At 70.4% G+C, this 88,621-nt stretch carries 86 protein-coding genes and 2 pseudogenes; 36 read left to right on the plus strand and 52 right to left on the minus strand.

Translation table 11 applies throughout. The annotated features are described in order from the left end of the window. Positions 1–310 precede the first annotated feature (310 nt). A complete protein-coding gene (locus tag AQI88_RS32285) occupies positions 311–3,031 on the plus strand; it encodes a DEAD/DEAH box helicase (protein WP_067005956.1) in 2,721 nt (906 codons plus the stop codon). 116 nt (positions 3,032–3,147) lie between these two features. After that, entirely contained in the window at positions 3,148–4,041 is an 894-nt protein-coding gene (locus tag AQI88_RS32290) for an alpha/beta fold hydrolase (RefSeq protein WP_079057949.1), read from the plus strand. Here the strand turns inward: AQI88_RS32290 and AQI88_RS32295 are convergent. Continuing rightward, on the minus strand, positions 4,038–4,934 hold the full coding sequence (locus AQI88_RS32295) for an NYN domain-containing protein (protein ID WP_067005958.1): 897 nt from the start codon (positions 4,932–4,934) through the stop codon (positions 4,038–4,040). The two genes, AQI88_RS32290 and AQI88_RS32295, sit on opposite strands and share 4 nt — an antisense overlap. 203 nt (positions 4,935–5,137) lie before the next feature. Here AQI88_RS32295 and AQI88_RS46845 point away from each other — a divergent pair, with 203 nt between their 5' ends. Beyond that, on the plus strand, positions 5,138–5,290 hold the full coding sequence (locus tag AQI88_RS46845) for a hypothetical protein (RefSeq protein WP_167357496.1): 153 nt from the start codon (positions 5,138–5,140) through the stop codon (positions 5,288–5,290). A gap of 44 nt (positions 5,291–5,334) precedes the next feature. On the opposite strand, the gene AQI88_RS32300 is transcribed toward AQI88_RS46845, so the two are convergent. The 4 genes from AQI88_RS32300 to AQI88_RS32315 form a co-directional block, all read right to left on the minus strand. Further along, positions 5,335–5,940, minus strand: coding sequence for a MarC family protein (locus AQI88_RS32300; RefSeq protein ID WP_067005960.1), 606 nt, complete (start codon positions 5,938–5,940; stop codon positions 5,335–5,337). Positions 5,941–6,008: 68 nt separating this feature from the next. Then, complete coding sequence (locus tag AQI88_RS32305) at positions 6,009–6,866, minus strand: PHP domain-containing protein (RefSeq protein WP_067005962.1); 858 nt, start codon at positions 6,864–6,866, stop codon at positions 6,009–6,011. 233 nt (positions 6,867–7,099) lie between these two features. Continuing rightward, entirely contained in the window at positions 7,100–7,741 is a 642-nt protein-coding gene (locus AQI88_RS32310) for a DUF6758 family protein (protein ID WP_067005964.1), read from the minus strand. 186 nt (positions 7,742–7,927) lie between these two features. Then, entirely contained in the window at positions 7,928–8,524 is a 597-nt protein-coding gene (locus tag AQI88_RS32315) for a suppressor of fused domain protein (RefSeq protein WP_067005966.1), read from the minus strand. 458 nt (positions 8,525–8,982) lie between these two features. Between AQI88_RS32315 and AQI88_RS32320 the strand changes: the two genes are divergently transcribed. After that, complete coding sequence (locus AQI88_RS32320; protein WP_067005969.1) at positions 8,983–10,113, plus strand: magnesium and cobalt transport protein CorA; 1,131 nt, start codon at positions 8,983–8,985, stop codon at positions 10,111–10,113. Between the two features lie 23 nt (positions 10,114–10,136). Then, positions 10,137–10,649 (plus strand): hypothetical protein, encoded by a 513-nt coding sequence (locus tag AQI88_RS32325; RefSeq protein ID WP_067005971.1) that lies wholly within the window; start codon positions 10,137–10,139, stop codon positions 10,647–10,649. An 85-nt stretch (positions 10,650–10,734) separates the two neighbouring features. Here the strand turns inward: AQI88_RS32325 and AQI88_RS32330 are convergent, their stop codons facing one another. Further along, the gene (locus AQI88_RS32330; protein ID WP_167357497.1) at positions 10,735–11,472 is read right to left on the minus strand and encodes a hypothetical protein; all 738 of its coding nucleotides are present in this window, start codon (positions 11,470–11,472) and stop codon (positions 10,735–10,737) included. Between the two features lie 190 nt (positions 11,473–11,662). Here AQI88_RS32330 and AQI88_RS32335 point away from each other — a divergent pair, with 190 nt between their 5' ends. Genes AQI88_RS32335 through AQI88_RS32345 form a run of 3 tightly spaced genes read left to right on the plus strand, consistent with a single transcriptional unit; the run spans position 11,663 to position 14,736 of the window. Beyond that, positions 11,663–12,967, plus strand: coding sequence for a magnesium transporter MgtE N-terminal domain-containing protein (locus tag AQI88_RS32335; RefSeq protein ID WP_067005973.1), 1,305 nt, complete (start codon positions 11,663–11,665; stop codon positions 12,965–12,967). Beyond that, on the plus strand, positions 12,957–13,559 hold the full coding sequence (locus AQI88_RS32340) for a DUF1003 domain-containing protein (protein ID WP_067005975.1): 603 nt from the start codon (positions 12,957–12,959) through the stop codon (positions 13,557–13,559). Before AQI88_RS32335 ends, AQI88_RS32340 begins: the two co-directional genes overlap by 11 nt. Positions 13,560–13,602: 43 nt before the next feature. After that, positions 13,603–14,736: an Mrp/NBP35 family ATP-binding protein gene (locus AQI88_RS32345; protein ID WP_067005977.1), complete on the plus strand. Its 1,134-nt coding sequence runs from the start codon at positions 13,603–13,605 to the stop codon at positions 14,734–14,736. An 82-nt stretch (positions 14,737–14,818) separates the two neighbouring features. Here the strand turns inward: AQI88_RS32345 and AQI88_RS32350 are convergent, their stop codons facing one another. The 5 genes from AQI88_RS32350 to sigE form a co-directional block, all read right to left on the minus strand. Beyond that, entirely contained in the window at positions 14,819–15,490 is a 672-nt protein-coding gene (locus tag AQI88_RS32350; RefSeq protein ID WP_067005979.1) for a hypothetical protein, read from the minus strand. Between the two features lie 224 nt (positions 15,491–15,714). Then, on the minus strand, positions 15,715–16,167 hold the full coding sequence (locus tag AQI88_RS32355) for a sec-independent translocase (protein WP_067005981.1): 453 nt from the start codon (positions 16,165–16,167) through the stop codon (positions 15,715–15,717). Between the two features lie 84 nt (positions 16,168–16,251). Further along, positions 16,252–17,991 carry a S1C family serine protease gene (locus AQI88_RS32360; RefSeq protein WP_067005983.1) on the minus strand — a complete coding sequence of 580 codons (1,740 nt, stop codon included), beginning with the start codon at positions 17,989–17,991 and terminating at the stop codon, positions 16,252–16,254. A gap of 133 nt (positions 17,992–18,124) precedes the next feature. Beyond that, positions 18,125–19,123 (minus strand): anti-sigma factor family protein, encoded by a 999-nt coding sequence (locus AQI88_RS32365; RefSeq protein WP_079057950.1) that lies wholly within the window; start codon positions 19,121–19,123, stop codon positions 18,125–18,127. Continuing rightward, positions 19,120–19,833: an RNA polymerase sigma factor SigE gene (sigE, locus tag AQI88_RS32370; protein ID WP_079057951.1), complete on the minus strand. Its 714-nt coding sequence runs from the start codon at positions 19,831–19,833 to the stop codon at positions 19,120–19,122. The genes AQI88_RS32365 and sigE overlap by 4 nt, the downstream gene beginning before the upstream one ends. A 234-nt stretch (positions 19,834–20,067) precedes the next feature. Here sigE and AQI88_RS32375 point away from each other — a divergent pair, with 234 nt between their 5' ends. Next, a complete protein-coding gene (locus tag AQI88_RS32375) occupies positions 20,068–20,766 on the plus strand; it encodes an O-methyltransferase (RefSeq protein ID WP_079057952.1) in 699 nt (232 codons plus the stop codon). Positions 20,767–20,876: 110 nt separating this feature from the next. On the opposite strand, the gene AQI88_RS43855 is transcribed toward AQI88_RS32375, so the two are convergent. Then, the gene (locus AQI88_RS43855; RefSeq protein ID WP_018544333.1) at positions 20,877–21,044 is read right to left on the minus strand and encodes a DUF3117 domain-containing protein; all 168 of its coding nucleotides are present in this window, start codon (positions 21,042–21,044) and stop codon (positions 20,877–20,879) included. Between the two features lie 376 nt (positions 21,045–21,420). On the opposite strand from AQI88_RS43855, the gene chcB reads away from it, so the two are divergent. Further along, positions 21,421–22,224 (plus strand): 2-cyclohexenylcarbonyl CoA isomerase, encoded by an 804-nt coding sequence (gene chcB / locus AQI88_RS32380; RefSeq protein ID WP_067005991.1) that lies wholly within the window; start codon positions 21,421–21,423, stop codon positions 22,222–22,224. A gap of 13 nt (positions 22,225–22,237) precedes the next feature. Here chcB and AQI88_RS32385 read toward each other — a convergent pair whose 3' ends face one another. Both AQI88_RS32385 and AQI88_RS32390 read right to left on the minus strand, forming a co-directional pair. After that, positions 22,238–22,834, minus strand: a complete 597-nt coding sequence (locus tag AQI88_RS32385; protein ID WP_067005993.1) for a DNA-3-methyladenine glycosylase I — start codon at positions 22,832–22,834, stop codon at positions 22,238–22,240. Next, positions 22,831–23,184, minus strand: a complete 354-nt coding sequence (locus AQI88_RS32390; protein WP_067005995.1) for a DivIVA domain-containing protein — start codon at positions 23,182–23,184, stop codon at positions 22,831–22,833. The genes AQI88_RS32385 and AQI88_RS32390 overlap by 4 nt, the downstream gene beginning before the upstream one ends. A gap of 127 nt (positions 23,185–23,311) precedes the next feature. On the opposite strand from AQI88_RS32390, the gene folP reads away from it, so the two are divergent. Further along, positions 23,312–24,172, plus strand: coding sequence for a dihydropteroate synthase (folP, locus tag AQI88_RS32395; RefSeq protein ID WP_067005997.1), 861 nt, complete (start codon positions 23,312–23,314; stop codon positions 24,170–24,172). A gap of 45 nt (positions 24,173–24,217) precedes the next feature. On the opposite strand, the gene AQI88_RS32400 is transcribed toward folP, so the two are convergent. Beyond that, entirely contained in the window at positions 24,218–24,976 is a 759-nt protein-coding gene (locus AQI88_RS32400; protein ID WP_067005999.1) for an LOG family protein, read from the minus strand. 102 nt (positions 24,977–25,078) lie between these two features. Continuing rightward, positions 25,079–26,158: a succinyl-diaminopimelate desuccinylase gene (gene dapE, locus AQI88_RS32405; protein ID WP_067006001.1), complete on the minus strand. Its 1,080-nt coding sequence runs from the start codon at positions 26,156–26,158 to the stop codon at positions 25,079–25,081. 95 nt (positions 26,159–26,253) lie between these two features. On the opposite strand from dapE, the gene AQI88_RS32410 reads away from it, so the two are divergent. Next, positions 26,254–27,246 carry a VldE C-terminal domain-containing protein gene (locus AQI88_RS32410; RefSeq protein WP_208615963.1) on the plus strand — a complete coding sequence of 331 codons (993 nt, stop codon included), beginning with the start codon at positions 26,254–26,256 and terminating at the stop codon, positions 27,244–27,246. A gap of 274 nt (positions 27,247–27,520) precedes the next feature. After that, on the plus strand, positions 27,521–27,988 hold the full coding sequence (locus AQI88_RS32415; RefSeq protein ID WP_067006006.1) for an ATP-binding protein: 468 nt from the start codon (positions 27,521–27,523) through the stop codon (positions 27,986–27,988). A 64-nt stretch (positions 27,989–28,052) separates the two neighbouring features. On the opposite strand, the gene AQI88_RS32420 is transcribed toward AQI88_RS32415, so the two are convergent. Together AQI88_RS32420 and fdxA are read right to left on the minus strand one after the other, a co-directional pair. Next, positions 28,053–29,150 (minus strand): bifunctional succinyldiaminopimelate transaminase/glutamate-prephenate aminotransferase, encoded by a 1,098-nt coding sequence (locus tag AQI88_RS32420; RefSeq protein WP_067006008.1) that lies wholly within the window; start codon positions 29,148–29,150, stop codon positions 28,053–28,055. Between the two features lie 112 nt (positions 29,151–29,262). Then, positions 29,263–29,583: a ferredoxin gene (fdxA, locus tag AQI88_RS32425; RefSeq protein WP_014674796.1), complete on the minus strand. Its 321-nt coding sequence runs from the start codon at positions 29,581–29,583 to the stop codon at positions 29,263–29,265. A 140-nt stretch (positions 29,584–29,723) separates the two neighbouring features. Here fdxA and AQI88_RS32430 point away from each other — a divergent pair, with 140 nt between their 5' ends. Beyond that, positions 29,724–30,839 (plus strand): GNAT family N-acetyltransferase, encoded by a 1,116-nt coding sequence (locus AQI88_RS32430; RefSeq protein ID WP_079057953.1) that lies wholly within the window; start codon positions 29,724–29,726, stop codon positions 30,837–30,839. Positions 30,840–30,868: 29 nt separating this feature from the next. Then, positions 30,869–31,735, plus strand: a complete 867-nt coding sequence (locus AQI88_RS32435; protein ID WP_067006010.1) for a transglutaminase family protein — start codon at positions 30,869–30,871, stop codon at positions 31,733–31,735. A 28-nt stretch (positions 31,736–31,763) separates the two neighbouring features. Here AQI88_RS32435 and AQI88_RS32440 read toward each other — a convergent pair whose 3' ends face one another. The 8 genes from AQI88_RS32440 to AQI88_RS32475 form a co-directional block, all read right to left on the minus strand. Beyond that, positions 31,764–32,378 (minus strand): response regulator transcription factor, encoded by a 615-nt coding sequence (locus AQI88_RS32440; RefSeq protein ID WP_067006012.1) that lies wholly within the window; start codon positions 32,376–32,378, stop codon positions 31,764–31,766. Continuing rightward, complete coding sequence (locus AQI88_RS32445) at positions 32,375–33,559, minus strand: sensor histidine kinase (protein ID WP_067006119.1); 1,185 nt, start codon at positions 33,557–33,559, stop codon at positions 32,375–32,377. Before AQI88_RS32445 ends, AQI88_RS32440 begins: the two co-directional genes overlap by 4 nt. Before the next feature lie 5 nt (positions 33,560–33,564). After that, complete coding sequence (locus AQI88_RS32450) at positions 33,565–34,323, minus strand: ABC transporter permease (RefSeq protein ID WP_067006014.1); 759 nt, start codon at positions 34,321–34,323, stop codon at positions 33,565–33,567. Continuing rightward, positions 34,317–35,249: an ABC transporter ATP-binding protein gene (locus AQI88_RS32455; RefSeq protein ID WP_208615964.1), complete on the minus strand. Its 933-nt coding sequence runs from the start codon at positions 35,247–35,249 to the stop codon at positions 34,317–34,319. Before AQI88_RS32455 ends, AQI88_RS32450 begins: the two co-directional genes overlap by 7 nt. A gap of 147 nt (positions 35,250–35,396) precedes the next feature. Then, positions 35,397–37,709: a hypothetical protein gene (locus AQI88_RS32460; RefSeq protein ID WP_067006018.1), complete on the minus strand. Its 2,313-nt coding sequence runs from the start codon at positions 37,707–37,709 to the stop codon at positions 35,397–35,399. Positions 37,710–37,864: 155 nt separating this feature from the next. Further along, on the minus strand, positions 37,865–38,281 hold the full coding sequence (locus AQI88_RS32465) for a DUF6113 family protein (protein ID WP_067006021.1): 417 nt from the start codon (positions 38,279–38,281) through the stop codon (positions 37,865–37,867). Further along, the gene (gene mshB / locus AQI88_RS32470; RefSeq protein ID WP_067006023.1) at positions 38,278–39,138 is read right to left on the minus strand and encodes an N-acetyl-1-D-myo-inositol-2-amino-2-deoxy-alpha-D-glucopyranoside deacetylase; all 861 of its coding nucleotides are present in this window, start codon (positions 39,136–39,138) and stop codon (positions 38,278–38,280) included. Before mshB ends, AQI88_RS32465 begins: the two co-directional genes overlap by 4 nt. A 35-nt stretch (positions 39,139–39,173) precedes the next feature. After that, positions 39,174–39,368: a hypothetical protein gene (locus AQI88_RS32475; RefSeq protein ID WP_067006025.1), complete on the minus strand. Its 195-nt coding sequence runs from the start codon at positions 39,366–39,368 to the stop codon at positions 39,174–39,176. 204 nt (positions 39,369–39,572) lie between these two features. Between AQI88_RS32475 and AQI88_RS32480 the strand changes: the two genes are divergently transcribed. Then, positions 39,573–41,684, plus strand: coding sequence for a S9 family peptidase (locus AQI88_RS32480; RefSeq protein ID WP_067006027.1), 2,112 nt, complete (start codon positions 39,573–39,575; stop codon positions 41,682–41,684). 128 nt (positions 41,685–41,812) lie between these two features. Here AQI88_RS32480 and AQI88_RS32485 read toward each other — a convergent pair whose 3' ends face one another. The 5 genes from AQI88_RS32485 to AQI88_RS32505 are packed head-to-tail and all read right to left on the minus strand — an operon-like array spanning position 41,813 to position 47,374. Continuing rightward, a complete protein-coding gene (locus AQI88_RS32485; RefSeq protein WP_067006029.1) occupies positions 41,813–42,868 on the minus strand; it encodes an ABC transporter ATP-binding protein in 1,056 nt (351 codons plus the stop codon). Further along, positions 42,861–43,835 (minus strand): ABC transporter ATP-binding protein, encoded by a 975-nt coding sequence (locus tag AQI88_RS32490; RefSeq protein WP_067006031.1) that lies wholly within the window; start codon positions 43,833–43,835, stop codon positions 42,861–42,863. Before AQI88_RS32490 ends, AQI88_RS32485 begins: the two co-directional genes overlap by 8 nt. 7 nt (positions 43,836–43,842) lie before the next feature. Continuing rightward, positions 43,843–44,823 (minus strand): ABC transporter permease, encoded by a 981-nt coding sequence (locus AQI88_RS32495; RefSeq protein WP_067006033.1) that lies wholly within the window; start codon positions 44,821–44,823, stop codon positions 43,843–43,845. Continuing rightward, positions 44,816–45,739: an ABC transporter permease gene (locus AQI88_RS32500; RefSeq protein WP_067006035.1), complete on the minus strand. Its 924-nt coding sequence runs from the start codon at positions 45,737–45,739 to the stop codon at positions 44,816–44,818. The genes AQI88_RS32495 and AQI88_RS32500 overlap by 8 nt, the downstream gene beginning before the upstream one ends. Before the next feature lie 6 nt (positions 45,740–45,745). After that, positions 45,746–47,374, minus strand: a complete 1,629-nt coding sequence (locus tag AQI88_RS32505) for a peptide ABC transporter substrate-binding protein (protein ID WP_067006037.1) — start codon at positions 47,372–47,374, stop codon at positions 45,746–45,748. Positions 47,375–47,840: 466 nt separating this feature from the next. Here AQI88_RS32505 and AQI88_RS32510 point away from each other — a divergent pair, with 466 nt between their 5' ends. From AQI88_RS32510 to AQI88_RS32530, 5 genes are all read left to right on the plus strand, one after another. Beyond that, positions 47,841–48,869, plus strand: a complete 1,029-nt coding sequence (locus tag AQI88_RS32510; RefSeq protein WP_208615965.1) for an ABC transporter permease — start codon at positions 47,841–47,843, stop codon at positions 48,867–48,869. A gap of 80 nt (positions 48,870–48,949) precedes the next feature. After that, positions 48,950–50,731, plus strand: a complete 1,782-nt coding sequence (locus tag AQI88_RS32515) for an ABC transporter substrate-binding protein (RefSeq protein ID WP_067006040.1) — start codon at positions 48,950–48,952, stop codon at positions 50,729–50,731. Between the two features lie 95 nt (positions 50,732–50,826). Next, complete coding sequence (locus AQI88_RS32520) at positions 50,827–51,810, plus strand: ABC transporter permease (protein ID WP_067006042.1); 984 nt, start codon at positions 50,827–50,829, stop codon at positions 51,808–51,810. A gap of 11 nt (positions 51,811–51,821) precedes the next feature. Beyond that, positions 51,822–52,847 (plus strand): ABC transporter ATP-binding protein, encoded by a 1,026-nt coding sequence (locus AQI88_RS32525; protein ID WP_067006044.1) that lies wholly within the window; start codon positions 51,822–51,824, stop codon positions 52,845–52,847. A gap of 26 nt (positions 52,848–52,873) precedes the next feature. After that, on the plus strand, positions 52,874–53,917 hold the full coding sequence (locus AQI88_RS32530) for an ABC transporter ATP-binding protein (RefSeq protein ID WP_067006046.1): 1,044 nt from the start codon (positions 52,874–52,876) through the stop codon (positions 53,915–53,917). 231 nt (positions 53,918–54,148) lie between these two features. On the opposite strand, the gene AQI88_RS32535 is transcribed toward AQI88_RS32530, so the two are convergent. Next, on the minus strand, positions 54,149–55,057 hold the full coding sequence (locus tag AQI88_RS32535) for an RpnC/YadD family protein (RefSeq protein WP_067006121.1): 909 nt from the start codon (positions 55,055–55,057) through the stop codon (positions 54,149–54,151). A 33-nt stretch (positions 55,058–55,090) separates the two neighbouring features. Continuing rightward, positions 55,091–55,501 carry an ATP-binding protein gene (locus AQI88_RS32540; protein WP_067006048.1) on the minus strand — a complete coding sequence of 137 codons (411 nt, stop codon included), beginning with the start codon at positions 55,499–55,501 and terminating at the stop codon, positions 55,091–55,093. Between the two features lie 181 nt (positions 55,502–55,682). Between AQI88_RS32540 and AQI88_RS32545 the strand changes: the two genes are divergently transcribed. The 5 genes and pseudogenes from AQI88_RS32545 (at position 55,683) to AQI88_RS32550 (ending at position 57,966) form a co-directional block, all read left to right on the plus strand. Beyond that, positions 55,683–56,534, plus strand: a complete 852-nt coding sequence (locus tag AQI88_RS32545; RefSeq protein ID WP_067006050.1) for a helix-turn-helix domain-containing protein — start codon at positions 55,683–55,685, stop codon at positions 56,532–56,534. Between the two features lie 4 nt (positions 56,535–56,538). Then, positions 56,539–56,742 carry a DUF397 domain-containing protein gene (locus tag AQI88_RS43860; protein WP_079057954.1) on the plus strand — a complete coding sequence of 68 codons (204 nt, stop codon included), beginning with the start codon at positions 56,539–56,541 and terminating at the stop codon, positions 56,740–56,742. Positions 56,743–56,750: 8 nt separating this feature from the next. Beyond that, positions 56,751–56,951: pseudogene (locus AQI88_RS47995) on the plus strand (Scr1 family TA system antitoxin-like transcriptional regulator); the annotation flags it as partial. Positions 56,952–56,973: 22 nt separating this feature from the next. Next, positions 56,974–57,177 (plus strand): DUF397 domain-containing protein, encoded by a 204-nt coding sequence (locus AQI88_RS43870; protein WP_079057958.1) that lies wholly within the window; start codon positions 56,974–56,976, stop codon positions 57,175–57,177. Positions 57,178–57,228: 51 nt separating this feature from the next. Next, positions 57,229–57,966, plus strand: a complete 738-nt coding sequence (locus AQI88_RS32550) for a class I SAM-dependent methyltransferase (RefSeq protein ID WP_067006052.1) — start codon at positions 57,229–57,231, stop codon at positions 57,964–57,966. On the opposite strand, the gene AQI88_RS32555 is transcribed toward AQI88_RS32550, so the two are convergent. The 7 genes from AQI88_RS32555 to AQI88_RS32585 form a co-directional block, all read right to left on the minus strand. Further along, positions 57,963–59,084 carry an ABC transporter ATP-binding protein gene (locus tag AQI88_RS32555; RefSeq protein WP_067006054.1) on the minus strand — a complete coding sequence of 374 codons (1,122 nt, stop codon included), beginning with the start codon at positions 59,082–59,084 and terminating at the stop codon, positions 57,963–57,965. The two genes, AQI88_RS32550 and AQI88_RS32555, sit on opposite strands and share 4 nt — an antisense overlap. Positions 59,085–59,096: 12 nt before the next feature. Further along, positions 59,097–60,158 (minus strand): ABC transporter ATP-binding protein, encoded by a 1,062-nt coding sequence (locus tag AQI88_RS32560; RefSeq protein WP_067006056.1) that lies wholly within the window; start codon positions 60,156–60,158, stop codon positions 59,097–59,099. A 14-nt stretch (positions 60,159–60,172) separates the two neighbouring features. Beyond that, positions 60,173–61,150, minus strand: coding sequence for an ABC transporter permease (locus AQI88_RS32565; protein ID WP_067006058.1), 978 nt, complete (start codon positions 61,148–61,150; stop codon positions 60,173–60,175). A 95-nt stretch (positions 61,151–61,245) separates the two neighbouring features. Beyond that, positions 61,246–63,042, minus strand: coding sequence for an ABC transporter substrate-binding protein (locus tag AQI88_RS32570; RefSeq protein ID WP_067006060.1), 1,797 nt, complete (start codon positions 63,040–63,042; stop codon positions 61,246–61,248). Between the two features lie 104 nt (positions 63,043–63,146). Continuing rightward, positions 63,147–64,184: an ABC transporter permease gene (locus AQI88_RS32575; protein ID WP_067006063.1), complete on the minus strand. Its 1,038-nt coding sequence runs from the start codon at positions 64,182–64,184 to the stop codon at positions 63,147–63,149. Between the two features lie 591 nt (positions 64,185–64,775). Further along, a complete protein-coding gene (gene typA, locus AQI88_RS32580) occupies positions 64,776–66,683 on the minus strand; it encodes a translational GTPase TypA (protein ID WP_067006065.1) in 1,908 nt (635 codons plus the stop codon). 176 nt (positions 66,684–66,859) lie between these two features. After that, the gene (locus AQI88_RS32585; protein WP_067006068.1) at positions 66,860–69,016 is read right to left on the minus strand and encodes an ABC transporter family substrate-binding protein; all 2,157 of its coding nucleotides are present in this window, start codon (positions 69,014–69,016) and stop codon (positions 66,860–66,862) included. A 458-nt stretch (positions 69,017–69,474) separates the two neighbouring features. On the opposite strand from AQI88_RS32585, the gene AQI88_RS32590 reads away from it, so the two are divergent. From AQI88_RS32590 to AQI88_RS32605, 4 genes are read left to right on the plus strand one after another with little or no spacing between them, the layout of a single operon-like run. Next, a complete protein-coding gene (locus AQI88_RS32590; RefSeq protein ID WP_067006070.1) occupies positions 69,475–69,765 on the plus strand; it encodes a hypothetical protein in 291 nt (96 codons plus the stop codon). 37 nt (positions 69,766–69,802) lie between these two features. Then, positions 69,803–70,624: a hypothetical protein gene (locus AQI88_RS32595; RefSeq protein ID WP_067006071.1), complete on the plus strand. Its 822-nt coding sequence runs from the start codon at positions 69,803–69,805 to the stop codon at positions 70,622–70,624. 23 nt (positions 70,625–70,647) lie between these two features. Then, positions 70,648–72,576: a fumarate reductase/succinate dehydrogenase flavoprotein subunit gene (locus AQI88_RS32600; RefSeq protein ID WP_067006073.1), complete on the plus strand. Its 1,929-nt coding sequence runs from the start codon at positions 70,648–70,650 to the stop codon at positions 72,574–72,576. Beyond that, positions 72,573–73,343 carry a succinate dehydrogenase/fumarate reductase iron-sulfur subunit gene (locus AQI88_RS32605; RefSeq protein ID WP_067006075.1) on the plus strand — a complete coding sequence of 257 codons (771 nt, stop codon included), beginning with the start codon at positions 72,573–72,575 and terminating at the stop codon, positions 73,341–73,343. Before AQI88_RS32600 ends, AQI88_RS32605 begins: the two co-directional genes overlap by 4 nt. Here AQI88_RS32605 and AQI88_RS32610 read toward each other — a convergent pair. Together AQI88_RS32610 and AQI88_RS32615 are read right to left on the minus strand one after the other, a co-directional pair. Further along, on the minus strand, positions 73,324–73,626 hold the full coding sequence (locus tag AQI88_RS32610) for a hypothetical protein (protein WP_159050454.1): 303 nt from the start codon (positions 73,624–73,626) through the stop codon (positions 73,324–73,326). The two genes, AQI88_RS32605 and AQI88_RS32610, sit on opposite strands and share 20 nt — an antisense overlap. Before the next feature lie 35 nt (positions 73,627–73,661). Next, complete coding sequence (locus AQI88_RS32615; RefSeq protein WP_079057957.1) at positions 73,662–74,783, minus strand: glycoside hydrolase family 18 protein; 1,122 nt, start codon at positions 74,781–74,783, stop codon at positions 73,662–73,664. An 80-nt stretch (positions 74,784–74,863) separates the two neighbouring features. Here AQI88_RS32615 and AQI88_RS32620 point away from each other — a divergent pair, with 80 nt between their 5' ends. Further along, entirely contained in the window at positions 74,864–76,426 is a 1,563-nt protein-coding gene (locus AQI88_RS32620) for a hypothetical protein (RefSeq protein WP_067006081.1), read from the plus strand. Between the two features lie 81 nt (positions 76,427–76,507). On the opposite strand, the gene AQI88_RS32625 is transcribed toward AQI88_RS32620, so the two are convergent. From AQI88_RS32625 to AQI88_RS32650, 6 genes are all read right to left on the minus strand, one after another. Further along, entirely contained in the window at positions 76,508–79,150 is a 2,643-nt protein-coding gene (locus AQI88_RS32625; protein WP_067006083.1) for a SpoIIE family protein phosphatase, read from the minus strand. 249 nt (positions 79,151–79,399) lie between these two features. After that, positions 79,400–79,807 carry an ATP-binding protein gene (locus tag AQI88_RS32630; RefSeq protein ID WP_208615966.1) on the minus strand — a complete coding sequence of 136 codons (408 nt, stop codon included), beginning with the start codon at positions 79,805–79,807 and terminating at the stop codon, positions 79,400–79,402. 155 nt (positions 79,808–79,962) lie between these two features. Then, positions 79,963–80,373, minus strand: a complete 411-nt coding sequence (locus tag AQI88_RS32635; RefSeq protein WP_067006087.1) for a (deoxy)nucleoside triphosphate pyrophosphohydrolase — start codon at positions 80,371–80,373, stop codon at positions 79,963–79,965. A 63-nt stretch (positions 80,374–80,436) separates the two neighbouring features. After that, positions 80,437–80,628 carry an SPOR domain-containing protein gene (locus AQI88_RS32640; protein ID WP_067006089.1) on the minus strand — a complete coding sequence of 64 codons (192 nt, stop codon included), beginning with the start codon at positions 80,626–80,628 and terminating at the stop codon, positions 80,437–80,439. A 372-nt stretch (positions 80,629–81,000) separates the two neighbouring features. Then, positions 81,001–81,753 carry a GntR family transcriptional regulator gene (locus tag AQI88_RS32645; RefSeq protein ID WP_067006091.1) on the minus strand — a complete coding sequence of 251 codons (753 nt, stop codon included), beginning with the start codon at positions 81,751–81,753 and terminating at the stop codon, positions 81,001–81,003. Between the two features lie 146 nt (positions 81,754–81,899). After that, entirely contained in the window at positions 81,900–83,138 is a 1,239-nt protein-coding gene (locus AQI88_RS32650; protein ID WP_067006093.1) for a DUF4190 domain-containing protein, read from the minus strand. A 110-nt stretch (positions 83,139–83,248) separates the two neighbouring features. Between AQI88_RS32650 and AQI88_RS32655 the strand changes: the two genes are divergently transcribed. Further along, complete coding sequence (locus tag AQI88_RS32655; RefSeq protein ID WP_067006095.1) at positions 83,249–84,472, plus strand: serpin family protein; 1,224 nt, start codon at positions 83,249–83,251, stop codon at positions 84,470–84,472. On the opposite strand, the gene AQI88_RS32660 is transcribed toward AQI88_RS32655, so the two are convergent. Continuing rightward, positions 84,464–84,901, minus strand: a complete 438-nt coding sequence (locus tag AQI88_RS32660) for a MarR family winged helix-turn-helix transcriptional regulator (protein ID WP_067006123.1) — start codon at positions 84,899–84,901, stop codon at positions 84,464–84,466. The genes AQI88_RS32655 and AQI88_RS32660 overlap by 9 nt on opposite strands. Positions 84,902–85,001: 100 nt before the next feature. Between AQI88_RS32660 and AQI88_RS48000 the strand changes: the two genes are divergently transcribed. Together AQI88_RS48000 and AQI88_RS32670 are read left to right on the plus strand one after the other, a co-directional pair. Further along, entirely contained in the window at positions 85,002–85,988 is a 987-nt protein-coding gene (locus AQI88_RS48000) for an SMP-30/gluconolactonase/LRE family protein (RefSeq protein WP_067006097.1), read from the plus strand. A gap of 61 nt (positions 85,989–86,049) precedes the next feature. Further along, the gene (locus AQI88_RS32670) at positions 86,050–86,631 is read left to right on the plus strand and encodes a Uma2 family endonuclease (protein ID WP_067006099.1); all 582 of its coding nucleotides are present in this window, start codon (positions 86,050–86,052) and stop codon (positions 86,629–86,631) included. A 170-nt stretch (positions 86,632–86,801) separates the two neighbouring features. On the opposite strand, the pseudogene AQI88_RS48005 reads toward AQI88_RS32670, so the two are convergent. Then, a pseudogene (locus AQI88_RS48005) lies at positions 86,802–87,016 on the minus strand (hypothetical protein); the annotation flags it as partial. Between the two features lie 323 nt (positions 87,017–87,339). On the opposite strand from AQI88_RS48005, the gene AQI88_RS32675 reads away from it, so the two are divergent. After that, a complete protein-coding gene (locus AQI88_RS32675) occupies positions 87,340–87,609 on the plus strand; it encodes a type II toxin-antitoxin system Phd/YefM family antitoxin (protein ID WP_067006101.1) in 270 nt (89 codons plus the stop codon). Continuing rightward, on the plus strand, positions 87,602–87,910 hold the full coding sequence (locus tag AQI88_RS32680) for a type II toxin-antitoxin system RelE family toxin (RefSeq protein ID WP_067006103.1): 309 nt from the start codon (positions 87,602–87,604) through the stop codon (positions 87,908–87,910). The genes AQI88_RS32675 and AQI88_RS32680 overlap by 8 nt, the downstream gene beginning before the upstream one ends. A gap of 133 nt (positions 87,911–88,043) precedes the next feature. Here the strand turns inward: AQI88_RS32680 and AQI88_RS32685 are convergent, their stop codons facing one another. Together AQI88_RS32685 and AQI88_RS32690 are read right to left on the minus strand one after the other, a co-directional pair. Next, on the minus strand, positions 88,044–88,298 hold the full coding sequence (locus tag AQI88_RS32685; protein WP_067006105.1) for a Txe/YoeB family addiction module toxin: 255 nt from the start codon (positions 88,296–88,298) through the stop codon (positions 88,044–88,046). Further along, positions 88,295–88,576, minus strand: a complete 282-nt coding sequence (locus tag AQI88_RS32690; protein WP_067006107.1) for a type II toxin-antitoxin system Phd/YefM family antitoxin — start codon at positions 88,574–88,576, stop codon at positions 88,295–88,297. The genes AQI88_RS32685 and AQI88_RS32690 overlap by 4 nt, the downstream gene beginning before the upstream one ends. Positions 88,577–88,621: the final 45 nt, after the last annotated feature.

Consider the following 88,621-nt stretch of genomic DNA (forward strand, 5'->3'; position numbering starts at 1 on the left):
TCGGCTCCGACCCGACAGCCCTCCCTGGCCGTACGACTCAGTACGTACGACGACCGGAGGGACACCCTCAGCGGTACGAGCGCTAGAGCGTCGGCAGAGGTCCCGTGTCATACGGCTTGCCCGAGTGGTTCGTCCGTACGGCAGCCGACGTCCCCGGCACGGTCAGTCATGACCCCCGCGCTCGCCTCGCACCGCGCCACACAGAAGAGGCAGCACCCTGACTACGACGTTTCGTGAACTCGGAATCCTTCCCGAGACCGCCGAGGCCCTGGACGCCGTCGGCATCACCACTCCCTTCCCCATCCAGGAGATGACGCTCCCCGTCGCCCTTTCCGGCACGGACGTCATCGGCCAGGCCAAGACCGGCACCGGCAAGACGCTGGGCTTCGGCCTTCCGCTCCTTGAGCGCGTGACCGTTCCCGCCGACGTCGAGGCGGGCCGCGCGCAGCCCGAGGCCCTCACCGACGCCCCGCAGGCGCTCGTCGTCGTCCCCACGCGCGAGCTGTGCACGCAGGTGACGAACGACCTGCTGACGGCCGGCAAGGTCCGTAACGTGCGCGTGGTGGCGATCTACGGCGGCCGGGCCTACGAGCCCCAGGTCGAGGCCCTGAAGAAGGGCGTCGACGTGGTCGTCGGCACCCCGGGCCGCCTGCTCGACCTTGCGGGCCAGAAGAAGCTGAACCTCAAGCACGTCAAGTGCCTGGTCCTCGACGAGGCCGACGAGATGCTCGACCTGGGCTTCCTGCCCGACGTCGAGAAGATCATCAACATGCTTCCGGCCAAGCGCCAGACCATGCTGTTCTCCGCGACCATGCCGGGCGCGGTCATCGGCCTCGCGCGCCGCTACATGTCGCAGCCCACCCACATCCGCGCCACCGCGCCGGACGACCAGGGCGCGACGGTCGCGAACATCAAGCAGTTCGTCTACCGCGCGCACTCCATGGACAAGCCGGAGATGGTCGCCCGCATCCTGCAGGCCAACGGCCGCGGGCTCGCGATGATCTTCTGCCGTACGAAGCGGACGGCCGCCGACATCGCCGAGCAGTTGCAGCGCCGCGGGTTCGCCTCCGGCGCGGTCCACGGCGACCTCGGCCAGGGCGCCCGCGAGCAGGCCCTGCGCGCCTTCCGCAACGGCAAGGTGGACGTCCTCGTCTGCACCGACGTCGCCGCGCGCGGCATCGACGTGGAGGGCGTGACCCACGTCATCAACTACCAGTCCCCCGAGGACGAGAAGACGTACCTGCACCGCGTCGGCCGTACCGGCCGCGCGGGCGCGAAGGGTACGGCCATCACGTTCGTCGACTGGGACGACATCCCGCGCTGGCAGCTGATCAACAAGGCGCTGGAGCTGGACTTCAACGACCCTGCGGAGACGTACTCGAGCTCCCCGCACCTGTTCTCGGACCTCGACATCCCCGAGGGCACCAAGGGCACCCTGCCGCGCTCGGAGCGGACCCGCGCCGGGCTCGACGCGGAGGAGCTGGAGGACCTGGGCGAGACCGGCGGCCGCGGTGCGCGCGGTCGCGGTGCCCGGGGCGGCCGCGGTGGCCGTGCCGAGTCCGCTGCCGACCCGTCGGCCGAGCGGGAGCGCCCGGCGCGCACGCCGCGCCGTCGCCGCCGCACGCGCAGCGGTACTCCGCTGGACGCCTCCCCCGCTACGACCGCCACGGCGCCGGCCGCCGAGACCGGCACCGCGGAGGAGCCCACGGCGGCCCGCACCCCGCGCCGCCGTCGCCGTACGCGCGCCGGAGCCCCAGCTGAGGCGCTGACGGCCGCTGCCACGACCGCGGCCCCCGAGGTCGCCGTGGACACGGCGGAGGGACCGGAAACCACGCTGGAGGCCCCGGAGAAGCCGCGCCGCCGCCGCACGCGGAAGTCGGCCGAGGCACCCGAGGCGCCGGTGACCCAGGCCGAGGCGCCTGTGGTGGTCGAGCCCGCGCCGGTGGCCGCCGAGCCCGAGGCCGCCGCCGAAGCGACCGAGCCGAAGCCGCGCCGCCGCACGCGGAAGTCGGCCGAGGCACCCGAGGCGCCGGTGACCCAGGCCGAGGCGCCTGTGGTGGTCGAGCCCGCGCCGGTGGCCGCCGAGCCCGAGGCCGCCGCCGAGGCGACCGAGCCGAAGCCGCGCCGCCGTACGCGCAAGACGGCCGAGCCGGCCGCCGAAGCCGCGGTCGCGACGGCCGAGAGCACGGACGAGGCCGCCCCGGCGACCAAGCCCCGCCGCACCCGCAAGACGGCAGCCACCGCCCCCGAGGCGACGGAGGCCGAGGCCAAGCCGCGCCGCACCCGTAAGACGGCCGAGCCCGCAGCGGAAGCAGCGGTCGACGCCGCGGAAACCGTGGAGGCCAAGCCGCGCCGCACCCGCAAGGCTGCCGCTGCCGCCCCGGAGGCGGTGGAGGCGGAGGCCGAGGCCAAGCCGCGCCGCCGTACGCGCAAGACGGCCGAGCCGGCCGCCGAAGCCGCGGTCGCGACGGCCGAGAGCACGGACGAGGCCGCCCCGGCGACCAAGCCCCGCCGCACCCGCAAGACGGCAGCCACCGCCCCCGAGGCGACGGAGGCCGAGGCCAAGCCGCGCCGCACCCGCAAGACGGCAGCCACAGCTCCGGAGGCGGCGGACGAAGCCGAGGTCAAGCCGCGGCGGACCCGCAAGACCGCTGCCGCTGCTGCCGCGGACACGGCCGAAGGCACTGAAGCCAAGCCGCGCCGCACCCGCAAGACGGCAGTTGCCGCCCCGGAGGCGGTGGAGCCGGAGGCCGAGGCCAAGCCGCGCCGCACCCGTAAGACGGCTGCGGCCGCCCCGGAGGCTGCCGAAGCCGAGGTCAAGCCGCGGCGGACCCGGAAGGCCGCTGCCGCTGCAGAGACCGCGGTGGACGGAGTCGAGGCGGCTGCACCCAAGCCGCGGCGGACCCGCAAGGCCGTTGCCGAGGCGGCGGCTGCGGAGATTCCGGCGCAGGCCACCGAGGAGCCGGAGGTCAAGCCGCGCCGTCGTACCCGCAAGGCCACGACGGCGGCCGTGGAGGCCGCCGAAGCCTGATCGGCGCATCGGCTCGCCAACTGAACAGCGCGACGGCCCGGTCCCACCTCTGTGGGACCGGGCCGTCGGCGTCCCCGCCTCACCCCCGCGCCCGACAGGCCCGATAACCTCTCCCCATGAGCAGGCCTGCCACCTTCGTCCCGCCCCCCGGTGCCCGCGCGTACTCCCTGCGGACCGCGCGCGGTGAGTTCGCCGTCGTCGACGCGCCCGTGGCCGCCGGGGTCGAGCCCAGGGGCGTCGCCCTGCTGCTGCCGGGGTTCACCGGGAGCAAGGAGGACTTCAATCCGCTCCATGTGCCGCTGGCCGAGCGCGGGTACCGGACCGTGGCCGTGGACGGGCGCGGGCAGTACGAGTCGGACGGCCCCGAGCACGACGAATCCGCGTACGCGCAGGAGGAGTTGGCGCGGGACGTGCTGGCGCAGGCGGAGGCCGTCGGCGGGCCCGTGCATCTGCTGGGGCACTCGCTGGGTGGGCAGATCTCGCGCGCGGCCGTGCTGAGGGACCACTCCCCGTTCCGGTCGCTCACCCTGATGGCCTCGGGGCCGGCCCAGATCTCGGCCTCCCAGCAGCAGCGCGTGCAGCTGCTGCGGGACGCCCTCGCCGGGATGACGATGGCCGAGGTGTGGGAGGCGATGCAGTCGATGTCGGCGCCCGAGGAGACCGCCACCGGGAAGCTCGACGGCGGCCTGGACAACCGGGAGGATCTGCGGCGCCGCTGGCTGGGCACCAGGCCCGCCCAACTCCTCGCCACCGGCCGCCAGTTGTGCGCCGAGCCGGACCGCGTCGCCGAACTGGCCGCCGTACCGCTGCCGTTCCACGTCCTGTCGGGTGCGCTGGACGACACCTGGCCGCTGGCGCTGCTCGACCGGATGGCGGAGCAGCTGAAGGCGCGGCGGACGGTCGTCGAGGGTGCCGAGCACTCACCCAACACCGACCAGCCGCTCGCCACGGCCGACGCCATCGCCGCCTTCTGGGACGCGCACCCGGACCAGGGTCAGGGCAGGCTCTAGTACTGCGTCTGAAGGTGCTCCCAGAAACCTTCCCGCAGGGCGTGCCGCAGGTCCCCCTGGCCGCGTAGCGAGTACTGGAGCAGGCGCTCCGCCTCGACCAGGAGGTCCTGGTCGACGGAGCCGGGCAGGCGGGGGTGGCCGGGCAGCAGGTCGGCCAGGGACTCGCGGCCCCGGGCGGCCAGCCACTTCGCCGCGATCTGGGCGCCGACGAAGCGGACGTCCTCGCGGGTGGGCCGGGCCCCGGCGGCGGCCTCGTAGGCGGCGGCCGTGCGGCGGGCGACGTACGGCTTGAAGAACTCCAGGTCGAGCGTGCGCTGGCTGTCGACCTCCCAGAGCAGCGGCTCGGCCTGATTGCGGCCCTCGGGTGCCTCGATGCCCCACAGATGGACGCGCGCACCGTAGCCCTGGGCCGCCTCCACCGCCGACACCAGGTCCTCGTCGCCGCCGAGCAGGGCCGCGTCGCTGATCGCGCGGTGGCGGGCGAGGGACTCCAGGTCGGAGCGGATGAGGGAGTCGACGCCCTTCTGCTGGTTGTTGGCGTTGAGATTGCCGAGGCGGACCTTGACGTCGGGCAGTTCGGCGATGGACTGCTGCTCGGCGGTGTGGATGCGGCGGCGGGCGCCGTCGTACCAGTAGACGCGCAGCAGGCGGCTGTCCGCGAAGATCGTGCGTGCCTTGTCGATGAGCGCGTCGATCAGGCCCTCGGCATCGAGGTCGAAGGCCCGGCGGTCCTCGGTCCCGGCGACCAGTCGGCCCGCCGCCGCGTACAGATAGCCCGCGTCGACGAAGATCGCGTGGGTCGAGGGCGTCTTCGCCACCTCGGCGAGCATGCGCTGCAGGAGCTCGTTCGTGTGGTCGATGCGGGCGGTGAGGGCCGCCAGGTCGTCGTTCATCGTCTCCATTGTCCCGGCCGTCACGCTGCGAACACAACCGGTCCCGGTCAGTCCCGTTAACCCGCTTACCGGTCGGTAATTAGTCGTTCGAAAAATTTCTTTAGCGTAGGGAATGTTTGTAACACGCAGCCCGTTGACTAGAACGACACCACGTCACACCCAGTAGTTCTCCGCAGGAGGATGACCAGACGAAGGGAGAAGCCATGCGCTTCGAAATCATGCGACTCGACGAGGTCGACGGCACCACCGTGGACAGCACCGTCGTGGACGCCGCCTCCGTCAACCGGATCGTTCAGCAGGCCGCCGCCATCGGACAGCGCCTGTGGATCCGCCCGGCCGAGGCCTCGGCCTCGTAACGGGCAGCGACACTCAAGCTTTCCGGGGGAGCCGAGGCCATGTCTCAGCTCCCCCGGATCACCTGAGTGACGCCGTTGATGATCTGCTGCACGGCGATCGCGGAGAGCATCATGCCCGCGAGCCGCGTCACCAGGACCACGCCGCCGTCCTTGATGACCCGGATGATCAGCAGCGAGTAACGCATCACCAGCCACAGCACGACGTGGATCGCAAGGATCGCGGACCACACCGAGACCTGCGTGGCCACACTGCCGGCCTTCTGGACGGCCAGGATCACGGACACGATGGCACCGGGGCCCGCCAGCAGCGGCATGCCCAGCGGCACGAGGGCGACGTTCACGTCCTTGGTCTGCTTCGGCTCGTCGGTCTTGCCGGTGAGCAGGTCGAGCGCGATCAGCAGAAGCAGCAGACCGCCCGCGATCATCAGCGCGGGGACAGAGACGTGCAGATAGTTCAGGATCTGGTGGCCCAGGACACCGAAGACGGCGATGACCCCGCCCGCCACACAGACGGCCTGGAAGGCCATCCGCTTCTGCACCTTGGCGGGGCGCCCCGCGGTCAGCGCGAGGAAGATCGGGGTGATCCCGGGGGGATCCATGATGACAAAAAGGGTCAGGAAAAGAGAGCCGAAGACAGCGACGTCGAACATGGGGGAAGCACAAGCCTTGCAGGAAGAAGAACGGGTGTGAGGTGGAGCGGGATCGACCCCTGAGGGTCTCAGGCCCCGCCGGTCCCCGGGACGGGAAACGCGCCGGTGGCCCGCCGAATGATCTCCCCGTACACCTCGGGGTCCGTCGTGTACTCGCCGAGCGAGACGCTCTTGCGGCTGCCGTGGTAGTCCGAGGACCCCGTGACCAGCAGCCCCAGCTCCTTCGCGAGGCCCCGCAGACGGGCCCGCGCGTCGGCGTCGTGGTCCATGTGGTCGACCTCGATGCCGTCCAGACCGGCCGCGGCCAGCTCGGCGATCGCGGACTCCGGCACCGTACGGCCGCGCTTGGCGGCGGCCGGGTGCGCGAAGACGGCCACGCCGCCCGCGCCCTTGACCAGCCGGATCGCCTCGAAGGGGTCGGTCTCGTGCTTCTCCACGAAGGCCCGGCCGCCGTCGGCCAGCCACTCCTCGGTGAACGCGTCGCTCACCGTGGGCACCACACCCAGCTCGACGAGCGCGCTGGCGACATGCGGACGCCCCACGGAACCGCCGGCGGCGATCCGCTCGACCTGCTCCCAGGTGACCGGCACGCCCAGCGCGTTCAGCTTGGCGACCATGCCCTGGGCCCGCGGCACCCGGTCGTCCCGGACCAGCTCGCGCTCGGCGAGCAGGGCGGGCTCCTCGGGATCGAAGAGGTAGGCCAGCATGTGCATGGAGATGCCGTCGATACGGCAGGACAACTCGGCACCGGTGACCAGGGTGAGCCCCTCGGGCAGCGCGGCGATCGCCTCGGCGTACCCACGGGTGGTGTCGTGGTCCGTCAGCGCGAGGACGTCCAGACCGGCCGCCGCGGCACCCCGCACCAGCTCGGCCGGGGTGTCCGTACCGTCGGAGGCCGTGGAGTGACAGTGCAGGTCGATGCGCACGACGCGTACTCCAGGCGATGACGGATGGAAGGGGACACCTAAGGATAGCGGGAGGACAGCGATGCCTTGTCACACCCGCACCCCATCAGCACCCCCTACACACACCCACCCCGGGGCGGCGCAGCCGCCAGGGGCGCCGGGCCGTGTCCGTCAGCGGCTCCGCCGCGGGGCGCGACCAGCCACGACAGACCCGCACCCGGCAACGACCCGCACACCCCCGAAACTCCCCCGCCCTACGGCCGAAGCAAGCGCGGCGACAACGCCCCGCAGGGCACCAGGTCCAACTCGGCCCCCGCATCCCGCAGATCCGTCAGCACCAGCTCGTCGTACATGAGCAGCCCGGACTGCTCGGGCCACACCACCGCCCACAGCCACAGCCCCAGGGCCTCGCCCGCGAAGACGGCACGGTCGTCGGGCGCGCCGGAGACATGCCAGAGCGGGGTCGGCCGGCCGGCGGCCAGGACCTTGGCCTGGGGCGGCTTCTCGACGTTCAGGTACGGCCCCGGGTCGGGGCCGTCGATGCCCGCGTACCGCGCGCCGAGGCCGACGCCGAGTTCCTCGGCGACCAGGATCAGCTCACCCATACCGCCGAGCGGGCCGGGGCCGGAGCAGGCCACGGCGCTGGCGCGACCGCCGCTGCGGTCGTCCCCCGCATAGGTCACGCCCGTGAACAGCCACCCGATCGACAGCGGCCACGGCATCCACACCGGAACCTGTGTGCGGTGCACCACGACGTTGAGCGCCTCGACGCTGGGCGGGATCACGGGCTGCAGCGGATACACCGTCCCGTGCACGTCGCACTGCCAGGAATCGGCGAAAAGGCCGGGAGCCCTGACCCGGCCACCACACTTCGGGCAACTGGGTTCGCCCCTCATAGGGCTCCACGGTCCTACCCCGGCCCGCCCACGTCAAGGACGATCACCCGTCCGGACGGAACGCGGCCACGTCACCACGGCACCGCGGCGGCCACCGCGGTGCCGGGCCCGGTGGTGGCCCTCGTACGCCGCCTTTGCCAACTGGCCGATTTCAGCCTTGTGTTGGTGAGTTCGGTCACCTCCGGATCAGTCGAGCGGGACGGACCTGCGGACGGGATCCCTCAGGTCCGTCCCGTTCGCGAGCCAGCGCTCCTGGAGGGCCTGCGCGCCGTGCACCCGCTTCCAGGCGGCCTCGTTCGGGGTCATCGGCAGCAGCGGCAGGAACCGCACGGGATCCATCGGCTCGTCCAGCTCCAGATCCTCGACGAGGCCGCCGGGTTCGCCCACCAGGACCGAGGTGAAGGGGGCGCCGGGCCACAGCGGCTCACCCACCTCCAGGGAGGCGCCGGGGGCCACCACCACGCCTTCCACCTGCGGGGACGCGGCGAGTACCGCGAGTGCGCGGAGCACCTTGTCGGTGTCCGCGAGACCCGCGCGGACGGACAGCACCAGCTCGGCGCGGGGGCCCTTGACGGGGTCGGCGAGCATGGCCGTGGGGTCCGTCATGGGGTGCACCGACATGCCGAGCGTGGCGTAGCGGACCACGGCTCCCTCTTGATCGGAATCCTGGAAGCGGAGCACCTCGATGCGGTCCGTACCGAGGAAGGTGACCGCGGCGCGCGCGTCCGGTTCACCCAGCGAAGTGCTCAACCGTGCCTCGACCAGAGGAAGAACATCAACCATGCGGTGAGCATAGAACTCGTCAGTAGCGGGCAAAGCGGCACCTTGACACTTCGGGTGACTGCTACGCTGAGCCGGTAGTTCGGGGCAGCACGCAGAAGCGTCGCTATCGAGTCCCGACGCCGATGAGTCTCCCTTACGAGGGACCGGCCGGAGGAGGTGGGGCTGTCATGGATCGAAGTCGACCTGGTAGTACCACTCGCTCTTCCGGCTGCTGATCTGGTTCCCGGCTGGCTGCCGCCTTCCTTTTCGCTTCGTTGTTCGGAAGAGCACTTCGTTTCGCTTTGCCTGATCTGTCTGACCTGAATCAGTTCTGCATCAGCAGCGAAGTCGCCACCGCAACGGTGCGGTGCTCCCCGCTTTGTGGACGTGCCAAACATCCGCAGTCAGGACGTCCTCATTCCGGGTAGTTCCACCCGTCGCCGCGCGCTGTCGCTGCCCGCCTGCGAAGGAGCCTGCCCATGTCGATGATCCGAGACCTGCGCGCCGTGGTCCGCCCCTCCACTCGTCCCTTGCTGCGCAAGCAGACGAGCACGAGCGTCTCGTACGACACCACGCGCGACCCCGCAACGCCCTCGGCCGTCGTCGACTGCGCCGTCTACCGCGACGGTTCCCGGGTCCCGAGCAGCAAGCCGCTGACCCCGCACGAGGCGATGCGGCTGGTGCGCCGTGACGGCGGGTTCGTGTGGATCGGCCTGCACGAGCCGACCGAGTCGGAATTCGCGGGTATCGCCGCCGAGTTCGGGCTGCACCCGCTGGCCGTCGAGGACGCGGTGCAGGCCCATCAGCGGCCCAAGCTGGAGCGGTACGACGACTCGCTCTTCACCGTCTTCAAGACCATCCACTACGTCGAGCACGACGAGCTGACCGCCAACAGCGAGGTGGTCGAGACCGGCGAGGTCATGTGCTTCACCGGCCGGGACTTCTTCATCACCGTCCGGCACGGCGGCCAGGGCTCCCTGCGGGCGCTGCGGCACCGGCTGCAGGACGACCCCGAGCTGCTCGCGAAGGGGCCCTCGGCCGTGCTGCACGCCATCGCCGACCATGTCGTGGACGGCTACATCGCGGTGGCCGACGCGGTGCAGGACGACATCGACGAGGTGGAGACCGAGGTCTTCTCGCCCGGCCGCAGAGGCGGGGTCTCGCGCGGTGTGGACTCGGCGCGGATCTACCAACTCAAGCGGGAGGTGCTGGAGTTCAAGCGGGCGGTGGCTCCGCTGCTGCGGCCGATGCAGCTGCTGAGCGAGCGGCCGATGCGGCTGGTCGACCCGGACATCCAGAAGTACTTCCGGGACGTCGCCGACCACCTCGCCCGCGTCCAGGAGCAGGTGCTGGGCTTCGACGAACTCCTCAACTCCATCCTCCAGGCCAACCTCGCTCAGGCGTCGGTCGCGCAGAACGAGGACATGCGCAAGATCACCGCCTGGGCGGCGATCATCGCCGTGCCGACGATGGTGTGCGGGGTGTACGGCATGAACTTCAAGCACATGCCCGAGCTGCACTGGAAGTACGGATACCCAGTGATCATGGGCATCACGGTCGTCCTGTGTCTGGGCATCCACCGCACGCTCAAGCGCAACGGCTGGCTGTGAGCGGGGCTGGATAGGCTGAGCGCATGACAAGCGAGCTGCTCGACCAGGCCCTGATCGAGGAGGCCACCAAGAAGTCCGGCCTCATCTGGGTCAAGGGTGCCGGGGCCCCGGCGGCGCGTGCGCTGTGGCACGTGTGGCACGAGGGTGCGGTGTGCCTGGTCGGCGACGGGCCCGGGGAGCAGCCGCTGCCCGCTCTGACCGACGGCGGAGCCGCCGAGGTGACCGTGCGCAGCAAGGACAAGGGCGGCCGGCTGGTGAGCTGGCCGGCGACCGTGTCCGAGCTGGCCGCGGGCTCGCCGGAGTGGGAAGCGGCGGTCGCCGAGCTGAAGGGGAAGCGCTTGAACGCCCCCGACGGCGAGCAGATGCCGGGCCGCTGGGCCCGCGAGTGCAGGGTGCTCCGCCTGGTGCCGACGGGGCCTTCCGTGCCGTTGCCCGCCGGCAGCCTGGCACAGCGCCCGGTGCCGTCTCCGGCGACCACGCGTCAGCCGATCCCGGCGGGCTTGCCGCGGCTGCTGGCCGGGCGCCGGAAGAAGTGACGAAGTAACGCCGGGGCCGGGCAGGGTCCGGCACCGCCGCAGATGTGCGTCGTGACCGATCACCGTTGCGGCGGATTCGGGTGACCTACGACGTCGGCAGCTGCCTGCCGTAATCCACCGTCTCCGACTTCGCAGGGTCGGTCACGGCGAAGTCCTTGCCCCAGTCCGAGAAGCGCAGGGTGCCCGCGCTGCCGCCCCGCTCCAGGCGGAGCGGATACGGCGTGCCCTTCAGGGAGACGTCGAGGGTGCCGCCGGAGCCGGAGTCGCCGGTGATGCGGATCGTGGGGGTGCCGGACTGGTCGTGGTGGCCGTCCGCCGCCAGCTTGCCGTGCAGCGTCAGCAGACCGTCGAGGAGGAGGTCCTTGTCCGTGAAGCCGCTGAACTTCTTGTACGCGGGATCCCCCTGCGGCACCTTCACGTACTTGCCGTCGAGCTTGCCGGCGGTGCCGCCGCTGCCGCCCGCATGGTTCCAGAAGTCCGCGTCGGCCTTCAGATACAGCTGCTTGCCGACCCGCAGCAGCCGGAACGTCGCCCCCTCGGAGGTGACCGAGCCGGTACCGCCCTCGGCCTTCAGCTGCATGTCCAGCGTGTACGTACGGCCACTGGTGACCACGGTCCCCGACAGCCGCACCGCAGGCGCCGTCTGCGCCGCGGCCCGCGTCTTCGCCTGGATCTGGTCGGCGGACAGCTTGCCGACCCCGTTGGTCCCCGCGTCCGGATTCTCGCTGCACCCCGTCAGCACCATCGCTCCCGTCACAGCCAGCGCGCATGTCGCGGTCGCCAGCGCGGCCCGGCGGGTACGGCCCTGGGGAATCGCAGTCACAGGTGGTGCTGCCTTTCTGACGGTTCCTGAGCGGCGTACGGCAGCGTACCGGGGCTCCGCCCGCCCGACGGTCCCAGTCCGTCCGGACGGCCCACCAGGGCGTACCCGATCAGGACGAGCTAGCCTGAAGCGCACCCGAGCGGTCACATCTGAGCAATCCACACGATCCCCACGAAAAGGAAGCACAGTCATGGCAGCCGGCGCCCCCCGGATCTTCGTCTCGCACGTCGCCGGGGTCCCCGTCTTCGATCCGACCGGCGACCAGGTGGGCCGCGTGCGCGATCTGGTCGTCATGCTGCGCGTCGGACGGCGGCCTCCGCGCGTCCTCGGGCTGGTCGTCGAGCTGTCCACCCGGCGCCGTATCTTCCTGCCCATGACCCGGGTCACCGGCATCGAGTCGGGGCAGGTCATCACGACCGGGGTGGTGAACGTCCGCCGCTTCGAGCAGCGGCCCACCGAGCGGCTGGTCTTCGGGGAGCTGCTGGACCGGCGGGTGACGCTGGTGGAGGCCGGCGAGGAGGTCACCGTCCTCGACGTGTCCGTGCAGCAGCTGCCCGCCCGCCGGGACTGGGAGGTCGACCGCGTCTTCGTCCGCAAGGGCAAGAAGGGCGGCGCCTTCCGGCGGGCCAAGGGCGAGACGCTGACCGTGGAGTGGTCGGCCGTCACCGGCTTCTCGCTGGAGGAGCACGGACAGGGCGCCGAGAGCCTGCTCGCCACCTTCGAGCAGCTGCGCCCCGCCGACCTCGCCAACGTCCTGCACCACCTCTCCGCCAAGCGGCGCGCCGAGGTCGCCGCCGCCCTGGACGACGACCGTCTGGCCGACGTGCTCGAGGAGCTGCCGGAGGACGACCAGATCGAGATCCTCGGCAAGCTGAAGGAGGAGCGCGCGGCGGACGTCCTGGAGGCCATGGACCCGGACGACGCGGCCGACCTGCTCTCCGAACTGCCGGAGGAGGACCAGGAGCGGCTGCTGAGTCTGATGGAGCCCGCCGACGCGGCCGACATGCGGCGCCTGATGTCGTACGAGGAGCACACCGCGGGCGGTCTGATGACCACCGAGCCGATCGTGCTGCGCCCGGACGCCACCGTCGCCGACGCGCTCGCCCGGGTCCGCAACGCGGACCTCTCCCCCGCCCTCGCCGCCCAGGTCTACGTATGCCGCCCGCCCGACGAGACCCCGACCGGCAAGTACCTGGGCACGGTCCACTTCCAGCGACTGTTGCGGGACCCCCCGTACACCCTGGTCAGCTCGCTCGTCGACGACGACCTGCAGCCCCTGGACCCCGACGCGGCGCTGCCCGTCGTCGCCGGGTTCTTCGCCACGTACGACATGGTCGCCGCGCCCGTCGTGGACGAGTCCGGGTCGCTGCTCGGCGCGGTGACCGTGGACGACGTGCTCGACCACATGCTGCCCGAGGACTGGCGGGAGACGGAGTTCCACCTGAACGACGAGACCGGGGCGGCGAGCGAGGGGGCGAGTGCCCATGGCTCCTGAGCGCGAGAGCACCCGCGAGCGCACGCCGACGGGCGCCACGGCCGCCCCCCGGCACCGTGCGCCCCGTCTGGACCAGCCGCGCCCGCCCCGGCGCCGGTTCCTGCCCGAGTGGGACCCGGAGGCCTTCGGCCGGCTGTCGGAGAAGATCGCCCGTTTCCTGGGCACGGGGCGCTTCATCGTCTGGATGACGGTCGTCATCATCCTGTGGGTGGTGTGGAACATCGTCGCGCCGGCGAGCCTGCGCTTCGACAACTACCCGTTCATCTTCCTGACCCTGATGCTGTCCCTGCAGGCCTCCTACGCCGCCCCGCTGATCCTGCTCGCGCAGAACAGACAGGACGACCGCGACCGGGTCAACCTGGAGCAGGACCGTAAGCAGAACGAGCGGTCGATCGCCGACACCGAGTACCTGACCCGGGAGATCGCCGCGCTGCGCACGGGCCTGGGCGAGGTGGCGACCCGCGACTGGATCCGCTCCGAGCTGCAGGACGTGGTCAAGGAGCTGGAGGAGCGGCGGCGGCACGACGGCCATGTCGTATTCCCGGCGGAACGGGCAGAACGGTCGCCGGGACGTGACGCAGACGACCGCTGAAGGGCTACCCGCAGGCCCCTCGGCGCGCCGTACCATCGTCCTTATGGCTACGGAAGACGCGGTGCGCGAGGCACTGGCGACGGTGAACGACCCCGAGATCAACCGACCCATCACCGAACTCGGGATGGTCAAATCGGTGGAGATCGGGGAGGACGGCGCGGTCGCGGTCACCGTGTACCTGACGGTCTCCGGCTGCCCCATGCGCGAGACGATCACCCAGCGTGTGACCGAGGCGGTCTCCCGGGTCGACGGCGTCACCCGCGTCGACGTCACGCTCGACGTGATGAGCGACGAGCAGCGCAAGGAACTGGCGAACGCGCTGCGCGGCGGCCAGGCCGAGCGCGAGGTCCCCTTCGCCAAGCCGGGCAGCCTCACCCGGGTCTACGCGGTCGCCTCCGGCAAGGGCGGCGTCGGCAAGTCCTCGGTGACGGTGAACCTGGCGGCGGCGATGGCGGCCGACGGTCTGAAGGTCGGTGTCGTGGACGCCGACATCTACGGCCACTCGGTGCCGCGCATGCTGGGCGCGGACGGCCGCCCGACCCAGGTCGAGAACATGATCATGCCGCCGTCCGCGAACGGCGTGAAGGTGATCTCCATCGGCATGTTCACCCCTGGCAACGCCCCGGTCGTCTGGCGCGGCCCGATGCTGCACCGCGCGCTCCAGCAGTTCCTGGCGGACGTCTACTGGGGCGACCTGGACGTCCTGCTCCTGGACCTGCCGCCCGGCACCGGCGACATCGCGATCTCGGTCGCCCAGCTGGTCCCGAACGCCGAGATCCTGGTGGTGACGACGCCTCAGCAGGCGGCGGCCGAGGTGGCCGAGCGCGCGGGCTCCATCGCGGTGCAGACCCACCAGAAGATCGTCGGCGTGGTCGAGAACATGTCCGGCCTGCCCTGCCCGCACTGCGACGAGATGGTCGACGTCTTCGGCACGGGCGGCGGCCAGATGGTCGCCGACGGCCTGACCCGCACCACGGGCGCGACGGTCCCGGTCCTCGGCAGCATCCCGATCGACGTCCGCCTGCGCGAGGGCGGCGACGAGGGCAAGCCGGTGGTCCTGACCGACCCGGACTCCCCGGCGGGCTCGGCCCTGCGCTCGATCGCGGGCAAGCTGGGGGGCCGTCAGCGGGGCCTGTCGGGCCTGTCGCTGGGGCTCACACCGAAGAACAAGTTCTGAGTCACCTCGGGGTGAGTACTCAGGTGAGTACTCAAGGGGCGCCGAAACGAATCGGCGCCCCTTTTCCGTAGCACCCCGCCGGCTAGGCGTACGCGGTGATGTCCTTCACCACGGAGAACCCGAGCCCATAAGCGCTCATCCCCCGCCCATAGGCCCCCAGATGCACGCCCGCCTCGGTGGAACCGGCAAGCACCCAGCCGAACTCCGACTCCCGGTAGTGGAACGAGGCCGGCACCCCGTCCACCGGAAGCGACAGCGTGGACCACTCGGACCCGCCGAGATCGTCGGCCAGGGCCCACGCGGTCTCCGTCTGCTGCTCCAGCCAGTCGTCCCGCAGGCTGTGGTCCATCTGCCCGGGCCAGGTGAACGACAGCAGCCCCACCCCCGCCAGCCACGCCGCCGAGGACACCGAGGTCGCCTCCATCAGCCCTGTGCCGTCCGCACTCCTGCGGGACGGATTCGCCGCCACGGTGACCACGACCGCGAACTTCTCCCTCGGCTCGTCCGCGGACCCGGCGACATGCTCGTTGCGTACGGTGGGCTCGTCACCGTGCCCGATCGAACCGTGCTCGACGGCACCGTCGGCCGCCATGCCGACCTGCATCAGCCAACGCGCCCCCGTGAACGCCTCGTCGAGGCCGTACCACGGAAAGGGCGCCCGCAGGTAGCCGTCGACCGTGCGCCGGGCGATGAGGAACTGCTGTCCGCCCTCCGCGGCCGGCGCCTGCGCGCCCACCCGACTCGTCGTCTCCATCTGCCCGGACGCCTCCTCGCTCTCGTCGGACCGGGGCGGCCCGCCCCCCTTCGGGCGTACTCGTCCGGTCCGCACAACAACTCGGCAGCATATCCACACCGCTGAGAGCGGCAGGGAAAGCGCCCGGCGCGTGGGTCGCTCTGGCGGCCCGTTCGCGCCGTGTACGGCGGGTGCGCGCTATGAAACGCGTCACGTACGCCGCTCGGTCCGCGTGTCGGGGTCTGCTAAGTGGCGTCCGCGTCGAAGGGCGGACGGTCGTCCTTGCCGGGCTCCTCGGGCTTCTTGGTCATGTCGATATGCCCGCCGGACGAGGACGAGGGAGACGGGGAGGAGGACGACGACGAGGCCTCGCTGTCGCGGACGTTGACGGCGTCCGTGACCTCGGCCATCTCCTTCTTCAGGTCGAAGCCGTTGCGGATCTCCTTCAGCCCCAGTTCATCGTTGTCCAGCTGCTTGCGGATGAACGTCTTGGGGTTGAGGTCCTCGAACTCGAAGTCCTTGAACTCGGGGCCCAGCTCGCTGCGGATGTCCTGCTTGGCGCTCTCCGAGAACTCACGGATCTTCCGGATCGTGCGCGTCACGTCCTGGATGACCTTGGGGAGCTTGTCCGGACCGAAGACGAGCACGGCGATCACAACGATCGTCACCAGCTCCAGTGGTCCTATGTCATTGAACACCTGACGCTCCTTGTGATGTCCTCGGTCGCTCAACGGTACCCGGCCCGGCTGGCCGACCGGTACCGTCCCGAGGTGAGACTTCTGTCAGTTCTGCTCCGAAGCGCCCAGCACCAGTGAGGCCTCCCGCTCGTCGCCGTGCTCGACCGTCAGGCGCAGCCGGTCGCCGGGCCGGTGGGCGCGGATCTTGACGATCAGTTCCTCGCCCGAGTGGACACGCTCCCCGTCGACCTCGGTGATGACGTCGCCCGCCCTGAGGCCGGCCCGGTCGCCGGGGCCACCCTTGGCGACGGCGGGGCCGCCGTCGCCGGCCTTGGTGTCGATGCGGGCGCCGTCGCCGGTGTAGCCCATGTCGAGGGTGACGCCGATCACGGGGTGGGTGGCATGGCCCGTGTTGATCAGTTCCTCGGCGACCCGCCTGGCCTGGTTGATGGGGATGGCGAAGCCGAGGCCGATGGAGCCGGCCTGTCCGCTGTCGGAGTCGGAGCCGTCGTCGGCCGAGCGGATGGCGGAGTTGATGCCGATGACCTGGGCCCGGGAGTCGAGGAGGGGACCGCCGGAGTTGCCCGGGTTGATGGGCGCGTCGGTCTGGAGCGCGTCGACGTAGCTGACATCGCTCCCGTCGCCCTTCTCACCGCCGGCCGTGATGGGCCGTTCCTTGGCGCTGATGATGCCCGCGGTGACGGTGTTGGCCAGGTCGAAGGGGGCGCCGATGGCGACGACGGGATCGCCGACCTGGACGTCGTCGGAGTTGCCGAGGGGCATGGGGGTGAGTCCGCGGACGCCGCTGACCTGGACGACGGCGAGGTCGTATCCGCTGTCGTGGCCGACGACCTTGGCCTTGGCGGTGGCGCCGCTGCTGAAGGTCACGGATATCTCACCGCCGGACGAGGCCGGCTGGACGACGTGGTTGTTGGTGAGGATGTGCCCGCGGGCGTCGAGGACGAAGCCGGTGCCGGTGCCCGCTTCGTCGGACCCGCGTACGTGCAGCGTCACGACGCTGGGCAGGGCCCGGGCGGCTATCCCGGCCACGCTGTCCGGCGCACGTCCGGCGGGCACCTTTCCGGCCTGCGGCAGGTGTACGTCCCCCACGCCCTCGCGCTCGACATAGGCGCCGACGAGCCCGCCGATGCCGCTGGACACGACGGCGACCAGCAGGGTCCACGCGAGGAGCATCCGCCTTCCCCGCCTACGGCGCTGTCGCTCGGTGAGCACCCCGGCCCCGGTCTGCTGCAGCGGTCCGGTCACGAGGGGCTGCTGCCCGGCCGAGGGGGCGGCCCAGGGGTCGTAGCGCTGCCACGGGTCACCGGACGCCCCGGCCACGCCCGCAGCCCCGGGTGCCGATGCGGCCGGCTCCACCGGTGCGGCGGGGGACGGGGCTGCCGGTGCCGGGGCAGCAGCGGGTACGGCCTGAGGCGGGGCGGCATGCGCGGGCGCGGGCGGTGTCGTCTGCGCCGGTGTCTGCGCGGCTGCCGGTGCCGTCACGGCCGCCCCCTGCGCCGGTGCCGCCGCCGGGTGCTGGACCGGCGGCGCGGGCGCCCAGGGGCCCGGTTCGCCGTAGGGCGGGGTGCTGTAGGGATCGGGGTCGTGCAGGGGCTTGGGCCGCTCGACGGCCGGTCCGCCCGGCCCGAGCGGGTCCGGCCCCGGCTCGGCCACCACCGGCTCGGCTGTGCCCGGCACAGCCGCATCACCCGCGTCCACGCCGCCCCCTACGCCTCCTGGGGCAACCGGCGCGGGCTTCGCCAGTTCGAAGTCGCCGTCGGTGAGCGGCTCGGCCTGCTCCTGCTGCTCCCCCGGCGGGACGTGCGTCGGGTTCCCCTCGTTCATGCTCTCCCCACGGCTGGCCGCGGCCGCGCGCGTCGGCGGTGGCCGCGGAACATCGACCCCGTGCCCGGGTCACCGCCGCGGGCACGGCCTCACAGGATTCAACCAGGTTCGGGGGCCGCGGCGCAGAGGCCGGTCAGGGCGCCTGGCGGGGGGCGGTGGGGGGAGAGACGGAGGGAGCGGACGGAGCGGGGGTGGTGTCGGGGACGGGGGCGGACAGCGGGCCGGGGCCGGTCGTCCCGGGGGTCGCGGTCCAGGCGGTCAGGGAGAACGGCGAGATGTCGCTCAGCGGGCGTATCAGCGGGGACACCGCGGCCGCGCCCGCCATCACCGGTGTGGTCAGGTCGTGCACGGCGTCCCGGACCCGCCCGGTGCCCGGGTTCGGCACTCCGGGCAGCAGCGGCGCGGACATGGAGGTCGGCGCCACCGATGTCTGGCCGAGCAGGCTGCTGCCCTGGACGAGCAGCGGTCCCACCGCGCGGCGGCGCTGGGTGTCGGAGGTGGCCGCCCCCGCGCCGGTGCCCGCCGAACGCACCGGGGTCACATTGCCGGAGCCGGAGCCGCGGGCGTCCGCGGCCATGTCGCCGGGGATGGCGGTGGTCACGCCGCCGAGGGCGACGGCGGCCAGCGACACCGCGCCGGCGGCGGCGAACGCGAACCGCAGTCCGCGAGAGGCGGAGCGGTCGTCGGGCCGGCCGACGGGATGGATCCGGAAACCGCGCTCCTCGGGCGCGGAAGCGGGAGCGGCGCCGGCGTGCGGGCCGACGGGGACGTAGCCGAACTCGAAGCGCTCGCCGCGCCTGAGCCCGAAGACCCCGGCCTCCGGGCCCCGTCCGAAGAGTCCTCCCCCGGCGGACGGAGTGCCGTCGTCGTCCGCGTCACCACCCCCGGGCAGGCCCTGGAGACGGGCCAGGAAGCTCTCCGAGGGCGGCGGTGGGGCCGCCTCCGCGAACACGTTCTTCAGTCGGCGCTGGGCGTCCGCCTCCGCCTTGCACCGGGCACAGGTGGCCAGGTGGGCGAGGACGCGCTCGCGCGACTCATGACCCAGCTCTCCGTCCACCAGGGCGGAGAGCCGGTCTCCCAGGTGCTGCTCTGCGAGGTGCGCCTCCGCAGCTTTCGGTCGTGATCCACTCACGCGGTCGCGCCCCCTCCTCCCAGAGCGGGGACGCGGGGCATGAAGGAGCGCCGCTCGGCCTTCCGCGCCTCGGGCGAACGGTGGGCCAGGGCCTTGCGCAGCTGGGAGCGGCCGCGGTGGATACGGGAGCGGACCGTGCCGAGCTTCACGCCGAGGGTCGCGGCGATCTCCTCGTACGACAGTCCTTCGATGTCGCACAGGACGACCGCGGCGCGGAACTCGGGCGCAAGGGTGTCGAGCGCCTGCTGGACGTCCGCGTCGAAGTGGGCGTCGTTGAAGAGCTGCTGCGGGCTGGGCTCGCGGCTGGGCAGGCGCTCGGCCGCGTCCTCGCCGAGGGCGTCGAAGCGGATGCGCTGCTTGCGCCGGACCATGTCCAGGAAGAGGTTGGTGGTGATGCGGTGCAGCCAGCCCTCGAACGTGCCCGGCGAATACGTCGACAGGGAGCGGAAGACGCGGACGAAGACCTCCTGGGTCAGGTCCTCGGCGTCGTGCTGGTTGCCCGTGAGGCGGTAGGCGAGCCGGTAGACCCGGCCGCTGTGCGTGCTGACGATCTCCTCCCACGTGGGCGGAGTCCAGGCCTGCCCGTCCGCGTCGGTGGAGAAGGTCGCGGTCTGGGTGTCGCCGGCGGCAAAACCGGTGGCGTGGCTGTCGGCAGCAGTGTCGTTCACGGATTTCGGCTTCCCTGCCGATCCGAGAAAGCGCCGTAGCACTCCTCCCCGATCCACAGGCGCAGCCGCACCTCCCCTGTCGGCTCTGGTGGTGTCCAGTGGAGCCCCTACCATAGCCACCTCGCCCGTTAGCTCCGGATAAGCGGTTTTACGAGAATTTGATACGCGCTGATACAGCTCATACGGCTGCGTCAGCATGTGCTCGGCGTCCTGTTCCACCTCTTACCCCCCGTCGCGTCCCGGGTCACCGGCTCAACCCTTTAAACGCCCAGTCCCATCTGCGGGTTCCCGGCACCAACGGATACAGTCACGCCCAGGCATCCACGGGGACAGGAGAGGGCCATTACCGGCAACCAGCAGACGAGCTGGGCGTTCGCCGACGCCTTTGTCGCCGAGGACGAAGCGCTGCGCTGGGCCCGTGACCGGGCCCGGGAGGCAGGGCTGCGCTCGGTGTCGCCCGGCGCGGGCGCCGCGCTGCGACTGCTCGCTGCCTCCGTGGACGCGAAGGCGGTCGCGGAGATCGGCACCGGCTGCGGGGTCTCCGGTATCCATCTGCTGCACGGCATGCGCCCGGACGGGGTACTCACCACGGTCGATCCGGAACCGGAGCACCAGCAGTTCGCCCGGCAGGCGTTCCGGGCCTGTGGGTTCGCCAGCAACCGGGCCCGGTTCATACCGGGCCGCGCCCTGGACGTGCTGCCGCGGCTCGCGGACGCCGGCTACGACCTCGTGTTCTGCGACGGGGACCGGCAGGAGTACTCGGACTACCTCGCTGAATCGTTGCGGCTGCTGCGCCCGGGGGGCTTGGTGGTCTTCGAGGGCGTCTTCGCCAACGGCCGTACGGTCGACTCGGGACCGCAGCCGACCGAGGTGCTGCGGCTGCGGGAGCTGCTGCGCACGGTGCGGGAGAGCCAGGAACTGGTGACGTCGCTGCTTCCGGTGGGCGACGGCCTGCTGTGCGCCGTCAAACGGTGACCCCCTAAAGGGGTCGCACGACGACCCCCGGAGTGCGGGGCCCAAAGACGCGGCTGCCCCGGCACCTCATACGATGCCGGGGCAGCCGGAAGGACAGGATCGCGGGCGCGTCAGACGACGACCTTCTTGAGGGCGTCGCCGAGCGCCTCGGCCTCGTCAGGGGTCAGCTCGACGACAAGCCGACCGCCGCCTTCGAGCGGAACGCGCATGACGATGCCCCGCCCCTCCTTGGTCACCTCGAGCGGGCCATCGCCCGTCCGCGGCTTCATGGCCGCCATGCTCGTTCCCCTTCCTGAAACCAGCTCATCGTCTGCCGACGGCCCCCTGGCAGGGCAGCCACAGTCCGTAACGGACAAGCGACACCGGCATCGAACACATTGCTTCCAAGCCATTATCCCGCATCCCAGGACCCGATGACCAACATCAGTCGGCATCGCTTGGGCAACGCGCGCGAGCAAAACCACTCAATTCGGCGATGTGACTGCGATACTGCGCAACCCCTCGAACGTCCTGCGGCCGACTCCGCTCCGGTTTTCTTTGACGCAGGTCACACGTCGGGTCCGGCCCTTGGACCGCGATCTCCGCCATGCTGTCCTTCAGACAGCGACGTACTGAGCGGTACGTCACCAGTCGTGACACCGGAGGGGATGCGCCATGGCCGACACCGTGCTCTACGAGGTGAGCGACGGACTCGCGACGATCACGCTGAACCGCCCCGAGGCGATGAACGCGCTGAACATCGCCACCAAGGTCGCCCTGAGGGACGCGGCGGAATCCGCGGCCCGGGACACCGCCGTACGGGCGATCCTGCTGACCGCCGCCGGCGAGCGGGCGTTCTGCGTGGGCCAGGACCTCAAGGAGCACATCGGGCTGCTGGCGTCGGACCGTGAGACGGGGTCCGGGCAGACGATGAGCACGGTCAAGGAGCACTACAACCCGATCGTGAAGGCGCTGGCCGGGGCGCCGAAGCCGGTGGTCGCCGCGGTGAACGGGGTGGCGGCCGGGGCCGGCTTCGGCTTCGCGCTCGCCGCGGACTACCGGGTGGTGGCCGACACGGCGTCCTTCAACACCTCCTTCGCGGGCGTCGCCCTGACCGCGGACTCCGGCATCTCCTGGACGCTGCCCCGGGTGGTCGGCCCCGGCCGCGCCGCCGACCTGCTGCTCTTCCCGCGCAGCATCAGCGCCCAGGACGCCCTGGAGCTGGGCATCGCCAACCGCTTGGTGCCCTCCGCCGAGCTGCGTGCCGAGGGCGAGAAGGTGGCGCGGGCCCTGGCCGAGGGCCCGACCGTGGCCTACGCGGCGATCAAGGAGGCGGTGGCCTACGGGCTGACGCACTCCCTCGCCGAGACGCTGGAGAAGGAGGACGAGCTGCAGACGCGGGCGGGTCGGTCGGAGGACCACACGATCGCCGTTCAGGCCTTCGTGAACAAGGAGAAGCCGAAGTACCTGGGCCGCTGAGGTCGCCGAGCGGCTAGCGGGCAGGTGGGCTGGTTCGGCTCACACAGGTTTCCAAGTGATCGTTCACCAGCCCGCATGCCTGCATCAGCGCATACGCCGTCGTCGGGCCGACGAATCTGAGGCCCCGCTTCTTCAGTGCCTTCGACAGGGCCGTCGACTCCGGGGTGACCGCGGGGACGTCGGCGAGGGTCTTCGGGGCCGGGCGGGCGGCCGGGCCGGGGGCGTGGGACCAGATGAAGTCGTCCAGCTCGCCCTCCGCCCAGTCGGCGAGCACGCGCGCGTTGGCGAGGGTCGCGTCGACCTTGGCGCGGTTGCGGATGATGCCCGGGTCGGCCAGCAGCCGCTCGCGGTCCTCGTCCGTGAACGCGGCGACCTTCTCGATCCGGAAGTCCGCGAACGCCGCGCGGAAGCCGGGGCGGCGGCGCAGGATCGTGATCCAGGACAGGCCCGACTGGAAGGCCTCCAGGCTGATCCGCTCGAAGAGGGCGTCGTCGCCGTGGACCGGACGGCCCCACTCCTCGTCGTGGTACGAGACGTAGTCCTCGGTGGACAGGGCCCACGGGCAGCGCAGCGCGCCGTCGGGCCCGGCGAGTGCTGCTCCGTCGCTCATCGCTGCTCCTCCTGACTGTGCTTGTCCAGCCGGGCGTGCGCGGCGGCGGCGCGGGCGCCGGCCAGCGCGGACTCCAGGTCGGCGATACGGGCGTCCCGCTCGGCGAGCTCCGCGCCGAGGCGGCCGAGCGCGTCGTCCACGTCGGCCATGCGGTAGCCGCGCGGGGCGAGCGGGAAGCGCAGGCTCTCCACGTCCGCCCTGCCGACCGGGCGGTCCGGGGGCAGTGGGTCCTGCAGCCGCTCCGGGGCCGCCTCGGGCAGCGGGCCGCTCTCGCCGCCGCCCACCACGGCGAGTGTCACCGCGGCCACCACGACGGCGAGGGCGACGACCAGGAACAAGAACATAACCATCGCTAGAGGTCCCCACGCTCGATGTGCCGGAAGCTGAATCTCTCAGGCTCCGATCGTGCCATGCGAGTCTGACAGTTAGGGTCGCAGGCGGCCGTACTACGGAAGGTACTAGGAGAGGTCACAGCGGATGCTCAGGCTGGGCAGGCGGGAATTCGGGCCGCACGAGCCGGTGATCATGGCGATCGTGAACCGGACCCCGGACTCCTTCTACGACCAGGGGGCCACGTTCCGCGACGAGCCTGCGCTCGCACGGGTGGAGCAGGCGGTGGCCGAGGGCGCCGCGATCGTCGACATCGGCGGGGTGAAGGCCGGGCCGGGCGAGGAGGTCACGGCCGAGGAGGAGGCGCGGCGGACGGTCGGTTTCGTCGCGGAGGTACGGCGGCGCTTCCCGGACGTGATCATCAGTGTGGACACGTGGCGGGCCGAGGTCGGCGAGGCGGTGTGCGAGGCCGGGGCGGATCTGCTGAACGACGCGTGGGGCGGGGTGGACCCGGCGCTGGCGGAAGTCGCGGCGCGGTACGGGGTGGGGCTGGTGTGCACGCACGCGGGGGGTGTGCAGCCGCGTACGCGGCCGCATCGGGTGACGTACGGCGACGTCATGGACGACATCCTGGAGGTGACCCTGGGGCTGGCGGAGCGGGCGGTGTCGCTGGGGGTGCCTCGGGAGTCGGTGCTGATCGATCCCGGGCATGACTTCGGGAAGAACACGCGGCACAGTCTTGAGGCGACGCGGCGGCTGGACGAGATGGTTGCCACGGGGTGGCCGGTGCTGGTGTCGCTGTCGAACAAGGACTTCGTGGGGGAGACGCTGGACCGGCCGGTGAAGGAGCGGTTGCTGGGCACGTTGGCGACCACGGCGGTGTCGGCGTGGCTCGGAGCGCAGGTCTACCGGGTCCATGAGGTCGCCGAGACCCGGCAGGTACTGGAGATGGTGGCGTCGATCGCGGGCCACAGGGCCCCCGCGGTCGCCAGGCGCGGCCTGGCCTGACCACCAGGGGGCTCCGCCCCCTGGTGGAGCCCCCGGTGGACGGCGCTAGCGGGCCGCCTCCTTCGACACCAGGGCCACTGCTTCCTCCACCTCGTCCGTCACATGGAAGAGAAGCAGGTCCTTCTCCGACGCCTTGCCCTGGGGCACCAGCGTGTTCTTCAGCCAGGACACCAGCCCGCCCCAGTACTCGCTGCCGAACAGGACGATCGGGAAGCGCGTGACCTTCTGGGTCTGGACCAGGGTGAGGGCCTCGAAGAGCTCGTCGAGGGTGCCGAGGCCGCCCGGGAGGACGACGAAGCCCTGGGCATACTTCACAAACATCATTTTCCGGACAAAGAAGTACCGGAAGTTCAGACCGATGTCGACGTAGGGGTTCAGCCCCTGCTCGAAGGGCAGTTCGATGCCGAGGCCGACCGAGATGCCGCCCGCCTCGCACGCGCCCTTGTTGGCCGCCTCCATGGCGCCGGGGCCGCCGCCCGTGAGCACCGCCCAGCCGGCCTCCACCAGCCCTCGGCCCAGCCGCACCCCCGCGTCGTACTCCGGCGAGTCCACCGGCGTACGCGCCGACCCGAACACACTGATGGCGGGCGGGAGTTCGGCGAGCGTGCCGAAGCCCTCGATGAACTCCGACTGGATGCGCAGGACCCGCCAGGGGTCGGTGTGGACCCAGTCCGTGGGCCCGCCCGCATCCAGCAGCCGCTGGTCCGTCGTGCTCGCCGTCACCTGTCCGCGCCGCCGGAGGACCGGTCCGAGCCGCTGCTCGTCCGGCGGCTGCTTCTTCCCCTCGGGGTTTCCGGTAGCCATGTGCGCTCCCTCCGCTTGCCGGCAGTTCGACCTCAGCCTAGATCCACGCGGGTTACGGAGGGGGGACGTGAGCATGTCCGCCTGAAACGCCCTACGGGATCCTCACGCCGTGAGCCAGGTGCGCAGGCGCTCCTCGCCCGCCAGGATCTTCGCCACCTCGACCCGCTCGTCCCGCTTGTGCGCCAAGTGCGGGTTGCCCGGCCCGTAGTTGACCGCGGCAACGCCGAGCGCGGAGAAGCGGGAGACGTCCGTCCAGCCGTACTTGGGCTGCGGGGTGCCGCCGACCGCCTCGGTGAAGGCCGCCGCGGCCGGGTGGGAGAGGCCGGGCAGCGCGCCGGGGCTGTGGTCGTCGACCACGAACTCCGTCACCCCGCAGTCCGCGAACACCTCGCGGACGTGGGCGATCGCCTCCTCCTCGGTGCGGTCGGGGGCGTAGCGGAAGTTGACCGTCACCACGCACTCGTCCGGGATGACGTTGCCCGCCACTCCCCCCGAGATGCGCACCGCGTTCAGTCCCTCGCGGTACTCCAGGCCGTCGATGACCGGCCGGCGGGGCTCGTAGGCGGCCAGCCGGGCCAGGATGGGGGCTGCCGCGTGGATGGCGTTGGAGCCCATCCAGCCGCGCGCCGAGTGGGCCCGCTCGCCCGCGGTCTTCAGCAGCACCCGCAGGGTGCCCTGGCAGCCGCCCTCGACCTGCCCGTCGGAGGGCTCCAGCAGGACCGCGAAGTCGCCGCGCAGCCACTCGGGGTGGGCCTCGGACACGTGCTTGAGGCCGTTGAGTTCGGCGTCGACCTCCTCGTTGTCGTAGAACACGAAGGTCAGGTCGCGGTTGGGGGCGGGGACCGTGGCCGCGATGCGCAGCTGCACGGCCACGCCGGACTTCATGTCGCAGGTGCCGCAGCCCCACAGCACGCCGTCCTCGTCCAGCCGGGACGGCACGTTGTCCGCGATCGGCACCGTGTCGATGTGGCCGGCCAGGATGACGCGCTCCGCCCGGCCCAGGTTCGTCCGGGCGATCACGTTGTTGCCGTACCGGTCCACCGTCAGGTGCGGCAGGCCGCGCAGGGCGGCCTCGATGGCGTCCGCCAGGGGCTTCTCGGTACCGCTCTCGGAGGGGAAGTCGACCAGCCGCGCGGTGAGCGCTGCGGCGTCCAGCGTGAGGTCAAGCGAGGTGTCGGCCATGGCCCCGACCCTAGCGCGCCGCTCGCGAAGACCAGGTCAGCGCGGCTCCAAGGACCGGCCGCGAGGCCCGTGAAGGGCTCCAGTACCTTGTACGCGTGCCAGAGCCGTCCCCCACTCGTCCCAAGCGCCGCGGCCGCCTCCTGCGTATCAGTGCGGCGCTGTTGGTCCTGTCCGCCGTCGCCGCCTACCTGGTGGTGCAGTACGTCGCCGGGGGCGGGGGTGCGCGCGGCTGCAAGGTGGTCTCCGGCACCGGTGACGGGGCATCGTACGAGTTCACGCCCGAGCAGGCGGCGAACGCGGCGACGATCGCCGCCGTCGGCTCCGGGCGGGGCATGCCCGAGCGGGCGGTGAGCATCGCGCTGGCGACCGCGATCCAGGAGTCGGGGCTGCGCAACATCGAGCACGGCGACCGGGATTCCCTGGGCCTGTTCCAGCAGCGGCCCTCGCAGGGCTGGGGCACCGAGCAGCAGATCATGGACCCGGACTACGCGGCGGGCATCTTCTACGCGCACCTGGCCAAGGTGCCGAACTACACCGGCCTGCCGCTGACGCAGGCCGCGCAGCAGGTGCAGCGCAGCGGCTATCCGGAGGCGTACGCCAAGCACGAGCCGGACGCCACGCTGCTGGCTGCGGCCCTGACCGGGCGTGTGGCGGCCACGCTGACCTGCGACGGGCGCCAGGAGGGCACGGCGACGGCGACCGGTCCCGATGCGGTGCGGGCCGCGCTGGTGCGGGACTTCGGGCGCGACGCGCTGCAGGAGACCGGTGCGGTGGTGGGCGGTACACCTGTTCCGTCGCCGTCGCCCTCGCCGAGCGTGACGGCGACCGCGCACGGGCGGACGGTGACCGTGGCGGTGCCCGAGGGTGCGAAGACGGATGCGACCGGGCGCGGTGAGCGGGAGCGGGGCTGGCAGCTGGCGGAGTGGGCCGTGGCCAACTCCTCGGCGCTGCACATCGACCGGGTGGCGTACGCGGGCCGGGAGTGGACCGGCGGGAACGGCGGCGGCGAGTGGCGCACGGCCGGCGCGCAGGGGACCGGTGGTGCGGAGAAGTCCGTGGGGGCGGTCCGGATCGTGACCGGACAGTAGTACGGGCTCTCACTCGGCCGGGTTGTGCGGCCGCGGGACTGGCGTGTTTTCCCGGGAGATGCGGTGCGATGGCGAAAACCCCGGGAAATCAAGGGCCGTAAGGATTCTGCGGGGTTTCGAACGGGCGCCCTTTGCCCGTTTTTATCCACAAACGATAATGCGATGCGTTATCCATTCTTTACCTTCGGCGTCCGCAACCTTCGTCGGCTTCGAGCGGTAGTCACGGCGTCCGAGACCGGACACGTCAACGTTCTCTCCCGTCGAATGGAGCACCATGTCCCTCCCCCTGACCCGCCGGATCGCCCGTGCCGCGCTGCTTGTCGCAGCGGGAGCGGCTGCCGGGGTCGGTGCGGCCGGCTCTGCCGGCGCGGCCACGAACCTGCCCGCGACCCCGGACCTGGGTGGTCTGTCCGCCCTGGACACGGCGAACGTCGGCAACGCCGGCACCACCGTCGACGGTGCCACGCAGCACGTCACCGGGCTCGCGAGTGAGGCGGGCACCCAGGCGGTCAAGAAGGCGGTGCCGACCGCGAGCCAGGCCGGTGCGACCGCGAGCAAGACCGGTGGCAGCGCCGTGAAGAAGGCGGCGCCCGCCGTGCAGAAGGCCGCCGGGGAAACGGCCGGGACCGCGGCGAAGGTCCTCGGGGACACCACGTCCACCGTGGCGAAGGGCGGGCCCGCGACCGGCAACCTCACGCCGGGCGGGCTGTCGACGAACGGTCTGTCGCCGCTGGGTGGCTGAGGCCGGCTGTCGCTGACCTGACGGCGACGGGGTCCAGGGAATTCCCTGGACCCCGTCGCTTTTTCTATGCCGTCAGGCGGGCCACCGCCGCCCGGACCCGTTCGTCCGTCGCCGTGAGCGCCACGCGTACGAACTTCTCGCCCGCCGCGCCGTAGAAGTCACCGGGGGCGACCAGGATGCCCAGCTCGGCCAGGTGGGCGACCGTGGCCCAGCAGGACTCGCCGCGGGTGGCCCAGAGGTAGAGGCTGGCCTCGCTGTGCTCGATGCGGAAGCCGTGGCCGAGGAGGGCCTCGCGCAGGAGCGTACGGCGGGCCGCGTAGCGCTCGCGCTGCACGCGGACGTGCTCGTCGTCGCCCAGCGCCGCCACCACCGCCGCCTGCGTCGGCGCCGAGGTCATCATGCCGCCGTGCTTGCGGATCTCCAGGAGGGGGCCGAGGACGGCCGGGTCGCCCGCCAGGAAGGCGGCGCGGTAGCCGGCCAGGTTCGAGCGCTTGGAGAGGGAGTGGACGGCCACGATGCCGTCGTAGGAGCCGCCGTTGACGTCGGGGTGCAGGACCGAGACCGGGTCGGCCTCCCAGCCCAGCTCCAGGTAGCACTCGTCGGAGAACAGCAGCACGCCGTGCTCACGGGCCCAGGCGACGATCTCCGTCAGCTCCTGCTTGCCCAGCACCTTGCCGGTGGGGTTGGAGGGCGAGTTCAGCCACAGGAGCTTCAGGCCCGCCGGGTCCAGGTCGCGCGGGTCGTCGTAGACCTCGTGCTCGGCGCGGGCCAGGCGGGCGCCGACCTCGTACGTCGGGTAGGCCAGGCGAGGGAAGGCCACCCGGTCGCCCCGGCCGAGGCCCAGCTGGGTCGGCAGCCAGGCCACCAGTTCCTTGGAGCCGACGATGGGCAGGACGTGGCGGTGGGTGACCTCGCGGGCGCCCAGGCGGCGCTCCAGCCAGCCGGTGATCGCGTCACGCAGTGCGGGGGTGCCCCAGACCGTCGGGTAGCCCGGCGAGTCGGCCGCGTCGATCAGGGCCTTCTGGATCAGCTCGGGGACCGGGTCGACCGGGGTGCCGACGGAGAGGTCGACTATGCCGTCCGGGTGTGCTGCGGCCGTCTTCTTGTACGGCTCCAGCTTGTCCCAGGGGAAGGTGGGGAGACGGTCGGAGACTGCGGACACAGGTCTTGCTCGCTTTCGTCGGTAACGGCAAACGCCTCGGTCCCGTACGGCGGTGATCAAGGCGATCGGGCCGTACGGGACCGAGGCGGCGCGGGCCGCTTGGCCGCTTAGGTCACTCGCCCTGCGGCGGGAGCGCGGCGACGAACGGGTGGTCGCGCTCGATCAGCCCCAGCTTGCTGGCGCCGCCGGGGGAGCCCAGCTCGTCGAAGAACTCGACGTTAGCCTTGTAGTAGTCCTTCCACTCCTCCGGCACGTCGTCCTCGTAGAAGATCGCCTCGACCGGGCAGACCGGCTCACAGGCACCACAGTCGACGCATTCGTCCGGGTGGATGTACAAGGACCGCTGGCCCTCGTAGATGCAGTCGACCGGGCACTCCTCGATGCACGCCTTGTCCTTCACGTCGACACAAGGCTGCGCGATGACGTAGGTCACGCTGTCGTTCCTCCTCGATAGGGCGCTGGCGGGCCTCCTCAGGCTCCGCCGCCTGGCGCGCGGGAGCGCGGCGTCGTCGATGCCCGCCCCTAGTATCTCCGTTCCGGGGCATGATCCGTACAGGAGGGGTGAACTGACCAGTGGAAATATCGGCGCATGGACGCCTCGAGGTCCGTATAACCGCTACTGACGTGGGCAAACGGGTCTCCGTGCGGCGGTTGAACGAGCCTGGAGAGGCGCTGGAGAAGTTCACCGACACGGTGGGTGTTCTCACATCATGGGACAACGGCGTGCTCATGATCACACGGCGGGACGGGCGGAGCGTCCGGATCGCGGAGTCCGCGCTGGCCGCGGGCAAGGTCGTACCGGCCGCGCCGGCGCGCCGCCGGGGGCCTGCCGCGAGCTACCCGGAGCTGGCGCACATCGCCGCGCGCGCGTGGCGGCCGGTGGAGAGCGAGCGACTCGGGGAGTGGGAGCTGCGGGCGGCAGTCCAGGAGGTGCCGCGCGAAGCGCGTCCGTGGGGGGCGGTGGCCGGGCGACGGGCGGGCTTCACCCGGCGGGCGAACAGTGTGCTGCCGCTCGGTGATCCCGGGCTTCCGCTCGACGCGGCCCTGGATTCCGTACGACGCTGGTACGGCGAGCGTGGCCTGCCCGCCTACGTCCAGACCGCCACCGGCGCCGAGGGCACGCAGGAGCTGCTGTGCGCGGAGCTGGAGCGGCGCGGCTGGGTGCGGGAGGTGACCGCCGAGCTGTGGACCGGGGCCCTGGCGCCGGTCGCGGACCGGGCCGAGGGCGCCGGGGTGGTGCTGTCCCGGGAGGCGGACGAGGCGTGGCTCGCCCGGTACCAGCGCAAGGGGGTGAGCGAGGTGGCTCTGCAGGTGCTCGGCAGCGGCCCGTCGGTGTGGTTCGCGACCGTGCCCGGCGCGGCGGCCGGCGAGGCTCCGGCGGCGATCGGGCGGTGTGTCGTGGACGGGCGGTGGGCCGGGTTCGCCGCGGTCGAGGTCGATCCCGGCCGGCGCCGGCAGGGGCTGGCCACCGAGGTGATGGCCGCGCTGGCCCGGCGCGCCCTGGACGAGGGCGCCTCGGCGGCCTGGCTCCAGGTGGAGGACGACAACGAGGCCGCCCGCGCCCTGTACACCGGACTCGGCTTCGCCCCGCATCACGCGTACCACCATTACCGGGCGCCGCAGGAGCACCCGGAGGACCACGCCGACCGGCACCGGACGTCGGCCGAGGCCGGCCCCGGGCGGTCGTAGGAATCGTCGTGGAAGGGCATGAGCCAGGCATGCGGCACCCCCGTCTTCCGCCTCCGTATCCGCCCCCGCCGGAGCGGTCCGCCGAGCTGCGGCGGCGGTTCGGCGAGGAGGCCCGGTCCGAGCGGCCGGACCTGTCGACGCTGTGCCTGCTGATCGGCGCGGAGGCGGACGGCTCGCTGGACGAGGCCGGCATCGACGCGGCCCAGGTGGAGCTGGACCAGCTGGCCGGGCAGCTGCCGTACCGTCCGGGCGGCCCGCACGCGTGGGCCCAGGCGCTGGGCCGGCTGCTGGGTGAGCGCTACGGGTTCTCGGGGTCGGCCGGGGACTACGAGCGGCTGGAGTCCTCGCTGCTGCACGAGGTGCTGCGGCGGCGGCGCGGGCTGCCGATCCTGCTGTCGGTGGTGTGGCTGGAGGTCGCCCGGCGGGCGGGGGCGCCGGTGTACGGGGTCGCGCTGCCGGGACACTTCGTGGTCGGGTTCGGGGCGGCCGAGGAGCAGGTGCTGGCCGATCCGTTCGACGGCGGGCGGGTGCTCACCGGGACGGATGCCGAGCTGCTCGTGCAGGGGGCGACCGGGGCGCCGTTGCAGCCCTCGATGCTGGTGCCCGCGGCGCCGGTGGACGTCGTGCAGCGGATCCTGAACAACATCCGGGCGTGGGCGACGGCGCGGCCCGAGCGGTCGGATGTCGGGCTGTGGGCCGTGGAGCTGGCCCTGCTGCTGCCCGCACATCCGGCTCGGCTGCGCTATGAGCGCGGTCAACTGCTGGTGCAGCGAGGCGAGTTCGTGCAGGGGGCCGAGGAGCTGGACGCGTACGCCCACCTGATCGAGGTCGTCGACGAGTCGGCCGCCCGCAAGGTCCGGCAGCAGGCCCACTCGGCACGCGCGATGCTCAACTGACGCGCTCGCCCGGCAGTTCGCCCGGCGCTCAGAGCCAGCCCTTGTCCCGTGCGATCCGTACCGCCTCCGCCCGGTTGCGTACCGCCAGCTTCTGGATGGCCGTGGAGAGGTAGTTGCGGACCGTGCCCTGGGAGAGGTGGAGGGCCTTGGCCAGCTCGGCGTTGGTGGAGCCGTCGGCCGCCGCGCGCAGCACCTCGCGTTCGCGCTCGGTGAGGGGGTTGGCGCCCTCGGCCAGGGCGGCCGCGGCCAGGGTGGGATCGATGACCCGCTCGCCGGCCAGCACCTTGCGGACGGCGGCGGCGAGTTGCGCGGCCGGCGCGTCCTTGACGAGGAAGGCGTCGGCGCCGGCCTCCATGGCGCTGCGCAGATAGCCGGGGCGGCCGAACGTGGTGAGGACGACGAGCTTGACCGCGGGGAACGCCCGGTGCACCTGGGCCGCCGCCTCGATGCCGGTGCAGCCGGGCATCTCGATGTCGAGCAGCGCCACGTCGACGCCGTGCGCACCGACGGCCGCCAGCACCTCGTCGCCGCGGGCGACCTGGGCGACGACCTCGATGTCGTCCTCGAGGCCGAGGAGCGCGGCCAGCGCCTCCCGGACCATCGACTGGTCCTCGGCGAGAAGGACCTTGATCGTGCTCGTCATGCCCCGGATCCTACGTCCACCGAAGTGGCCGTGGGCACGCGGGCGACCAGCCGGAATCCGTGCTTGACCCGGCCCGCCTCCAGGGTCCCGTCCGCCTTCTCCAGACGCTCGGTCAGACCGGTCAGACCGTTGCCCGGGCCGGTGCCGGAGCCGCCGGATCCGTTGTCCTCGACGGAGAGTTCGAGGACCGGGCCGTCCAGGGTCTGGCGGCGCAGCAGCTGGACGACGCACTTGTCGGCGCCGCTGTGCCGGACCACGTTGGTGACCGCCTCGCGCAGCGCCCAGGCGAGGGCGGACTCGGCCTCCTCGGGGATGCCGGCGAGGTCGGGTTCGGCCGGGACCTCGGCCGCGACACCGGCGGCGGTCAGGGCGACCTGGGTGCCGGCGAGTTCTTCGGCCAGCCGGGGGCGGCGATAGCCCGTGACGGCCTCGCGGACGTCGACCAGGGCCTGGCGGCTGACCTGTTCGATGTCGGCGACCTGCTGGGCCGCCTTGTCGGGGTGGTCGGGCAGCATCCGGCCGGCCAGCTCGCTCTTCAGCGTGATCAGCGACAGCGAGTGGCCGAGCAGGTCGTGCAGGTCGCGGGCGAGGCGCAGCCGCTCCTCGTTGGCGGCGAGCTGGGCGACGGTGGCCCGGGCCTTGCGCAGCTCGATGGTCGTACGGACCAGTTGGCCGACGCCGGTCATGGCGAAGCCGATGAGCAGGGTCAGCAGGAGCAGGTTGCGCGCCTCCTGCTCGTCGGAGTGCAGTCCGACGAGGTACATCGTGACGGCACTGGCCGGGATGGCCCCGTAGGCGGCCCGCAACGGCAGGGTCGCCCCGCAGGCCACCGAAAGGTAGATGAACAGTCCCAGCCAGGCGCTGCCGAGGGTGTAGGCCAGCACGGGAGCCAGGATGCCGAGGACCGCGATCAGGGTGACGACGATCCGTGCGGAGAACGGCCGGCCCATGTTCCGGAAGACCAGCGACAGGTAGGCCGCGACGAACGCGGCGAGGCCGAGCGAGCCGGCCACGGTGGCGCCGGTGGTGTGGTCGCCGTTGACCAGGTCGTGGATGGGCGAGCTGAGGAAGACCAGCCAGACACCGATCCACAGCACCTTGACCGTCAGCTCGCGCCGGTTGCGGGGCGGCCAGCCCACGGGCGCGTGCTCCGGGGCGCCCGCTTCCCGGTCTTCCGTCATCATGCTCACGCCTTCAGCGTGTCCTTCCGGTACAGCCAGGCCGCGCCGCCCGAGAAGAGGACGAAGTAGACGGCGAGGATGGCGATGTCCGTCGCGTGCGGGGCCTGGCTCTGTTCGATCGCCTGCCCCAGTGCAGCGTACGCGTGCGTGGGCAGCCACTTGGCGATGTCCTGCAGGACCTGCGGGAAGGTCGTGGACGGCATCCACAGGCCGCCGAGGATCGACAGACCGAAGTAGACGATCATCGTGATGGGCCGGACCGCGTCCCCGGAGGCGACGTAGCCGATGGCGACGCCGAGCGCGGCGAAGACGAGGCTGCCCGCCCAGATGACGCCGACGAGGGCGAGCCACTGCCAGGCGTCCAGGCGTACGTGCTTGATGGCGGCGGCGGCGATGAACACCACGATGATCGACGGCAGGCTCACCACGGCCGCGCTGGCGGTCTTGGCGAGGACATAGCCGCGCCCGGGCAGCGGGGTCAGCCGCAGCTGCCGTACCCAGCCGCTCTCGCGCTCCTTGGCGATGCGCTCGCTGTTGCCCATCAGGACGGCGGTCAGGGCGCCGAAGGAGGCCATGGAGACCATCAGGTAGGTGGCGACGGTCAGTCCGGTGTCGCTGACCTTCTCGTTCGAGCCGGAGCTGCTCGAAAAGATCAGGTAGATGATCGCCGGGTAGAGCACCGAGAAGAACAGGAACTTCTTGTTACGCAGGGCGCGGGCGAGTTCGAGCTTGATCAGGGCCTGCGTGGCAAATGTGTTCAGCATGACTGCTTGGCCTCCTCGGCCTCCGTGATGGCGACGAACGCCTGCTCCAGGCCGAGGCCGGCGACTTCGAGGTTGCGGGGGTAGACGCCGAGGCCGTAGAGGGCGCGGACGGTGGCGTCTGCGTCGGCGGACTGGATGCGGACGGTCTGGCCCGACACGTCGATGGAGGTGAGGAAGGGCAGGCCGCGCAGGGCGGGCTCGTCGATGTCGCCCTCCAGGTCGAAGGCGACCCTCCGGGCACCTGCCTTGGCCTTGATCTCGGCGGCGGTGCCGTCGGCGAGGAGCCGGCCGCGGTGCAGCACGAGGACCCGGTCGGCTATGGCGTCGGCCTCTTCGAGGTAGTGGGTGGCGAAGAGGACCGTACGGCCCTGGTCGGCCTGCTCGCGCATGGTGGCCCAGAAGGCTTGGCGGGCGGAGACGTCCATGCCGGTGGTCGGCTCGTCCAGGATGATCAGATCGCTGTCGCCGGCCGTGGCGAGGGCGAAGCGGACGCGCTGGGCCTGGCCGCCGGAGAGCTTGTTGACCTTGCGGTCGGCGATCTGGGTGATGCCCGCGCGGGCCATCACCTCCGCGGCCTTGTACGGCTTCGGGTGCAGGGAACAGGCCAGCTTCACCAGCTCGGCGACGGTGACGTCCTCCATCAGCCCGCCGCTCTGCAGCATGGCACCGACCCGCCCGGCGACGATCGCCTCGCGCGGGCCGGTGCCGAACACGTTCACCGTGCCGCTGTCGGCGTTCTTGAGGCCGAGGAGCAGATCGAGGGTGGTGGACTTGCCGGCCCCGTTCGGGCCGAGGAGGGCGACGGTCTCGCCCGGGTACAGCCGGAGCGAGAGCCCGTCGACGGCCCGCACGCTCCCGTACGTCTTGGTCACCTGGTCGAACCCGACCACCGGGGTGGTGGTGGCCGGTGCCGCTGTCGTTGTCATGTCCTCCATGCTGGCCGCCGGGGCCGGTGGCCCGGCAGTGTCGGCGGTCCTGGGTGCCGGATGACGGATGTCATGCGGATCGGGTGACACACACGAAGGGGCCGCCCGGCGGGTGTGCCGGGCGGCCCCTTCGAGGGCAGCAGCGTGCTAGCTCGGGTTCGTGGAGATGACGGCGACCCGGTTGGTCTTGCTGAGCAGCGCCTGGCGGAGGGCGATGTAGACCTCCTGCGGGGTGACCGGGGTCTTCTTGCCGTTGGCGCGGGTGATCAGTACGCCGTTGAAGGTCCCGCCGTAGAGCTGCTTCAGGGCGGCCAGGTCGGGCTTGTCGACCAGCTTGCCGTCCGGAGTGGGCACCACCTTGAGGAACTTCCAGAGTGAGTTCTGCGGGCTCATCAGGACCGAGTGCGCCGCATCCGTCTGCACCCTCACCTTGCCCGACATCGCCGGCTCGGCGAACTCCTTCATCTCCCGGTCGACCTCGGCGTTCGACACCGTCGGCTGCTTGGTGGTCGTCGGGACGGTGACTGGGGCCGCCGTGCCGGTCTCCACCAGGGTGCGGTACGCCTGGGTGACGGCCTGGGTCGACTGGGCCGCGTCGATGCCCTTGCCCGCCTTGCCGTACACGGCCACGGCCTTGCCGGCCTGGAAGGAGATGGTGCCGTCGGTGAGCGAGCCGGAGCCGCCGTCGGCCTGCTCGAGCGCGGCCTGGAGCTTCTCCTCGTCCACCGGCATGTCCGGCTCGACCACCCGCTTCTGCCCGAAGAGGGAGCCGACCACCGAGACGGGGTTGTAGTCGCTCTTCGCGGCCCGGCTCACCGTGCTCTGGAAGTCGAACTGCAGGCCGGCCTTGTCCGGGGTGAGGGAGACCGTCTTGCCGCCCACGGACAGCTTCAGCGGCTTGTTCACCCGGCTGCCGAAGGCTTCGTCGAGCTTCTTGACGGCGTCGTCGCGGGTGCCGCCGCCGATGTCCACGCCGAGCACGGTGGTGCCCTTGGGCACGTCGGTGTGGTTCATCAGCAGGCCGGCGCCGTAGGCACCTCCCGCGACGACGAACACGCCGACGCCGAGCAGCACGAGCTTGCTGCGGCCCTTCTTCTTGGGCTTGGCCGCGGCCTTGGGCTGCGGGGCCGGATCGGGCAGCTTGGGCGCCGTGTGGGGCACCGGCCCGTCGGGGTGCGTGCCGGTGCCGAACGGGGAGTTCCCGGCGCCCGGGATGACCGGGATGCCGCTGGTGACGGTGTGTCCGGAGACGTTGTCCGGGGAGCGGTATCCGGGCGTGCCCGGCTCGGGGGCCGGCTTCTGCGGGGTGAGGATCGCGGTGTCGTCGCTGAGCCCCCCGCCCGGGACGCCGGGTCCCGCGAGGGCGCCGGGGGCGAGCGGGCCGCCCTGGCCGTTACGGCCGTGCGCGCCGCCGGGCAGGTGGTGGCTGCCCGTGTCGCCGTAGCCGCCAGGACCGTCGAAGGACTCGCCCAGGTCCCGGTCCAGGTCGCTGAGCGCGCTCCTCGGAGCGGCCTGCGGGGCGAACGGTCCGTCGCCGGTGACCGGGCCGCTGGTGGGGCCCGCCGGGCCCTGCGGGCCGCGGCCGCCCTGGCCGCTGCCCGCGTTGAAGCCACTGGACCCGCCGGGTCCGCCGGGACCGTTCGTCCCGCTTGCACCGGCGCTGCCGCCGCCCAGGCCGCTCTGTCCGCCGTTCTCCGAGAAGTACGGCAGATCGTCGCGGCTCGGTTCCTCGCTGCCGGGCGCGCCGGAACGGGAGCCGCCCAGCGGGCCCGCGGCCAGCGCCTCGGTGACGTCGAAGGAGCCGGTGCCGCCGCCGTGGCCCGGGGCCACGGGGCCGCCGGTGGCGCCGGGCAGGCCCGAGCCGTTCGTACCGCCGGGCCGGACGCCCGGCGCGCTCATGGAGCCGACCACACCACCGGGGCGGCCGCCGCCGGGGCGGGCGCCGGTGGCACCGGCCGCGCCGGAGGCACCCTGGCCACCGGGCCGGGCGCCCGGCGTGCTCGCGGCGGCTGCGGAACCGCCCGGCGTTCCGGCGCCGTTCGTGCCGCCGCCGCCCGGACCGCCCTTGGGCGCGCCGGACTTGCGGGGCGCGAACCAGTCGCTGGTCTTCTCCTCGGCCTGCGGCCCGGGCTCGGCGGGCGGCTCGACGGCGCCCGCGGGCGGCGCGGCGGCGGGGGCCGGCCGCGTCTCGGCGGGCGTGTCGTCCCCGACGGCCTCGCCGTCGGGGACGGGCTTGCGCACGACGACCGGCGGGATGGGCCGCGATCCGGGGATGTTGATCCGGATCCGGGTCGTCAGCGTGGTCTCGGTCTTGCGTTCCTCCGGCCGGGCGGCCGAACGGCCCGCATCCGTACCGGCGTCGGAAGCCATGGGGGTGCCGTACGGCGGCGTCCCCGAGGGGTATGCGGCTCCGCCGCGCCCGTTGGGCCCGGAGGACGGAGTGTCAGTTTCACGACTCAAGGCAGGTTCTCCCGGTTGGCTCCGCCGCCCGTTACGACCTCAGCGGGCAGCTCGGCGGCGCGCACCACCATACTGTCCACGTCTGGTGCGTATCCCATGACCGCCGCGGAAACCCACACCGGACTCGCACGTGCGCCGCACAGCGAAGTGGTACGTCACTTGCCAAGTCGGACGGAGCCGCCGTCGGGTTGCCGACCGGGGGCAAGGGTGGCGCAGATCACAGCCACGGCCATACCACCGAGCAGGAAGAGGTAGGAGCCGCCTCCCGCGCCGAACAGGAAATCGCCCTCCGGACGGCTGGCGGTGAGCAGGAGAACGGTGAGGATCCAGCCGACGACCGGCGCGACCGCCCCGCCCCGGCCACCGAGCGCGTACGACCCGCCGACGAAGAGCCCGGCCGCGCCCGCGAGAGCGAGCAGCAGCCCGCCCGGGAACCAGGCGGCCTGCAGCAGGGCCCCGGCGAGCGCCACGAGCGCACCGAGCAGGAACAGCCCGAGGTAGGCGGCCGCCCGCCCGAGCGAGGGGAGCTGCAGCGGCTGGGCGAGCAGGGAGCCGCGTCCGCCCGTGCTCATGACGCCCCCTCGATGCCCGCGAACAGGTCGGTCTCCCCGGGCTGCGCCTCGCCGCGCACCAACTCGTAGTACTCGGTGGTGAACAGCGGCTGGGCCAGGTCGTTGGAGAGGGCGAAGTACGGCCGGCCGGGGGCGACCTCGATCTGGGTGACGTGGGCCCGCATCGCGGCGGCCTTGGCGGCTGCGTACGCGGTGCCGTCGACGGCGGTGGTGATCCGCTCGTCGTCGACCACGCCCGGTACGTCGGCCACGGAGCCGCTCTTTTCGAACGGCAGGGTGGGCAGCTCGTCCTCGAGGCGGGCGAAGGCGGCCTCGGCGACGGAGCGCGGGACCCGGTTCCAGTAGACCTTGGCGATCCGGTGACCCCGTTCGGCCGCCAGTTCGGCGGCGCGCATGGCGACGCGGTGGGCCTGGATGTGGTCCGGATGGCCGTACCCGCCGTTGTCGTCGTAGGCGACCAGGACCTGTGGGCGGATCTCCAGGATCACCTCGGCGAGGGAGGCGGCGGCGGCGTCCACATCGGCCTGCCAGAAGCAGGCCGGGTCGTCGTTGTCCGCAATGCCCATCATCCCGGAGTCGCCGTAGCGGCCCGCGCCGCCGAGCAGCCGGGAGTCCTCGACGCCCAGCTCACGCAGGGCCGCGGCCAGCTCGCCCCGCCGGTGCGCGCCCAGGGCGGCACCAGTGAGATGCCGCGACTCGGACGGGATGACCTCCCCGCGCTCGCCCAGGGTGCAGGTGACCAGGGTCACATGGGCACCCTCGGCCGCATACCTGGCCATGGTCGCGCCGTTGTTGATCGACTCGTCGTCCGGGTGCGCGTGCACCAGCAGCAGACGCCGGGCGGGCAGTTCCGTCATGGGACCACCCTACGAGGTCCGTGCCGGGTCGGCCGTCAGAACTTGATGCTGCTGATCATGCTCGCGACGTTCGTCGTCAGCTCACTGATCGTGGGGGCGACGGTCGAGGAGGCGAGGTAGAAGCCGAGCAGGACGCAGACCACCGCGTGGCCGCCCTTCAGCCCTGACCTCCTGATCAGCAGGAAGACGATGACCGCCAGCAGCACCACCGCCGAAATCGAGAGTGCCACGGCGGCTCACCTCCAAAGATCCCAGGGACGCGGGGGGGGGTTCGGACTATGGGGGTTGTCACTCGGTTGTGGATCAGCAGAGCAAATCCATGCGCACGCCAGCGGGTTCATACCCACTCAGCGGTAGTGATCATAACTATCCGTACTCGCGCATCGCTCGGCGCACGGCCGCACAAGGGGGCGCATGGCCAATATGGTCGGAGTATGACGACCGAGGCTGACTCCTTCCCCCGTCGGCACGCCCGTACGCAGCGGTTCACGCTCGGCGCGCCGCGTGCGTTCACCGTGGCACCCGACGGTTCGCGTGTCGCATTCCTGCGTTCGAGCTCGGGCACGGACCGGGCCAACTCCCTGTGGATTCTTGATCCGACGGACGGCACGGAACGGCCGGCCGCCGACCCGCGCTCCCTCCTCCACGGCACCTCGGAACAGCTCTCGCCCGAGGAGCGGGCGCGCCGGGAGCGCAGCCGGGAGGGTGGTGCCGGCATCGTCGGCTATGCCACCGACGCGGCCGTGGAGTTGGCGTCTTTCGCCTTGTCGGGGCGGCTTTTCACGGCCGAGCTGCGGGCCGGTACGGCACGCGAACTCCACGTCCCCGGCCCGGTGATCGACCCGCGGCCGTCGCCCGACGGGCGGCACGTGGCGTACGTCGCGCAGGGCACCCTGCGGGTGGTGGGCGCCGAGGGTGAGGGCGACCGGGCGCTGGCCGAGCCGGAGTCGGACGCGGTCACCTACGGACTGGCCGAGTTCATCGCGGCCGAGGAGATGGCGCGTTCGCGGGGCTTCTGGTGGGCCCCGCAGTCGGACCGGCTGCTGGTGGCGCGCGTGGACGACACGCCGGTGCGGCGGTGGTGGATCGCGGACCCGGCCCACCCCGAGCGTGAGCCACACCACGTCGCCTACCCCGCGGCGGGGACGGAGAACGCGGACGTACGCCTGTTCGTCGTCGGTCTCGGCGGGGAGCGCACGGAGGTCGTCTGGGACCGCGCACGCTACCCGTATCTGGCACGTGTGCACTGGTCAGAGGCGGGGGCGCCGCTGCTCCTGGTGCAGGCGCGAAACCAGCGCAGCCAGCTGTTCCTGGCGGTGGACCCGGACTCCGGGGCGACCCGGATGGTGCACGCCGACGAAGATCCAACATGGCTGGAACTTTTCGCCGGTGTGCCCTGCTGGAACCCGTCCGGGCAACTTGTCCGGATCGCGGACGAGGGCGGCGCACGCGTGCTCGCGGTGGGTGAACGTCCCTTGACGGGGCCACAGTTGCACATCCGTGCCGTGCTGGACGTGGGCCCCGGCGATGTGCTGGTCGCGGCGTCGGCGGGCGAGGAGGCCGAGTCCCCGCAGACCGGCGAGGTCCATGTCTACCGGGTGAACGAACTCGGCGTGGAGCGCGTGTCGCAGCAGCCCGGCGTGCACACGGCGGTGCGGGCCGGGGACGTGACGGTCCTGGTGTCCGCCACGCTCGACAGGCCGGGCTCGCGTGTCCAGGTGCTGCGTGACGGAAAACCGGCGGCGACTGTCCTGTCGTACGCCGAAGATCCCGGTTTGTCCCCCAGCGTGCACCTCACCGAGGGGGGCGCACGCCGAATTCCGTGCGCCGTGCTTATGCCTACGGACTACCCCGGCGACACGCCCCTTCCGGTCCTGCTCGACCCCTACGGCGGTCCGCACGGCCCCCGCGTGGTGGCCGCGCACAACGCGCACCTGACCTCGCAGTGGTTCGCCGACCAGGGCTTCGCGGTCGTCGTCGCCGACGGCCGGGGCACCCCCGGCCGCTCACCGGCCTGGGAGAAGGCGGTCCACCGCGACTTCACGCTCACCCTGGACGACCAGATCGAGGCCCTCCAGGACCTGGCCGGCCGCTACCCGCTGGACCTGTCCCGGGTGGCGATCCGCGGCTGGTCCTACGGCGGCTACCTGGCCGCCCTCGCCGTCCTGCGCCGCCCCGACGTCTTCCACGCGGGCATCGCCGGCGCCCCGGTCACCGACTGGCGTCTCTACGACACCCACTACACCGAGCGCTACCTGGGTGACCCGGAGAAGGACCCCGAGGCGTACGTCCGCAGCTCCCTGGTGACCGACGCGGGCCTGTCCTCCCCCGCCGAACCGCACCGCCCGCTGATGATCGTCCACGGCCTGGCCGACGACAACGTGGTGGCCGCCCACACCCTGCGCCTGTCCTCGGCACTGCTCGCCGCGGGCCGTCCGCACGAGGTGCTCCCGCTGTCCGGCGTCACCCATATGACCCCGCAGGAGCAGGTCGCGGAGAACCTGCTGCTGCTCCAGGTGGACTTCCTCAAGCGTTCGCTGGCATAACCGCACAAACCGCCGTGAACTGCGTTTACACGCAGGCAACTTCACGGAAGCGGTACCGATATACGGACGCGCGAGGCTGAACAGCGTACGGCCGTGCGGGTGCCGTGAACGGGCCGGGATGCACCATGTCATCCCGGCCCGTTGCCGTTTTCCGCCGCCTCCGGCGGCACCACCTGCTTCTCTTCGGCGAAGTGGCAGGCCGAGTCATGGACCGCGGGCCCGGAAGCGCCCCGGAACCCCTCCGGGACCGCCAGCGCCGGGACCTCCAGGGCGCACCGCTCCTGCGCCTTCCAGCAGCGGGTGCGGAAGCGGCAGCCCGAGGGGATGTTCGTCGGGGACGGCACATCGCCGGTGAGGATGATCCGCTCGCGGCGTTCGCGGGCCTCGGGGTCGGGCACCGGGACCGCCGACAGCAGCGCCTGCGTATAGGGGTGCGTGGGGTGGTCGTAGATCTCGGCGTCGCTGCCGATCTCCACGATCCGGCCCAGGTACATGACCCCGACCCGGTCCGAGATGTGCCGGACGATCGACAGGTCGTGCGCGATGAAGACGTAGGAGAGGTCGAACTCCGACTGGAGCCCGTCCAGCAGGTTGATCACCTGCGCCTGGACCGAGACGTCCAGGGCCGACACCGGCTCGTCGGCGACGATCACCTGGGGGCGCAGCGCCAGCCCCCGGGCGATGCCGATGCGTTGGCGCTGGCCGCCGGAGAACTGGTGCGGGTAGCGGTTGATGTACTCGGGGTTGAGGCCGACCACGTCGAGGAGCTCCCGCACCCGGCGGCGCCGGTCGCCCTTGGGGGCCACCTCGGGGTGGATCTCGTACGGCTCCCCGATGATGTCCCCCACCGTCATCCGCGGGTTGAGGGAGGTGTACGGGTCCTGGAAGACCATCTGGATGTTGCGCCGGACGGCCTTCAGGGCCTTGCCGGACAGCCGGGTGATGTCCTCGCCCTTGAACCTGATCGAGCCCGCCGTCGGCCGCTCCAGGTTGCACAGCAACCGTGCCACCGTCGACTTGCCGCAGCCCGACTCGCCGACGATGCCCAGCGTCTCGCCCTTGCCCAGGGTGAAGTCGACGCCGTCGACCGCCTTCACCGCGCCGACCTGCTTCTTGAAGAGGACCCCCTGCATGAGCGGGTAGTGCTTGACGAGGCCGCTGACCTCCAGGATCGGCTCAGCCATGCAGGCACTCCCTCCAGAAGTGGCAGGCGCTGCCCCGCTCTTCGGAGACCTCGTACAGCGGCGGTACGTCCGTACGGCACACGTCCTGGGCCATCGGGCAGCGCGGATGGAAGGCGCAGCCGGGCGGGATGTTCATCAGGTTCGGCGGCAGGCCCTTGATGGCGTACAGCTCCTGCCCCTTCTGGTCCAGGCGCGGGATGGAGTCCAGCAGGCCTCGGGTGTAGGGGTGAGCGGGGCTCTTGTAGATGTCGTGCACCGGGGCCGACTCGACGATCTTCCCCGCGTACATCACGGCGATCCGGTCGGCCACGTCCGCGACGACCCCCAGATCATGGGTGATGAGGATCAGCCCCATGTGGTACTCGCGCTGCAACTCCGCGAGCAGGTCCATGACCTGGGCCTGCACGGTGACGTCCAGGGCCGTGGTGGGCTCGTCGGCGATGATGAGCGCCGGTTCCAGCGCCAGCGCCATGGCGATCATGATGCGCTGGCGCATGCCGCCGGAGAACTGGTGGGGATAGTCCCGCACCCGCTCGGCGGCCCCCGGAATACGCACCCGGTCCATCAGCTCGACCGCCTTGGCCCGCGCGTCCTTCTTCGACATCCGCCGGTGCACGACGAACATCTCGCCGAGCTGGTCGCCCACCGACAGCACGGGGTTGAGGGCGGACAGCGCGTCCTGGAAGATCATCGCCATCCCGTAGCCCCGGAGCCTGCGCCGCTCCTCCTCCTTCAGTTTCAGCACGTCCTTGCCCTGGAAGAAGACCTCCCCGCCGGTGATCCGCCCCGGCGGCATGTCGAGGATCCCCATCACGGCCTGCGCCGTGACCGACTTCCCGGACCCCGACTCACCGAGCACCGCCAGGGTCTCCCCCGCGTCGACGCCGTACGACACCCCGTTGACGGCCTTGGCGACCCCGTCCCGCGTACGGAACTCCACGTGCAGATCGCGCACTTCGAGCAACATGGCGCCATCACCTCAGCTTCGGATCGAGGGCGTCGCGCACCGCGTCGCCGAGCATGATGAAGGCCAGGACGGTGACCGCCAGCGCGCCGGAGGGCCACAGCAGCGCGTGTGGGGCGTTGCGGATGTAGGGGGAAGCGGCGGAGATGTCGATGCCCCAGGAGACGCTCGGCGGCTTCAGTCCGACGCCGAGGTAGGACAGGGTCGCCTCCAGCGCGATGTAGGTGCCCAGCGCGATGGTCGCCACGACGATCACGGGCGCGACGGCGTTGGGCGCGATGTGCCGCAGCAGTATGCGGGAGTTGGAGGCGCCGAGGGCGCGGGCCGCCTGCACGTAGTCGTTCTGTCTGGCGGTGATGACCGAGCCGCGCGCGATACGGGAGATCTGCGGCCAGCCGAGCAGCACCATGAACCCGATGACCGGCCAGACCGTATTACTGGTCACCACGGAGAGGAGGACGAGACCGCCGAGGACGACCGGGATGGCGAAGAAGATGTCGGTGGTCCGGGACAGGAGCGAGTCCCAGACGCCGCCGAAGAAGCCCGCGAGTCCGCCCAGCACCGACCCCAGGAGCGCGACCCCGAGCGTGGCGCACACGCCCACCGTGACGGACGTACGGGCGCCGTACACGGTCCGCGTGTAGACGTTGCAGCCCTGGCCGTCGTAGCCGAAGGGGGCGCCCGGCCCGGGGCCGTCCTGAGCCTTGGACAGGTCGCACTTGAGGGGGCTGCCGGAGGCGATCGCCGAGGGCCACAGGGAGATGAAGACCAGGAAGAGGATGACGAGCGCGGAGACGAGGAAGACGGGGTTGCGCCGCAGGTCCCGCCAGGCGTCGGACCAGAGCGAGCGCGGCTTGGCCTGCGGGCCCGTGCCCTCGGGGCCTCCTGGCGTCTTCTCCAGGGTCTGCGCCTCGCTCGCCGCCAGGTCCATCGCGCCGCCCGCCCCGGTCCCCGCGATGGCCCGGTCGGGCTCGTACGGCTGCTCAGGCATAGCGGATCCTCGGGTCGAGTACGGCGTACAGGAGGTCCACGAGCAGGTTGGCCACCAGGAAGACCAGCACGAGGACGGTCACGAAGCCGACGACCGTCTGGGTGTTCTGGCGCACGATGCCCTGGTAGAGCTGGTAGCCGACGCCGTGGATGTTGAAGATCCGCTCGGTGACGATCGCCCCGCCCATCAGCGCTCCGATGTCGGCGCCGATGAAGGTGACGACGGGGATGAGGGAGTTGCGCAGCAGGTGCCGGGTGATGACCCGCCCACGGGGCAGGCCCTTGGCGATGGCCGTACGGACGTAGTCGGACCGTCTGTTCTCCGCGATGGAGGTGCGGGTCAGCCGGGTGACGTAGGCGAGCGAGACGGAGGCGAGGACCAGACCGGGCACGATCAGCTCGCCGAAGGCCGCGTCCGGGGAGACGGACGGTTTGATCCAGCCCCACTGGACGCCGAGCAGCAGCTGGAGCAGCAGACCGGTCACGAAGGTGGGTACGGAGATCACGACCAGAGTGGTGAGGAGCACTCCCGTGTCGACGGGCCGCCCGCGTCTGAGGCCCGTCACGACGCCGAGCGTGATCCCGATGACGATCTCGAAGAGGATGGCGACGACGGTCAGCCGGATGGTGACGGGGAACGCCGTGGCCATCAGCTCGGTGACCGGCTGGCCGTTGAACGCCGTACCGAAGTCTCCGGTGAAGACGTTCCCCATATAGGTCAGGTACTGCTGCCAGACCGGCTTGTCCAAGCCGAACTCCTTCTCCAGCTGCGCGGCCGTCGCCGGATCGCAGGCCCGCTCGCCGCACAGCCCCGCGATGGGATCGCCCATCACGTTCACCATCAGGAAGATCAGCAGCGTGGCCCCGATGAACACCGGGATCATCTGGAGCAGCCGCCGGACGACGTAGCGCCCCATGGCGGCTCAGCCGACCTTGATCTCGTCGTAGACGGGGACGCTGAACGGGTTGAGCGCCACGTGGGACAGCCGCTCGGAGTAGCCGGCGGTGCCGTTCTGGTACCAGAGCGGGATGGCGGCCATGTTGTCCCGGACGACGCCCTCGGCCTGCTGGAAGAGCGGGATGGCCTTGGCGGTGTCGGTCTCGGCGTTGGCCCGGTCGACGAGCTTGTCGAAGTCCTTGTTGGACCACTTGCCGTCGTTGGAGGAGGCGTTGGTGTAGTAGAGCGGCTGGAGGAAGTTCTGGATGAGCGGGTAGTCCATCTGCCAGCCCGCGCGGAACGGCCCGGACATCTTGTGCTGCCCGATCTGGTTCCGGAAGTCGGCGAAGGTGCCCACCGGGTTCCCCACACATGCCTTGTCATTGCCGAGTGCGTTGTTGATGGAGTTGCACACGGCGTCGACCCACTCCCGGTGCGAGCCGGTGTCCGCGTTGTACGTGATCTTGACCTGGCCGCCGGGGAGCCCGCCGCCCTCCTGGATCAGCTTCTTGGCCTGGCTCGGGTTGTAGTCACAGGCCGATCCGCACAGGCCCTCCTTGAAACCGCCGGCCGTGCCGAGCACCGGCGAGGTCCAGTCCGTGGCCGCGGTGCGGGTCTTCCGGAAGATGGTGTCGGTGATCTGCTTGCGGTCGATCGCCATGGACAGGCCCGTGCGGACCTTCTCCGAGCCCGGCTTGTTCCAGGCCGGGTCGTAGTAGGGGAAGGCGAGAGTCTGGATGATGCCGGCGGGTGTGTTGATGTACCGACCGCCCAGGTCGCTCTTGACGTTCTTCAGCTGCGCGGCGGGGACGTCGTCGGTGAGGTCGAGGTTGCCGGACATCAGGTCGGTGTAGGCGGTGTTGGGGTCGGTGTAGACCTTCAGGGTCACGCCGCTGTTCTGGGCCTTGTCGGACCCGGGGTAGCCGTCCCACTTCTTCAGGACCATCTGCGAGCCCTTCGTATAGGACTCGATGGTGTAGGGCCCGTTGCCGACCGGCTTGCTCAGCCAGGCCGAGTGATCGGTGAAGAAGGTACGGGGCAGCGGGTCGAAGGCCGCGTAGCCGAGGGTGTCCGGGAAGCTGGAGAACTTCTGGTTGAGCTTGACGGTGAAGGTGCGGTCGTCCACCACCTTCAGACCGGAGAGGATCTCGGCGCTCTGCGAGCCGCTGTCGGGGTGCACCTTGTCGTAACCGTCGATGTAACGGAAGAAGTAGGCGTTCTTCTGGTTGTTCTTCAGGCTCGCCCCGTAGTTCCAGGCGTCCACGAAGGACCTGGCGGTCACCTTCTCGCCGTTGGAGAAGGTCCAGCCGCCCTTGACCTTGATGGTGAAGTTCTGCGAGTCCTTGGTCTCGATGCTCTGGGCGAGCATGTCCTTCGCCTGGGCGGTCTTCGGGTCGTACCGCTTCAGGCCCCGGAAGACCATGTCGAGGACCTTGCCGCCCTGGACCTCGTTGGTGTTGGACGGCTCCAACGGGTTCTGCGGATCGCCCCAGGAGGAGCTGAGCACCCCGGGGCCGCCCCCGACGCCGCTTGAGCCGCCTCCCCCGCAGCCGGTGGCCGCGAGCGCCACTGCCACCGCGCCGACAGCCCCTAGGGCGTGCGTGGTTCCCCGCATAGCGTGCCTCCTCCGTGATCACCGAACCGCCTACCGGTCAATATCGGCACGTACGGCGCAAATCGCATGCCCGCCGCCCGATTGAAGGCCCTTTAGGGGGACACGTCATCCGAATGCAGGCAGCCCCGGAGTCACGCCCCGACGATCTTCAGCCACCGGCGCAATGGATCTCCGCGCAACGATGCCGAAACGTTGGATTACGACGGGTCGATGTACGCATGTCGACACACCACCGTCCGCATATCGAACTCCTTGCCGGAATAGTCCGGTTAGTCCGATGTGAAGCACGGATTGATTACGGCGTGCTACCCGCGTAGCTACGGAACGGCCAAGCTAGAGTAAAGAAGGTAAAGAGAAAACCAAGCCGACCGAGAATTTATTGACCTTGAATGAATTGCGTTGAAAAAGTCCGGCGTAGCCCGTAGGGACCGCCCTGCGGAGCCTTGACCACAGGGCACGGAGCATCATGACCCCCCCTACTCCTTCCCAGGCCACCCCACTCGAGGTGACCGACGAAGACAGCGCCGCATCGGCGAAGCCCGCCACCCTCAAGGGCACCGAGAGCCGCTCTCCGGGACGGCTGGCCTGGACCCGCTTCAAGCGTGACCGGACGGGTGTCATATCCGCCTTCGTGGTGATCTTCTTCTTCGTGGCCGGCATCTGCGCGCCGCTGATCGCCAAGGTGTATGGCAAGGATCCGTACACCACCTACGGCCAGAACGACCCGAGCCTGCTCAACGACTTCAGTTACCCCGCCGGGCCCAACGGTGGCATGAGCGGGGACTTCTGGTTCGGCATCGACCCGCAGCTCGGCCGGGACGTCTTCACGTTCCTGCTCTACGCGATCCGCAACTCGCTGCTGATCTCCGCGGCGACGACCCTGCTGGTGGCCTTCTTCGGCGTGGTCATCGGTCTCACCGCCGGCTACCTGGGCGGCAAGACGGACTACTTCGTCGGCCGGATCATCGACATCCTGCTGGCCTTCCCGCAGACCCTGTTCTTCATCGGCTTCTGGCCGGTGATGCTCACGATCCTGGTGTCCCCGGACGAAGCGACCCCGACCTGGCTCATCGTCGTCTCCCTGATCACCGTCATGACGGCGTTCGGCTGGGCACCCATCGCGCGTCTGCTGCGCGGTGAGGTACTCGCCCTGCGCGAGCGGGAGTTCGTGGAAGCCGCCAAGGTGACCGGAGCGTCCCCGGCGCGGATCATCTTCAAGGAACTGCTGCCCAACCTGTGGACGCCGATCCTCATCCAGGCGACCCTGGCGCTGCCCGCCTACGTGACGATCGAGGCCGGTCTGGCCTTCCTCGGCGTCGGACTCTCCGACCCGACCCCGGACTGGGGCGTCATGGTCCAGAACGCGTCCAAGTTCTACCAGGGCGACATCACGTACATGCTCTTCCCGGGCGTGACGATGGTGATCTTCGTCGTCGCCTTCAACCTCCTCGGTGACTCGGTGCGTGACGCACTGGACCCCAAGGCCGGGCGCTGAACCTCCCTTTCCACCTTCCGGCTCGGGCGACGGGGCCCGCCGGAGCAGTTCGTATCTCTCCTCGAGCAGAGCAGGAAGCCATGTCCCTTTCCCGCAGAAACTTCGTCATCGCCACGTCGGTCGCAGCCGGCGGCTCCATGGTCCTCTCCGCGTGCAGCAGCGGCGGCGGTGGCGGGAACAGCGGCAAGCACGCGGGTACCGACAAGTACACGGGCTCCGTGACCGTCGGCACCAAGGAGGACTCGACGGGCCCCGCCCCCGAGATCGAGGGTGCGAAGAAGGGCGGGAACATCATCGGCATCGGCCCGAGCGACTTCTCCCACCTGGACCCCCAGCGCATCTACTACGCCTGGAACTCCACCGTCGCCAACCTCTACATCCGTGCCCTGACCGGCTACAAGATCGCCTCCGACGGCTCCATGAAGCTGGTCGGTGACCTCGCGACCGACACCGGCACCATGGCCGACGAGGGCAAGACCTGGACCTTCACCCTGAAGGACGGTCTGAAGTGGGACGACGGCAGCGAGCTGACCGTCGAGGACGTCCGCCACGGCATCGAGCGCGCGTTCGCCACCTTCACCACCGAAGGCGCGATGTACGTCCAGTCCGCGCTCGTCGGCTCCAGCGACTTCCGCTCCAAGTACAAGGGCCCGTTCAGCAACAAGCACCTGGACTCCATCGTCACCGACAAGGCGAAGAAGACCATCACGCTGAAGCTGAAGGTCGCGCGCCCGGACCTCAACTTCACCCTGGCGATGCACTCCTACGGCGCCGTGCCGGTCGGCCACGACACCAAGGAGAAGTACGACAAGGACCCGGTCTCCGCCGGTCCCTACAAGATCGCCCAGCACGCGATCGACAAGTCGATGAAGCTGGTGCGCAACCCGCACTGGGACCCGAAGACGGACGCTATCCGCAACGCCTACCCGGACAGCTTCACCTTCCAGTTCGGCACCGAGGGCCTGGCGGCCGCCGACCGGCTGATCGCCCAGAGCGGCGACGACCAGTACGCGGTCATGGCGTACAGCGGTGTGCCCGCCGAGCGTCTGCAGAAGGTGCTGACCGACCCCGAGCTGAAGAAGCGGACCATCAACGGTCTGCTCAGCGGCCTGTACTACTACGCCATCAACTGCAAGCGCATCACCGACCCGAAGGTGCGTCAGGCGCTCAACTACGCCTGGCCGCTGGAGCAGATCCGCCGTATCTACGGTGGCCAGTCCGCCGGTGACTACGCGACCTCCATCATCAGCCCGGACATCCTCGGCTACGACCACCAGGACGTCTACGGCAAGGCGAAGAAGCCGCAGGGCGACCCGGAGAAGGCCAAGGCGCTGCTGAAGGAAGCCGGCAAGGTCGGCCAGAAGATCGTCTACACCTACCCCAAGGGTGGCAACGACGCCTACGAGAAGACCAAGGTCGTCATCGTCAACGCCCTGAAGGCGGCGGGCTTCGACCCGGTCGTCAAGGCGGTGGACCAGGGCAGCTACTACGACCAGGTCCAGCAGATCGACAACAACTTCGACGTGATGTGGTTCGGCTGGTCCCCGGACTGGCCGACCGGTTACACCGTCATGCAGCCGCTGTTCGACGGCGCCACGATCGCCAACGGCTCCAACAACGTCTCGCAGCTGAACGTGAGCTGGGTCAACGACGCGATCAAGAAGAACGCCGTCATCACCGACCCGAAGGCGGCCGGCGCGGCCTGGGAAGAGCTGGACAAGAAGATCATGACGGAGCTCGCTCCGATCATCCCCGAAACCTTCCAGCGCCGGTTCTACCTGTACGGCTCGAAGGTCGGCGGCGCGCTGTTCGACCCGCTGTTCTCGGGCTTCATCATGTACAAGCTGCACGTGAAGGCGTAAGCACCAGCCAGTCCAGGGGCGGGGCGCCACACACCGGCGCCCCGCCCACCCCCCTTCCGCCCCCACCACGGCGTCGCCCAGGGAATCCCATCGCCATGTTCCGCTTTCTCGTCCGCCGGATACTCGGCGCAGCGGTGATCCTGCTGATCATCAGTGCCATCACCTTCCTCCTCTTCTATGTCGCACCGCGTGACCCCGCCCGGGTCGCCTGCGGCAAGGTCTGCACGCCACAGACTCTGGCGCTGGTCAAGCACAACCTGGGCATCGACGATCCGCTGCCGGTTCAGTACTGGCACTGGCTCGAAGGCGTCTTCGTGGGCCGCGACTACGCGTCCTTCGGCCACTGCAACGCGCCGTGCCTCGGCTACTCGTTCCAGAACCGCGTGCCGGTCCTCAGCCTGATCGAGGACCGCTTCCCGACCACGATCTCTCTCGCCCTGGGCAGCGCGGTCGTGTTCGTCATCTTCGGCGTCGGCACCGGCATGATCGCCGCTGTCAAGCAGGGCAAGGCGCTGGACAAGATCGCTTCCTCGGCCTCGCTGATCGGTTCGTCGCTGCAGATCTACATCGTCGGCATCGTCGCGATGTACTACCTCTCCGACGAGTGGGGCATCCTCGACCGCCCGAACGACAGCTCCGGCTTCACCGACGACCCCGGGGCCTGGTTCTCGGGCCTGCTGCTGCCGTGGTTCGTGCTCGCGATCATCTTCACGGCCAACTACACGCGTATGACCCGCTCGCAGCTGGTTGAGACCCTGAGCGAGGACTACGTCCGCACCGCACGTGCCAAGGGCCTATCCGCGCGCACCGTGTTCTTCCGCTTCGCCTGGCGCGGCGCCATGGGCCCGATCGTGACGATCCTCGGCCTGGACCTCGGCTCGCTGCTCGGCGGCGCGGTCATCACGGAGCAGACGTTCGGCCTGCACGGCATCGGCGCACTCTCGGTGAAGGCCGTACGCGACAACGACCTGCCCATGCTCCTCGGTGTCGTCCTGGTGGCCGCCGGCGCGATCGTCCTGTTCAACATCGTCGTAGACGCCGTCTACGCCCTCATCGACCCGCGCGTCCGCCTCGCCTAAGGAGAGATCTGATGAGCACCCCCTTCCTCTCCGTTCGCGACCTGCGCGTGCACTTCTCGACCGAGGACGGCCTGGTCAAGGCCGTCGACGGGCTCTCCTTCGATGTGGAGAAGGGCAAGACGCTCGGCATCGTCGGCGAGTCCGGCTCGGGCAAGTCGGTGACCAACCTGTCGATCCTGGGCCTCCACAACCGCGAGCGCACCACCATGGACGGCGAGATCATCCTCGACGGCCAGGAGCTGCTGACGGCGTCCGAGCGGACGCTGGAGAAGCTGCGCGGCAACAAGATGTCCATGATCTTCCAGGATGCTCTGGCCTCTCTGTCCCCGTACCACACGGTGGGCGTGCAGATCGCGGAGACGTACCGCAAGCACACCGGCGCGTCCAAGCGGGAGGCACGGGCCCGTGCCGTCGAGATGCTCCGCCGGGTCGGTATCCCCCAGCCGGACGTCCGCGTGGACGAGTACCCGCACCAGTTCTCCGGCGGTATGCGCCAGCGCGCGATGATCGCCATGGCACTGGTCTGCGACCCCGAGCTCTTGATCGCCGACGAGCCGACCACGGCCCTCGACGTGACGGTCCAGGCCCAGATCATGGACCTGCTCAAGGACCTCCAGCAGGAGTTCGGCACCGCCATCATCTTCATCACCCACGACCTCGGCGTGATCGCCGACATCGCCGACGACGTGCTGGTGATGTACGGCGGCCGGTGCGTGGAGCGCGGCACCAAGAAGGAGGTGCTCCGCTCGCCGGACCACCCCTACACCCTGGGCCTGATGAACTCGATGCCGACCCTCAACGGGTCGGTGGACGTTCCGCTGACGCCGATCCCCGGTTCGCCGCCCTCGCTGCTGAACCCGCCGTCCGGCTGCCGCTTCCACCCGCGCTGCGCCTTCGCCGAGAAGGTGTCCGGCGGGCTGTGCTCCAGCGACCGGCCGACCCTTGAGGTTGTCGAGGGCCGCGGCTCCGCCTGCCACCTCACCCAGGAGCAGAAGCAGGATCTCTTCGCCGACTTCGCCGCAACCCGGCACAACTGACGGACAGTAGACGGGACTTCACGACCATGAGCAACACAACCCCCCTCCTGGACGTCTCGGGGCTGACCAAGCACTTCCCGATCAAGGGCGGCTTCCCGATCCGGCGCACCGTCGGCGCGGTGCAGGCCGTGGACGGCCTGGACTTCCAGGTGGCCGAGGGCGAGAGCCTCGGCCTCGTCGGTGAGTCCGGCTGCGGCAAGTCGACCACGGGCCGGCTGATCACCCGCCTGATGGAGCCGACCGGCGGCAAGATCACCTACCGCGGCCAGGACATCACGCACGCGGGCCGCAAGGAGCTGGCGCCGATCCGCTCCGAGATCCAGATGATCTTCCAGGACCCGTACGCGTCGCTGAACCCGCGGCAGACGGTCGGCAAGATCATCTCCGGCCCGATGGAGATCAACGACATCAACCCGGAGGGCGGCCGCGAGAAGCGCGTCCGCGAACTCCTGGAGATCGTCGGCCTCAACCCCGAGCACTTCAACCGCTTCCCGCACGAGTTCTCCGGCGGTCAGCGCCAGCGTATCGGCGTGGCCCGCGCGCTGGCCCTGCAGCCGAAGCTGATCGTGGCGGACGAGCCGGTCTCCGCCCTGGACGTGTCGATCCAGGCCCAGGTGGTCAACCTGCTCCAGAAGGTCCAGCGGGAACTCGGCATCGCGTTCGTGTTCATCGCCCACGACCTGGCGATCGTCCGGCACTTCTCGCAGCGCGTCGCGGTCATGTACCTCGGCAAGATCGTCGAGATCGCCGACCGCGAGGACCTGTATGAGAACCCGCGCCACCCCTACACCCGGGCCCTGCTCTCCGCCGTGCCCGAGGCCACGGTGGACGAGGAGCCGCGCGAGCGCATCCGCCTGGCCGGCGACGTCCCCTCCCCCATCAACCCGCCCTCCGGCTGCCGCTTCCGCACCCGCTGCTGGAAGGCGACGGAGAAGTGTGCGACGGAGGCCCCGCCGCTGGTGCAGGTGGAGGGCAACAAGCCGGGCCACCTGACGGCCTGCCACTACCCTGAGACGACGGAGACCGTCCCGGCCCCCCGTCTCTCCAAGGACCCCGAGGCGGCGGCCTGACACACCCCTTTCCGTCAGCCGCCCCCTTGCGGAACGGACTTTCTCGGCCCATTGACCCGAGCCCATGAACGTCCGGTCCCGGGGAACGAGGGCCCGCACATGTGAGCATGTGCGGGCCCTTCTCATTGCCTGCCAGTCACGCACGTCGCCAAATGGTGGATCTGCCACTCAGAAATCATGGCCACCACCCCTTTGCCCCGTGGCGGGCGGCCCCACCCCAGTCCCGCTCACTCACTCCTCGGCAAACAGCTCCGCCGCGTCCTTCGCGTGCACCGCCCGCTGTGCCCACAGCTCCAGTCGGTCCAGATCCGTGCAGGTGCTCACCCGCTCACGGACGGCGTCGGGCACCGAGATGCCACGCCATTGCAGGATGTGAAGGATCATCTCCGCCTTGGCCTCAGCACGGCCCAGTTCTCGGCCCTGCTCCAGGCCTTGCTCCCGGCCTTCTTCGCGTACCTGTTCGGCCAGTGGGTGTCGCCAGAAGTACTGGATCGCCGTCATCAAATCCCTCCACATCTGCTTCGCCTGGGGGTCGGCCAGGCATGAGTCGACGAACTGCACGAAGACCGCGGCGCTGTCGGGGTCGATGGTCCGCAGGGCGGACGCCAGGGATTCCAGTATGGCCGGGGCCTGCGGGCCACGCCCGTGTGTCATCGCCGAGAGCACCGCAAGGGGTACGTCCCGTTCCGCCTGACGCTCGTCCGCGATCACCGGCACGTTGTCCGGGCCCAGGACCAGCGGACGCACCGTCAGCGATTCCCAGCCCGGGAAACCCAGCCGAATCGGGCGCGACGCCCACTGCGCCGTAGCGCTGCTCTGGGTGATCACGATCAGCACCGGCTCGCAGCGGTACTTCTCGTACAGGTAGCTGAGGTAATACGGCCAACTGCCCCGCTTGCGATCGTCCACCTTCCCCTGCGACTCCACCACCAGCAGGTACGTGCCCTCGTCCGTCTCCGCCCGCAGCAACGTGTCCACCCGCCGCTCGACCGGCTCGATCTCCGTCAGGTCCACGTTCAGCGCCGCGATCTCCCGCGGCTCGGGAAACGGCACCTGCAGCACACTCTGTAACGCCCGCGTCAGCAGCGCCGGATCCTTCTGAAAGATCCGGTGCAACGCCTCATGCGACGAGCCGACCATCAGCATCTCCTTTCGTACGACGTGATCAACGAGCTATGCCGCCGCAAGTTCGCACCACATGAACTTGCCCCGGTTCCCGAACCGGGCCGACGGCTGCCAGCCCCAGTAATCGGCGCAGCTCATGACGAGACCCAGCCCCCGCCCCTCCTCCAGCTCGACAGCCTGCTCCAACGGCCTTGGCGGGTCCGGCGGTTCGGGGTCGGAGTCCCACGCCCCGATCCAGACCATGCCCTCCGGGTTGCGCCGGACCCTGAGGGCAGCAGGCCCTTTCGTGTGCCGTACGGCGTTCGAGACCAGCTCTGCCGCGAGGAGTTCCGCGGTGTCGACCAGCCCGATGAGGCCGTGCAGCGTCAGGATCACGCGCAGGGTGCGGCGGCAGACCGTAACCGCTCTGAGGTCGTTGGGGATGTAGAGCGTGTAGTCCCAGGTTTCACTTTCGGGCATGCGTCTTCAGCTCCGTTGGATGAGTGGGGATTTCGCACACGGTGGCAATGCCGCAGCCGTCATGGCAGGACGGAGCGGTGCGCTTCCGCTGTGTGTGCGGCGCATCACTGACGGTAGGGGTTACAGTTTCGGTCGGGCAAGTCGGTCGCATAATCTAGGCCCGAACGAGGAGGAGCAGTCGATGACGACGAGGCGCGAACCAACAGCACGTCAGTTGCGCCTGGCACTCGAACTGCGCAGACTCCGCCATGCGGCAGGTCTCACTGCCCGTGAGACGGCGGCACTGCTCGACGTAAGTCACGTCCAGATCAGCCACATCGAATCCGGACTGTCCGGGGTGAGCGAGGAACGGCTGCGCAGCCTCGCGGCCAACTACGCCTGCCCTGATGGCGAGTTGATTGACGCGCTGGTGGCCATGGCCACCGATCGCACGCGCGGCTGGTGGGAGGAGTACCGGGAACGGCTGCCTACGCCCTACCTGGACTTGTCCGAGCTGGAACACCACGCCAGCTTTCGCTGGGACGCGGACTTCCTGCACATCCCCGGTCTTCTTCAGACCGAGGACTACGCCCGCGCGCTGTTCTCCTACGTCAACCCGGAGTTCCCCGGGAAAGAGGTCGAGCTTCGGGTGGAACACCGGATGAAGCGCAGGGTCATCATCGAGCGCCCACACCCGATCCCGTACGAGGCCGTGATCCACGAGGGTGCGCTGCGCATCAGGGTCGGCGACCGCCCCGCAACACGTGCCCAGTTGACCCGCGTACTGGAACTTTCCGAAGCCGACCACATCACCGTGCGCGTCATCCCGTTCGACCTGGACGGGTTCGCCGGCGCCGGCAGCGCCATGGTCTACGCGGGCGGTCCCATCCCGAGGCTGGACACCGTGGTACGTGACGGCCCCCACGGCACGGCCTTCCTCGACGCCGAAGCCCAGCTCGCCCACTTCCGAACACTTTTCCGTAGGCTGGAGAACGCGTCACTCGAACCGGAGCGTTCGCGGGACGTCATCCACAAGCTGGCGAAGGAGTTGTGAAGCGGTGATCACCCCCAACACCTGGCGGAAGTCGTCCTACTCCGGAGGCGGCGAGGGCAACGCCTGCGTGGAAGTCGCGACCGCACCCACCCACATAGCCATCCGCGACTCGAAGACCCCAGCCAGAGCAACCCTCACCTTCCCGCCCGCCGCCTTCACCCCCTTCATCGAAGCCCTCAAGTCCCCAGAGCATGAGAGTCGTTCATGAAGTAGCTCGACCTGGACGGCTTCGGCGGGGCCGGTAGTGCAATGGTGTTTGCGGGTGGCCCCGTCCCCCAGCTGGACACCGTCGTCCGCGACGGCCCCGGCGGGCCGGTCTACATCGATACCGAAGCCCAGCTCAACCGATATCGAAAACGATTCCGTAGGGTAGAGGCAGTGTCACTCGACCCCGACCGTTCGCGTGACTTCATCCACGGCTGTCGAAGGAGCTGTGAGCATGCCGACCCCCGACACCTGGCAGAAGTCTTCCTTCTCCGGTGGCGGCCAGGGCGACGCCTGCGTCGAAGTCGCACACCTGGACGCCCACATATCCATCCGCGACTCCAAAGCCCCAGCCAGAGCAACCCTCACCTTCCCAACCGAAGCCTTCACACCCTTCATCCAAGCCCTCAAGTCCCCAGAACCTGAGATTCGTTCATGAAGTGATCCGGAAACTGACGCACCGTTCAGCATCGTGTGTCAGACTGCCGCGGTGGTAGATCATTCGTTCGCCGATCTCTCGCTCGCCTCGCTCTACGAGAGCCTCAATCCCTGGGGCCCGGATGACGACTTCTACCTGGAGCTGGTGAGATCCGCCCGCTCCGTGCTGGACGTCGGCTGCGGTACCGGGAGGCTGTTGCGGCGGGCGCGGGCCGAGGGGCACCGTGGGCGGCTGATGGGGCTCGATCCGGCCGCCGCCATGCTCGTACAGGCGCGCCGGGCCGCACCGGACGTCGAGTGGGTACTCGGGGACCTGCGGTCACGGCTGTGGGAGGCCGAGTTCGACCTCGTCGTCATGACCGGGCACGCCTTTCAAGTGCTGCTCGCGGACGAGGAGTTGCGTACCTGTCTCGCCGCCGTGCGGGACGCGCTGGCGCTCGGTGGGCGGTTCGTCTTCGAGACGCGGAATCCGGCCGCCCGGGCCTGGGAGCGCTGGACGCCGGACCGGGTGTACGAGGTGACCGACACGGACTGTACGGCCATACGCGTCTGGCACGAGGTCCGGGGCGGCGGCCTTGTCGGGGACCGGGTGACCTTCACCGAGACCTTCGAGGGCGCAGGCTGGGACCGGCCCCGGGTCAGCACGGCGACCCTGCGCTTCCTGGACCAGGAAAGGCTGGGCGCATTCCTCACCGAGGCCGGCCTGACCGTCGTACAGCAGTACGGGGACTGGGGGCGGGGGCCGCTCACCCCCGCCAGCCCGGAGATCATCACCGTGGCCCGGCCCTAGCCCTCCGAGGACTCCTCCAGCGCCGCCAGCGCCGGATCCAGCACGATGTCCTCGGCCCTGCCCTGGGTCGTCGGCTCCTCGGGGAAGTGGCACGCCGTCAGGTGGCCGGACCGATTCCCCGACAGCCGGACCAACGGCGGCTCCTCGCTCGCGCACTTGTCCTGGGCCTTCCAGCAGCGGGTGCGGAAGCGGCAGCCGGAGGGCGGGTTGATGGGGGACGGGACGTCGCCGGCCAGGCGGATGCGCTCGTGCTGGGGTGCCTCCTCGTCCATGAGGTTCACTTCGGGGACCGCGGACAGCAGGGCGTGGGTGTAGGGGTGGCGCGGGCGGTCGTAGATGGACTCGCGGTCGCCCACCTCGATGATCTTGCCGAGATACATGACGGCGACACGCTGCGAGAAATGACGTACCACGGCCAGGTCATGGGCGATGAACAGGAACGCGATGCCCAGCTCCTTCTGGACCTGCTGGAGCAGGTTCACGACCTGCGCCTGGATCGACACGTCCAGCGCCGACACCGGCTCGTCCGCCACGATGAGCTTCGGTTCCAGGGACAGTGCACGAGCGACCCCGATGCGTTGCCTCTGACCGCCGGAGAACTCGTGCGGGAAGCGGTTGAAGTGCTCGGGGTTCAGGCCGACGATCTCCAGTAGCTCGCGGACGCGCTTCTCCCTTCCCCCCGCCGGGGCGATCCCGTTGATCTCCATCGGCCCGGAGATGATCTTGCCGACCGTCTGGCGGGGGTTCAGCGACGAATACGGATCCTGGAAGATCATCTGGATCTCGGAGCGGATGGGCGCGAGTTGCTTCCGCGTCGCGTGGCTGATGTCCTGGCCGCGGTACGAGACCGATCCGGACGTCGGCTCCAGCAGCCGTGTGATCAGCCGGCCCGTGGTCGACTTGCCGCAGCCCGACTCGCCGACCAGGCCGAAGCTCTCGGCGACGTGCACCGTCAGGTCGATGCCGTCGACGGCCTGGACATGGCCGACCGTACGGCGGATCGGGAAGCCGCCCCTGACCGGGAAGTACTTGGTCAGGCCCGAGACTTCCAGCAGCGGCTCCAGAGCCGCGTCTTCGGTGGCCTCGCGGGTGGCGGGGAGGACCAGGTCCTCTTTCATGTCGGTGTCCTCCTAGCCGAGTCGAGGCCTGATCTCTTCTACGAAAATGGTCCGCTTCTGCTCCGCCGTCAGATGGCACGCGGAAGCGCGGTCCGGAGCCAGCAGGGGGCGCTCGGTCACGCAACGGGTGCCGCCGACCCGCTCCCGGAAGGTGCAGCGGGGGTGGAAGCGGCAGCCGGGCGGCGGAGTCAGCAGCGAGGGCGGGGCACCCGGGATGGGTGAGAGGGGCGTGCTCAGGTCGGAGTCCAGCCGGGGCATCGAGTTCAACAGGCCCCAGGTGTACGGGTGTTGGGGGGAGCGGAGGACTTCGTCGACCGTGCCGCGCTCCACCGCGCGCCCCGCGTACATCACCATGATGTCGTCGGCCATGTCGGCGATGACGCCGAGGTCGTGGGTGATGAAGACGATCGCCGAGCCGAACTCCTGCTGGAGGTCCTTGAGCAGGTCGAGGATCTGGGCCTGGACGGTCACGTCGAGGGCCGTGGTGGGCTCGTCGGCGATCAGCAGGTCCGGGTCGCACACCAGGGCCATGGCGATCATCGCGCGCTGGCGCATGCCGCCGGAGAACTGGTGCGGATAGTCCCGGGCCCGCTCCTTGGGGTTGGGGATGCCGACCTTGGCGAGCATCTCCACCGCACGTTCCCAGGCCGCCTTCTTGGAGACGCCCCGGTGCTTCATGTACGGCTCGGCGATCTGCCGGCCCACCGTGTAGAAGGGCGAGAGGGCGGTGAGCGGGTCCTGGAAGATCATCGCGGCGCGGTTGCCGCGGAGCTTCTCCATCTCCTTCTCGGTGGCGGTGATGAGTTCCTTGCCGTCGAGCAGGATCTCGCCGTCGACCGTGGTGAACAGCGGGTCGTGCAGCCCGAGGATCGTCAGGTTGGTGACCGACTTGCCGGAACCCGACTCGCCGACGATGCCGAGGGTCTTCCCGCGGTGCAGGTCGAAGGAGAGTCCGTCGACGGCCTTGACCGGCCCGTCCTCCGTGGAGAACGTCACCTGCAGGTCGCGTACCGACAGGAAGCCGTCCGGCCCGGTCGGGGCCGGTGCGCCCTCGGCCTTGGTCATGGTGGTCACAATGGCGGTTCTTCCTAGGAGAGCCGGATGCGCGGGTCGATCCACGCGTAGGTGATGTCGGTCAGGATGTTCAGGATCAGGATGAAGAAGGCGCCGAAGAGCATGACGCCCATCGTCAGCGGCAGGTCCTTGTTGACCGCGCCGTCCACGGCGAGCCGGCCGATTCCCTGGAGGGAGAAGGTCAGTTCGGTGACGACGGCACCGCCGAGCAGCGCACTGAGGTCGATACCGAGCACGGTGACGATCGGGATGAGCGAGCCGCGCCAGGCGTAGCGGAAGAACACGTACTTGCGTGACATGCCCTTGGCGCGGGCGGTGCGTACATGGTCCTCGGCCAGCTGCTCGATCATCGAGGAGCGGGCCATACGCGTGTACTGCGCGGTGAAGATGGTCGCCATCACGCACACCGGGATCGACATGCCGACGAACCAGCCGACCGGGTCCTGGGTGACGGGGACGTACTTCGGGTCCTCCATCCAGCCCGTGCTGTAGACGAGGACCGTCAGCACGATGGGGCCGAGGAAGTAGATCTGGAAGGAACTCAGCACCATGGACGCGCCCGTGGCGACCTTGTCCACGACGGTCCCGCGCCGGTAGGCGGCGATCATGCCCGCGCCGACGCCGAGGATCAGGAAGACGACGGCACCGCCGGCGGTCAGGGTGAGGGTCAGCGGGAACCGGTCCATGATCGTGCTCCAGACCATGTCCCCCGAGTAGAACGACACGCCCAGGCAGGGAGCCGAGCAGTGACCGGTCGGGAAGTCGCGGCCCGTCACGATGCCGGACATGAAGTCCCAGAACTGCTGGGCCAGGGGCAGGTTGAGGCCGAGGGCTTCCCGGATGTCCGCAAGCCGCTGGCCCGAACAGTCCTTGCCGCAGGCCAGGGACGCGTAGTCGGACGGTGCGGCCACGAACAGGAAGAACGTCGCCGCCCCGATGAGGAACAGCGTGATGAAGGCGCCGACCGTGCGCCGGATGATGAACTGAAGCATGGCGGGCAGGCTGCTCTCTGGTCGGACGGTGGGGTGGTTTCGCTCGGACGCGGGGGCACGCACCAGTCGAGCGCGCCCCCGCCGTCAGCCATGGCTCACGACTTCAGGTACAGCCGCCTGATGTCGATGAGGCTGGACACCGAGCCGTAGCGGGCACCGCCCACGTTGGAACCGGAGATCTGGAACTGCTTCGTGTACCACAGCGGAGCCGACGGGACGACGTTCTCCAGCAGGTAGTGCTCCGCTTCCTTCCAGGTCGCGGCTGCCTCGGTCGGCTGCTGGGTCAGTGCCTTCTTGATGAGGGCGTCGACCTTCGGGTCCTTGACGTGCGAGTAGTTCGCGGAGCCGTCGAAGACCTGCGAGCCGTCGTAGATCGGTGTGACGACCGTGGCCGGGGACGGCCAGTCCTGGCCCCAGCCGCTGATGTAGATGTCGTACGGGTTCTTGAGCTTGCCGATCTGCTCGTAGTAGCTCGCGGCGTCGACCTCCTTGGAGATCACGTTGAAGCCGACCTTGGTGAGCGCGTCCTCGATGGCGACCTTGCGCTTCTGGCCGTTCTCGCTGTTGGCGTAGGCGAAGACGAGCTTCTTCTCGGACGCCGGGACGTCCTTGAGGATCTCCTTGGCCTTGGCGATGTTGCCCTGCGGGGTCTTGAGCCGGCCGTACGGGTCGTAGGTGGGCTCGTAGCCGGGCAGGGTCGGGGCGAAGTAGTTCGTGGCGACGTCACCGCCGTAGACACCGCCCTCGCCGGCGATGAGGGACTTGGAGTTGACCGCGTAGGCGACGGCCTTGCGGACCTTCAGGTCCTTGACCCGGTCGAGGTTGAAGGTCAGCTGCATGACGTAGGGCTGGTAGCCCTTGACCGTGCGCTTGCTGGCCTCGGGGTTGTTGATGACGTCCTGGATCTGGGTGGCCTCGACGCCGTTGGTGAGCTGGATGGCGTTCTTGTTGTCGCCCTCGTCGGCGATCAGCCGCTTGGTCTGGGTGGACTCGGTGACGCCGAACTGGATGGTGAAGCCGTCCGCGTACTGGTGGCGCACGGAGTCGGTCTTCGGGTCCCAGTTGGTGTTCTTCACCAGCTTCAGGGTTTTGCCGGCCTTGTTCTCGGCGATCTTGTACGGGCCGGTGGCGACCGGCTTCTTCTCGTACTTCTCCTTGGTGTCGGTCTTCGCCGGGACGACGGCGTAACCGGCCATGGCGAGCGTCTGCGGCAGGTCCTGACGCGGTGTGCCGAAGTGGAAGACGATCGTCTTGTCGTCGGGGGTGTCCAGGACCGAGGCCGGCAGGTGCTTGCCGTCGAAGCCGCCGCCGGGCAGCGCCTTGCGGTAGTCGGCGCCGCTCAGCCAGGTCTGCAGATAGGTCGGGCCGTCGAAGATGAACTTCGCGTACAGGCGCTCGATGCTGTGGCGGACGTCGGCCGAGGTGATGGCGTTGCCGTTCTCGTCCTTGATGCCGTCCTTCAGGGTGAAGGTCCAGGTCTTGCCGCCGTCGGTGGACTTTCCGGAGTCGGTGGCGAGGTCGCCGGCGACCGAGACGTTGCCCTTGTCGTCCTCCTGGAACTGGGTCAGTCGGCGGAAGAGCAGGTTGGCGACCTGGCCGGCGTCGGAGACGTAGATCTGGCCCGGGTCCAGGTGGGAGAGGCCGGCCTCCTGGTAGACCGTGATGGTGCCGCCGCTCCTGGCGCCGGGGACGTCCTTGGCGGGGCCGGTCGAACCGGCGGCGTCGACGTAGGTGACCGCCTTCGACTGGACCGCCGCCTGCTTCTGGTCCTTCTTGGAGTCCGTGCCGGACTTCCCGCCCGTGTTCTTCGAGCAGGCCGCCGTCAGGACCAGGGAGCCAGCCGCGAGGGCTATCACGACGGCACGCGCTCTGCGTGAGCTGTGAGACAACATGTGGCGAATCCACCTACCTGTCGGTGTTGTTATCCGTGAGTTCTGCCGGGCGCCGGCCGGACGGGCCGACGGGGGGCGGCAGCCACCCCCACCCAACGGACGGCCTATCGCCCGGACTTGGGGTCGAACGCGTCCCGTACGGAGTCCCCGAGGAGGTTGAAGCACAGGACGAAGATCACCAGTGCCATTCCGGGGAAGAACATGAACGCCGGGTCCTGCTCGGCATACCGGGCACCGGCCGCGAAGAGGCGTCCCCAGTCCGGCGTCGGCTCGACGAACCCGACGCCCGCGAAGGAGAGGAAGGCGATGCTGAGAATGGTGCTGGGCAGTGTGTAGGTGAACTGCACCAGGATCGGGGTGACGACGTTGGGCAGGATCTCCTTGCGGACGATCCGCCAGGGCGAGGCGCCCGAGACCTTGGCCGCCTCCACGAACTCCCGCTCGCGCAGGGACAGTACGGTGGAGCGGACCAGTCGGGCCATGCCCATCCAGCCCAGCAGCCACAGCACGATCAGCATGGCCAGGGCGCGGAAGTACGTCGGGGTCTCCTCGCGGGGGTCCACGAAGAACGAGGTCACGACGGGCATGAAGGCGATGAAGAACAGCTGTTGCGGAAAGGAGAGGAAGAAGTCGGTGGCCCGGCCGATCCAGTAGTCCGTACGACCGCCGAAGTAGCCGCCGATCAGGCCGACGACGACACCCGTGACCATGACCAGGACGGTGATGCCGAGCGCCATGTACAGCGAGGTCCGCATGCCGTACACCAGCATGGCGAAGAGATCACGGCCGTACTGCGGCTCGACGCCGAACCAGTGGTCGCCCGAGACACCGCCCAAGTAGCCGAGCGGCAGCCCGAATTGGTCCAGCACGGGCTTGTCGGCGTAGGTGGGATCCTGGCCGTACAGCGTGTACGGATCGGTGCCCGGCAGCTTGACGAGCAGCGGCGCGAGCAGGGCCACGACGAAGTAGCCGATGACCACAATGGCGCAGATGACGCCGGTACGGTCGCGCTTGAAGCGGATCCACATCAGCTGGCCGGGGGACCGGCCCTGGAGCCTCTTGACCTCGGGTTGCGTCTCCGGCCCTGGTTCGCCGTCGACGACCGAAGTCCCGCCGCCCTCGATGTCGATAGGACTTGTCACGGTTCGTCCGTTTCACGGGTATGGGTGTGAGAGGTTTCGGGTACTCCGAGAACGCGCGTGGCCGCAGCCGGACGCGCGTAGTTCTACGGCCGAATCACACCGCTGGAAGCGACGAACTGACCCACCTGGTGTTCGTGACACCGCGCATGGGGGTTCCTCCTCATGACTTCACGTGTTCACCAACAGGAGAGGGTTTCCGTCTTCCCTCCGACACCCCTGACGGAGGGTCAGACACCCCCTGGTGCTCGTGAGTCGGCGCGCTGTCCCCACAGCGCGAGACCCATTGACCCGAGCGCTACGCGGCTAACTATCTGCCATGAGTCAGGTGGCGACCACCGTCTTTAAATCTCAATTCAGTCACAGCTGGCGCGGACAACTTCCAAAAACTGGACAAACTGTTCGCCGGGTGAAGGCCGCGAAACGGACGTGTTACATGGGTATCGGTCGAGGATCTCCGCATTACGGACACCGGCCGCCGGAAAATGGGTTGCACAAAGCCCGGGTGCCCCCGTCATGGGGGCACCCGGGCTCAAGTGGGGTGCTATGGGGCCGAGTCAGGCCCGTGTTATGGGGCCCAGTCGGGCCCGGGGATCAGCCGTGCTTGGCGCGGCTCGCGGTGCGGGCACGGTCACGCTGGTCGAGCACGACCTTGCGGATGCGAACGGCCTCCGGGGTGACCTCGACGCACTCGTCGTCGCGGCAGAACTCCAGCGACTGCTCCAGCGACAGCTTGCGCGGCGGCACGATCGCCTCGAACGAGTCGGCCGACGACGACCGCATGTTCGTGAGCTTCTTCTCCTTGGTGATGTTCACGTCCATGTCGTCGGAGCGCGAGTTCTCGCCGACGATCATGCCCTCGTACACCTCGGTGCCGGGGTCGGTGAACAGCACGCCGCGCTCCTGCAGGTTCGTCATCGCGAACGCGGTGACGGCGCCGGAGCGGTCGGCGACGAGCGAGCCGTTGTTACGGGTCTGCAGCGTGCCGAACCAGGGCTCGAAGCCCTCGTGGATGGAGTGGCCGATACCGGTGCCACGGGTCTGGGTGAGGAACTCCGTACGGAAGCCGATCAGACCACGCGACGGGACGACGAACTCCATGCGGACCCAGCCGGAGCCGTGGTTGGACATGTTGTCCATGCGGCCCTTGCGGACGCCCATGAGCTGCGTGACGGCGCCCATGTGCTCCTCGGGCACGTCGATCGTCATGCGCTCGACGGGCTCGTAGGTCTTGCCGTCGACCTCCTTGGTGACGACCTGCGGCTTGCCGATGGTCAGCTCGAAGCCCTCGCGGCGCATCTGCTCGACCAGGATGGCGAGCGCGAGCTCACCACGGCCCTGGACCTCCCAGGCGTCCGGGCGCTCGGTGTCGAGCACACGGAGGGAGACGTTACCGATCAGCTCGCGGTCGAGGCGGTCCTTGACCTGGCGGGCGGTGACCTTGCGGTCCTTGACCACGGCCTTGGCGTCCGCGCCCTTGCCGGTGGCACCACGGCCGACGAGCGGCGAGGTGTTCGTACCGATGACCATGGAGATCGCGGGCTCGTCGACCGTGATCAGCGGGAGCGGAATGGGGTTCTCGGTGTCGGCCAGGGTCTCGCCGATCATGATTTCCGGAATACCGGCGACGGCGCAGATGTCACCCGGGCCGGCCTTCTCGGCGGGCTTGCGGGTCAGCGCCTCGGTCATCATCAGCTCGGTGATGCGGACGTTCTGGACCGTGCCGTCACGCTTGATCCACGCGACCGTCTGGCCCTTGCGCAGCTCACCCTGCTCGACGCGGAGCAGCGCGATACGGCCGAGGAAGTTGTCGGCGTCGAGGTTGGTGACGTGCGCCTGGAGCGGGGCGGCCTCGTCGTACGTCGGGGCCGGGACGTGCTCCAGGATCGTGGAGAAGAACGGCTCCAGGCTGGTGGAGTCGGCGGGAACGGTCCCGTCCTCCGGCTTGGTCAGCGAGGCGATGCCGTCGCGGCCGCAGGCGTAGACGATCGGGAACTCGATCTGCTCCTCGTCCGCGTCCAGGTCGAGGAAGAGGTCGTAGGTCTCGTTGACGACCTCGTCGATCCGGGAGTCCGGACGGTCCGTCTTGTTGATGCACAGAATGACGGGCAGTCGCTGCTGGAGCGCCTTGCGGAGCACGAAGCGGGTCTGCGGGAGCGGGCCCTCGGAGGCGTCGACGAGCAGCACGACCGCGTCGACCATCGACAGACCACGCTCGACCTCGCCACCGAAGTCGGCGTGGCCGGGGGTGTCGATGATGTTGATGGTGATCGGTTCCCCGCCGTCCTTGGGGTGATACTTCACCGCCGTGTTCTTGGCGAGGATCGTGATGCCCTTCTCACGCTCCAGGTCGTTCGAGTCCATCATGCGGTCGTCGACGCCTTCGAGCTGATGGGCGGCGAACGCGCCGGCCTGCTTCAGCATGCCGTCGACGATGGTGGTCTTGCCGTGGTCGACGTGAGCGACGATAGCGACGTTGCGGATGTCGTGGCGCGTGGCCATAGTGCGGCGAACTCCCAGAGTGGTGAGAAGGCCCTGCTGCGTACGTCCGTGTGACGCGGGCCTGCCGGGCTTGACACGCCACGGCCTCACCCCATGGTACGTGGCCGCCGCCGCTACGGCTCGCCGGGATACGTCTGTGCAGCTCAGGCCCGGTTTCGAGGCCCCTGGAAGGCCGGTCAGGCGGACGGGCTCGGCGAAATCCTCGCCCCCTTCTTCAAGAAGCCCATGTCCTCGTAGACCGGCGTCTGGAAGCCGAAGGCACCCGCGTTGACCAAGTTCTTCCGCACCCCCACCAGCTGAGGCCGCTGATACAGCGGGATGGCTGCCGCCGCAGCCCAGATACGCGAGTCCGCCTTCCGGATCAGATCACGCGCCTCGTCCTCGTCCAGCGTCCCCGCGGCCTGGTCGAAGAGCTGGTCGACCTGATCGGTGCCCACCCGCGTGTAGTTCTGCTCGACGGTCACCGACCCGTCCGCGGCCGGCACCGGCTTCGCGAAGATCGGCCGCGCATCGGTCGCGGGGAAGGCGGTGGACGGCCACGAGTACAGGGCGAGGTCGTAGTCGCCGGCGGCGATGTGGTCCTTGAAGTAGCTCTCGTCCGAGACCTTGGTGATCGTCGTGCGGATGCCGATCCTCTCCAGCATCACGGAGATCCGCCCGGCAACCACGTTCAGCGTCTCGGAGCCGGGCCCCGACGGCAGCACGAAGCGCAGGGCGAGCGCCTTGCCGTCCTTGGCGAGCGGTCCGGTCACGGCGCCGGCCGGCGCCGCGGTGCCCTTCGGTGCGTAGGCGCCCGGCGCGCCGCCCCGCTTCGGGTCGCTGCCGGAGTACTGCCTGCCGTCCTGCGCGAGATGCTTGCCGCCCTCGTCGCCCTTCTCCCGCTTCTCCTCGGCGGACTCGTGGTGCTTGCCCTTGTCGTCCTCGCCGACGATGTACTGGCCGTCCGTGCCGCCCTCGGACTTGTCCTCCTTGTCCCCCTTCTCGCTCTCCGCGCCGGCCGCCTGGCCCTTCTTCTCCTCCTTCACCGGTCCCCCGGCCACCCAGCCGGCGTCCGCGAGCAGCGCCTGCGCCTCCTTGGTGTCCTGGCCGCCGAGCGCGCCGCTGCCGTCGGCGTAGGCGGCCTGCCCGGACAGGGCGAGGTGGCTGCCGACCGGGACGGCGGGCAGGCCCAGCGGGGTCAGCACCAGCTTGGCCAGCTCCTCGCGGTTCAGGGCGCGGGCGACGGCCCGGCGTACCCGCTCGTCGGCGAGGGGGCCGCCGGAGCCGTTGAGCGCGAGCTGGGTGTAGGCGGGCTCCAGCGACTTGCGGACGTCGAAGACGCGCAGTTCCTGCTGCTGCTCCAGGTACCGGGTGATGGCCTTGCGCAGCTTCTTCCTGCCGACGTGCACCTCGTCGGAGTCGAAGCCGTGCGCGAGTGCCCAGGAGCGCAGCTTCCTGGCGGAGGTCTTCCCGGCGCCCTGCAGCGGGGTGCCGGTGCCCTTCTCGCGGGTGGCGAGGATGATCCGCTCGGCGTCGGACGGGTCGATCTCGGCCAGGTCCACGCTTCCGTCGGCGAGCGCCGCCGCCCGCTTCTGGCGGGGTACGGCGTGCAGCACGATCTCGTTGAGCTTGGCGGGCTTGCCCCACCAGCGCGGGTTGCGGGTGAGGACGACGTCCTTCGCGGCGGTGTCGACCTTCTGCAGCCCGAAGGGTCCCGCGGTGACCTTCAGCTTGCGGCGGGCGCCGTCGTTGAAGGCGTCCGGGGTGCCCATGACGTCCTTCGGGTACAGCGGGGAGAACAGCGACCTCCAGTCGGCGTAGGGGCGGGAGAAGGTGACCCGGACCTGGAGGTCGTTCGCGCCGCGCTCGATCTTGGCGATGCGGTCGTAGCCGGCGTTGCGGGCCGTCCAGTAGGCGCTGTTCTTGCCGGACAGGGCGCGCCACTGGGCGACGAAGTCGGCGGCGCCGATCTCCCGGCCGTCGCTCCAGACGGCCTGCTGGTTCAGCTTGTACAGCACGACCTGGCGCGGCTCGGTCTCGATGACCTCGGCGGACTCCAGGTAGGCGGGGTTGGCCACCGGGCGCCCTGTGGCGTCCAGGCGGAACATCGACGGCAGCACGGCCTGGGCGACGCGGGTGGTGCCCGCGTCGGCGTCGGCCTGGAAGGTGTTCAGGGTTTCCGGTACAGCGTCCACGGCCCACTTCAGGGTGCCGCCCGAGGCGACCTGGTCGCGGGCGACGGGGACGATGTCCTGCCCGGCCAGCGGGTGCCCCGCCGCGTCGTCGTCGGAACCGCAGCCCGCGAGGAGGGGCACCGCGAGGGCGCCCGCGGTGAGGAAGGCGACCGAGCGCATGACGCTCCGCCGGCTGTGCCGATATCCGGCTCCCCCGCGGGACCGCGCTGTGTCGTCGGCCGTCTGCGGCGTCGTCGTGGCTGGTCGCGCAGTTCCCCGCGCCCCTTCAGGGCGATGCCGGGCCGCCCGACCTGCTGTGACCGCACGCAGTCCGGCGCCGTCGTGGGACATCTCTGGTACCTCCGGGAAGCCGCGTCCGTTATGATCACTTTTGGCGGTATATGGAGCTGATCAGATCTATGCGCCCACTGAAGAGGAAAGGATCCGGCGAGAGCGGGCGACACGACGGCGACGGAAGGTAAGCCACCCGTGCGGCGCAATACACCCGGATGTGCATCCGTACGCCTCGGCCAATCGGTGCACATCTCTTCACAGCAGCAGGTGCGAGGCGCAACACTCCAAGGCGCATGAACGTTGCCACCCAGGGCCCGCGAGACCCATGGAAGTGAGGGCAAGTCATGTCCGTGCACGACGAACTGACATCGGTCCAGCGCTGCCTCGACGACCTCTACCGGTCGCTCGGGCGCCTGGAGAAGCAGCTGGGCAGCGGTGGGCTGGAGATGCGCCGGGTCCGGATGGACTCCGACCGGCTGCGCGAGAGCGTGGCGCTGCTGCGGGAGGCGGCCAACACCGGGGCCGCTCCGAACCGGCCCGACCTCGTCACCATCTCCGACACGCCGTACGACATCAGCCTGTGGACGGACTCGGACGACGAGGGTCTGGGCGCCCGCGACCGGCACGCCCCCTGAACCCCGAACCGAACCGACCGGAGTCCGGAGTCTTCCCTTGGCGACTGGTACGGAACCTCAACAGAACAGCGGCGGCGTACACACCGGTACGCGCGCCGCAATTGCCGCCCCGCACCTGCGGACCGACCGCTGGTGGCTGGCGCCCGCCGTCACCGCGGCCGGTCTGTTCGCCTTCGTCGTCTACTCGACGTGGCGGGCCTTCGCGAACGCGCACTACTACGCGGCGCCGTACGTCTCCCCGTTCTACTCGCCGTGCCTGGCCCAGAACTGCAGGACCATGCACGCCGGGCCGAACGCCGACCTCTTCGGGGCCTGGTGGGGCATCTCCCCCGCGATCATCATCCTGATCTTCCCGCTCGGCTTCCGCCTGACCTGCTACTACTACCGCAAGGCGTACTACCGCAGCTTCTGGGCCTCCCCGCCGGCCTGCGCGGTCGCCGAGCCGCACAAGAAGTACACCGGCGAGACCCGCTTCCCGCTGATCCTGCAGAACATCCACCGGTACTTCTTCTACGCCGCCCTGCTGGTCGCCGGCGTCCTGAGTTACGACACCGTGCTGTCCTTCCGGGACACGCACTACCGCTGGGGCCACATGGGCCTCGGCACGCTCGTCTTCCTCGTCAACATCGTCCTGATCTGGGCGTACACGATCTCCTGCCACTCCTGCCGGCACGTCGTCGGCGGCAAGCTCAAGCACTTCTCGAAGCACCCCCTGCGCTACCGGGCGTGGCAGTTCGTCGGGAAGCTGAACGCCCGGCACATGCAGCTGGCCTGGGCGTCGCTGCTGAGCGTGGCGCTCGCCGACTTCTACGTCTATCTCGTCGCGTCCGGGGTCTTCGCCGACCCGCGCTTCTTCTAGAGATTCCAGTGAGGAACTGACTGATGTCCGTGGTGGACCGGCAGGAGTGGGACGTCGTCGTGGTCGGTGCGGGCGGCGCCGGGCTGCGGGCCGCGATCGAGGCCCGGGAGCGGGGCGCCCGTACGGCGGTGATCTGCAAGTCGCTGTTCGGCAAGGCGCACACCGTGATGGCCGAGGGCGGTATCGCGGCGGCCATGGCCAACGTCAACGAGCACGACAACTGGCAGGTCCACTTCCGCGACACCCTGCGCGGCGGCAAGTTCCTCAACCAGTGGCGGATGGCCGAGCTGCACGCGCAGGAGGCCCCGGACCGGGTGTGGGAACTGGAGACCTGGGGCGCGCTGTTCGACCGTACGAAGGACGGGAAGATCTCCCAGCGCAACTTCGGCGGCCACGAGTACCCACGGCTGGCCCATGTGGGCGACCGTACGGGTCTTGAGCTGATCCGCACCCTCCAGCAGAAGATCGTCGCACTCCAGCAGGAGGACATGAAGGAGACCGGGGACTACGAGTCCCGGCTGAAGGTCTTCCAGGAGTGCACGGTCACCCGGATCCTGAAAGACGGCGAGCGCGTCTCGGCCGTCTTCGCCTACGACCGCGAGTCCGGCCGCTTCTTCGTCCTCGAAGCCCCCGCGGTGGTCGTGGCGACCGGCGGGATCGGCAAGTCCTTCAAGGTCACGTCGAACTCGTGGGAGTACACCGGCGACGGGCACGCCCTCGCGCTGCTGGCCGGGGCGCCGCTGCTGAACATGGAGTTCGTGCAGTTCCATCCGACGGGCATGGTCTGGCCGCCGTCCGTCAAGGGCATCCTCGTCACCGAGTCGGTCCGCGGGGACGGCGGGGTGCTCCGGAACTCCGAGGGCAAGCGGTTCATGTTCGACTACATCCCGGACGTCTTCAAGGAGAAGTACGCCGAGTCGGAGGAGGAGGGCGACCGGTGGTACGAGGACCCGGACCACAACCGTCGGCCGCCCGAGCTGCTCCCCCGGGACGAGGTGGCCCGGGCGATCAACTCCGAGGTGAAGGCGGGCCGCGGCTCGCCGCACGGCGGGGTCTTCCTGGACGTGTCCACGCGTATGCCCGCCGAGGTGATCCGGCGCCGGCTGCCCTCCATGTACCACCAGTTCAAGGAGCTGGCGGACGTCGACATCACGGCGGAGGCGATGGAGGTCGGGCCGACCTGTCACTACGTGATGGGCGGCATCGCGGTCGACTCCGACACGGCGGCGGCGCGCGGGGTGCCCGGGCTGTTCGCGGCCGGTGAGGTCGCGGGCGGCATGCACGGTTCGAACCGGCTCGGCGGCAACTCCCTCTCCGACCTGCTGGTGTTCGGGCGCCGCGCGGGCTGGCACGCGGCCGAGTACGCGATGGGCGTGGCCGAGCGTCCCGAGGTCGCCGAGGCCCAGGTCAACACGGCCGCCGCGGAGGCCCTGCGGCCCTTCTCGGCGGAGACGGAGGGCGAGGCGGGCCCGCCGGAGAACCCGTACACCCTGCACCAGGAACTCCAGCAGACCATGAACGACCTGGTCGGCATCATCCGCCGCGAGGGCGAGATGGAGCAGGCCCTGCAGAAGCTGGCCGAGCTGCGGGTGCGCGCCCGCCGGGCCGGTGTCGAGGGGCACCGCCAGTTCAATCCGGGCTGGCACCTCGCTCTCGACCTGCGCAACATGCTCCTGGTCAGCGAATGCGTGGCCCGGGCGGCCCTGGAGCGCACGGAGTCGCGCGGCGGCCACACCCGCGAGGACCACCCGACGATGGACCGCGCCTGGCGCAACGCGAACCTGCTGTGCGCACTGGCCGACCCCACCGGGGGCCTGGCTGCGACCGACCCCGCCCGGGGCCAGATCCGGCTCACCCGCGAGACCACCGATCCCATCCGCCCGGACCTGCTCGCCCTCTTCGAGAAGGAGGAGCTGGTCAAGTACCTCGCCGAAGAGGAGCTCTACGAGTGAGCAGCTACGAGGCCCGCTTCAAGGTGTGGCGGGGTGACGTCGAGGGCGGCGGCCTTCAGGACTTCGCGGTCGAGGTCAACGACGGCGAGGTGGTGCTGGACATCATCCACCGTCTCCAGGCCACCCAGGCCCCCGACCTGGCGGTCCGCTGGAACTGCAAGGCGGGCAAGTGCGGTTCGTGCTCGGCGGAGATCAACGGGCGCCCGCGGCTGATGTGCATGACCCGCATGTCGGTGTTCACGCGCGACGAGACCATCACCGTCACCCCCCTGCGCACGTTCCCGGTGATCCGCGACCTGGTGACCGACGTCGGCTTCAACTACCACAAGGCCAGGGAGGTCCCGGCCTTTGTACCGCCTCCCGGACTCGGCCCCGGCGAGTACCGCATGATGCAGGAGGACGTGGACCGCTCGCAGGAGTTCCGCAAGTGCATCGAGTGCTTCCTGTGCCAGAACACCTGCCATGTCGTCCGCGACCACGAGGAGAACAAGACGGCGTTCGCCGGCCCGCGCTTCCTCATGCGGGTGGCGGAGCTGGACATGCATCCGCTGGACGCGGCCGCCGAGACCGGCCTGGACCGCAAACGCACGGCCCAGGACGAACACGGCCTCGGCTACTGCAACATCACCAAGTGCTGCACGGAGGTCTGTCCGGAAGACATCAAGATCACGGACAACGCGCTGATCCCCTTGAAGGAACGGGCGGTCGACCGCAAGTACGACCCGTTGGTGTGGCTGGGCTCGAAGATCAGGAGGCGGACTTCGTAGCGCGGCGGCCGGGGCGCTGGGCGAGCATCTGAACGCCCAGACTCCCCATGAACACGAACCAGCCGATCAGCGGGATCACATCGAACCTGGCGCGGAAGACGCCGAGGAACATCCACAGGGACATCCCGACCGCGCCGAGCAGCTGGCTGTACCCCCACAGCTTCGGCCGCAGGATCCGGTGCCGGCCCAGCGGCACCACCCAGCCGGTCGTGATGCCCGCGATGCCGAACCCCGCCATCAGCGTCACGGCCAGCGCGCCCGCGACCACCAGGTACATGTGCATGACGGGCAGCATCGCACGTGTGCCTCCCCGGGGCACTACTGCTGCACCCAGTCCTTCCGGTACGCGCTCCAGTCGTTCTCCGTCGCCGCGAAGTCGACGTACAGGGCGACACCGAAGCGGGCGCGGTCCGCGTCCGTGCGGGACAGGCCCAGGCGGACGCCGCGTACGGCGGCCGGGACGGTCTCCGCGTGCGCCCAGTGGCCGAAGCGGTTCTCGTGGTAGAAGGGCAGGCCCATGAGGAGGTCCGTGGAGTCCGGGGTGACCTCCAGGGCGAGCGCCGTCTGCTGGGCGACGTAGCCGCCGTAGAGGGTGTCCAGCGGCTGCATGGTGTCGTACGACATCACGGCGATCTGGTCCACGCGGCGGGCCACCTGCCCGAAGTAGGCCTGGGACCACCACTTGGGGTGGCCGGTGGTCGCGCCCCAGAAGGAGTGGAAGGCCGGGAGCGGGTCGATCTGGTGGGCGGCCACGGAGAGCAGGGCGTGGTGCGCGCGGGTGAGGGTGCGCAGGTCGTCCAGGAGGGAGAGGTAGTCGCGGTCGCCGGAGTGGAGGGGTTCCAGGTCGAAGTGGGTGCCCTGGAAGCCGGTGGCGAGGATCTGGCGGGCCGAGGTGACGACGGCGGTGCGGGTGGCGGCGCGGTCCAGGTGCAGGCCGTCGGGGCCCTCGCTCGCCAGCTTGTCGCCGAGCCAGGCCTGGACGCGGACGCGGGGCGCCGCGCCGTGCAGGGCCGATATCAGCCAGCGCGCCTTGGTGTAGGCCGACTTCGGGAGGGTGCCGTCGTCTTCCAGGGGCCCCGCGTGGACGTACAGGTCTCGGATGCCGGTGTCCTTCAGGCGGCGGGCGAGGTTCTTGACGTCCTGGTCGGTCTTACGGCCGTCCACCCAGGCGTGGCCCAGCCAGAGAGCGTCTTTGTGGCGGGTGAAGGTGCCGGCTTTTGGGGTGCCGGTGTAGTTGAGGCGGAGGGCCGTCTCCGCGGTGAGGAGGGGGAGGAGCATGAACAGCAGGGCGGCGGCGATGACGAGGGTGCGGCGGCGCCGGCGGGGGCGTGGCCCCTGAGGGGCGTTCGCGCCGGCGGCGGGCGCGGGGCGCTCGTGCGGGGGCTCTGCCCCCTCCGCCGATGCGGCACCCGGTTGCTGTTCCTTCGTTTTCTCGTCCATTTCTGCCCCCTGCCTTTCTCTTCCCCCACCCGTATCCATCCCGCTCGCGGAGGCGCCTACCTGCCCATACGCTCCAAAATGTGACGTCCTCCCTGATTCGGGGCCGGCCCCGGCATGCCACGGCCCACATACGGGTGCGGGTGGCGCGTGCCGTGGTGGGTGCCTTCGTGGGGGCCGGGTGGCTGATGTTGCCGGTGATGACGGTCGGTGAACGGGATCCGGTTCCCGTCGGCGCGACCGGGCCGGTCGCGAGTGCCGCCGCGGCAGAGCACGACGGGTCGTCCGTGACCGACCTCTTCATGCCCCTCGTCGCGCTCGGCGCGGCCGGGGCGCTGGCCGGATACGGGTACCTGCGGCGCACCCGGCGGGCCCGGACCCGGACGACACCGGGCGTGGTGTCGGCGGCGCCGCCCGTGCCCACGTCGCTGGAGTCCGAGCGGCAGGCCCGAGCCGCGCTGGTGCTGGCCGACGACTGTGTGCGCGGCAGCAAGGAGGAACTCTCCTTCGTCGAGGAGCTGTTCGGGAACGAGGCGGTCGAGCCGTTCGTGCATGCCCTGCGGGCCGCCGAGACCGAGCTTTCGGCCGCGTTCGCGATCTGGCGGCGGTACGAGGAGGGGGTGCCGGGGGACGAGACCGCCCGGCGGCAGGCGCTGGTGGGGGTGGTCGGACGGTGTGCGGAGGCGGGACGGCGGCTGGACGCCGAGGCGGCGGCGCTGGACCGGCTGCGGGGGCTGGAGCAGGGGGTGGATGCGGCGCTGGAGGTCGCCGAGGGGCGGTTCCGGGGGCTGGCCGCGCGGACGGCGGCTGCGCAGGCCACGGCGGCTGAGCTCCATCAGCGGTACGCGCCCTCGGCCGGGGCCCCCGTCACCGGGTACGTCGAACAGGCCAAGGACCGGCTGGTGTTCGCCACGTCGAAGCTCAACGAGTCCCGTCAGTCCGCCGATGCGGGTGAGGGGCAACGGGCGGCCCGGCATCTGCGCGCGGCCGAAGGCGGTGTCGCCCAGGCCGGTGTCCTGATCGGCGAGGTCGAGCGGCTCGCGGCACAGCTGCAGGAGGCGGCCGGGCTGGTGCCGGCCGCGCTGACCGGCGGCGAGGCGGAGATCGCCGAGGCACGGAAGGCGGGCGGGCGGACCTCCCTGGCCACCGGCGAGCTGCACGCCCGGCTCGCGCACGCCGACGGGGTACTGGCCGCCGTACGCACGGAGCTGACCGGCGGGCCCTACGACCCGCTGGACGCGCTGCGGCGCATCGCCCGGGCCGTGGAGAGGCTGGAGGCGGGGCGGCCCGGGGTGGTGGAGGCCGCCGCGCGGCTCGTGGCCCACAGCGCGGTCGCCGGGGCGGAGGACTTCGTCGCGGTGCACCGGGGAGCGGTGGGCGCTCAGGCACGAGCGCGACTGGCGGCGGCACAACGAGCACTCGGCGCCGGTACGGGTCGCTGCACCGACGCGGACACCCTGGCCACAGAGGCCCGGGACCTGGCCGAACGGGATGTACGGGCCCACGGAAACCCGTACCCCGACGGCCACCCGCTCGGCCTCACCGGCGCCGTCCTCGGCGGAATCCTCCTGACCGAGGACCCGGACGCCGGCCCCCCGACAAGCTACGGCGGCCCTCAGACCCGGGGCCGCCGACATCTTCCGTAGCGGTGCGGATAACGGCACTTGAGCAGCCCACCGAGTCGGGTGGGTGGGAAACGGGGGTCTGGGGGCGGAGCCCCCAGGGGGTCAGAAGAGGCTGAGCAGAGCCTCCGCCGGGTCGGTCAGACCGTTCTCGCCGCCGGGCAACGGCAGTTCGAACCACACCGTCTTGCCGCGAGGCGTCCGCCGCGAACCCCACGCCGCACTGAGCAGCCCGACCAGCTGAAGCCCCCGGCCCCCCTCGTCCGTGTCCCGGGCCCGCCGCCGCCGAGGCTGCACAAGACCGGAGTCCCACACCTCGCAGACCAACGTCCGGTCCAGCAACAGCCGTAGCCTGATCTCCCCCTCCCCGTACCGCAGCGCGTTGGTCACCAGCTCGCTGACCAGCAGCTCCGTCGTGTCGACCAACGGCTCAAGGTCCCAGCTGAGCAACTGCGCCCGGGCATACTCCCGCGCCCGCCCCACACTGCGCGGCTCGCGCGGCAGCGTCCAGTCCCCGACGGACTCCGCGGGCAGCCCCTGGACACGGGCCATCAGCAGGGCGATGTCGTCCTCGCCGTGGTGGGTGTCGAGGGTGTTGAGGACGTGGTCGCAGACGTCCTCCAGGTTTCGATGGGTGTCGGCGCGTAGCGCCGTCGTTGAGGGGTGGTGGTCGGGCGACGGGCGGGCGGGATCCGTCAGCGCACCCACGAAGGCTTGCAGGCCTTCGTCCAGCGGGTGGTCACGGGACTCGACCAGGCCGTCCGTGTACAGCGCCAGCAGCGCACCTTCCGGGAGCTCGACCTCCACCTCCTCGAAGGGCTCGCCGCCCACGCCCAGCGGCATCCCCGGCGGCACGTCGAGCATCAGGGCCGCCTCGCCGGGTTCCACCAGCACCGGGGGCAGGTGGCCGGCGTTGGCGAACGTACAGCGTCTGGTCACGGAGTCGTAGACCGCGTACACACAGGTCGCGAGGTAGACCTCGGAGAGGTCGGCGTCGCGCGGTTGACGGGCCGCGCGGGTGGCCTGCTGGACGCCACCGGGGGTGCCGAGGCCACGGGCGATCTCGTCCAACGCGGAGAGAACTTCGGCCGGTTCGAGGTCCAGCAACGCCAGTGTGCGTACGGCCGTACGGAGTTCGCCCATCGCCACCGCGGCCCGCAGGCCGCGGCCCATGACGTCCCCCACCACCAACGCCGTGCGGTGGCCGGGGAGTTCGATGACGTCGAACCAGTCGCCGCCGACCTCGGTGGCCGCGTTGCCGGGCAGGTAGCGGCAGGCGATGTCCAGGCCGGAGGCCTCGGGGTCGCCGGGCGGGAGCAGGGAGCGCTGCAGGATGAGCGCGCGCTCGTGCTCGCGCCGGTACAGGCGGGCGTTGTCGATGCAGACGGCGGCGCGTGCGGCCAGCTCGACCGCGAGGTCCCGGTCGCGGTCGCCGAACGGCTCGCTGCCCTTGGTGCGGGCGAACTGCGCGAGGCCTACGACGGTGTCGTGGGCGACCATCGGCACGGCCAGCGTGGACTGTACGAGCCCGCCGTCCTCGGCGGGGAGGTGCTGCGGGCGGGCGGTGCGCAGGGCGTCCGCGCACGGCGAGTTGAACGGGAAGTGGTGGACCGCGCCGACCGCGACGGGGTCGCCGGAGCCGCTGAAGGGCGCGTCGGACACGGCGCTGGCGAAGGCGACGCGGCGCAGTTCCGCGCTGCCGTCGGCGAGGCCGGGCGGGGTCTCGTCGCCGGCGAGGAGGCCCTGGTAGAGGTCGACGGTGGCGAGGTCGCAGAAGCCGGGGACGACGACGTCCAGGAGTTCGCGGGCGGTGGTCTCCAGGTCGAGGGAGTTCCCTATGCGGGCGCCGGCCTCGTTGAGCAGGGCGAGATTGCGCCTCGCGGCCGCCGCTTCGCGGGCGGCGGCGCGGCGGGCGGTGATGTCGGTGCCGAGCCAGGCGATGCCGATCGGGCGGCCGGTGCCGCTGTGCACGCGGTAGAGGTTGACGGACCAGTGCCGCCGTTCCTCGGAGCCGGGGACGAAGCCCGTGACATGCATGTCGGTGATGGAGTCGCCGCTCTGCAGGACCCGGCGCAGGGTGGCCGAAATCCGCTCGGCCTCGCCGCGGGCCAGATAGTCGTGAACTCCCTTGCCGCGGTGGTCGTCCGGGGTTCCGCCGAAGATGGAGGCGAACCGCATGTTGGCGCGGCGCACCCTGAGGTCGGGGTCGATCAGCAGGAAACCGAAAGGGGATTGACCGAAAATCGCCTGCGAGGCGGCGAGGTCGGTCTCGATGCTGCGCAGGGTGCGGACGTCCACGACGATGCAGACGGCGGCCTTGTCGCCCTCCGCGGTCCGGGTGGGCATGACGTAGACCTCGGCGAGCCCCTCCTCGCCGCGTGCCCCGTCCGGCCGGTCCGGCATCCGGAAGGGGACCACCCCGGTCCACTCCCGCCCGTCGAGAATTTCGGCCATCTTCCGCTGGCCGCGCTCGCGCAGGTCGGGGTCGATGAAGGCCTCTATGGGGTCCATGCCGACGGCGCGTCCGGCGGGGATGCCGAAGAGCTGCTCGGCGCGCAGGCTCCACTGCTCGACCAGTCCGCCGGGACTGATGGAGAAGGAGGCGACCTTGATGTAGTCGTAGATCGAGCCGGGTGGGCTGCTCTGCCACATGGCGTCGCCGGGCACGGTTGCGGCCGGTACTGCCTGGTCCCTCGCGCCGTCCGACGGGTCCTCGGACTCCGTGGCCTTCGCTGGTATCTCGCTCACGCGAACCGTCCCCTCCAGCTCACCGCGCCCGGCACCGGTCACCGGGGGCGGCTGCCCGCAGTATCCAGCACTACGGCGCCGCACGACACGGTGTTCACGATCACAGCTCGGTCCAGGCGTTTTTCGGACCGGGCCGCGACAACACTTCCAGTCTTCTAACCAGGGAACACGGCCTCGAATCACGCACCCTCGCCCCGTCACCGCCCCGGGGCGCACGATGGACGCCGTCCGGCGAGTTGTACACCGGGCTCAGCCGGGCACCGCCAGTTCGAACCAGACGGTCTTTCCGCTGTCCCCGGGCCGGGTGCCCCAGCGGCGCGAGGAGCCGGCGACCAGCTGCAGACCACGGCCGCTCTCGTCCTCGGGGTGCGCGACGCGCTCGCGCGGCGGGTCCGGCAGCGGGTCGGACACCTCGACCAGCAGCACGTCGTCGAGCCCTGCCGGGCGTACCAGCCGTACGCCGATGGGGCCGGTGGCGTGCCGCAGGGAGTTGGTCACCAACTCGCTGACCAGCAAGGCCGCGAGATCGGCGAGAGAGTCGAGGTCCCAGCCCTGCAACTGCTCCCGGACCGCGGCACGAGCGGTGCGCACGGCACCCGGTTCCGCGGGAAAGGTCCACTCGGAGCAGTCGCCTTCGGTGTCGATCACGCCGATCACTTCCCAGGCCAGCGAGCCTAAGCATGTCCGGTTTCATGGGGTTAATGGGGACATACCCGGTATCAGGGAAGCATTACCGTGCGCGAGGGCGCACAGTGGCACGAACGGCGTATGGAAGGCCGGGTGCGCTCCGGCTGCGCGCCCGCTGGGCCTGCTCAGCGCGCCCCGGCGCCCAGGCGTGCGGCGAGTTCGCGGACCGCCGGGACGTCCTGGTCGAGCCAGGGCACCTCCCAGAGCCGGTCGGGGGTGAGCCAGCGCAGGTCGTCGTGGTCCTGGAGGGGCCGGGGAGCGGCGGAACCGGGGCGCAGGCGGGCGGTCCACACGTGCAGGACGTACGGGGATCTCAGCGGCCACTCCCCCGGCACGCGCTCGACCGGCTCGGCGTCGATGCCGAGTTCCTCGCGCAGTTCACGCACCAGGGCGTCCTCGGGCCGCTCTCCGGTCTCGACCTTGCCGCCGGGCAGCTCCCAGCGCCCGGCCAGTTCGGGAGGCGCACTGCGACGAGCGGCGAGCAGTCGGCCGGCGTCGAGCAGGGCGGCTCCCACCACCACGATCCGTTCGGTCATGGAGCGGAGCCTACGGGAGCACACAGAGGGTCAGTTCCGGGCGCCGCCGTCCCCGTTTGCCGGTCAGTTCTGGGCGCCGTCCCCGTTCTGGCCTATGCGCTCGACCCAGTAGAGCTGCTTGTGGCCGCGGTCATCGAAACTGTCGGCGATCTTCTGGGCCTCGGCCCGGGTCGCGTACCGCCCCACACGGTAGCGATTGCCGTTGTCGTCCTGCCGTATGACGATCCAGGGCAGGGAGACCGTGCCCTCACTCATCGCCCCCACCGTTCCTTCTCGCACTGCCCCGCCCTCCCCCACTCTCGGCAGCGTTCGCGCAGGGAAACCCCTGTCCCGTCCCAGGCCCCCGCCCTGCCCCGCCTAAGGAAACCGCAATCCGCATATGCCCGAGCGTACGCCCTACCTTCACGCAGCGAATACGCCTTTTCACAAAGAGGTACGCAACCAGCCAGAACACAGGGGGCGCACGATGCCGAACGCGCCGCCCGCCCCGCCGGTGTCGTGCGTCGGGGGCATACCGGACGGACCCTTGGCCACCTGGGAAAACGGCCGGATTGCGGCGGATCGCCAGGGCCGGGACATGGGGTGTACGACGGGGGCACACACCCGAGGGGCGTGCCGGGGTGTGCGCTACTTCACGGGCAGGTGGTACGAGACCCGGTAGCGATCGGCCGGGATCACGACGTCCGCGGTCTCCACGGGGCGGCCCGAGGCGAAGTAGGTGCGCTGGACGACCACGACCACATGGCCGGGGACGCCGCCCAGGACGTGCAGCTCCTCGGCCAGGCCGGGGCGGGCGCCGACCTCCTCGGTGACGTTGTCCACGATGACGTCGATGGCCCGCATGCGCTCGACGACCCCCATGCCGCCGAGCGGTCCCTCCTCGGGCAGCATCACGGGGGTGCGGCCGGTGACGGCGAGGGGTTCCCAGGAGGTGGAGAGCATCATCGGCTCCCCGGCCTCCCGGAACAGGTACTTGGTGCGCATGACCCGGTCGCCGGGCTTCACGGCGAGCCGCTCGGCGATGGCGATCCCGGCCTCGGCCTGCTCGCTGCTGGACTCCCAGCTGCCGCGCACCGAGGCGTCGGCCTGCTCCTGCCGGAAGGGCGTGGCACCCGCGGCCGGACGGAACCCTGAGCGGGCCACCCGTTTGGGCACCGGCCGCTCGCGCACATACGTCCCCGAGCCGGAGCGGCCCTCGACCAGCCCCTCGGCCATCAGCACCTTGCGGGCCTCCAGCGCGACCGTGTCCGAGACGCCGTACTCCTCGCGGATGCGGGCCTGGGAGGGGAGCCGGGTGTGGGGAGGCAGTGAACCGTCGACGATCTTCTTGCGGAGATCACCCGCGACGCGCAGGTACGCCGGCTGCTCACCGAAAGTCACTGGCCACTCCCATCAGGTTGTACAGACAGCAACAGCGTGGCAACCGTGGGTTGTGCCATGCAAGTAAAGGCCAGAGAATCACTCGATGTGATGACAAGTGGCGGTGGAGGGCTTTACCCAGGCACTTTCTCCCGGTATGGCCGCGATCACACCTCCAGGCGATCACCGCCGCCATCGCCGCTGCCGCCGTCGCCACCGCCGTTACCGCTGCCACCCCTGTCACCGCTGCCACCGCTGTCACGGGAGGGCGGGGTGGTCTCCAGTCCCAGGGCCTTCCGCGCGTTGACCCCCTCCTTGGGGTCGAGCCAGTCGAGGCCGACGCCGTAGTACTGGTAGAAGACGTCCGCGTCCTTCGCTTTCGCGGCCTTCACCCAGTCCTTTCGCGCCACGTCCAGGTCTGCCGCCAGGATGGCCACCGGCTCGCGCGCACCGGCGGGCCACCGGTGCCCGCGCAGCATCCGGGCCTGCTCGGCCAGCGCGGCCGACACCCGGCCCGCCCAGGCCTTGTGCCCCGGCAGGTCGTCCTCGACGTACTTCGCGTCGGGGGCGGACTCCAGGGCCGCGTTGAGGACGTGCGCGGCCTTCAGATAGGCGACCTGGTCGGCGTCGAGGACGGTCTGGTCGTTGCGCAGCGAACCGGTCAGGTTCCCGCCCTCGGCCGCGCTGCCGAACACGCAGGTGACCTCCCGGTCGCCGGCCGACCAGCTGTCCTCGGTGGGCGTGAGGTAGTAGACGTCGACGTCGTCGGGGACGGCCCAGGCGTCCATCGCGTAGCTGTCCTGGAGGCCGTAGCAGCGCTTGTCGGCGGTGCCGGTCACCGAGTCGTCGCCGGGGTAGCCCCCGCCCGTCAGCCGGAACGAGGCGAACACCTCGCCGTCGTGCTCGCCGGTGCACGGCACCGTGTCGACGTCGTAGGTCTCGCCGCTCAGGTCACCGGCGGGCGCGTTGAAGCACTCCCCCTTGGCCAGCGAGATGCTCGCGCCGTCGCGCGCGCCGTCCTTGAACCCGTCCCAGAAGTCGGACCCGCCGCCCGTGGCGAGTACCAGCGCCCACAGCGCGAGCCCGATCCCGGACAGCACCGACCCGCCGACCGCCAGCCCTTTGCCGCGCTCGCCCCGCCGCCGGATCTGCCCCAGCGCGATCAGCCCGAGCACCAGCCCGGCTCCGGGTATGCAGCACAGCACGCCCAGCACGAGGGAGGTGACGGCGAGTCCGTTGACGGGCGCCGGCCGGTTGTAGGGGCTGTAGCCCTGCGCCCATGGCTGGTACGGCCCGTAGGGGTTCTGCGGGCCCTGGGGGTACGACGGCGGTCCGTACGGCCCCTGCTGGGGTGGCTGATACGGCCCTTCTGGCTGGTGGGGGCCGGGGGGCGGAGGTATGGACACCGGTACCGTGCTCCTGGGTAGGGCGGCTGCAGCGCAGGACGGGCGAGGGCGCGGCTGCTGGACTGACGTACGACTGGCCGCATGGTAAGCGGGGCACGAGTGGGGGCGGAATGAGGGTGCAACACCGGGCGGGAAGCGGGGTGGACAGCGCCACCGTACGGGTGGTGAACGGGCTCACCGCGCGATGGGCGGCGCAGACGGCCCCGGACGGCACGGCCTTCTCGGCGGCCGGGGTCTGGCCCCTGCTGGCCTTCCTGGCCGACGGCGCGACGGGTGCCGCGCGGGCGGAGCTGGCCGAGGCGCTCGGCGTGCCCGCGGATCAGGCGGCCACCGCCGCACGGGAGTTGCTGTCCGCGCTGGAGTCGGTCTCGGGCCTGGACGCGGCGCTCGGCCTGTGGACGCATCACACGCTGCAACTGCAGGAGGAATGGCGGGCCGGACTGCCGGCCCGGACGCACGGGGTGTTCGGCGACGACCTCGTCACCGCGCAGGAGCGGCTGGACGCCTGGGCGGCCGAGCGGACCGGCGGACTCGTGGAGCGCATGCCGGTGACGCTGACGCGGGACGCGCGGATGGTGCTGGCCGGCGCCCTCGCCCTGCGCACGGACTGGCGGCAGCCGTTCACCGAGACGATGCTGCGCCCCGAGGCCGGGCCCTGGCAGGGCCGTTCGCTGCTCGGACTGCACCGCAGGAGCGTACGGCCGGACCGGGTCGGCGTGACGAGTACGCCGGACGGCTTCGTCACCGCACTGACGGTGCCCGGCGACAACGGGATCGATGTCCATCTGGTGCTGGGCGAGGAGCGGATGACGCCCGGTCAGGTGCTCGGCGCCGGGGTCGGGGTCGTGGAGCGCGCGCTCGCGGTCACCGGGGGCGGCGGGCTTCCGTTCGGGCACGTCGGCCCCGGCCTGCATGTGGAACAGCAGCCCGCCACCGCGCCGGAGCCGATCGCGCTGGACGTGCGGACGGTGGCGTACGAGGTGCGGGCCGACCACGACCTGCTGGCGCTGCCCGGCCTCTTCGGGCTCACCACGGCCCAGGACGTCCGCCAGGCCCACTTCCCCGGCGTCAGCGCCTTCCCGCTCGCCGTCGGCGCGGCCCGCCAGTCCGCCCTCGCCCGGTTCGGCGCGCTCGGCTTCCGGGCGGCGGCGGTGACGGCGGTCATGCCGGTGGCGGCCGGCGCCGTCCCGCAGTACCGCTACGAGACCACGGTCGTCCGCGTGGCCTTCGACCGCCCCTTCGGCTTCCTCGCGGTCGACCGCGAGTCCCGGCTGGTGCTGGTGGCGGGCTGGGTGACGGACCCGGCGCCGTATCCCGCCATGCCGTCATGGTGAGAGGCGCTGTTCCTCCAGCACGGTGACACAGCGGGCGAGCAGCCCGGTCAGGGTGTCGCGCTCCTCGGCGGTGAACTCGTCGGCCAGAGCGCGCTCGACGCGTACGGCACGGGCGTCGGCGTCGGCGAGGACGGCGTGGCCCTCGTCCGTGAGGCGGGTCTCCAGGACGTTCCTGTGCCACTCGTGCGCGGTGCGGGCGATGAGGTCGCGGTCCTGGAGGTTCTTCAGGACCGTGTTCATCGTGGGCGGGGTGACCCCGCACAGCCGGGCCAGGGCAGCCGCCGAGATGCCGGGGTTGTCGGCGAGGTGGAGCAGGGCGCCGTACTGCGCGACCGTCAGGCCCGCCGGCTTCAGGACCGCGGTCTTGGTCGCGTTGAGGGCCTGCTCGGCCCGCTTGAGGTGGGAGCCGAGGCGCTCGGAGGCGGGCATGGAGGTCACCCGGCCCACATTAATGCCTTGGCAGTGATTAGAGTTCTAATCTAGATTCGCACCTGTCATGCAATGAGCAGCCGAACCGAGAGGCACTGCCGTGTCCCGTTCGATCCACCGCCGTACCTTCCTGACCGGCACGGCCGCCGCCCTGGCCGTCGCCGCCACCGCCCCCCTGGCAAGCGCGGCCACCGGCCCCCGCATCGCCACGGCCTTCACCCTCCCCGGCGACCGCGCCTACCCGGAAGGCATCGCCCTCGACGCAGGGACGGGGGACGCGTACGTCGGCTCGTACACGACCGGCGCCGTCTACCGCGCCGCCGCCGGAAGCCGCACGGCGGAGGTCTTCCTCCCGACGGGCACGGACGGCCGTACGACGGCGAACGGGCTGAAGGTCGACCGGGCGGGCCGCCTGTGGGTCATCGACTCGACCGCCGGGATCGACGTCTACGACCTGCGCGACCGCTCTCTCGTCGCCCGCTTCGAGGTCCCGGCAGGCGACCCGCGCTTCGTGAACGACCTCGTGATCACCGCAGACGGCACGGCCTACGCCACCGACAGCGTGCGGCCGGTGGTCTACCGCGTCACCCCGGACGAGGTGACCCGCGCCCGCGGCGGCCGCGCACCGCTCACCGCGCACTACGACCTGACCGGCGCCCTGCCCCCGTCCTCGTCCGGCGCATACGCCCTCAACGGCATCGCCGCGGACCCCACCGGAGCCCTGCTGTTCGTCGTCGACATGACGGGCGGCGGCCTCTACCGCGTACACACCGCCACCGGCTCCATACGCCAAGTCACCCTGTACGGCGGCGACTTGACCCACGGCGACGGCCTGGAACTGCGCCACCGCACCCTGTGGGCCGCGCACAACGCCAGCAACACCCTCACCCGCTGGCACCTGTCCCCGACCGGCACCACGGCCCGCCTCCACAGCCGCCTGACCGACCCCGCACTCCAGATCCCGACCACCCTGGCCCACACCCCCCAGGGCCTCCTGGTCGTCCGCTCCCAGTTCGACAAGGGCGGCCCCATGGGCCCGGGCACACCGGAGACGCCGTTCACGGTGGCGCGGGTGACGGGGCTCTGACGCGGGTCGCACCGTCGACGATCTCGCAGCCCGGGCCTCGCCGAGTCGCTACGGTTGAGCCATGGCCGCACTGCCCGACTGGATGCGCCCGCCGCGCGCGGAAGGCTGGTTCGCGGAGGACCTGGACCGCCTCCCCGAGGCACCTCGCCACACCGAGCTGATCGACGGAGCTCTTGTCTTCATGATGTCGCCCCAGCGGGCCTGGCATGGCCGCCTCGTCACATCCCTCACCACAACGCTCATGGCCACCGCACCTCCCGGCTTCGAGATCGAACGGGAGATGACGATCCGCCTCGACGAGCGCAACCGCCCAGAGCCGAATCTGCTCGTGACGACCGCCCCCTACGACCCGGACCGCACGTGGTACGCGCCCGAGGAGGTCCGGCTCGTCATCGAGGTCGTCTCACCTGAGTCCGCGCACCGGGACCGCACGGTGAAGCTGCGCAAGTACGCCGAGGCCAAGATCCCGCACTACTGGTGCATCGAGGAAGAGGACCGCGCTCCTGTCGTGCACGTCTACGAACTCGACGAACCGACGGGCACCTACGCACCCGCCGGCATCTTCCGGGGCACCTTGCAGCGCCCGGTGCCCTTCGAGATCAGCCTCGACCTGGACAAGCTGATCCCGCCGCGGAGCAGGTGAGCACAGGAACACGGAAGGGGTCGGGCTCAGCAGGGCCCGACCCCTTTCGACCTGGGCGGTCACACGTTGAAGCGGAATGCCTGAGCCCCAGCCCTGACCTGCGGCGGAGCCGCACGCAACGCCCTGACCAGGCATTTCCCCGTTGGCGCGCGTTGGGTACCGACGGTCGCTTACGGGTGTCCTGCGGACTCTTTGCGGACCGCTCCCAGCCGCGCCCGCTCCTCCTCGACGATCTGGCGGGCCATCGCCGTGTCCGAAACGTCGACCGCGTCTGACGTCGACCTCGGCGACACGCACTGCGGCGTGCGTACGCGTCGAACAGTCGGGTCTTGTTCTTGAGCATCTCCACCATCCGCTCGTCCACCCTGCGGGTGGTGAGCAGCCGGACACCCGGACCGAACGTCCGACCCTCGGTGACCTCCTTCAACCGGGCCACTGGGATGGCGTCCAGCACCGGTTCCGCCGGCCGTATCGCAGATCGGCTCCAGCGCCGCCCGAGCCGCCACGACAGCCCGCTCGTGGTCACCGGCCACCGCCTGCGCCGCCTCGTACAGCCACCCTCCCTCGGCAACCGCCTCCCGCTCGCTGCGCCCCATCCCGCCCCGGCCTCTCTCGCTATGTCCCCGCGTACTGCCACCGCCGACCCCCCGGCACCGACCGGGGCCCGAAGGCGTTGTGTACACATGGCACACTCGGTACCCTTGAGGCATGACTCAGCCGCTGCCCATAGAGTCCATCCGCGACGTACGCGCCCACTTGGCCGAGGTCGTCGAACGGGCCGACCGCGACGACGTGCCCACTGTCATCACCCGTCGCGGCAAGCAGGTCGCCGCCGTGGTCTCGATCGAGGTGCTGCGCAAGTACCAGGAGTGGGAAGAGCGCGAGATCAACCGCATCATCGACGAGCGCATGGCGAGCACGGCCGCCGGCGTCCCGATCGAGGACGTGATGAGGGAGACGCTGGCACGCAGTGAGTGACTACCGCACGGTATTCCGGCCCGAGGCCCAGGCCGAGCTGCGCAAGATCCCGCGTGACATGGCGCTTCGCATCCTGGCCAAACTGACAGAGCTGGAGAGCGACCCCTTCGGCTTCAACACCACCGGACTCGTATCCCAGCCGGAGCGCCGCCGCCTACGGGTCGGCGACTACCGTGTCGTCTACACGATCGACAACGGGGAGCTGGTGGTGTGGGTCGTACACGTCGGACACCGCTCCACGGTCTACGACACGCAGCCGCTCCAGGTTCTGCGGACCACGGCGGACAGCACAACGGCCTGACCCGCTTTCTCGCAGGTCAGGCCGTTTTTCCACGTCCCATCAGACGTTGAAGCGGAACGTCGAGCGCAGAGCTGCGACCTGCGGAAACGTCGTTTCGGAGGGGCCTTTCCCAGCACCGTCCCAGCACGGGCAGTCAGTAGCGGTACCGAGCCGCGAGGATGATGATCTCCTTGTCCGTCACCAGGTAGACGAGGCGGTGCTCGTCGTCTATCCGCCGCGACCACGCGCCAGGCAGGTGGTACTTCAAAGGTTCGGGCTTGCCGATCCCCGAGAACGGGTCACGCCCGACGTCCTCGATGAGCTTGTTGATCCGGGCGAGCATCTTGCGGTCGTTCTTGAGCCAGGATGTGTAGTCCTCCCAGCCCTGATCCTCGAAGACAAGCCTCACGCGACACCCACACCCGGGTCCGCCGAGTCCGGATCGATCAGCTCGCGCTCCGACACGTTGATGTTTGCCAGCGCGTTCTCGTACGCCTTGAGCAGCCGGCGAGCGTTCGCCGGAGAGCGCAGCAGGTACGAGCCCTCACGCAGCGCCGCGTAGTCCTCGGCCGAGACAAGCACGGCGTTGCCGTGCTTCGAGACGATCTCGATGGCCTCGTGGTTCTCGTTGACCTTCTTGATCAGTGGGAAGAGCGCCTTGCGGGCTTCACTCGCAGTTATCGACACGACCTGACACCTTCCACCTAGTGGTACCTAATAACGTACCACTAA

It is taken from the genome of Streptomyces cellostaticus, from assembly GCF_001513965.1.
Lineage (GTDB): Bacteria > Actinomycetota > Actinomycetes > Streptomycetales > Streptomycetaceae > Streptomyces > Streptomyces cellostaticus.

Excerpts from the sequence above, each read along its gene's own strand:
- mshB (WP_067006023.1), bottom strand. The coding sequence starts at position 39,138 with ATGACGGAACTGCCCGCCCGGCGTCTGCTGCTGGTGCACGCGCACCCG.
- AQI88_RS43855 (WP_018544333.1), bottom strand. The coding sequence starts at position 21,044 with ATGGCGGCCATGAAGCCGCGGACGGGCGATGGCCCGCTCGAGGTGACC.
- AQI88_RS32300 (WP_067005960.1), bottom strand. The coding sequence starts at position 5,940 with ATGTTCGACGTCGCTGTCTTCGGCTCTCTTTTCCTGACCCTTTTTGTC.
- AQI88_RS32290 (WP_079057949.1), top strand. The coding sequence starts at position 3,148 with ATGAGCAGGCCTGCCACCTTCGTCCCGCCCCCCGGTGCCCGCGCGTAC.
- AQI88_RS32440 (WP_067006012.1), bottom strand. The coding sequence starts at position 32,378 with ATGACGAGCACGATCAAGGTCCTTCTCGCCGAGGACCAGTCGATGGTC.
- AQI88_RS32340 (WP_067005975.1), top strand. The coding sequence starts at position 12,957 with ATGGCTCCTGAGCGCGAGAGCACCCGCGAGCGCACGCCGACGGGCGCC.
- AQI88_RS32640 (WP_067006089.1), bottom strand. The coding sequence starts at position 80,628 with ATGAGTGAGGGCACGGTCTCCCTGCCCTGGATCGTCATACGGCAGGAC.
- AQI88_RS32445 (WP_067006119.1), bottom strand. The coding sequence starts at position 33,559 with ATGACGGAAGACCGGGAAGCGGGCGCCCCGGAGCACGCGCCCGTGGGC.
- AQI88_RS32610 (WP_159050454.1), bottom strand. The coding sequence starts at position 73,626 with ATGCACATGTACCTGGTGGTCGCGGGCGCGCTGGCCGTGACGCTGATG.
- AQI88_RS32415 (WP_067006006.1), top strand. The coding sequence starts at position 27,521 with ATGTCCCTCCCCCTGACCCGCCGGATCGCCCGTGCCGCGCTGCTTGTC.
- AQI88_RS32660 (WP_067006123.1), bottom strand. The coding sequence starts at position 84,901 with ATGCCCGCCTCCGAGCGCCTCGGCTCCCACCTCAAGCGGGCCGAGCAG.
- typA (WP_067006065.1), bottom strand. The coding sequence starts at position 66,683 with ATGGCCACGCGCCACGACATCCGCAACGTCGCTATCGTCGCTCACGTC.
- AQI88_RS32345 (WP_067005977.1), top strand. The coding sequence starts at position 13,603 with ATGGCTACGGAAGACGCGGTGCGCGAGGCACTGGCGACGGTGAACGAC.
- AQI88_RS32615 (WP_079057957.1), bottom strand. The coding sequence starts at position 74,783 with ATGGACGAGAAAACGAAGGAACAGCAACCGGGTGCCGCATCGGCGGAG.
- AQI88_RS32585 (WP_067006068.1), bottom strand. The coding sequence starts at position 69,016 with ATGCGCTCGGTCGCCTTCCTCACCGCGGGCGCCCTCGCGGTGCCCCTC.
- AQI88_RS32285 (WP_067005956.1), top strand. The coding sequence starts at position 311 with ATGACGCTCCCCGTCGCCCTTTCCGGCACGGACGTCATCGGCCAGGCC.
- AQI88_RS32390 (WP_067005995.1), bottom strand. The coding sequence starts at position 23,184 with ATGGTTATGTTCTTGTTCCTGGTCGTCGCCCTCGCCGTCGTGGTGGCC.
- dapE (WP_067006001.1), bottom strand. The coding sequence starts at position 26,158 with ATGGCCGACACCTCGCTTGACCTCACGCTGGACGCCGCAGCGCTCACC.
- AQI88_RS32670 (WP_067006099.1), top strand. The coding sequence starts at position 86,050 with ATGGCCGCACTGCCCGACTGGATGCGCCCGCCGCGCGCGGAAGGCTGG.
- AQI88_RS32480 (WP_067006027.1), top strand. The coding sequence starts at position 39,573 with ATGACGACCGAGGCTGACTCCTTCCCCCGTCGGCACGCCCGTACGCAG.
- AQI88_RS32570 (WP_067006060.1), bottom strand. The coding sequence starts at position 63,042 with ATGTTGTCTCACAGCTCACGCAGAGCGCGTGCCGTCGTGATAGCCCTC.
- AQI88_RS32320 (WP_067005969.1), top strand. The coding sequence starts at position 8,983 with ATGTCGATGATCCGAGACCTGCGCGCCGTGGTCCGCCCCTCCACTCGT.
- folP (WP_067005997.1), top strand. The coding sequence starts at position 23,312 with ATGCTCAGGCTGGGCAGGCGGGAATTCGGGCCGCACGAGCCGGTGATC.
- AQI88_RS32525 (WP_067006044.1), top strand. The coding sequence starts at position 51,822 with ATGAGCACCCCCTTCCTCTCCGTTCGCGACCTGCGCGTGCACTTCTCG.
- AQI88_RS32455 (WP_208615964.1), bottom strand. The coding sequence starts at position 35,249 with ATGACAACGACAGCGGCACCGGCCACCACCACCCCGGTGGTCGGGTTC.
- AQI88_RS32500 (WP_067006035.1), bottom strand. The coding sequence starts at position 45,739 with ATGGGGCGCTACGTCGTCCGGCGGCTGCTCCAGATGATCCCGGTGTTC.
- AQI88_RS32520 (WP_067006042.1), top strand. The coding sequence starts at position 50,827 with ATGTTCCGCTTTCTCGTCCGCCGGATACTCGGCGCAGCGGTGATCCTG.
- AQI88_RS32350 (WP_067005979.1), bottom strand. The coding sequence starts at position 15,490 with ATGGAGACGACGAGTCGGGTGGGCGCGCAGGCGCCGGCCGCGGAGGGC.
- AQI88_RS32310 (WP_067005964.1), bottom strand. The coding sequence starts at position 7,741 with ATGAGGGGCGAACCCAGTTGCCCGAAGTGTGGTGGCCGGGTCAGGGCT.
- AQI88_RS32400 (WP_067005999.1), bottom strand. The coding sequence starts at position 24,976 with ATGGCTACCGGAAACCCCGAGGGGAAGAAGCAGCCGCCGGACGAGCAG.
- AQI88_RS32495 (WP_067006033.1), bottom strand. The coding sequence starts at position 44,823 with ATGCCTGAGCAGCCGTACGAGCCCGACCGGGCCATCGCGGGGACCGGG.
- AQI88_RS32515 (WP_067006040.1), top strand. The coding sequence starts at position 48,950 with ATGTCCCTTTCCCGCAGAAACTTCGTCATCGCCACGTCGGTCGCAGCC.
- AQI88_RS32325 (WP_067005971.1), top strand. The coding sequence starts at position 10,137 with ATGACAAGCGAGCTGCTCGACCAGGCCCTGATCGAGGAGGCCACCAAG.
- AQI88_RS32510 (WP_208615965.1), top strand. The coding sequence starts at position 47,841 with ATGACCCCCCCTACTCCTTCCCAGGCCACCCCACTCGAGGTGACCGAC.
- AQI88_RS32490 (WP_067006031.1), bottom strand. The coding sequence starts at position 43,835 with ATGTTGCTCGAAGTGCGCGATCTGCACGTGGAGTTCCGTACGCGGGAC.
- AQI88_RS32675 (WP_067006101.1), top strand. The coding sequence starts at position 87,340 with ATGACTCAGCCGCTGCCCATAGAGTCCATCCGCGACGTACGCGCCCAC.
- AQI88_RS32565 (WP_067006058.1), bottom strand. The coding sequence starts at position 61,150 with ATGCTTCAGTTCATCATCCGGCGCACGGTCGGCGCCTTCATCACGCTG.
- AQI88_RS32385 (WP_067005993.1), bottom strand. The coding sequence starts at position 22,834 with ATGAGCGACGGAGCAGCACTCGCCGGGCCCGACGGCGCGCTGCGCTGC.
- AQI88_RS32450 (WP_067006014.1), bottom strand. The coding sequence starts at position 34,323 with ATGCTGAACACATTTGCCACGCAGGCCCTGATCAAGCTCGAACTCGCC.
- AQI88_RS32485 (WP_067006029.1), bottom strand. The coding sequence starts at position 42,868 with ATGGCTGAGCCGATCCTGGAGGTCAGCGGCCTCGTCAAGCACTACCCG.
- AQI88_RS32590 (WP_067006070.1), top strand. The coding sequence starts at position 69,475 with ATGTCCGTGCACGACGAACTGACATCGGTCCAGCGCTGCCTCGACGAC.
- AQI88_RS46845 (WP_167357496.1), top strand. The coding sequence starts at position 5,138 with ATGCGCTTCGAAATCATGCGACTCGACGAGGTCGACGGCACCACCGTG.
- AQI88_RS32535 (WP_067006121.1), bottom strand. The coding sequence starts at position 55,057 with ATGGTCGGCTCGTCGCATGAGGCGTTGCACCGGATCTTTCAGAAGGAT.
- AQI88_RS32335 (WP_067005973.1), top strand. The coding sequence starts at position 11,663 with ATGGCAGCCGGCGCCCCCCGGATCTTCGTCTCGCACGTCGCCGGGGTC.
- AQI88_RS43870 (WP_079057958.1), top strand. The coding sequence starts at position 56,974 with ATGCCGACCCCCGACACCTGGCAGAAGTCTTCCTTCTCCGGTGGCGGC.
- chcB (WP_067005991.1), top strand. The coding sequence starts at position 21,421 with ATGGCCGACACCGTGCTCTACGAGGTGAGCGACGGACTCGCGACGATC.
- AQI88_RS32295 (WP_067005958.1), bottom strand. The coding sequence starts at position 4,934 with ATGAACGACGACCTGGCGGCCCTCACCGCCCGCATCGACCACACGAAC.
- AQI88_RS32465 (WP_067006021.1), bottom strand. The coding sequence starts at position 38,281 with ATGAGCACGGGCGGACGCGGCTCCCTGCTCGCCCAGCCGCTGCAGCTC.
- AQI88_RS32505 (WP_067006037.1), bottom strand. The coding sequence starts at position 47,374 with ATGCGGGGAACCACGCACGCCCTAGGGGCTGTCGGCGCGGTGGCAGTG.
- AQI88_RS32555 (WP_067006054.1), bottom strand. The coding sequence starts at position 59,084 with ATGAAAGAGGACCTGGTCCTCCCCGCCACCCGCGAGGCCACCGAAGAC.
- AQI88_RS32545 (WP_067006050.1), top strand. The coding sequence starts at position 55,683 with ATGACGACGAGGCGCGAACCAACAGCACGTCAGTTGCGCCTGGCACTC.
- AQI88_RS32530 (WP_067006046.1), top strand. The coding sequence starts at position 52,874 with ATGAGCAACACAACCCCCCTCCTGGACGTCTCGGGGCTGACCAAGCAC.
- AQI88_RS32315 (WP_067005966.1), bottom strand. The coding sequence starts at position 8,524 with ATGGTTGATGTTCTTCCTCTGGTCGAGGCACGGTTGAGCACTTCGCTG.
- AQI88_RS32360 (WP_067005983.1), bottom strand. The coding sequence starts at position 17,991 with ATGAACGAGGGGAACCCGACGCACGTCCCGCCGGGGGAGCAGCAGGAG.
- AQI88_RS32435 (WP_067006010.1), top strand. The coding sequence starts at position 30,869 with ATGCGGCACCCCCGTCTTCCGCCTCCGTATCCGCCCCCGCCGGAGCGG.
- AQI88_RS32600 (WP_067006073.1), top strand. The coding sequence starts at position 70,648 with ATGTCCGTGGTGGACCGGCAGGAGTGGGACGTCGTCGTGGTCGGTGCG.
- AQI88_RS32655 (WP_067006095.1), top strand. The coding sequence starts at position 83,249 with ATGAGGGTGCAACACCGGGCGGGAAGCGGGGTGGACAGCGCCACCGTA.
- AQI88_RS32540 (WP_067006048.1), bottom strand. The coding sequence starts at position 55,501 with ATGCCCGAAAGTGAAACCTGGGACTACACGCTCTACATCCCCAACGAC.
- AQI88_RS32635 (WP_067006087.1), bottom strand. The coding sequence starts at position 80,373 with ATGACCGAACGGATCGTGGTGGTGGGAGCCGCCCTGCTCGACGCCGGC.